At 39.7% G+C, this 115,343-nt stretch carries 89 protein-coding genes and 2 other RNA genes (1 of these 91 running past the window's edge); 41 read left to right on the top strand and 50 right to left on the bottom strand.

Going from position 1 to position 115,343, the window contains the following annotated elements:
• From BM308_RS01360 to nadE, 4 genes are all read right to left on the bottom strand, one after another.
• On the bottom strand, positions 1 to 300 hold the beginning of the coding sequence (locus BM308_RS01360; RefSeq protein WP_074942509.1) for a hypothetical protein. It extends 1,101 nt beyond the left edge of the window; the window shows 300 of its 1,401 coding nt (coding positions 1–300); the start codon lies at positions 298 to 300; its stop codon lies beyond the left edge, outside the window.
• Between the two features lie 156 nt (positions 301 to 456).
• Entirely contained in the window at positions 457 to 1,104 is a 648-nt protein-coding gene (locus BM308_RS01355; protein ID WP_143098543.1) for a hypothetical protein, read from the bottom strand.
• A 16-nt stretch (positions 1,105 to 1,120) separates the two neighbouring features.
• A complete protein-coding gene (putP, locus tag BM308_RS01350; protein WP_074942507.1) occupies positions 1,121 to 2,599 on the bottom strand; it encodes a sodium/proline symporter PutP in 1,479 nt (492 codons plus the stop codon).
• Between the two features lie 118 nt (positions 2,600 to 2,717).
• The gene (gene nadE / locus BM308_RS01345; RefSeq protein WP_074942506.1) at positions 2,718 to 4,565 is read right to left on the bottom strand and encodes an NAD(+) synthase; all 1,848 of its coding nucleotides are present in this window, start codon (positions 4,563 to 4,565) and stop codon (positions 2,718 to 2,720) included.
• A 106-nt stretch (positions 4,566 to 4,671) separates the two neighbouring features.
• On the opposite strand from nadE, the gene glgX reads away from it, so the two are divergent.
• Together glgX and BM308_RS01335 are read left to right on the top strand one after the other, a co-directional pair.
• Complete coding sequence (gene glgX / locus BM308_RS01340) at positions 4,672 to 6,747, top strand: glycogen debranching protein GlgX (protein WP_083425387.1); 2,076 nt, start codon at positions 4,672 to 4,674, stop codon at positions 6,745 to 6,747.
• A 248-nt stretch (positions 6,748 to 6,995) separates the two neighbouring features.
• Complete coding sequence (locus BM308_RS01335; RefSeq protein WP_074942504.1) at positions 6,996 to 8,213, top strand: ATP-binding protein; 1,218 nt, start codon at positions 6,996 to 6,998, stop codon at positions 8,211 to 8,213.
• A gap of 40 nt (positions 8,214 to 8,253) precedes the next feature.
• On the opposite strand, the gene pflA is transcribed toward BM308_RS01335, so the two are convergent.
• The 4 genes from pflA to BM308_RS01315 form a co-directional block, all read right to left on the bottom strand.
• Positions 8,254 to 8,991 carry a pyruvate formate-lyase-activating protein gene (pflA, locus tag BM308_RS01330; protein WP_074942503.1) on the bottom strand — a complete coding sequence of 246 codons (738 nt, stop codon included), beginning with the start codon at positions 8,989 to 8,991 and terminating at the stop codon, positions 8,254 to 8,256.
• Positions 8,992 to 9,077: 86 nt separating this feature from the next.
• Positions 9,078 to 11,324 carry a formate C-acetyltransferase gene (gene pflB / locus BM308_RS01325; RefSeq protein ID WP_074942502.1) on the bottom strand — a complete coding sequence of 749 codons (2,247 nt, stop codon included), beginning with the start codon at positions 11,322 to 11,324 and terminating at the stop codon, positions 9,078 to 9,080.
• Positions 11,325 to 11,686: 362 nt separating this feature from the next.
• Positions 11,687 to 13,600, bottom strand: coding sequence for a fructose-1,6-bisphosphatase (locus BM308_RS01320; protein WP_074942501.1), 1,914 nt, complete (start codon positions 13,598 to 13,600; stop codon positions 11,687 to 11,689).
• A gap of 45 nt (positions 13,601 to 13,645) precedes the next feature.
• Positions 13,646 to 14,845 carry an iron-containing alcohol dehydrogenase gene (locus BM308_RS01315; protein ID WP_074942500.1) on the bottom strand — a complete coding sequence of 400 codons (1,200 nt, stop codon included), beginning with the start codon at positions 14,843 to 14,845 and terminating at the stop codon, positions 13,646 to 13,648.
• Between the two features lie 223 nt (positions 14,846 to 15,068).
• On the opposite strand from BM308_RS01315, the gene BM308_RS01310 reads away from it, so the two are divergent.
• The gene (locus BM308_RS01310) at positions 15,069 to 16,205 is read left to right on the top strand and encodes an extracellular solute-binding protein (RefSeq protein ID WP_074942499.1); all 1,137 of its coding nucleotides are present in this window, start codon (positions 15,069 to 15,071) and stop codon (positions 16,203 to 16,205) included.
• 68 nt (positions 16,206 to 16,273) lie between these two features.
• Complete coding sequence (locus tag BM308_RS01305; RefSeq protein WP_074942498.1) at positions 16,274 to 17,668, top strand: MATE family efflux transporter; 1,395 nt, start codon at positions 16,274 to 16,276, stop codon at positions 17,666 to 17,668.
• A gap of 98 nt (positions 17,669 to 17,766) precedes the next feature.
• Here the strand turns inward: BM308_RS01305 and BM308_RS01300 are convergent, their stop codons facing one another.
• The 13 genes from BM308_RS01300 to BM308_RS01235 form a co-directional block, all read right to left on the bottom strand.
• A complete protein-coding gene (locus BM308_RS01300) occupies positions 17,767 to 18,906 on the bottom strand; it encodes an RNA-guided endonuclease TnpB family protein (RefSeq protein WP_074942497.1) in 1,140 nt (379 codons plus the stop codon).
• A 13-nt stretch (positions 18,907 to 18,919) separates the two neighbouring features.
• Positions 18,920 to 19,318: an IS200/IS605 family transposase gene (gene tnpA / locus BM308_RS01295; protein ID WP_074942496.1), complete on the bottom strand. Its 399-nt coding sequence runs from the start codon at positions 19,316 to 19,318 to the stop codon at positions 18,920 to 18,922.
• 207 nt (positions 19,319 to 19,525) lie between these two features.
• On the bottom strand, positions 19,526 to 19,864 hold the full coding sequence (locus BM308_RS01290) for a P-II family nitrogen regulator (RefSeq protein ID WP_074838677.1): 339 nt from the start codon (positions 19,862 to 19,864) through the stop codon (positions 19,526 to 19,528).
• A gap of 15 nt (positions 19,865 to 19,879) precedes the next feature.
• Positions 19,880 to 21,181, bottom strand: coding sequence for an ammonium transporter (locus BM308_RS01285; RefSeq protein ID WP_074942495.1), 1,302 nt, complete (start codon positions 21,179 to 21,181; stop codon positions 19,880 to 19,882).
• Positions 21,182 to 21,499: 318 nt separating this feature from the next.
• Positions 21,500 to 23,017, bottom strand: coding sequence for an L-fucose/L-arabinose isomerase family protein (locus tag BM308_RS01280; RefSeq protein ID WP_074942494.1), 1,518 nt, complete (start codon positions 23,015 to 23,017; stop codon positions 21,500 to 21,502).
• A gap of 385 nt (positions 23,018 to 23,402) precedes the next feature.
• Complete coding sequence (locus tag BM308_RS01270) at positions 23,403 to 25,013, bottom strand: tetratricopeptide repeat protein (protein ID WP_074942492.1); 1,611 nt, start codon at positions 25,011 to 25,013, stop codon at positions 23,403 to 23,405.
• 109 nt (positions 25,014 to 25,122) lie between these two features.
• On the bottom strand, positions 25,123 to 26,082 hold the full coding sequence (locus BM308_RS01265; RefSeq protein ID WP_177214395.1) for an OmpA family protein: 960 nt from the start codon (positions 26,080 to 26,082) through the stop codon (positions 25,123 to 25,125).
• Between the two features lie 166 nt (positions 26,083 to 26,248).
• A complete protein-coding gene (locus BM308_RS01260) occupies positions 26,249 to 27,277 on the bottom strand; it encodes a substrate-binding domain-containing protein (RefSeq protein ID WP_083425384.1) in 1,029 nt (342 codons plus the stop codon).
• A 196-nt stretch (positions 27,278 to 27,473) separates the two neighbouring features.
• Positions 27,474 to 27,659, bottom strand: coding sequence for a hypothetical protein (locus BM308_RS01255; RefSeq protein WP_074942490.1), 186 nt, complete (start codon positions 27,657 to 27,659; stop codon positions 27,474 to 27,476).
• 1 nt (position 27,660) lies between these two features.
• On the bottom strand, positions 27,661 to 28,368 hold the full coding sequence (locus tag BM308_RS01250) for a DsbA family protein (protein WP_074942489.1): 708 nt from the start codon (positions 28,366 to 28,368) through the stop codon (positions 27,661 to 27,663).
• Entirely contained in the window at positions 28,352 to 29,557 is a 1,206-nt protein-coding gene (locus tag BM308_RS01245) for a multidrug effflux MFS transporter (RefSeq protein WP_074942488.1), read from the bottom strand. The genes BM308_RS01250 and BM308_RS01245 overlap by 17 nt, the downstream gene beginning before the upstream one ends.
• A gap of 90 nt (positions 29,558 to 29,647) precedes the next feature.
• The gene (locus tag BM308_RS01240) at positions 29,648 to 30,628 is read right to left on the bottom strand and encodes a BrxR family helix-turn-helix transcriptional regulator (RefSeq protein ID WP_074942487.1); all 981 of its coding nucleotides are present in this window, start codon (positions 30,626 to 30,628) and stop codon (positions 29,648 to 29,650) included.
• 203 nt (positions 30,629 to 30,831) lie between these two features.
• Complete coding sequence (locus BM308_RS01235; protein WP_074942486.1) at positions 30,832 to 31,833, bottom strand: ROK family protein; 1,002 nt, start codon at positions 31,831 to 31,833, stop codon at positions 30,832 to 30,834.
• 438 nt (positions 31,834 to 32,271) lie between these two features.
• Here BM308_RS01235 and BM308_RS01230 point away from each other — a divergent pair, with 438 nt between their 5' ends.
• The 11 genes from BM308_RS01230 to BM308_RS01180 all read left to right on the top strand — a co-directional run bounded on the left by BM308_RS01230 (position 32,272) and on the right by BM308_RS01180 (position 42,015).
• Positions 32,272 to 32,832: a 2-oxoacid:acceptor oxidoreductase family protein gene (locus BM308_RS01230; RefSeq protein ID WP_031491740.1), complete on the top strand. Its 561-nt coding sequence runs from the start codon at positions 32,272 to 32,274 to the stop codon at positions 32,830 to 32,832.
• Complete coding sequence (locus tag BM308_RS01225) at positions 32,832 to 34,076, top strand: transketolase C-terminal domain-containing protein (RefSeq protein WP_074942485.1); 1,245 nt, start codon at positions 32,832 to 32,834, stop codon at positions 34,074 to 34,076. Before BM308_RS01230 ends, BM308_RS01225 begins: the two co-directional genes overlap by 1 nt.
• Positions 34,077 to 34,091: 15 nt before the next feature.
• Positions 34,092 to 35,153, top strand: a complete 1,062-nt coding sequence (locus BM308_RS01220; RefSeq protein WP_074942484.1) for a thiamine pyrophosphate-dependent enzyme — start codon at positions 34,092 to 34,094, stop codon at positions 35,151 to 35,153.
• A gap of 15 nt (positions 35,154 to 35,168) precedes the next feature.
• On the top strand, positions 35,169 to 36,797 hold the full coding sequence (locus BM308_RS01215) for an NAD(P)-binding protein (RefSeq protein WP_083425383.1): 1,629 nt from the start codon (positions 35,169 to 35,171) through the stop codon (positions 36,795 to 36,797).
• Between the two features lie 77 nt (positions 36,798 to 36,874).
• On the top strand, positions 36,875 to 37,258 hold the full coding sequence (locus BM308_RS01210) for a hypothetical protein (protein WP_074942483.1): 384 nt from the start codon (positions 36,875 to 36,877) through the stop codon (positions 37,256 to 37,258).
• 243 nt (positions 37,259 to 37,501) lie between these two features.
• Positions 37,502 to 37,682, top strand: a non-coding RNA gene (gene ssrS, locus BM308_RS01205) — 6S RNA.
• Positions 37,683 to 37,988: 306 nt separating this feature from the next.
• Positions 37,989 to 38,630 (top strand): cAMP-activated global transcriptional regulator CRP, encoded by a 642-nt coding sequence (crp, locus tag BM308_RS01200; RefSeq protein WP_031491735.1) that lies wholly within the window; start codon positions 37,989 to 37,991, stop codon positions 38,628 to 38,630.
• 243 nt (positions 38,631 to 38,873) lie between these two features.
• Positions 38,874 to 39,404 carry a bifunctional 3-hydroxydecanoyl-ACP dehydratase/trans-2-decenoyl-ACP isomerase gene (gene fabA / locus BM308_RS01195; RefSeq protein WP_074838636.1) on the top strand — a complete coding sequence of 177 codons (531 nt, stop codon included), beginning with the start codon at positions 38,874 to 38,876 and terminating at the stop codon, positions 39,402 to 39,404.
• A 205-nt stretch (positions 39,405 to 39,609) separates the two neighbouring features.
• Positions 39,610 to 39,706, top strand: an RNA gene (ffs, locus tag BM308_RS01190) — signal recognition particle sRNA small type.
• 26 nt (positions 39,707 to 39,732) lie between these two features.
• Positions 39,733 to 41,361, top strand: coding sequence for an AAA family ATPase (locus BM308_RS01185; RefSeq protein ID WP_074942482.1), 1,629 nt, complete (start codon positions 39,733 to 39,735; stop codon positions 41,359 to 41,361).
• A complete protein-coding gene (locus BM308_RS01180; protein ID WP_074942481.1) occupies positions 41,362 to 42,015 on the top strand; it encodes an HAD family hydrolase in 654 nt (217 codons plus the stop codon).
• A 16-nt stretch (positions 42,016 to 42,031) separates the two neighbouring features.
• Here the strand turns inward: BM308_RS01180 and BM308_RS01175 are convergent, their stop codons facing one another.
• Positions 42,032 to 42,490 (bottom strand): hypothetical protein, encoded by a 459-nt coding sequence (locus tag BM308_RS01175; protein WP_074942480.1) that lies wholly within the window; start codon positions 42,488 to 42,490, stop codon positions 42,032 to 42,034.
• A gap of 69 nt (positions 42,491 to 42,559) precedes the next feature.
• The gene (rnt, locus tag BM308_RS01170) at positions 42,560 to 43,261 is read right to left on the bottom strand and encodes a ribonuclease T (protein WP_074942479.1); all 702 of its coding nucleotides are present in this window, start codon (positions 43,259 to 43,261) and stop codon (positions 42,560 to 42,562) included.
• Positions 43,262 to 43,602: 341 nt separating this feature from the next.
• On the opposite strand from rnt, the gene BM308_RS01165 reads away from it, so the two are divergent.
• Together BM308_RS01165 and BM308_RS01160 are read left to right on the top strand one after the other, a co-directional pair.
• Entirely contained in the window at positions 43,603 to 48,453 is a 4,851-nt protein-coding gene (locus tag BM308_RS01165; RefSeq protein WP_074942478.1) for an alpha-2-macroglobulin family protein, read from the top strand.
• A gap of 161 nt (positions 48,454 to 48,614) precedes the next feature.
• The gene (locus tag BM308_RS01160; protein WP_074942477.1) at positions 48,615 to 50,744 is read left to right on the top strand and encodes a transglycosylase domain-containing protein; all 2,130 of its coding nucleotides are present in this window, start codon (positions 48,615 to 48,617) and stop codon (positions 50,742 to 50,744) included.
• A 58-nt stretch (positions 50,745 to 50,802) separates the two neighbouring features.
• On the opposite strand, the gene BM308_RS01155 is transcribed toward BM308_RS01160, so the two are convergent.
• The 6 genes from BM308_RS01155 to BM308_RS01130 all read right to left on the bottom strand — a co-directional run bounded on the left by BM308_RS01155 (position 50,803) and on the right by BM308_RS01130 (position 57,081).
• A complete protein-coding gene (locus BM308_RS01155; protein ID WP_074942476.1) occupies positions 50,803 to 51,366 on the bottom strand; it encodes a hypothetical protein in 564 nt (187 codons plus the stop codon).
• Between the two features lie 3 nt (positions 51,367 to 51,369).
• Positions 51,370 to 52,017, bottom strand: coding sequence for an adenylate kinase (adk, locus tag BM308_RS01150; RefSeq protein ID WP_074942475.1), 648 nt, complete (start codon positions 52,015 to 52,017; stop codon positions 51,370 to 51,372).
• A gap of 113 nt (positions 52,018 to 52,130) precedes the next feature.
• Entirely contained in the window at positions 52,131 to 54,032 is a 1,902-nt protein-coding gene (htpG, locus tag BM308_RS01145; RefSeq protein WP_074942474.1) for a molecular chaperone HtpG, read from the bottom strand.
• Positions 54,033 to 54,124: 92 nt separating this feature from the next.
• Positions 54,125 to 54,730, bottom strand: coding sequence for a recombination mediator RecR (gene recR, locus BM308_RS01140; RefSeq protein WP_074942473.1), 606 nt, complete (start codon positions 54,728 to 54,730; stop codon positions 54,125 to 54,127).
• Position 54,731: 1 nt separating this feature from the next.
• The gene (locus tag BM308_RS01135; protein ID WP_074942472.1) at positions 54,732 to 55,052 is read right to left on the bottom strand and encodes a YbaB/EbfC family nucleoid-associated protein; all 321 of its coding nucleotides are present in this window, start codon (positions 55,050 to 55,052) and stop codon (positions 54,732 to 54,734) included.
• A gap of 79 nt (positions 55,053 to 55,131) precedes the next feature.
• Positions 55,132 to 57,081 (bottom strand): N-6 DNA methylase family protein, encoded by a 1,950-nt coding sequence (locus tag BM308_RS01130; RefSeq protein WP_074942471.1) that lies wholly within the window; start codon positions 57,079 to 57,081, stop codon positions 55,132 to 55,134.
• A gap of 233 nt (positions 57,082 to 57,314) precedes the next feature.
• On the opposite strand from BM308_RS01130, the gene BM308_RS01125 reads away from it, so the two are divergent.
• The 4 genes from BM308_RS01125 (at position 57,315) to BM308_RS01110 (ending at position 60,552) form a co-directional block, all read left to right on the top strand.
• Positions 57,315 to 57,974, top strand: coding sequence for a DnaT-like ssDNA-binding domain-containing protein (locus BM308_RS01125; RefSeq protein WP_074942470.1), 660 nt, complete (start codon positions 57,315 to 57,317; stop codon positions 57,972 to 57,974).
• A 34-nt stretch (positions 57,975 to 58,008) separates the two neighbouring features.
• A complete protein-coding gene (gene folP / locus BM308_RS01120; RefSeq protein ID WP_074942469.1) occupies positions 58,009 to 58,842 on the top strand; it encodes a dihydropteroate synthase in 834 nt (277 codons plus the stop codon).
• A gap of 264 nt (positions 58,843 to 59,106) precedes the next feature.
• A complete protein-coding gene (locus BM308_RS01115; protein WP_074942468.1) occupies positions 59,107 to 59,376 on the top strand; it encodes a hypothetical protein in 270 nt (89 codons plus the stop codon).
• 414 nt (positions 59,377 to 59,790) lie between these two features.
• The gene (locus tag BM308_RS01110; RefSeq protein WP_074942467.1) at positions 59,791 to 60,552 is read left to right on the top strand and encodes a hypothetical protein; all 762 of its coding nucleotides are present in this window, start codon (positions 59,791 to 59,793) and stop codon (positions 60,550 to 60,552) included.
• A gap of 177 nt (positions 60,553 to 60,729) precedes the next feature.
• Here BM308_RS01110 and BM308_RS01105 read toward each other — a convergent pair whose 3' ends face one another.
• From BM308_RS01105 to BM308_RS01055, 11 genes are all read right to left on the bottom strand, one after another.
• Positions 60,730 to 62,349, bottom strand: a complete 1,620-nt coding sequence (locus BM308_RS01105) for an AAA family ATPase (protein WP_074942466.1) — start codon at positions 62,347 to 62,349, stop codon at positions 60,730 to 60,732.
• A gap of 293 nt (positions 62,350 to 62,642) precedes the next feature.
• Positions 62,643 to 64,730, bottom strand: a complete 2,088-nt coding sequence (gene recD / locus BM308_RS01100) for an exodeoxyribonuclease V subunit alpha (protein ID WP_074942465.1) — start codon at positions 64,728 to 64,730, stop codon at positions 62,643 to 62,645.
• Between the two features lie 26 nt (positions 64,731 to 64,756).
• Complete coding sequence (locus BM308_RS01095) at positions 64,757 to 68,797, bottom strand: UvrD-helicase domain-containing protein (protein ID WP_074942464.1); 4,041 nt, start codon at positions 68,795 to 68,797, stop codon at positions 64,757 to 64,759.
• A gap of 20 nt (positions 68,798 to 68,817) precedes the next feature.
• Positions 68,818 to 72,771 carry an exodeoxyribonuclease V subunit gamma gene (gene recC, locus BM308_RS01090; RefSeq protein ID WP_074942463.1) on the bottom strand — a complete coding sequence of 1,318 codons (3,954 nt, stop codon included), beginning with the start codon at positions 72,769 to 72,771 and terminating at the stop codon, positions 68,818 to 68,820.
• Between the two features lie 451 nt (positions 72,772 to 73,222).
• Positions 73,223 to 74,233 (bottom strand): HNH endonuclease domain-containing protein, encoded by a 1,011-nt coding sequence (locus BM308_RS01085; RefSeq protein ID WP_074942462.1) that lies wholly within the window; start codon positions 74,231 to 74,233, stop codon positions 73,223 to 73,225.
• A gap of 554 nt (positions 74,234 to 74,787) precedes the next feature.
• Entirely contained in the window at positions 74,788 to 75,660 is an 873-nt protein-coding gene (ttcA, locus tag BM308_RS01080) for a tRNA 2-thiocytidine(32) synthetase TtcA (protein ID WP_074942461.1), read from the bottom strand.
• A 1-nt stretch (position 75,661) separates the two neighbouring features.
• Positions 75,662 to 76,630: a universal stress protein gene (locus BM308_RS01075; protein ID WP_074942460.1), complete on the bottom strand. Its 969-nt coding sequence runs from the start codon at positions 76,628 to 76,630 to the stop codon at positions 75,662 to 75,664.
• A 136-nt stretch (positions 76,631 to 76,766) separates the two neighbouring features.
• On the bottom strand, positions 76,767 to 78,470 hold the full coding sequence (locus BM308_RS01070; RefSeq protein WP_074942459.1) for a 3'-5' exonuclease: 1,704 nt from the start codon (positions 78,468 to 78,470) through the stop codon (positions 76,767 to 76,769).
• A gap of 28 nt (positions 78,471 to 78,498) precedes the next feature.
• Entirely contained in the window at positions 78,499 to 79,053 is a 555-nt protein-coding gene (locus BM308_RS01065) for a lytic transglycosylase domain-containing protein (protein WP_074942458.1), read from the bottom strand.
• Positions 79,046 to 79,747, bottom strand: coding sequence for a DotH/IcmK family type IV secretion protein (locus BM308_RS01060; RefSeq protein WP_074942457.1), 702 nt, complete (start codon positions 79,745 to 79,747; stop codon positions 79,046 to 79,048). The genes BM308_RS01065 and BM308_RS01060 overlap by 8 nt, the downstream gene beginning before the upstream one ends.
• A 43-nt stretch (positions 79,748 to 79,790) precedes the next feature.
• Complete coding sequence (locus BM308_RS01055) at positions 79,791 to 80,420, bottom strand: YigZ family protein (RefSeq protein WP_074942456.1); 630 nt, start codon at positions 80,418 to 80,420, stop codon at positions 79,791 to 79,793.
• 233 nt (positions 80,421 to 80,653) lie between these two features.
• Between BM308_RS01055 and BM308_RS01050 the strand changes: the two genes are divergently transcribed.
• Positions 80,654 to 81,448: a ZIP family metal transporter gene (locus tag BM308_RS01050; protein ID WP_083425381.1), complete on the top strand. Its 795-nt coding sequence runs from the start codon at positions 80,654 to 80,656 to the stop codon at positions 81,446 to 81,448.
• Positions 81,449 to 81,507: 59 nt separating this feature from the next.
• Here the strand turns inward: BM308_RS01050 and BM308_RS01045 are convergent, their stop codons facing one another.
• The 5 genes from BM308_RS01045 to lon all read right to left on the bottom strand — a co-directional run bounded on the left by BM308_RS01045 (position 81,508) and on the right by lon (position 87,807).
• On the bottom strand, positions 81,508 to 81,966 hold the full coding sequence (locus tag BM308_RS01045; RefSeq protein WP_074942455.1) for a hypothetical protein: 459 nt from the start codon (positions 81,964 to 81,966) through the stop codon (positions 81,508 to 81,510).
• Positions 81,967 to 82,037: 71 nt separating this feature from the next.
• Positions 82,038 to 82,433 carry a DUF1036 domain-containing protein gene (locus BM308_RS01040; protein WP_074942454.1) on the bottom strand — a complete coding sequence of 132 codons (396 nt, stop codon included), beginning with the start codon at positions 82,431 to 82,433 and terminating at the stop codon, positions 82,038 to 82,040.
• A gap of 273 nt (positions 82,434 to 82,706) precedes the next feature.
• Positions 82,707 to 84,629, bottom strand: a complete 1,923-nt coding sequence (locus BM308_RS01035) for a SurA N-terminal domain-containing protein (RefSeq protein ID WP_074942453.1) — start codon at positions 84,627 to 84,629, stop codon at positions 82,707 to 82,709.
• A 198-nt stretch (positions 84,630 to 84,827) separates the two neighbouring features.
• Positions 84,828 to 85,205 carry a hypothetical protein gene (locus BM308_RS01030; protein ID WP_074942452.1) on the bottom strand — a complete coding sequence of 126 codons (378 nt, stop codon included), beginning with the start codon at positions 85,203 to 85,205 and terminating at the stop codon, positions 84,828 to 84,830.
• Positions 85,206 to 85,302: 97 nt separating this feature from the next.
• Positions 85,303 to 87,807: an endopeptidase La gene (gene lon, locus BM308_RS01025; protein ID WP_083425380.1), complete on the bottom strand. Its 2,505-nt coding sequence runs from the start codon at positions 87,805 to 87,807 to the stop codon at positions 85,303 to 85,305.
• 674 nt (positions 87,808 to 88,481) lie between these two features.
• Here lon and BM308_RS01020 point away from each other — a divergent pair.
• Both BM308_RS01020 and BM308_RS01015 read left to right on the top strand, forming a co-directional pair.
• On the top strand, positions 88,482 to 89,402 hold the full coding sequence (locus tag BM308_RS01020) for an Rpn family recombination-promoting nuclease/putative transposase (RefSeq protein ID WP_074942451.1): 921 nt from the start codon (positions 88,482 to 88,484) through the stop codon (positions 89,400 to 89,402).
• Positions 89,403 to 89,485: 83 nt separating this feature from the next.
• Positions 89,486 to 89,752, top strand: coding sequence for a hypothetical protein (locus BM308_RS01015; RefSeq protein ID WP_074942450.1), 267 nt, complete (start codon positions 89,486 to 89,488; stop codon positions 89,750 to 89,752).
• Between the two features lie 122 nt (positions 89,753 to 89,874).
• Here BM308_RS01015 and clpX read toward each other — a convergent pair whose 3' ends face one another.
• From clpX to tig, 3 genes are read right to left on the bottom strand one after another with little or no spacing between them, the layout of a single operon-like run.
• Positions 89,875 to 91,140 (bottom strand): ATP-dependent Clp protease ATP-binding subunit ClpX, encoded by a 1,266-nt coding sequence (clpX, locus tag BM308_RS01010; RefSeq protein ID WP_074840213.1) that lies wholly within the window; start codon positions 91,138 to 91,140, stop codon positions 89,875 to 89,877.
• 2 nt (positions 91,141 to 91,142) lie between these two features.
• The gene (gene clpP, locus BM308_RS01005) at positions 91,143 to 91,787 is read right to left on the bottom strand and encodes an ATP-dependent Clp endopeptidase proteolytic subunit ClpP (RefSeq protein WP_074942449.1); all 645 of its coding nucleotides are present in this window, start codon (positions 91,785 to 91,787) and stop codon (positions 91,143 to 91,145) included.
• Positions 91,788 to 91,825: 38 nt separating this feature from the next.
• Positions 91,826 to 93,145 carry a trigger factor gene (tig, locus tag BM308_RS01000; RefSeq protein ID WP_074942448.1) on the bottom strand — a complete coding sequence of 440 codons (1,320 nt, stop codon included), beginning with the start codon at positions 93,143 to 93,145 and terminating at the stop codon, positions 91,826 to 91,828.
• A 226-nt stretch (positions 93,146 to 93,371) separates the two neighbouring features.
• Between tig and BM308_RS00995 the strand changes: the two genes are divergently transcribed.
• The 16 genes from BM308_RS00995 (at position 93,372) to BM308_RS00920 (ending at position 112,477) form a co-directional block, all read left to right on the top strand.
• On the top strand, positions 93,372 to 94,436 hold the full coding sequence (locus BM308_RS00995) for a beta-N-acetylglucosaminidase domain-containing protein (protein WP_074942447.1): 1,065 nt from the start codon (positions 93,372 to 93,374) through the stop codon (positions 94,434 to 94,436).
• Between the two features lie 67 nt (positions 94,437 to 94,503).
• Positions 94,504 to 97,725, top strand: coding sequence for a tellurite resistance TerB C-terminal domain-containing protein (locus tag BM308_RS00990; RefSeq protein WP_074942446.1), 3,222 nt, complete (start codon positions 94,504 to 94,506; stop codon positions 97,723 to 97,725).
• Positions 97,726 to 98,068: 343 nt separating this feature from the next.
• On the top strand, positions 98,069 to 99,808 hold the full coding sequence (locus BM308_RS00985; RefSeq protein WP_074942445.1) for a putative transporter: 1,740 nt from the start codon (positions 98,069 to 98,071) through the stop codon (positions 99,806 to 99,808).
• Between the two features lies 1 nt (position 99,809).
• Positions 99,810 to 100,577, top strand: a complete 768-nt coding sequence (locus tag BM308_RS00980; protein WP_074942444.1) for a hypothetical protein — start codon at positions 99,810 to 99,812, stop codon at positions 100,575 to 100,577.
• A 325-nt stretch (positions 100,578 to 100,902) separates the two neighbouring features.
• Complete coding sequence (gene nhaB, locus BM308_RS00975; protein ID WP_143098542.1) at positions 100,903 to 102,477, top strand: sodium/proton antiporter NhaB; 1,575 nt, start codon at positions 100,903 to 100,905, stop codon at positions 102,475 to 102,477.
• Between the two features lie 189 nt (positions 102,478 to 102,666).
• Complete coding sequence (locus BM308_RS00970; protein WP_074942443.1) at positions 102,667 to 103,212, top strand: disulfide bond formation protein B; 546 nt, start codon at positions 102,667 to 102,669, stop codon at positions 103,210 to 103,212.
• A gap of 212 nt (positions 103,213 to 103,424) precedes the next feature.
• Positions 103,425 to 104,255 carry a transporter substrate-binding domain-containing protein gene (locus BM308_RS00965; RefSeq protein WP_074942442.1) on the top strand — a complete coding sequence of 277 codons (831 nt, stop codon included), beginning with the start codon at positions 103,425 to 103,427 and terminating at the stop codon, positions 104,253 to 104,255.
• Between the two features lie 180 nt (positions 104,256 to 104,435).
• Positions 104,436 to 105,368 carry an ATP phosphoribosyltransferase gene (gene hisG, locus BM308_RS00960; RefSeq protein WP_074942441.1) on the top strand — a complete coding sequence of 311 codons (933 nt, stop codon included), beginning with the start codon at positions 104,436 to 104,438 and terminating at the stop codon, positions 105,366 to 105,368.
• Between the two features lie 12 nt (positions 105,369 to 105,380).
• The gene (gene hisD / locus BM308_RS00955) at positions 105,381 to 106,664 is read left to right on the top strand and encodes a histidinol dehydrogenase (protein ID WP_074942440.1); all 1,284 of its coding nucleotides are present in this window, start codon (positions 105,381 to 105,383) and stop codon (positions 106,662 to 106,664) included.
• 14 nt (positions 106,665 to 106,678) lie between these two features.
• Positions 106,679 to 107,752, top strand: a complete 1,074-nt coding sequence (hisC, locus tag BM308_RS00950) for a histidinol-phosphate transaminase (protein WP_074942439.1) — start codon at positions 106,679 to 106,681, stop codon at positions 107,750 to 107,752.
• Between the two features lies 1 nt (position 107,753).
• On the top strand, positions 107,754 to 108,857 hold the full coding sequence (hisB, locus tag BM308_RS00945; protein WP_074942438.1) for a bifunctional histidinol-phosphatase/imidazoleglycerol-phosphate dehydratase HisB: 1,104 nt from the start codon (positions 107,754 to 107,756) through the stop codon (positions 108,855 to 108,857).
• 2 nt (positions 108,858 to 108,859) lie between these two features.
• Positions 108,860 to 109,465 (top strand): imidazole glycerol phosphate synthase subunit HisH, encoded by a 606-nt coding sequence (gene hisH, locus BM308_RS00940; RefSeq protein WP_074942437.1) that lies wholly within the window; start codon positions 108,860 to 108,862, stop codon positions 109,463 to 109,465.
• Positions 109,466 to 109,475: 10 nt separating this feature from the next.
• Complete coding sequence (locus BM308_RS00935) at positions 109,476 to 110,210, top strand: 1-(5-phosphoribosyl)-5-[(5-phosphoribosylamino)methylideneamino]imidazole-4-carboxamide isomerase (RefSeq protein ID WP_074942436.1); 735 nt, start codon at positions 109,476 to 109,478, stop codon at positions 110,208 to 110,210.
• On the top strand, positions 110,192 to 110,965 hold the full coding sequence (hisF, locus tag BM308_RS00930; RefSeq protein WP_074942435.1) for an imidazole glycerol phosphate synthase subunit HisF: 774 nt from the start codon (positions 110,192 to 110,194) through the stop codon (positions 110,963 to 110,965). Before BM308_RS00935 ends, hisF begins: the two co-directional genes overlap by 19 nt.
• Positions 110,958 to 111,362, top strand: a complete 405-nt coding sequence (hisI, locus tag BM308_RS00925; protein WP_074942434.1) for a phosphoribosyl-AMP cyclohydrolase — start codon at positions 110,958 to 110,960, stop codon at positions 111,360 to 111,362. The genes hisF and hisI overlap by 8 nt, the downstream gene beginning before the upstream one ends.
• A gap of 83 nt (positions 111,363 to 111,445) precedes the next feature.
• A complete protein-coding gene (locus BM308_RS00920) occupies positions 111,446 to 112,477 on the top strand; it encodes a TerC/Alx family metal homeostasis membrane protein (protein ID WP_074942433.1) in 1,032 nt (343 codons plus the stop codon).
• 100 nt (positions 112,478 to 112,577) lie between these two features.
• On the opposite strand, the gene BM308_RS00915 is transcribed toward BM308_RS00920, so the two are convergent.
• Together BM308_RS00915 and BM308_RS00910 are read right to left on the bottom strand one after the other, a co-directional pair.
• A complete protein-coding gene (locus tag BM308_RS00915) occupies positions 112,578 to 113,063 on the bottom strand; it encodes a hypothetical protein (RefSeq protein ID WP_074942432.1) in 486 nt (161 codons plus the stop codon).
• Complete coding sequence (locus tag BM308_RS00910; protein ID WP_177214393.1) at positions 113,053 to 114,006, bottom strand: tRNA-dihydrouridine synthase family protein; 954 nt, start codon at positions 114,004 to 114,006, stop codon at positions 113,053 to 113,055. The genes BM308_RS00915 and BM308_RS00910 overlap by 11 nt, the downstream gene beginning before the upstream one ends.
• 122 nt (positions 114,007 to 114,128) lie before the next feature.
• On the opposite strand from BM308_RS00910, the gene BM308_RS00905 reads away from it, so the two are divergent.
• Positions 114,129 to 115,109 (top strand): MYG1 family protein, encoded by a 981-nt coding sequence (locus tag BM308_RS00905; RefSeq protein WP_074942430.1) that lies wholly within the window; start codon positions 114,129 to 114,131, stop codon positions 115,107 to 115,109.
• The last annotated feature ends 234 nt before the right edge of the window (positions 115,110 to 115,343 follow it).

The following is a 115,343-nucleotide window of genomic DNA, read 5'->3' as shown; positions in this document are numbered from 1 at the left end:
CTCAGTCATGCAGATTCCATTTCTCTGTGTAAAAAGCTCACTATGTCTTCTTATATAGAAACCGATAGAAATATGCCTTACATGTTTTTTCTCAATCATGTCAGGCCTGAAACTGCTTTCTCCTGCAGTATATCTGAACACATAACTTAACAGATTACCTTTCTTGTCGAAAACAGGGGTTCTGGTAAGAATATTACAGCGATCTTTTGAGCGTACATATTTAGGTGATTTTGAACGCACCGGATCTGTTGTTAACGGAGAGCTAGCATTTGTTAAGCTATTAGGATTTATATAAGCCATTTATATCCATCATACCTATTTCCAAATCCAAGGAACGATTTGGAATAACCTGTATTTAGAGTTTAGGTAATTGTTTTTTTATTTTCTTAAATACAGATCTGAAATTTATTATTATTTATGTATTTATTATATGAAAAAGTTATGCAAGATAGAATATCAGACAGGTTCTGACTTTCTTTTTTGTGAAGATGCTGATACTTTATCGAGCTTTGTTGATAACTCGCCTATTGCATAGCGCTTGTTTCTGTTAATTCTGGCTGAAGCCATCTGATAAAACTTGTCATCATCCACAGAATAGATTGCAGCATTTTTTCTATCAATAAAGACTCTTGCAATCTGATCCTTATAATAGTGGTGATTGATTCCTCTTTTTACGGCTCCAGTAAAGAATCTTGGTTTAAGACTACCGCATTCCTTGTAAAGAACAGCCGAGCTTCTTGGTTTTACAAGTTTTCCGGAGTTTCCTGACTTAACATCAAAAAGAACAATAGCATAAGCTTCAACAGTAATAGGAGCAGAATCCATACGTAGTTTTTTTCTGATACGGTTGAATCTTATAACCCTGTATATATATAAAAGCTGATAGAAAGCAACAAGAATGGATAGTGTGTAGAAATGATCATGGAAAACTGCAATATTTCCACTTGAATAGCAGTAGACCAGCACACCAAAAAGGATCCAGAAAATATGGAAAGATAAGCCGAATCCTTTTTTTACTACTGTATCTACCACATTTACATCAAACCTTACACCTGCTCTTTGCAAGTACGATTGCAGATAAACATTTGGTGGAAGGTTTTTCAACGTAATCTCCTGGATATTAGTGGTCTTTTACTTCAAACCAGAACTGTTTTTCAAGACTGATAAACAGAGACTCAACTGGTGCATTATTCTTTTGTGTAACTAAGCTTACCACGAAAATAACAAGTGATGAAATAATAAATCCAGGAACAAGTGAATATAAATCAAAGAATTGACCTAATTCCCAAATAATAACTGTTGCAGCTCCAGCGATCATGCCGCAAATTGCACCTGCAAGAGACATTCTCTTCCAGAATACAGAGATAAGCACAGCAGGACCAAAGGATGCTCCAAAACCAGCCCAGGCATAGGCAACAAGCTTTAAAATACCTGAATTAGGATCAAGTGCAATCACATAAGCAACAGCTGCTACCAGTAAAAGCATACCTCTGCCAACCCAGATTAGTTCTCCCTGAGAGGCGTGAGGACGAAGAAGTCTGCAGTAAAAATCAGCGGTAAGAGTGGTTGATGATACTAAAAGCTGACAGGATAAGGTTGACATAACCGCAGCCAGAATTGCAGATAACAGAATACCAGCTATCCATGGAGAGAACAGACACTGTGTCACAATAATGAAGATCTGCTCTGGATTATTAACAGTAATCTCCGGATGTTTTGCGGCAAAGGCAACACCGTAATAACCAACCATAACCGCACCGGTAAGACAGAAAATCATCCAGCTGATACTGATTCTACGGGCACCGCCCATTCCGCGAACAGAGGCTGCAGCCATAAAACGAACCAGAATGTGAGGCTGTCCCATGTAGCCAAGGCCCCAGCCAGCAAGTGAAATCATGCCGATAACAGTTGTGCCCTTGAGCATATCTGCCATATCAGGACCTTTCATAGCAACCAGCGCATTGGCTTCTTCAAGAGAGCCAACATCATAGATAATGATAATTGGAGTAATGATCAGAGCAAAAATCATCAGAGTAGCTTGAACCGCATCAGTCCAGCTTACAGCAAGAAAGCCTCCGATACAGACATACAGAATTGTTGAAACAGCGCCAATCAGAAGTGCGTTGTGATAATCAAGACCAAAGGTCTGTTCAAACAGTCTGGCACCTGAAACCATTCCGGATGCGCAGTAAACCACAAAGAAAATCAGAATAATGAATGCTGAAACAATGGAGGTTATACGAAGTCTGTCCTTGAAGCGAGCTGCAAAATAATCCGGCAAGGTAAGTGCATCGGATGCATTCTGTGTAAATGAACGCAGTCTTGCAGCCACGAATTTCCAGTTACACCACTGACCAATGGTTAAACCGATTGCAATCCAGGCCTGAGATAAACCAGCAACATATAATGCCCCAGGAAGGCCCATTAGAAGCCATCCGGACATATCTGAAGCTCCGGCTGAAAGACCTGTAATAACTCGACCTAGGCTTCTGCCACCGAGAACATAATCATTTAGAGAGGAAGTTGCGCGTGCAGCATAAATGCCAATAACAATCATGGCAAATATATAAACAATGAATGTTGTTGTAGTTGTAAACATGTTTTGCTCAAATTTTTTGTTTAAAGATGGGCGTATTTTAGCAGAAAGATGCAGATTTATAAAGGAAAAACCATGTGCAACATAGAGGTGCACATGGTATTGTGCAAGCGTTTTTTCTCTAATCCAAGTCTTTCAGAATTGACTTGAAGCCATCGTTTAGCAGAGGGAATACAAAACCGTTCTTGGCATTGAGATCAGATGACTCAATATGGAAGGTGGTAGCACCTCGCTCACGTTTCCACTGACTTACAGATAACTTTCTGAAGTATTTGACAACAAAGCCCTTCAGATCACCATTAGTAAACTGAGTGAACTCTTTTTCAATAGTATCAAGAATCATCTTAGGACTCAGGAAGTGGTTCTGATGTAATACATGGATTCTATCCAGAATTACATATGGCATCAGATCACGCTCATCAGTCTGATCGCCGCCAGGACGCAGCTCAGCAGTAGGAGCCTGAACACAAACCTTCATCATCTGAGGACATTCAAGCTTTAAGCCTTTGTCATTTACCATAAGTCCGTCTTTAGCAATATGCTCATTGATTTTAAGGACTCTGCTCTTTGAAATGTCTCCAATTGGTGCAACACCGCCAGCTGTATCACCATCCATGGTGCAGTACCCTACTGCATCTTCAGAAGCATTGCAGGTTGTAATAAGCAGTTTATTATATCTGTTGGCGATCATCCAGATGCCAGGAGCACGGGAACGTGCCTGAATATTCTGAAGTGCAATGTCGTCATGATCCCAGGTCATAGGAGTATCAGAAGTTGAATTAACAACTGAGGTATATTCTTCAACAAGCTTTGCAATTGACCATTCGTGATGATCGGCACCAAGATCAGAGGATACACCTGCGGCAGCCTCACGAGTTACACTACCAGAAACAATTGAGCCCTGATAAACAGTGGTTAGAAGCTCAGGCATTACCTTCTTCTTGATGTAAGACTGAAGATCTTCACTTCCATTGTATTTAGGAAGCTTAAAACCGCACTGTTCTAAAAGACGGCTGTACTCTTCAAAACCAAGTTCTTCGATAGCAGCCAGCTGACCATAGCAGACACTGGTTGCACATAATGCAGAATCAGCACCACCGGACATTGATAAGGCAAAACCGTGAGAATAAGTCTTAAGCATCCAGTCAAACAGACCTAACCCCACAGCACGAACAATGGAGTCATACTGAGATAAAGGATTTGCAATGCCGCTTTTAACGGTAAAGATATCTTCACGCTTGAAAGACAGCAGATTTGAACGGGCAACACACTCGCCGTTATCAGCAATCATACACAATGAGTCAAAAATATCTGAACCGCTTTCACAGCCTGAAAGATTGGTTAAAAGAACAGGACACTTTAATGTCAGGCTTAAAGCCTTAACCTTAATCTCTCTCTTATCGGCAGCATCCAGTTCAAAGCGTGCAGCCTCAGGAATAATCAGCAGCTCAACATCCTGAATATAGTTAAGATCACCCTCATTAAAGAGAATACCAACAATACCCTCTGAGGTTTCAATACTGTTGCATACACCATAATGGTTGGTACCAATATTGAACATGCACTCATCAGAGTAAGGGGTTGAGAAGTTTCTTACTCTTGAATCCTTTGCATTATAAAATGAATGAGCTGCAGCAATACCGAGAATAGCACCTTTGCAGACTAATGCGTAACAGTCAAAAACCTTTCCACTAGTATCTGCAAGTGGAAGACCAACACCGACAGTTATTCCCTCTGGAAGTTCATATTTAAGTTTTAAAAGACAGTTTACGGCTCCCTTAAGCAGCTCCTGATGTTCAAACATGTCTCCACAGCCATAGCCTGAAATGCATAACTCAGGAAATGCCAGTAATTTAATGCCTTCTTTTTGTGCTTTTGCAGCTAAATCAAGAATTTTTTTTGTATTTATGTCTAAATCTAGTGGCGTTGTATTTACACGTGCAGCGCCAAAGTAAGTATAATTAGCCATACAGTATCCTCTATACGTTTATTGAGTGTAAAAATAACATATTTTTTCAGGTATGGAGCATACTCGTCTAAAATGACGCATAAAAAAATAAAATTGGGCAATAACCGTGATAAACAAACAATTCATTATTTCCAGAGGTAACTGCCATAATCTAGGTGCCACCATAGAGAAGAATGGAGTTAATTTTGCGTTCTGGAGTCCTTATGCACAAGAAGTAGATCTGCTTTTATTTGACAATGTTAATGATGATTCACCTTATATAGTTCACCTTTCAAGCAGAGTATTCAAATCAACCTATTACTGGCATGTTTTTGTTCATGGAATAGGTCCAGGACAGATCTATGCGTTCAGAGTTACAAAGGCTGTCGATAATTCTGACTCAGTAGCCATCGGTAAAGTTTTAATTGATCCTTATGCTAAAAGAATTCTGTTTCCTGATCACTATGATCGTTTCGCCATAGGTGATGAAAAGAGAATCTTCAGAAACTCACTTAAATGTGCAGTTGTAGATATTGATGATTATGACTGGGGTATTGATGCATATCCGAACCATTCTCTTGAAAACACCATCATCTATGAGATGCATGTAAAAGGTTTCACTGCAGATAAATCATCAGGACTAGCCGACAACATAAAAGGAACCTACAGAGGTCTGATTGAAAAGATTCCTTATCTGGTAGAGCTGGGAATCACCACTGTTGAGCTGATGCCTATATATCAGTTTGATGAAAACGATGCCAGACCAGGAATGAAGAACTACTGGGGCTACTCCCCTATGGGATTCTTTGCCCCACATGACTGTTTCAGCTCTGATAAATCCATCATGGGACCTTTAAATGAGTTCCGTGACATGGTTAAGGCACTGCACAAAAACGGCATAGAGGTTATTCTTGACGTTGTCTACAATCATACCTCCGAGGGCGATGATAACGGACCGACCTACAGTTTTAAAGGACTGGACAAGAACGGCTACTATATAGTCAAGGACGGATATCACCAGAACTATTCTGGCTGCGGAAATTCTCTTAACGCCAATCGTCCGATTGTAAGACGAATGATTATTGAGTCACTGGAGTTCTGGCATCAGAAGATGCACGTAGACGGTTTCAGATTTGATCTTGCATCCATTCTTACCCGTGATAAAAACGGCGCACCAATGAATGACAACACTACCCTGCTGACTATTGATGCCGACTATCAACTTGCAGAGGCAAAACTTATCGCCGAGCCTTGGGATGCTGGCGGACTTTATCAGTTAGGAGCAATCTCCGGCAGTAAATGGAGAGAGTGGAACGGTCAGTTCAGAGATGATGTACGTTCCTTCATGAGAGGCGACTGCGGTAAGGTTAAGAACTTTATCCTTCGTCTTCTGGGCTCACCTGACATTTACAATGAGCATGAGGTTGATCCTCAGAAATCCATCAATTTTGTAACCTGTCATGACGGCTTTACCCTCTACGATCTGGTCTGCTATTCAGAGAAGCACAATTTTGCCAACGGAGAAAACAACAACGATGGCAATAATGCAAATTACTCTGCCAATTATGGAATTGAAGGACCGTCTGATGACAAGTCACTGAAAAAACTCAGACTGCGTCAGGCAAAAAACTTCATGGCTATAACCATGCTTTCCTACGGCACACCTATGATTTGTATGGGCGATGAAGTCCTTCGTTCACAGAAAGGTAACAACAATGCCTACTGTCAGGATAATGAACTGAGCTATCTTAAGTGGGAATATAACGAAGATCAGAAGAATATGCTCAGTTATACCCAGAGGCTTATTGAATTAAGACGTCAGGGCCAGCTATCACCTCATGGAAACGACAACTATAACAACAAGCTTGATAATGCACTGAAGAATGCAAAGATTCAGTGGCATGGAACCAAGCCTTTCCAGCCTGACTGGTCTGATATGTCCCATTCTGTTGGATTTCTGTTCCGTCACAAGACTGCTGATGTTTATGCCTATGTATATGTAAATGCCTTCTGGGAGGATTTAACAATTGAACTTCCTTCTGTTCCAGGACATCTGCATAGAAACTGGTATCAGTACCTGAATACAGCTCTTCAGACCGGAAAGGAAGTATCAAACTTCTATATGAGTCGTCGATTCAGAGCAGGAGACAAGATAAAAGTAAAGAATCACAGTATTCTGATGCTGATCTGCCCTGCTACCTAACTTAATTTCTCAAGGCCTAGTTTTGATATTAGGCCTTTCCATTTTTCTTTTATTAGATTCCTGGATAATGAGTTTTATCCTCATTTAATTTTTTGTTTAGAATACAATCTCAAACATAATATTAATTAATCTAAAATTAAGATTAGACTCTACACCTACTATACATTCTGCAAAACTTTGGAATAGACTCCAAATTTATACTATAATTAAAATAAATTTAGAATTAAATACAAAAAAAAGGTACACTTATGCGTCTAATACCAAGAAGTAATTATCTTGATTTTCTGAAACGACATAAAGATAAACAAATTATAAAAGTTGTATCAGGAATCAGACGCTGCGGCAAATCCACTCTTTTTCACTTATTTAAAGAAGAACTCCTTAAAGAAGGAGTAAATAGTGAAAATATTATATCCATCAATTTTGAAGATCTTGATTTTGAAGAGCTTCAGGATTATCGAACTCTATATAAATATGTAATAGAACATATGCAGCCTTCTGGAATGAATTATATTTTCCTCGATGAAATTCAACATGTTCCTTACTTTGAGAAAGCTGTAGACAGTCTTTTTATTAAAGATAATGCAGATGTGTATATTACAGGCTCTAATGCTTATTTTATGTCTGGCGAGCTTGCTACTGTTCTGTCAGGGAGATATGTTGAATTAAAAATGCTGCCCCTGTCATTTAAGGAATTCTTTGAATCCAGCAATTTATCTCAAAATCATTCTCTTTCTGAAATATACGAAAAATATCTGACAGATAGTTCCTTTCCCTACACATTGCAGATATCAGGGAAACAACCGGATATAAAAGAATATCTTGAAGGAATCTACAACTCTGTAATTCTGAAAGATGTTGTTGGAAGACTGAGAATTTCAGATGTTAAGATGCTTCAGAGCCTAATTAAGTACGTGTTTGCTAATGTAGGAAGCCTAATGTCTATAAATAAGATATCCAACTCTATGACTAGTTCTGGACGAAAAATAGATAACAAAACGGTAGAGCGTTATTTAACAGGACTCTTAGACAGTTTGCTGATTTATCAGGCAGATCGATTTGATGTTAAGGGGAAGGAACTTCTAAAATTAAACTCCAAATATTATGTAGCAGATGCGGCATTAAGATATTTAATTGTTGGCAGAAAATGTCAGGATACAGGACATATTCTTGAGAATGTAATATACCTTGAACTGATACGTCGTGGTTATGAAGTTTATGTAGGAGCTCTAAAAAACGGTGAAATAGACTTTATTGCCAAAAATTCTGAAGGATTATGCTACTTTCAGGTTTCAGAATCAACAATGGACGAATCTGTTCTCAAAAGAGAGCTTCAGCCATTGAAAAGTATAAATGATAATTACCCTAAATATCTCTTAACACTTGATGAGATTAATTCTGAAGCTGATTATGATGGAATTCGAAAGATTAATGCCTTGAAATGGCTGTTAGAAGATACAATTTAAAAAGGTCGCACCGTATACAAACAGCATACGGTGCCAGACTTTAATCTCGCTTTTCTGCTTTGAGGATCTTGCAGGCAATCTGAATTGATTCATATGAAGGAGGCTCAACATCCTTGAGCTTATAATCAATTCCCAGACTCTCATACTTATGAACACCTAGAGAATGGTATGGAAGAACCTCAACTTTCTTCACATTTGGAAGATGATCAATAATCTTTCTTAGGTTCTTAAGCTGCTCTTCACTATCGGTAATACCAGGCAGAAGAACATGTCTGATCCAGACTTCCTTATTCAGCTCATTTAAATGCTTGGCACAGGCAAAAATATTTTCATTGCCAATTCCGGTAAGCTTTTTATGTTCAATAGTATTACTGTGTTTAAGATCAAGCAGAACAAGATCAGTGTACTTCATCAGCTCATCGAATATTTCTATATATTCAGGTGAATTTCTGTAAGGACCTGCAGAAGTATCAAGACAGGTATGAATACCTTCAGCCTTTAATTTCTTAAATAATTCAGTAACAAAAGCAATCTGGGATAAAGCTTCACCGCCACTTACGGTTACGCCTCCATCTTTGCCCCAGTAACTTCTGTAACGTAACGCTTTTGCAACAACACTATCGACGTCCATGCAGTCGCCAACCTTCATTTTCCAGGTATCAGGATTGTGACAGTACAGGCATCTTAACGGACAGCCCTGCATGAAAACGACAAATCTTACTCCGGGGCCATCGACAGAACCGAATGTTTCAAAAGAATGGATATAACCTTGAACCATGAATAGAACTCCAAGAGTAGAAAAACAGTATTTAGGAATACAGAGGGCGCCCTAAGGCGCCCCTTTTAACTTCAGTTAATCAAGAATTACATTGCCTTGTGGCAGGTTCTTGAAATAACGTCCATCTGCTGCTCGCGGGTTAAGTCGATGAACTTAACAGCGTAGCCTGAAACACGGATGGTGAAGTTTGCATACTCAGGCTTCTCTGGGTGCTCCATAGCATCAAGAAGCTTCTCAGTACCGAATACGTTAACATTTAGGTGATGTGCACCCTTAGAGAAGTAGCCATCTAAAACGTTAACCAGGTTATTTACACGCTCTTCCTCATTGTGACCTAAAGCATCAGGAGCAATAGTCTGAGTGTTTGAAATACCGTCTAATGCGTACTCGTAAGGTAGCTTAGCAACTGAGTTCAGAGATGCTAGAAGACCTGACTTCTCTGCACCGTATGATGGGTTTGCACCAGGAGCTAAAGGCTCGCCAGCTTTACGTCCATCAGGTAGAGCACCGGTAGCCTTACCATAAACAACGTTAGAAGTAATGGTCAGGATAGAGGTTGTAGGCTCTGAATCACGGTAGGTGTGGTGCTTCTTTAACTTGGTTAGGAAGTTCTTTAATAACCATACTGCGATCTCGTCAGCACGATCATCATCGTTACCGTAACGTGGGAAGTCACCCTCGATCTCGAAGTCAATTGAAATACCGTCAGCATCACGTACTGGCTTAACCTTAGCGTACTTGATAGCAGAAAGAGAATCAACAACGTGTGAGAAACCAGCAATACCGGTTGCGAAGGTACGACGTACATCGGTATCGATTAAAGCCATCTCGGCTGCTTCGTAGTAGTACTTGTCGTGCATGTACTGAATCAGGTTCAGAACATTTACGTATAGGCTTGCTAACCACTCTAGAACGATGTCGTAGTTTGCCATAACTTCGTCGTAGTTTAGGAACTCTGAAGTGATCTTAGGCAGCTTAGGACCAACCTGCATACGGGTCTTAACGTCGATACCGCCGTTCATTGCGTATAGAAGAGCCTTAGCTAGGTTTGCACGAGCACCGAAGAACTGCATTTCCTTACCAGTCTGAGTTGCAGATACGCAGCAGCAGATTGAGTAATCATCGCCCCACTCAACACGCATTACGTCATCATTCTCGTACTGGATTGATGAAGTATCTACAGAGATCTTAGCAGCATACTTGCGGAAGTTCTCTGGTAGCTTGCTGGTGTATAGAACAGTCAGGTTAGGCTCTGGTGATGGGCCCATGTTCTCTAGAGTGTGTAGGAAACGGTAGTCTGACTTGGTAACCATGTGACGGCCGTCCATACCAAAACCTGCAACCTCAAGAGTTGCCCATACTGGGTCACCTGAGAACAGCTGCTGGTATGAAGGAATACGAGCAAACTTAACCATACGTAGCTTCATTACTAAGTGGTCAATCAGCTCCTGAGCCTCGGTCTCGGTCAGCTTGCCTTCCTGAATATCACGGTTGATGTAGATATCTAAGAAGGTTGAGATACGACCGATTGACATAGCTGCACCATTCTGAGTCTTGATAGCAGCCAGGTAACCGAAGTATAACCACTGAACAGCTTCACGAGCATTTGCAGCTGGCTGTGAAATGTCAAAGCCGTAGCTCTGAGCCATTACCTTCATAGCCTTTAAAGCCTTGATCTGGTCAGCTAACTCTTCACGCTGACGGATTACGTCGTCAACCATGATGCCACAGCCGCAGTTCTTTAAGTCAGCCTGCTTCTGCTCAACAAGGAAGTCGATACCGTATAGAGCTACACGGCGGTAATCACCAACGATACGGCCACGACCATAAGTATCTGGAAGACCGGTTAGAATCTTGTTCTTACGAGCTAGACGCATCTCTGGAGTATATGCATCATACACAGCCTGGTTGTGAGTCTTGTGGTACTCGTTGAAAATCTGATCGAATTTTGGATTTGGAGTATAACCGTTAGTGGTACATGCTTCCTGAGCCATCTTGATACCACCGTAAGGCATGAAAGCACGCTTTAATGGCTTATCGGTCTGTAAACCTACAACTTTCTCTAAATCCTTGCTGTTCTCTGAGATATAGCCAGGACCATAAGCGGTAATACCTGAAACAATCTCAGTTTCCATATCAAGAACACCGCCCTGAGCACGTTCCTGATGCTGTAACTTCTGTAGGTCGCCCCATAGCTTGTTGGTAGCATCGGTAGGACCAGCTAAGAATGATGAATCACCATCATATGGTGTGTAGTTGTTCTGAATAAAATCTCTTACGTTTACATCAGAGATCCAGTGGGTTCCTTTGAAACCACGCCATTGCTCTTTCATGATTACTCCTAAATATATTAAACGGGATCTGTTTTTTCAAATCCCTATCTCTATTCAAGCAGAGTGCATTATATATTCATGATTTCAAATTTCAAATATTCAGATAGAAATGATTTTATGTGAAAAACCTCTCAAATCAGGTTAGAAAGGCTTAATTATAAGGATTACAACGAATTTTATTTTTTTTAATTTTTAAACTGAGTTTATTAACTCACTATAAACTTATTAAATGGGAAATAGAGGGAAATTTATAATGTGGTTTATTAAGTGCGAAAGCACAACCGACATAAATTCGGCTGCTTTTTAAGATAATTCATATCGTTAGAAACACAGGCACAGACTGAACTGTGCCTAAAATGAGATCATTTAGTAAGTTTTTCGGCGATTACTCCATTCTCATAGAGTTCAAGCAGATCCTTTAGTTCACGGACTCTTTCCTTAAGCTCAGCGCCCCAGTCCGTATCTGCAACAAGTTTTCTTGGCTGATATTCTTCAACCGACAGCTCTTCTATATCTTCAATATCACGAAGCGAATCAATAGCATCCTGCTTGTTGGTAAAAGGTGTATGTGCTTTTAAATGAAGACAGTGAGAATTGTATATAAGGGTATAACCTGCAATTCCAGTTTTATCCTGATAGGCTCTGCAGAATCCACCGTCGATAACCAGAAGCTTGCCTCTTGCACGAACAGGAGATTCTCCCTTTTTTGCCATAATCGGAGTATGACCGTTGATAATATGGCCTTTTTTAGGATTAAGCCCGAATTCCTTTAAAATCATCTCGCAGGTCTGAACCTTGTGGTAATACTCATAGTAAGGGTTTCGAGGTTCCCCGAGTATAGAATCTTCCTTTATCAGAAGCTTCTCAAAGATCTTCATTCGTCTTCCGGATAATGGAGATAACGGAGCAGTCCACATATACCAGAAAAAGTCCAGATGATCGTTGTCTCTATTCAGATAACCTTCACGAATCTTGGTCTGACAAAAGTTCAGATAATCCCTGCCACTAAGATACTGATCATTACATTTTATCTTTAAAAACTGACCGTTCTCATCTAAAGGAACACATCCGTGATAAAGGAGATTACCGTTGTAGCATTTATACATATCCCCCTTTGTAAACAGGAACTGGATATGTTCTCTTAATCTTACTGAACTGGTAAAGGAAGAAATCAGATCATCCATTATTTCCTGTTCACCTGAAGATAATCTGTACGGATCTTTCTCATCTACAGTAGGCATATCAGTGAAATTAAGATGATAGGTTTTTCCATCAGCTAACTTTAAAGTTCCTCTTTTTAAATCAAGATGATCAAAAAGCTTCAGATCAGACAGATTGTATTCCGGATGTCTGTCAATGATTGCTCCAATCAACTTCATTCCCATAACAGACAGGGCCTTTTGAAGAGCAGGAAAATCAGGTTCATCCTTATAGGTACTGCTGCTGAAGAGCACTAGCTTTCTAAGAGAAATGCCATATCCGTTTTCAAGCATCTTGTAGTTGTTGTAACGAAGATTGTTTAAAAGGACATTGACAATACACATGCCACTGCCGCAAGCTGCGCCCATCCACAGCACATCGTGATTGCCCCACTGCAGATCAAGATGATGGTATGAGGCCAGAACATCCATGCATTTATCAGGGCTTGGACCTCTGTCAAAAATATCCCCCAGAACATGGAGCTTGGCAACAGCGAGGGTCTTTATAAGATCACAAACATCTTTAATAAAGAGCTCTGAACTTCCTGTTTCGACAATAGTCTGAAGAATCTTATCATGGTAAAGTTTTCTGATGTGGTCCTCATCAGACTTTGAGTGCATCATCTCATCGATAATGTAGGAAAATTTGGTCTTTATAATGGAACGAACCTTTTCTCGACTGTATTTTGAGGAAAAAAAGTTACACATTGAAATCAGGTTAACGATTGTCCTCTTGATGTAGTCCTCAGTAAAACGGTTTTCCTGTTTCAGCTTTTTCATTACCGTTCTTGGATAATAAATAAGTGTACACAGTTCATCCTTTTCCTGAAGAGAACAGTTCTCAAGTACAATCTTAACCTTATCCTTAATCACCCCAGAGGCATTGTTTATGATATGCCAGAAAGCATCATATTCCCCATGAATATCAGAGATAAAATGTTCAGTACCCTTAGGAAGGCTGAGTTCTGAGGTTAGATTAATAAGTTTTGAGTAGACTGCACAGCGGTTTGGATACTGGGTTGATAAAAGTCTCAGCAGTCTTAAATGCTGTGCTGTATATTTTTTAGTAGCAGACATTTTCTATGTTTGTTTATTGTTGTTTATAGTAATTAAAAAAATGTATCAGTCAGAATATTTGTAGTGAGCTGCTCTGTAATAGATTGCCTCACAGTCTTTTCTGTATAAAAGAACAAACTGCCCTTCTGTCTTATTTACATCATCAACTCCCAGCATATTCAGAAGATGAGGAATATCCTCCTCTTTTGCGCCAATTTCCTCAAATGACAGAGGCATACCAATTGAATGAAGGAATTGTCTGAAGGCTCTGATTCCTTCACGGGCGGTTGATGCAGGATCATCAAAGTCCATTGAGACACCGAATACTCGTACGGCAAACTGCGCAAATCTCATGACATCATGCTTATAAACATAATCCATCCATGCGGGGAAAATCACCGCAAGACCTGCACCATGAGCAACATCGTATAAGGCTGAAAGCTGATGCTCTATATGATGACTTGCCCAGTCCTGTACTCTGTCCACTCCGCAGATATTGTTGTGAGCAAGAGAACCTGCCCACATAATGTTTGCTCGAGCATCGTAATTTGTAGGATCATCAATGGCAACAGGAGCGTTTTCAATAATAGCCTTCAAAAGACCTTCACACATATAATCTGTAACGGTAACACCTCTGGTGTTGGTGAAGTAACGCTCGAGAATATGAGCAATCATGTCAGTAATACCGCAGGCTGTCTGATATCTGCTTACGGAAAAAGTGAGTTCAGGATCTAAGATAGCAAACAGAGGACGGTTTAAAGGAGAGCCACAGCCGTTTTTTACCACCTTGCCGTCAATTTCTTTTTCAATCACAGTAGATAAGGAACTCTCAGAGCCGGCAGCAGGAATAGTCAGCACACAACCGATTTTAAGGGCAACCTTTGGTTTTCTTTTCTTGGTGAAGAAATCAAAAAAATCCCCCTCATCAGGTATTCCCAGTGCAATAGCCTTAGCGGTATCAATTACACTACCGCCACCTACAGCCAGGATAAAGTCAATCTGCTGTTCTCTGCCAAGTTCTATACCTTTATATACAAGATCAGCTCTTGGATTTGGAAGAACACCACCTAAAAGAGAATAACCAATTGAATTTGTCTTTAGCTGTTCTTCAATAGAATTGAGTAAACCTGATTTTTTGGCATGCTCACTGCCGTATACCACAAGAACCTTCTTATAGCCGTAGCTTTTAATGGTATCTCCGCATTTTGAACAGGTACCCTGACCGAAAATGTATTTTGTTGGTACAACAAATTCAAAGTTTTCCATGATTATTCCTTATGTTGAGAGCCCAAAAATTTCTTACATATTATCATGTTATACTCAGCTCAATTTGTAAAAAAAATCCAATATGGAACCATAATCAGCATTTTTTGCTGGATTTTTGCCTAAAATATAACTATCGGCATTCTGAATATTTTTCAATACCTGCATTTTGTTATACAATGCACCATATTTTTATCGTTTAATTATCTACTACATGGGGATGACTATGAAGGTTGGATCAATTTGCCTTTTAACTGCCGCTCTGATTTGTGCTTCAAACAGTGCAATTGCTGAAAAAAGCGACAAGGTAAACATCTGGAACTGGAGTTATAACATTGGCGAAAATACTGTAGCAAACTTTGAAAAAGACACTGGTCTTAAAACCAGCTATGTCGAGTACGATTCAAACGAGCTTCAGGAAACTCGTCTTTTAGCAGGTAATACCGGATTTGATGCTGCTATTGTGGTAAGTTACAACGTTCCACGTATGGCAAAGGCCGGTGCTCTGATGAAAATCGATCACTCAAAGATTCCTAACTGGGTAAAGCAGAACAAAGCCCGTCTGGAAAAACTTGCAACTATCGATCCTAATAATGATTACGCATACCCTTACATTGAGATTTCAATTGGTATCGGCTATAACAAGCAGAAGGTTGCCGAGGTAATGGGCAAAGACTTCAAGTTCGAATCCTGGGATGATCTGTTCAAGCCTGAGAATTCAGCAAAGCTAAAGAAATGCGGAATTGCAATTATCGATTCTCCTATTGAGGTTATCTCCGCAGTTCAACATTATCTGAACAAGCCACCACGTTCAGAGAAAGCTGAGGATTATGAGGAGGCAAGAAAGATTCTGACCTCTCTTGCAAGTAATACCTCTTATTTCCAGTCTAACCGTTACGTTACCGATATTGCTTCAGGTGAGATCTGCGTAGCCATCGGTTATTCAGGTGACTTTATTCAGGCTCACCATCTAGCTCAGCACGGCAAACACAAGTACGATGTTGACTATGTTGTACCAAAAGAGGGTTCAATCATGTGGTTTGACAGCTGGACAGTACCTCGTGGAGCCAAGAATGTTGACAATGCTATGACCTGGTTCAACTGGCTTTTAGATCCTAAGAACGCATCTGCTCTTTCAGATGAGATCGGATATATCATGCCTGTTGATGAGGCTATGCAGAACCTTTCAGATGAGCTCAAGGCAAATCCAAGCATTATGCTTTCAGAAGAGAAGCTTAAGACCATGTACTTCATGCAGGAAACATCACAGAAAACCTCTAAGATCGTAAGCAACGTCTGGAACACCATGAAGATGGATTCAGAGAAGAATCGCCCTCAGGACAATGCCAACGGTTGGGATTAAGTTTTTACTATCTGATTTAAATTAAAAACACGTTCAGATTTTTGGACGTGTTTTTCTTTTTTAACACTATGTTTTCACCGATATACAAAAAAGAGATAAAAACACAGCTGAGGCTGTTTCTTCCGTTTCTGATTGCACAGCTCTCCTCAACCGCCATGAGTACGGTTGACACTATCATGTCCGGACTGGCTGGAACTATTGATTTATCAGGAGTTGCCATCGCCTGCTCTTTTTACTGGCCGGCCTATATGTTTCTTGCAGGTATTGCCTACGGTGTAGCTCCGACCATTTCACACCTTCTGGCAACCAAAAACTACCGCTTTATGCAGCAGAGTCTATTTAATGCAATGCTGGTGATAACATTTTTCGGTTTTATAACAGCATTACTGTTGAGTCTGATACATCTGGTTTTCAGATTTGTGCCCTCAGATCCGATGATGATTAACGTTGCCACAAAATATCTGTACTTTGTTGCCTTGGCCCTACCAGCTACAGCTGTTTACAATGGTTTTATTGCATATGCAGAAGGACTCTCCATCACCAGACCTGCCCTGTTTCTAGGACTTTTGCAGTTGATTCTGGATATTCCTCTTAACTATATATTTATTTTTGGAAAATTCGGAATGCCGGCTCTTGGCGGTGCAGGCTGCGGACTGACCAGCGGACTTATCAATATCCTTACCTGTATCTGTCTTGTAATTTATATCAGAAGGTCAAAATCCATCGACAAATACCGGGTTAAAGAAAATGTCAGAATTATTGATAAGGAAATCATCAGACAGTTTTTAAAACTGGCCATGCCTCTCGGAATTTCAAGAACGGTTGAAATTGCAGGATTCTCTCTTGCAGCCGTAATCTTAAGTCCATTTGGTCCGACAATAGTTGCATCCCATTCAATTACCCTTAATGTTTCAAGTCTGATCTACATGATCCCGCTATGTCTTGGACTGACTGCAACAATCAGAACAGCCTCGGCAATGGGTGTCAGAAGCTGGGATAAAGCCATTGTAGTATGCAAGGTAGTAATGGGATTGAATTTTTTATGTCTTATCTTCTATCTGACAGCAATTCTGCTGCTCAAAGATCACATTGCCGCATTATATTCTCATGATCCTCTGGTGCTTAAGATTACATCCTTCCTTATGATCTTAAACTGCATATATATGCTGCCAGATTCAATTCAGTGTGTATTGGGAGGAATTCTCCAGGGACTAAAGGATTCTAAGACTATTCTTATCAATACAGTATTATCCTTCTGGGTTATAGGTCTTCCATTAGGATATGTGCTTGCCTGGGGAATATTCTTTGAGAAGCTTGAAGCTGCCGGAATCTGGATTGGCTTTATCTGTGCCCTGACATTTTCTGCCATTTTCTTTAGCTCAAGAACCTACTACATACTAAGATACAGAAAGGCACCAAGACTGCTGCTTTTAAACTATGAACTGGACGATAAGAAAGCCTGAACCATGAATTAGAGTAAAAGTGTGACATACTCCCCTACCTATAGAGGTAGGAGCTTCCTGTTCGATTGATCTAACGACCAAAGCAGTGAGCTTTTACCTCACAACAGGCTATCCCCGAGTGCCCCTCGGTTCTTTTTTATTTGATTTAGCAAAAGTCTTTTGCCTTCTTTTAGAAGATTTACTGCTGCATTGATATCTCTGTCATGTCTGGTTCCACAATGAGGACAAATCCATTCTCGTAAGGATAAATCCTTGGTTTCCTTATTCTGATATCCGCAGACAGAGCAAAGCTGAGAGCTTGGATAAAATTTATCTACCTCTACCAGATATTTGCCCTGTCTCTGAAGTTTATAGGAAAGCATTTCAATGAACTTGCCAAAAGCATTATCATGAACTGATTTTCCAAAATTCAGACTTTGCGACATACCTTTCATATCAAGATTTTCAATACACACACAATCATAGACATTGGCTATCTGTCGTGATTTTTTCTGCATGAAATCTTTTCTGCAGTTAGCTATTTTTTCGTGGACTTTTGCTACTTTAATTCTTTGTTTGGCTCTGTTTCTGGAGCCTTTCTTCATCAGAGAAAGCTTTCTCTGTTCTCTTTTCAGCTTTTGCTCTGACTTTCTATAGAAGCGTTCGTATTCTCCTTTATTACCTTCACTATCTACATACAAATCATGCATGGAGTAATCCATACCTAGAAAGCTTTTTGGCTCTTTATTTGTTATTTCCTCTTCATATTCAAACAGAATACTGGCGTAGAATTTACCACTTCCTTTCTGACTTACGGTTACAGCTTTAAGAATGTATCCTTCAGGAACCTCTCGATGCTGTTTTACTCTTACTAAGCCTGCTTTTGGAAGTTTAAGCTTTCCGTTCTTAAGCTCAATATTATTATTTACAATATTGGTCGTATAGGAACGTCTTGAATTTTTCTTTGATTTGAAATTTGGAAATCCAAACTTTGGATTCTGAAAAAAATTGCTGAAGGCTCCCTCAAGATGGAATTGAGCATTTGCCAAAGCAAGACTGTCTACTTCTTTGAAGTATGGGAATTTCTTCTTATATTGCGCAGGTGTGTTCTTGAGCATTTTCTTGGTTTGCTTGTAATGCTCAATCTTGTCTGCAAGCATTTTATTGTATATAGAGCGTGCACAGCCGAAAGTCTTTACAAAAAGCTCTTTCTGCTTGTCAGTTGGATAGATTCTGAAAAAATAAGCTGTGTACTGCATACGAATAATAACTTTATTTTTGTCCCTGAGTCTGAATGTATTCCTTCACTATTTCAAGTGGTGCGCCTCCGGTTGTCAGAAGACAGAAACTCTGACTCCAGAACTGCTCTTTCCATAATTTCTCTCTGATTGAAGGATACTCTTTTTTCAGTAGTCTACTGCTGGCACTCTTATATGCGTTTATAAATTTACTGATTGCTGTTTTGGGGTGTGCTCTGAACAAAATATGAACATGATCCTCATCATGCCCCCACTCCTGTAGACTGATATTGTAATTAGGTGCAATTCTGGAAAAAATTTCTTTTGCTCTTTCTGATATTGTGTCGTCAAATACTTTTCTTCTGTATTTTACAACCAGAATCAAATGATAATTCAGCAGAAAGACTGAATGAGCATTACTATCAAATTCCATTGAATAATAACCTATACACAATATATCGACTGATTATATTTTACTATAATTCAATTTTATTACAGCCACTATTGTGAAGCAATTCATCCCGCAGCCTATAGAGGCAGGGGAATTCTTGCTTGATAAAGTTAAAAGACATATATACAAAAAAAGATGGAGCCTCAATAACTAAGACTCCATTTTCAATATACCCAAACTTTTTATTTATCAGATGGCCTCGTCATTCTCCTCACCGGTACGGATTCTAATTACACGGCATACATCTGAGATGAAAATCTTACCATCGCCAATTTTACCGGTATAAGCTGATTTAATGATTGTGTCTACACATTCATCAAGCTGTTCGTCTGTTGTAACAATCTCCAGCTTACATTTTGGCAGGAAGTCAACCACATACTCAGCACCACGGTACAGCTCGGTGTGACCTTTCTGTCGACCGAAGCCTTTAGCCTCTGAAACAGTGATACCTGAAATACCAATCTTTGCAAGATTCTCGCGAACATCATCGAGTTTGAATGGCTTTATGATTGCAACTATTCTTTTCATTTTAAAAATCCCCTATTAAAGATTGTATCCACGCTCACCATGAGAGGCCAAATCAAGACCTTCAGACTCTTCATCTGAGGATACTCTCAGACCAACCAGCTTCTTGGCAATATAGAATGCGATAACTGAAGCTACAAAGGACCAGACAATTGAAACCAGGATTGAACCAATCTGACCGTAGGTCTGACCAAGGATGGAGGTCCATTCACCTTTGAAGCCGGTACCGCCAAGCTCAGGAGAACAGAACACGCCGGTCAGAATACCGCCACAGATTGCACCTAAACCATGAATACCGAATACATCAAGAGAGTCATCAATCTTTAACAGTCTCTTAAAGCCATGAACCCCCCACAGGCAGATAACACCACAGGCAATACCTATTACAATTGCACCGGCTGGACTTACGAAAGCACAGGCAGGAGTAATACCAACAAGACCTGCAATCACACCAGAAGCTGTACCTAAAGTTGATGGCTTCTTGAAGATGATCCACTCTGCGAACATCCAGGTTAAGGCTGCAGCTGCAGGACAGAGAACAGTGTTGATGAAGGCTAATGCACTGATACCGTCAGCACATAACTCTGAACCGGCGTTAAAGCCTAACCAGCCAATCCACAGCAGACAGGCACCGATATAGGTGAAGCCTAAGTTGTGAGGAGTCATAACAACCTTGCCTAAATCATTTCTCTTGCCCAGCATAAATGCACCGGTAATACCGCATACAGCAGCATTGATATGAACAACAGTACCGCCAGCAAAGTCATAAGACATGAAGTATGAGTCGATGAAACCGCCACCCCAGACCTGATGAGCTAAAGGAGCATATGAGAGCACAATCCAGATTGACAGTGCAATCAGTACAGCAGAGAACTTAACACGTTCTACAGTGGCACCGATAACCAGGCAGGATGAAATAGCACAGAAGGCAGCCTGGAAAATTACAAAGGTAAGCTCTGAAATTGAGCCAGATAATGAATTGTAATCAATACCCGCTAAAAGAGCCTTAGACATATCGCCGAAAAAGCTTCCTAATGCACCTTCGGTTCCGCCAAAGGCGATGGTATAGCCAACTACAAACCAAAGCAGAATGGCAACACAGAAAACAGCAAGAGTCTGCTCAATGGTAGACAGAACATTTTTAGCTCTGGTTAATCCTGAATAAAAAAGGCCTATTCCAGGAATTGACATCAGAAGAACCAGCATGGCAGACATCAGGATAAATCCATTGTCAGCCTGACTTAATGTATCTTCAGCTAAAACACTTTGTGATAATAAATACAGTGGTAACGCTGTACCTATCTTCAATGATCTTTTCATAATTTACCTCACTAGTTTTTTCTATATGAAATTACGATACAAGAAAACTTTTTTTAGATAAATTTGAAAAATCAGTTTGCACCAAAATCTACATATCAAAATCAACAATGCACTATTTTAATACCTAAAAATAGGAATTTTGCACTATTTAAAATACTATCGATTTGGGGTTAAAACCAGGAAAACAGCTTGAATTACAGGATATTATTTATTAAGAGATAAAAATTGAAAAAAATATTCTGACTAATAATCAAGAAAAAAGTCTCTCAAAACAAAAAAGCCAGGGACAAGCCCTGGCACAAATTTAAACAAAGATTATTAAGCAAATGGATTTTCAGTTGGGTATAGTACACCTGCTGGCTGGTTATAATTTACAGTCTCAATACCAAGCATATTGAAGATATTGAACAGAGCTTTGCCAACATGGCTGAATGCAACTGCACCGTGGTGTGGATAACGCTTCTCAATCAGAACATGACGATAGAAGCGGCCCATCTCAGGGATTGCGAAGATACCAATACCACCGAATGAGCGGGTACCTACAGGTAGAACCTCACCTTCAGCTACATAAGCCTGAAGCTTGGTGTCTGGAGTGGTCTGTAATCTGAAGAAGGTAATAGGACCTGCAGTTAGATCACCCTCTAAGGTACCACGAGTGAAATCTGGGGTTGATCCTTCAGGCTCTAATAGACGGTGCTGAATGATCTGGTAGTTGATCTTTCCTAGCTTCATATTGCAGCTGTCTGTTGTGGTCAGCTTGCAGAAAGGAGTGTTACCGCAGTGGAAGCCCATGAAGGTATCAGTTAACTTGTACTGTGAGAACTTAGGCTTGATATCCTGGTCAAATAAATCCTGAGGAACTGAGTTGTTAATATCAAGTAAGGTTACAGCGTCTTCAGTTACACAGGCACCGATGTACTCTGATAATGCACCGAAGATATCCACCTCACATGCAACAGGCATACCGCGTGAAGCGAGACGTGAGTTTACATAGCAAGGCTCAAAGCCAAACTCCTCTGGGAATGCAGGCCAGCACTTGTCAGCAAATACTACGTACTGACGTGAACCCTTGTGCTGCTCTGCCCAGTCAACCAGAGTAAGCTCGAACTGAGCCATTCTCTCTAACATATCTGGATAGGTGTTACCGTTGGTACCTAATTCCTTTGACATGTCAGCAACAACATCCTTGATACGAGGATCACCAGCGTGCTTTCTGTAAGCTACTAAAAGATCAAGTTCTGAGTTTTCTTCAATCTCTACACCGATATCATATAAGCCCTTGATTGGAGCATTACATGCAAAGAAGTCCTGAGGACGTGGTCCGAAGGTAATAATCTTTAGATTTGCAAGACCGATTAAGGTGCGAGCAACAGGCAGGAAGTCTGCAACCATGTTAGCGATATCTGAAGCGGTGCCAACTGGATACTCAGGAATGAAGCCCTTCAGCTTACGTAAACCTAAGTTATAAGAGCAGTTTAACATACCGCAGTATGCGTCACCACGACCATCGATAAGATCATTGCCGGTTTCCTCTGCTGCTGCAACAAACATACAAGGACCATCAAAGAACTTTTTAATCAGAGTTTCAGGAGTCTCTGGACCAAAGTTGCCTAAGAATACTACTAAAGCATTGCAGCCAGCCTTCTTAGCCTCTTCTACAGCCTTAACTGCATCATTCTCATTTTCAACGGTAACTTTGATTTCGTTAATCTTTATACCCTTATCCTGGCATGCCTTAACTACAGCAGCGCGACGACGCTCTGACAGTGAACGGATAAAACAGTCTCTTGATACAGCGATAACGCCAAGATTTACATTAGGGATATTTGGTAGCATTTTCTATGTTCCTCTTTAGTGGATTTTGTTCTTATGGAACTATTATTGTTCCTTATGTGTGTATATTTATAAATGATTTTAATTTTGTTTGCAATAAAAATCGCAAACGTTTACGAAAATCTTTTAATAATTCGTTTTAAATTTAATTACAGATCACACTTTTCCATTTTATATTGGTATTTTCAAGGGTTAGTTTACTTTAACGCAGATCACAAAATTCGTAAAACAAGGCTTAAAAATCGCAATCACGTAAATCGATTTTTAGTTGATATTACGGAAAAATTTAGAAAAAAATTAAATAAAAGATGAGGTCGGCTTTTATATGCTTTTTAAGAAAAATTACGAGCAGACTGCCTACTTCAAAACAAGCAGTCTGAAAGAAGAATTAATAGAATTCGTCGAAATTGTTCATAATGGTGTCAAAGTCTATATCATATTTGTCATAGCTTGGAGGAAGCTTTGGCATGGAGGCGGAGATTTCCATAACCGCCTGTGGCATAAAGGCCTTTGCACCTGTAGTTGGATTATACATATCAAGAATCTGAGATATCTCAGGGTACAGAAGCTTTTCTCCATTAATCTCAATTTCCGCAGGATCATCAAGCTTATCTACATAATTATTACCAAGATCTGCGATAAACTCATCAGTATATCTGTCTCTGTCATCCTTCTGAGAGATATAGTAATTCAGAGAACCACTTTCTTTCTGCTCATGATACATCTTTGCTTCAGGAGCGCCCTCAGCAAAAGTGTATTTACCCATATACTGATCAGAAATCAGAGATATAGCCTGATTAAAAACTCGTTTAGTATCAACATCAGTGTTATAGGTAAAATATTTCAGCATGGCACCAACAGACTCAACGCCACGGGTTTTCAGATCATAAAGAATTGATAAGGCCTCTGTCTGGTCAGTGGCAACCCCCATGCCATTCATCATCATCAGAGCGTAGAGAATTCCTCCGGTGGTATCACCACAGTCATAGGCCTGTTTAAAAATATCCGCAGCAGCAGAGGCAATCTTGGAGAAATCCTTGGTTTTGATAATTGCGTTCACACCAACCGCTGTAAGAGCAGGTCCATAATTCATTTTGGCAGCATTCTTCATATAGCGCATACCTTCCGCATAGGAGGTCTTTTTACCCTGTCTAAGACGAATCAGTCCTAAGGAATAGTTGGCTGCTGGTTCATGCTTTTTGGCGGCATCCTCAAAATATCTCATGGCAGTACGATAATCGCGGCGCTTTCCGTATCCATACCACAACAGCGAGGCAAGTCTGGTCTGAGCTTCAAGTACACCATTATTCTTTGCATCTTCCCAGGATTTAGCAGCACTCTTAGGAGATAGATCATTCTCCTCGCCTAAAAAATCCAGATCTCCTCTGTAAAGCAGAGCAATAGTTGAACCTTTCTTCTGAGCTTCATCAACCATGCGGATATAATCCTGTTTGTTCATGCAAAGACCAATAGATTTCTCGTACATTGCAAGCAGAGGATTATGAGTCTTAAGATATTCCTCTGAATAAGATTTCATGGCCTCATCAAAGAAAAACAGAGCAGAGCCGGCGCCCTGGGCATTACCATAACCTAATAATGAGAGATACCCCATTACTTCGTAGGAGCCGTGAATTTCAGGGTATTTTGCAGTTTCTCGACAGTAATCAAGAGCTTTTGTAAAATTACCTGACTTTGCACTTAGCCATGCAAGGAAAGGATAGGCTTCTGGTGCCTGAAGATAGGTTGCTTTGAGCAGCAGAGACTGAGCCTTATGGAAGTTACCGTCCTCCATAGCCTTCATTCCCGCTACCACATAAGCTTCACGTGTGGCTCGGTTATACTCAAGATATCCGGTGACAATAAGGCCGACACCACCGCCTAGAAGGACGATGAGAGAAAGGATAATCAGTACCACCTTATTTTTGGAAATGAAATTCTTCAGTTTCTCTTTAAAGGGAGTCTTATCCTTAGCTTTTTTCTCTTTCTTTTTGCCAGCCATTTCAAATCCTGAGCATACCTAATATCATCTGTTATCTGTTTAAATTTTAAGCTATTTTTTTGGATGATATAATAAAAGTAATTAAAATTCTCTATCTAAATCAAGAAAATCAGTCATCTCCTGTATCAGCTCCGACATCAGGAATGTTAACCTCCATATCCTTGTTAATCATAGCATTGTCTCTCTCCAGAGAAATAAGTGCATTTCTTGAGGTGGCAGCTTCATTTGAAATAGGATTTTCATCCTTGGTATTAAGTGTCAGTGCATTAAAAGGAACCACCTCAATAGTGTCTTCCTTAATACCGATATCGGTATAGGCTTTCTTTAAAGCCTCACCTCTGTCTTTAGCCAGAGTTATATTGTCCTGAGCCTTGGCCATATCATATGCATAGGCACGGATACTGATTTTTATAATTGATTTGTCATACTTCAGATATTCCACCTGTTCATTGAGCATTTCCTGTGACTTTGCTGTAAGCTCAGTGGACTGGTATTTGAATACAAGAGGCATCATACGAACATCATTGTAGTTGACACGGATAAGCTGCTCCTGACAGGACAGATATTTTTTGTAGGCCTCCTTAAAACCAAGAGGATTTAAAGCTGGGACAATATTCTCTCCAGAAGCCAGTTTCTTATCAGTATAAGGCATTAGAATCTGATTGCCGTGATCCAGTTCTGAGAGTAGTTTCCAGGACAGAGTTGGGCCGATATAAGGATTGAAACCGGCGTATAAATCGATTCTTCCTAAAAGTCTTTCTGCCCCGCTAGAATTCCAGTCTGGCTTGGCAGCTATAAATCTCATAGAGGAAGCCTGTCCAATACCGAGCTTAGGATGAAGTGTCATAGCGGAACGTAAATCTCGTCCACCATACGTCATAAAATTGGCAAAGCCATATGAAGGAATGTCAAAGATAAGACGGCATGCGATCCTGCTACTCTCGTTGGACCAGAGTTTTTTTGCCGCTTCCGGCTCCATAGGAGCACTGTACCTTATCTGGCTATAACCTGTCGAAGCCACAACAGATATAGCAAAACAAAGGCATTTCAATACGCTGTTTATCTTCATAATCAAACCTAACATACAGGAAGTTCAATGACTAATATCCTACCTTATAAAGTATAAGCAATAATAGTGCCAAAAAAGGATGCAATTTTCACACAAAAGACTCAGACACAAAAAAGCACACTGAAGATTTCATCTTTAGTGTGCCTTTAGTTGTCCGAAGCCTGGATTAGTTTAACAGCTTAGATACATTAGACTTATCAATAAGTTCTGGCTCACAAAGATAAGTATCAACAACCTTTGCACCATTGTCATAAGTGGAAGTATCGTTAATATCAACAGGCTCTCCCTTTGAAAGTCTTGTAACCATATTTACAATAGTATTGCAAAGCTCATTTGGATTTTTATAGATGGTCATTGCTTGTTCACCATCAGCAATACTCTTCAAAGCATCAGGTACAGCATCCTGACCGGTTACAAGTGGCATATTAGAAGAATCATAGCCATTACGTTTTAAAGCAAACAGCACGCCTTCTGCAATACAGTCAGCAGGACAGAGGACACCATCCAAACGTGTCTTGCCTGGTCCATACCCCAGCTTATCAATAAGATCTGACATTCTCTTGTTTGCTTCTGTTGTTGACCAGTCAGGAGTATTTACTTCCTCAGGAGTAGTCTGACCAGATTTGATTACAGCCTGCCCACTCTGAATATAAGGTCTAAGCTCGTCCATAGCCCCTTTCCAGAAGAACTTGGCATTGTTATCATTTAAGGAACCGTAGAATAATTCAATATGCTTAGGAGTAGATGTAGTTGCAAGATTCAGCTTGTCAACCAGATACTTACCCTGCATATGACCAACCATCTCATTATCAAAAGTAGCATAATAGGAAACGGCATTGGTTCCTGTTATCAGGCGGTCATAGCTGATTATGGCAATTCCCTTTGACTTGGCAACTGCAAGAGCATCTGTCATAGCAGATCCATCAATAGGACCAACTACCAGCACATTCGCGCCTGAATTTGCCAGACGAATCAGTTGCCTATTCTGAAGGTCAACATCAACATCACCACCATAGAACAATTCAACTTCAAAACCAGCATTTTTCAATCTGTTCTGAAGAGCAAAGCCCTCTTTATACCAACGATCCTCATTTTGAGTTGGCATAGATAAACCGACCTTGTATGCATGAACCTGAGGCGCAAAACACATCATTGCGGCAACAGAACCACACGAAAGTAGCTTAACTAAATTCATTAGAAAACTCCAAACAAAATCAAACAAACATTTCTATTCTTTATATAGTTAATAGATATAGAGATTTCAAAGAAAATCTTTATTCTTATCGGAATATCAGCATATATTTTTTACAATTTTTTTTATTAAATGCTGTGTATCACACTTATTTCAAAGGTGAATTCTGAAGACTTGTAATATTAGTTTTGAAAGGTGATTATTTGTTATTATCTTTAATTTTAGAAGAATTTCTCAGGGCTTCTCGTTTTTCCTGTTCTCTTTTGGAAAGAATCTCTTTAAGCGGACCTTCCTCAAGCCGCTTCTGTTCCTTAAGTGCATTATAGGTTGTACCTATTACAAACAGAACAGGAATTGCGATAACAAGAATTAAAAGATAACTCATATTATTTCAGGACTGATTTTAACTGTTCGTAGCTGGTAATGGCACCACGAATTTCCTGACCGTCAATGATGAGATAAGGTGTACCTGAAATCTTCAGTTTGAAGCTGTCCTTCACATTCTGCTCAATTGCTGTCTTTGCTGAAGGGATCTTCTTGATGACAGCATCGTAATCGGCACCAATAGTCTTAAACAGAGCCTTAACAGATTCTTCATCAGCCTTTTTATTACCAGGAGTCATAAAATGCTTATGGAATTTAAAGTACAGTGAAGGATCGGTTTCAAAAAGAGCCTGACCAAGATAAGCGAGCTGAGCAGATTCAGCTCTGATTACAGGAATATTTACATAGATAATCTGAAGATCAAATTCTTTCAGAGCCTTCTCAAAATAAGGCTCCATCACCTTGCAGTAGCCGCAGTTGAAGTCAAAGAACTCAATAATATAGTGTTTAGAATCCTTCTTACCAAGATAAGGATGAATGTCAGATTTTCTATATTCAGCGATGATTTCCAGAAAAGCCTGCTGTGTCTTTGCATGCTCATCTCTTTCAAGCTTTTTCATAGCGTTGATGATGATTTCAGGATGATTTGACACATAATCATCAATAATCGCCTCGATTTCCTTTTTAGTATCAGCATCAAGAGAAGCTGCCTGGGCAGCACCAAAGGAAAGAAGAGTGGCAGTAATTAATGTATTAAGCAATTTTTTCATTTTTATCTCGGCCTGACAATGCTATCTTCAGAAGGATAATAGCAACAATCACACATGATAGCAGATTTATACCAAGTGGCAACATGGAATTATCGCCCATAATTCCCACAAAAGGGGAAACCATAGAACCAAACAGGAAATAAAGCACTCCGAATAGACCTGAGGCAGCACCAGCGCCACCTTTCTTGAAACTCATAACAATGCCGAAACCTGCAGCCTGAGATACGGCCATCATACTGCAGTAAACAGCAAGAGTTAAAAGAACAAAAATATAATGCTGAGGAACAATAAGAGCCTCTATAAGCATCAGCACAGCAGCACAAAGCATTATGAAATAGGCGCCTTTTACAACACTTTCCTCTCCATACTTTCTTGATAATCTTCCTGCTGAAGCACCTGTCAAAGAAATACAGATCGAAATAAAGGCAAAGGTACAGGAATAGCCAAATGGACTCATACCGTAGACGACCTGGAACACAAATGGTGATGCTGCAAGATAGGAGAAGAAACCGCCCATAATAGATGCAAGAGACAGAGCAACCAGCATAAATTTAGGGTTAAAAAGCTCAACCTTTAATAAAAGCAGAGATGCTTTTATATTTTCCTGTCTTTTATCTTCCGGCAGGGATTCTGGAACAAAAAGCTTGGTTGCAAGAATCAGAAGTAGCCCCCATCCTACAAGAACACAGAAAATTACCTGCCAAGGCGCAATACTAATAATAAATGAGCCAAGGATTGGGGCTAAGATTGGAGCAAATGAATTTATGGACATTAAAAAAGCCATAAAGCTTGTAAGCTCATTACCTTTGAATTTGTCACAGGCAATAGAACGAGTCAGCACAATACCGCCGGCAGCAGAAAGTCCCTGAAAGAATCTCATGAGTATAAAGAGAAAAACAGAATCAGAGATTGCGCAGAAAAAAGAGGTTAAAGTAAAGATAATCAGAGAAACATATAAGGGAAGAATTCTTCCGTAAGCATCAGAAACCGGACCGATTATGAGCTGTCCTATAGCCAGACCTAAAAAAGAAGCTGTCAGTGAAGACTGGACCAGAGATGGAGAGGTCTGAAAATAATCCATGATTGATGGCATGGATGGCAGATACATATCAGAGCACATTGGAGCAAAGGCGCAAAGCATTCCCAATGTAAACACATACACAAAGTAGGATAATTTAGAAGATTTCATACTTATAAAGATAAAGAAATAATACGGGGCTCAAACAAAAAGTGCCGTATATTCTACCAACTGAATTACGACACTCTTACACAGATTTCTCTATTTTGTCTTTAATAAATCGAAAATCTCTTTCTCATTATCAAGAACCAGCTGTCTTTCCATTGCCGGCAGCTTCTTGTAATCCTCTGTCAGCTTAAGATTTCTTACCGCATAAAAGAGCATTGCCTTTCTAACCTCATGCTCAATATAGCCATTCTTGCCTATACCATAATCCAGAGCCAGAACATTTCTTTCATTCTCAGAAAGTTCAGGATTAATCTTTAGCTTGAGAACAACCTTCTCGTTCCAGTCAGCATCAGATGCAGCGTCTGTACCGACTTCTCTGAAACCATTGCCCAGAGGATCAGGGAAACGATCATTTGGAGCCATGATCTTTGGAGTATCTGAGGATTTTATTCTTGATAAGACATAGTCTCTGAAATCATGTCTGTCATAACAGTATGCTCTGATATGCCATCTGAAACCATCATAAGCAAATGAATGAGGAGCAATCAGATAATCCATATACTTGCCCTGAGACAGAGACATGTAAACAATATGCATTGCCATGTGCTCGTTGATAGCATCAATCAGGTTGAACAGCAGTTTTGCCTCAACCTTCCTTTTAGGAGGAACAAGAGTAGACGCTGCTACAGGAAACTTACCGTTGAAGAAGTTTCTTGAATCAGATAAGGAATCACGGGAAACTAAAGCCAGATCCTCAAGGAACTGATCTGGAGAGCATTCATCAGGGAAGACCGGCTTGAAATCTTCAGTGCGGACATAAAGCTTTTTGTGAACGTCGTAACGAAGGTTCTCTCTTGAAGGCTTACAGTTCTTAACCAGCTCTCTGTAGAAAGAAAAATCCAGTGAGGACTGAGGAACAGAAATACCGAAAAAGTTAACCAGATCTGAACGATTGATTTTGCCCTCAACACTCAGACGAAAATCAATAAATTCCATACGTCTTCTACGGCTCCATTTGTTAGGAGCTATTTCAGGCTTGTCAGACTTCTGAGCACCAATCTCTTTTTTTACCATAAGAACTGATCCTTTATTATCAAAGAATTAAACCGTACAGCTAAATAAAAAATACTCTCAATCTTTATTCTGTATAGGTTGACATATTATTTGAAACAAATTTTATCTCAAATAAAAGCATATGTATAGTAATTCTATTAGAAAAAAAGCATTACACCATAATTTATACAACAAGCAAAAACTTCAACGAATATCGAAAATATCTATTTTAAAGCTTCCAGACAAAGGCTTACCATACCGGAGACTGTATCTTCTCGTAAATTATCGGTAATCTCAATTTTAGGAAGCAAAGCTTCCTCAGCTGGAGTACCAAGCTGCTTCTTTAAGCGATCAATAAAGCCAGGTCTTAGGGTTTCAGAATAAATAGCCATATAGCCAGGGTTTAAAACACACATCACAGCTCTAATGGTTCTTATGGCAAGATCATCGGCCTGCATAGATTCAGAAGGCAGAACACCAATATCATTGTACATAGGGAAATAGCGGATCTCCCCTGCCATTCCATCCTTACCTCTTAATACAGCACCGTTATAACAGAAGCCACAGCCGGGAATCTTTCCAGGAACCAGAATAACACCACTCACGTACTCCTGATTTTTACACCTTTTATAACATCCTAAGGTTGCAGCATTAATATCAGTTTCAAAGAGCACAGGAATATTGAACTGTTTTTCAAGATGAGAGGACAGGCGCTTAGACTGACTGTCATGACGGATAGCACTTCCTACACGTCCGCCAACATCGTCAGATGGCATTGAAACGCCAATTACAGAGATCTTAGGATGTCTGCTGATATAACGTTCCATGCCGATTTTAAGCTCATTAGTCTGAATCGAATCGGACTCTTCAATAAGTTCTTCCTTTCGCTCAATACATTCACCGAAAAGATTATGAACAGAATAACCTACGTACTTATTGCCAGATCTTTTATATATAGAAAGGATCAGCATAAGCTTGTTCATCTCATTGAACCTGTAGGTTGATGCTGGTCTGCCGTTAGGCATATTTACTTTACCCGCATCCAAAACCTCACCAGAGGCGATCAGAAGTGAAATGATTTTATTAAGAGTAACCACAGAAAGACCTGTCAGTTCCTTCAATTTGGAGCTTGTACATACCTGCTCATCATGGAGAGCCTGACGAACAAGCTGCAGATTCTGTTCACGGATCTGACGGGAAGTAATTGTAAGCGAAGTATCAACCATTATCTGCTCAACTTTAACAACATTTATAAACCTAGTTTAATAATACTATTTTTTTTATTTTTGTTCAAATCCAGAAAATTCATTCTTTTTAATTAGCTTTAGCTAATTCTATAAAACCGAAGATATAACATGGCGCAAAGGTATTTTTCGGATATGTATATTTGTTATTCTTGTATGTAAATGTATTGCAAATTGTAACAACAACTTTAGATATATATCGCATTTTATACCATATTCTGACATTTTAGAATTAACATTCTGCCTTATATTTCAGCTTTTTTAAAAAATAAAATTTACATTTTCATTTTCAGACAAATTTTCATAATTTTTGTTAGTTATTTTTCAATGATTTGTGAATTTTTTATTTATAACTAAAATTATCTTGACGGTTCTGAGTGAACCAATTTTTTTTACATACACTGCAAACGAGGAGCCTTAATGCTTCAAATTAGATTACATGGCCGTGGAGGCCAAGGTGTAGTGACCGCAGCTGAAATGCTGACTCTTGCAGCTTTCTACGAAGGTCATCATGCACAAGCTTTCCCAAGCTTCGGTTCTGAGCGTACTGGCGCTCCAGTGGTTGCATATGCTCGTATTGATAATAAAGAAATACGTACTCACGAGCCTATTCAGCAGCCGGGAGTTGTTCTTGTTCAGGATAAGACACTTTTAGGATCAGTTGATGTATTCGGTGGATTAGATCCAAACGGATATGCAATTATCAACTCAAAAGATGCACCAGAAGTCGTTGTTCCAGAACTTGTAAAGATGTTACCTAAGGGTCACGTATTTACTGTTCCTGCAACAGATTTTGCTATGCAGAAGATTGGTAAGCCTCTTCCAGGAGCTCCAATGCTTTCAGCTTTAGCTGCTGTAACTGACATTCTGAAACTAGAGTCAGTACAGAAAGCATTCCAGGAAAGATATCCAGGTAAGGTTGGTGATGCAAATGCTGAAACCGCTGCCCTTGCATACAACTATATTAAGGGAGTTCTATAATGCTTAAGCAAATCGAAGGTTCATTAGGTGTAGCTGAGGCAGTTGCTTTATGCCGTCCAGGCGTTGTATGTGCCTACCCTATCTCTCCACAGACTCACATTGTTGAAAACGTAGGTAAGTTCGTAAAGACCGGTACCTTAAAGAACTGTGATTTCCTGAATGTTGAATCAGAGTTCTCTGCAATGTCAGTAGCCATTGGTTCATCCGTTGGCGGTGCCCGTACCTATACAGCAACAGCATCACAGGGTCTGCTGTTCATGGCTGAAGGTATCTATTCAGCATCTGGTTTAGGTCTTCCAATTGTTATGACCGTTGCATCACGTGCAATCGGTGGTCCTATCAACATCTGGAACGATCACTCAGATTCTCTTTCACAGCGTGATTCCGGCTGGCTGCAGTTATTCTGCGAGTCAAACCAGGACGCTGTTGATACTCATATCATGGCTTTCAAGATCGCTGAAAAGGTTGGTCTACCAGTTATGGTATGTATGGATGGTTTCGTTTTAACTCACGCATTCGAAAGACTGGATATTCCAGATCAGGAGACTGTTGATAAGTTCTTAGGTGAGTACGAGCCAAAGGAATACTTAACTCCAAAAGAGCCTGTATCTATCGGTGCTATGGTTGGACCAGAGGCATTTACCGAGGTTCGTTTCCTGCAGCAGCGTAAGATGGCAAAGGCACTTAAGGTAATTGAGGAAGTAACCGAAGAGTATCGTGCACTGACCGGTTCTAAGTCAGGCGGTATTCTAGAGTGCTACAACTGCGAGAACGCAGATCTTAAGATCATCATCATGGGTTCATCTGTTGGTACAGCAAAGGATGAGATCGACAGACTGAAAGCTGAGGGTATCAATGTAGGTATCATTTCACTGAAGTCATTCCGTCCATTCCCATACAAGAAGCTTGCTGAAGCAATCGGTGACACCAAGCAGGTTATCTGCCTTGAGAGAGCATTCTCATTTGGTGCTCGCGGCATTATCTGCCCTGAAGTTAAACGTGCTATGGAAGGCAAGAACTGCGATATCAAGACTGTTGTTGCTGGCTTAGGCGGCCGTCCAATCTTCGGTACCACCATCAACGGTATTGTAAAGGATGCTCTTGCAGGCAAGTTTACTGAGGAATTCACCTGGTTTGACATCGACTCAAATGTCCTAAATGGCTACACCCAGAAGTCAGAAGGAGTATCCTTCCCTCAGGGTCCGCTAGGTCAGTCAGTTTTAGAAGACTCAGTCAAGGGTTAAGCAGGAGACAGTACAATGTTAGAAAAGATTAAATTCTACCAGACAGGTTCAAACACTGTTGGTAACCGTATGTTAAATCCTGCTATGCGTACTAATCAGGCATCAGAGGATCGTAATAACAGTCTGATTTCAGGCCACAGAGCCTGTCAGGGCTGTGGTGAGGCATTAGGTGCAAGATATGCAATTGATGCTGCAATGAAGGCAACAAACGGACAGATCATGCTGGTTAACGCTACCGGCTGTCTTGAAGTTTTCTCAACTCCATATCCAGAATCAGCATGGAAGCTGCCATGGGTTCACTCCCTGTTCGGTAATGCTGCATCTGTAGGTTCAGGTCTGGCAGCTGCTGCAGCCGTTTTAGCAAAGAAACACGGTGATTCAGTTGTTCCTCGTGTTATTGCCCAGGGCGGTGACGGTGGTACCACCGATATCGGTTTTGGTCCTCTGTCAGGTATGTTTGAGCGTAACGATGATGTGCTTTACATCTGCTACGACAACGAAGCATACATGAACACCGGTGTTCAGCGTTCATCAGCAACTCCTCCATCAGCAAGAACCGCAACCACTCAGCTGGTAGGTGACAAGCCTGGTGCAGACTGGGGTAAAGGTAAGGATGTACCACTGATTGCCATGGCTCACGGTATTCCTTACGTAGCAACAGCTACCGTAGCTGATCTTCGTGATCTTGAGTATAAGGTAACCAAGGCAATGTCCTTCCACGGTGCACGTTATATTCAGATTCTGGTTCCATGTCCACTAGGCTGGGGCTTAGCATCAAATGCAACAGTTACCGCTGCCCGTATGGCAATGGAAACCGGCTTCTTCCCTGTTTACGAAGCTGAATACGGCAAGATTACTTCTGTACGTAAGATTCGTCAGAAGCAGCCAGTGCTTAACTATCTGAAGATGCAGCGCAGATACGCTCACCTGACCGGTAAAAAGGCTGATCCAAACGTTGTTGCAAGACTGCAGGCAATGTGTGATGCCAACATTAAGAATTTCGGTCTGTTAGGCGATGATGAACCTACTTCATCACCAGTTGCAATTCAGGCTTATGAGCGTAGCTCTGCTGTTTAAAGGAGATAGTTAATCATGATGAATAAAGCTTTCGCTGTTACCCTTGATCCAGCTACTTCCTTACAGAATCACACTGGTTCATGGCGTACTCTGCGTCCTGTAAATGTATTCAAGTTGCCACCTTGCAACAATCAGTGTCCTGCCGGTGAAAACATCCAGCAGTGGCTGTACTATGCTGCAGAAGGCGACTATGAACACGCATGGCGCATTCTAACTGAAGAAAACCCAATGCCTGCATGTATGGGACGTGTCTGTTACCACACCTGCGAAGGCAAGTGTAACCGTGGTTTCCTAGATGAGAGCGTAGGTATCAACTCTGTTGAGCGTTTCCTAGGTGACTATGCATTAGAGCACAACCTGTCATTCAAGCGTCCAGCACGTGAAACCGGCAAAAAGGTTCTGATTGTTGGTGCAGGTCCTGCAGGTCTATCCGCAGCATATCATCTGCGTCGTTTCGGACACACCGTTCACATTGTTGAAATGGGTAAGGAAGCTGGCGGTATGATGCGTTACGGTATCCCAGTATATCGTCTTCCACGTAATATTCTGGATGCTGAAATCAAGCGCATCACTGATATGGGTGTAACCATTGAATGCGGTCGCAAGGTTGAAGATATTGAGGCCGAAAAGAAGAACGGCAAGTATGATGCTGTAATTCTAGGTTTAGGCGCTTCAATTTCTACAAACGTTGACATTCCTCAGGGTGATACCACTTCTGTTCTGAATGCACTATCAGTTCTAGGACAGATTGAGACCACCGGTGATATCCAGATTGCACGTCGTGTTGCAGTTTACGGTGGTGGTAATACCGCTGTTGACGTAGCTCGTTCATTACGTCGTATCGGTGCAGAACCTATCATTGTTTACCGTCGTAACCGTGATAAGATGCCTGCAAACGAGGAAGAAATGGATGCAGCTATCGAGGAAGGCATTCAGGTTAAGTGGCTGTCTACCATTGCATCAGCATCAAAGGATAAGCTCAAGATTGAAAAGATGGAGTTGGATGAGAACGGTAAACCAAAGCCAACTGGTCAGTATGAAGAGCTACCTGCAGATGCTGTTGTTCTGGCTATCGGTCAGAATGTTGATAAGTCTGTACTGTCAAAGCTATCCAACCTTGAGATGGAAAAAGACAGCGTTGTTGTAAACCAGGAAACCATGATGACTTCAATTGAAGGCGTCTTTGCTGCTGGTGACTGCGCAAGCACAGACAGAACCGTAACCCGTGCTATCGGAATGGGTAAGAATGCTGCTCGTGGTGTAAACGCTTATCTGAACGGTAAGACTTACCAGAAACCAGAGAAGCATGAAATTGCCAAGTTCGAGGATATGCATCCTTGGTACTATACAGATGCTCCAAAGATGGTTCGTGAAGAGCTTGAAGCAGCTCGTCGTTCAAATACCTTCGATGAGGTTCAGATTGGTCTGACCGAAGAGAATGCAGTATTTGAAGCTCGTCGCTGCCTATCCTGCGGTAACTGTATGGAATGTGACAACTGCTACGGTGTCTGCCCAGACAGCGCTGTAATTAAGCTTGGTCCAGGTAAGGGCTATGAATTTAATTACGACTACTGCAAGGGCTGTGGTGTATGTGCACAGGAATGTCCATGCGGCCACATCAAGATGGTTCCAGAGCAGATCTAATCATATAGAAGCATTAAGAAACGGCTGTATATCCAAAAGGTATACAGCCTTTTATATATAAGGTGTTGTTCACAAAAATGGATTTCAACTATCTCAGATATTCTCTTAGGACCTTTTTCGATTCTGATTTTAAACGGGAAGAAATCTCAGACATATTGAATGCAAAGGAGCCGGAGAAATTCTCAAGAGCCTATCTGAAAAGTCTTAACTTCAAGGAAGCGAATGAGGCAAGGATGAGAATCAAATTCAGAGTCCTGATTGACAAGGCCTATGCTGCAAATATTCCTCTGGGTGAGGAGCTTGGGCCATATACAACTCCTGAGGATGCCTATCTTGCAAGACAGAGATATATAGCCAGATATACGAAAACAAGTGAGACTGTAGCAACCTTAAACAAATTCCTAATTATGGTTTTACTGGCAATGTTTTCTGTTGCTGTCGTACTGCTGTTTTCCCGCTAGTTTTCCTCAATATATATGTTGTCAGGCAGTAAAAAATTTTTTTTAAAGAATATGAAGCTGTAGACAATATTGGAATTAAATAAGAATAATTCCTAATTTTTTCTTTTTACTTTTCAAATTATCCTATACTTAAAAATAGGTGGATGTTCAGTATAAAGAACAATATTTCCAATACTGTGGAATTAAAATTGTTTTTGATAAAACAATCTGTTAGCATAGATTTACGGTAAACATTTACCACAAGATTCCCTGGGGTGCGATCAAGTTATTTGTACCCTGAGCCGATATCTACAGACATTGGTGTCTTCCTGATTATAGTGTGCAGGCCCGGATTGCCCGCGGAAGCCTAAGTAGTCATCTGATGCCAAACTTGAACACACTGGTTCAAGGAGTCAAGAATAGCGGATTCACTTCCGGGGTGCCCTCTTCTGATACACCATTCCGATATTCATATTCCCAAAACGATTTTTGTATAGTACATTTTACACAGTTTTCAAAAAACAAAACCAAAATTCGTGAATCAAGTCACTATATATACAAAATCTCTGTCTAATTATGCCTAAGCTTTAACAAAAAAAAATTAACATATGTATAATGAAATCATCTTAAGAGCTCATTATTTAGTTAGCGGTTTATGCGTTTACTGCCTTGATGGCAGAGGCAAAACCTTAATATGAATTCTAAGTGAATTTATTTTTTTTTGATTTGGCTATTTTTAGAGTAAAAAAAGATGTCTCCTATTATAAAACCACAAACTGATACAACTATCAGCTGGTTCTTAAGTCAGTGCCACATTCACAAGTACACTGCTAAGAGCACAATTATTCACGCTGGCGAGAAAGCTGAAACCTTATACTACATTTCAAAAGGCTCAGTTGCTGTACTAATTAAAGATTCAGATGGCCATGAAATGATCCTAAGCTATCTGAATCAGGGTGATTTCATCGGTGAGGTTGGTTTATTCGATGAGTCAGAGAATCCAAAGCGTACTGCCTGGGTAAAAGCAAAGACATCTTGTGAAATTGCTGAGGTTTCATACAGCAAGTTCAAGCAGCTAGTTCAGGTTAATCCAGAAATTCTGATGCGTTTAACCGCTCAGATTTCACGTCGTCTGTCAGCAACCTCAGCTAAGGTTGGTAACTTGGCATTCCTAGACGTTACCGGTCGTATTGCTAAGACTCTTGTTAACTTAGCTCATCAGCCAGAGGCTATGACACATCCTGATGGTATGCAGATTAAGATTACCCGTCAGGAGATCGGTCAGATTGTTGGCTGTTCACGTGAGACTGTAGGTCGTATTCTTAAGATGATGGAAGAAGACCATCTGATTACAGCTCATGGAAAGACTATTGTGGTATTCGGTACCAGATAGTTAATTTCTCAAGAGATTCTTAAAAAGCTGAGTCATATGATTCAGCTTTTTGTTATTTTAAGAATCTAAAAATCCTGCTCTACAACTTTAATTGGCTTATACAGCAATCTATTCTGAAATCTGACTTCCTTTTGCTGTATAATGATACGGATTTGAAATCTAGAGAATGAAACTGCAGATTTGCCATGCAGTTAATTTTTGATTATTTCTAAAATAGTGTTTTATAGAATTTAGGAGCAAACAATGGCTTCATTATTAGAGCGAAATGTTCACTCTTTTGATAAGAACGACCTTTTAGCTTGCAGCCGTGGTGAGTTGTTCGGACCAGGTAACAGTCAGCTTCCAGCACCAAACATGCTCATGTTTGACAGAATTACCGATATCCAGAACGAAGGCGGCGAATATGGTCTAGGCTATGTAAAGGCTGAGCTGGATATTACCAAGGATTTATGGTTCTTCCAGTGTCACTTCCCTGGTGATCCTGTTATGCCTGGCTGTTTAGGTCTTGATGCAATGTGGCAGCTTGTAGGCTTCTTCCTTGGCTGGAGAGGTGGTCCAGGTAAGGGCCGTGCTCTTGGTGTTGGTAAAGTTAAGTTCAAGGGTGAAGTATTAGATCATGCTAAGCTTGTAACCTACGAAATTAACCTAAAGAAAGTTATTGAACGTGGTCAGTTAATCATGGGCATTGCAGACGGCAAGGTTTATGTTGACGGTGAGCACATCTATACAGCTGAAGATCTTCAGGTTGGTCTGATTCCACCAAAGAAGGCTTAATTTAACAGCAATTCAATAATACCTCCAGAAGTCAGTTTTCTTAGCTGAATATGGAGGTATTTTTGTATATTTTATTTTTACATTCATTTATCTTCTTCAAACTCTTGTCTTAAAAGCAGCTCAGAATAGGCTTATTCCGGGAAAAATCCAAACTTTCTCTTGCATAAATACCACTTTTCTTTTAAAATACAAAGGCTTTATGGGGTTCCAGCCCTCGCGTACTTGTTGAAGGTTTAATTGGTCAGGTTCGGAAGGAAGCAGCCAGGGTCTTTATACAAGGTACCGCGATACGGTTGGAATCCCACCCAATGAATCATGGTGGTTATCTATGAATTCAAATTCTCAGGTCTACTCTACTCTTTCCGATTTAGTCTTATCCGACCAAGTTTATAAAGATAAAGCCGATATGCTTTTCAAGCTTATATCCATTATGGAAGATCATGATGGCTTGGGCTCTCCTGGCATCTTTATGATGATTAGACCTCGCGGTTTTGGTCTATCCCTGATCTCTCAGTCTATTCAGAATCTGGTAAAGATTGAAGGTGAGAGTGATGACAGTCTGAATATAAATACCACACCAAAGATAATCACAGCCTATAAGAATCAGAGCAGTCAGAATAAGCTTAATAGTCAGATGCAGTCAACTGTCTCAATAATAGATAGTGCGACAACATCATTAAAGTCTGAGTCAGAAAATAATAATTCTTCAGGAGCAGATACAGCTGATGCTGAAGACTCAGAAAACAAGACTAAGGAAGACACCTCAATTCTTGATGATATTAAAAACTATATTGAGGAGCTGGTATCTGATAAAAAGAAAGATGAAGGTGATGACTTTTCAGATCAGAAATCAATTGATGAGATAAATGCAAATGCATCATCTCAGGAGCTGTTGGTCACAGATGAAATAGATGCAATCAAAACCTTCTACAACGTAAAGAAAAGACCTGTATTAAGTCTGGATTTCAAACATCTCAGAGCAAAGAATCCAAAAGAGTTTTCAGAGGGCCTTCTGGATATTCTGCAGGAGCAGTTCTGGATCAATCATATTGAATCGCATATCGATCCATATCAGACTCCAAAAGCCTATTTCGATAAGCTTCTTAATGAATTAAACAAAAAGTATCCTTCAGTAAAAATCTCTATTATGATTGATAACTATGATGTACCTTTCATGGTAGCATCAGAGTTTGATCATGAGCAGTGTGAAGAGTCGGTCTGCGATTACCTTGATATGCTTAATGTAATCAAGTATTCAAACAGAACCGTTAAATGGTGCCTGCTTTCCGGCCACATCAATTTCTCTTTAGCCTCAGAAACTTCAGAAGGTTTACCTCTGGTTTACGATCTGTCATCAGAACCTATGTTTGCAGCCCTTTTCGGATTTACCCGCGAGGACGTACAGGAAGTTTACCAGAAGGAAATCGCCCGATTCAGTGAGAATATGAAGATTTCTCCTGAACAGTATCTTGATATGCTAGAGCAGTGTTACGGCGGCTTCCTGTTTGCGGATAATGATGAGATGTATAATCCTGACTGTCCTAAGATGCTCTGTCCTGCCTGTATTGCCCACTGTATGACCAATAACGGCAAACTGCTTCCTTACTCTGCTTCAGGAAGATACGATTTTCTTAAAAACGCCCTAAAAAACAATTCAAAGAATCTGTCCTGGCTTTTCGGAAAAGACGGACAGGATCCTCTGTTCTCTGACTCAATCGAAACAGATGTAAAGGGTAAACAGCTGGGAACTCTTTTAATTCAGCTTGGCTTTGCCACCAGAACAAAGGTAATCATTAACCATTCTGATGCCTATGTAACCTGGAGATATCGTTTCGAATTCCCAAATCTTGATATGAAGAAAACCTTTGATTATGTATCAGAGGAAGTTTCAGAGGAAGATCTTATTAAACCTTTGGACGTTGTAATTGAGACAACAAGTGACTATGAGGAGGACTAAGTGAGTCTAGCATTTTTTGATATGGACGGAACCCTGGTAGGTGGAGATACAAACGACATTACTCTTCATCATTTCGTAAAACTCGGTATCGCCCCATCAGACATGCTGATTAAGCTTAGTGAGTGTGAACAGAAGTTTTTTGAAGGCTCTCTAGATATCAACGAATTCGTAAGATTTGCGGTTACCCCCTTAGTAAAACTATCTAAAGATGAGCAGTATAAGGTACTGCATGAAACCGTCCGCGATCTGATTATTCCTCTGGTAAAACCAGGTGCAAAGCGAGCACTGGAGTTTCATAAGCAAAGAGGTGATCGCATTTTTATAGTAACCTCAACCTGTGACTATATAGTTGAGCATGTGGCATCTCTTTTAGGTATAAGCGATTATATTGCGGCCCCTATGGAAAAAATTGAGGGCAGACTGACAGGAAAGCAGTGCGGAACTGTTCCTTATCAGGAAGATAAGGTTAAACGCATCAATGAAGTATTAGACAGAGAACAACTGTCTTTAGAAGATTCCTATGCATATGGAGATTCAATAAATGATCTGCCTATGCTGATGATGTGCACTCACAGATTTGCCGTTGATCCCAATGAAAAACTCCTGAATCATCCTGCAATAAAATCATTAGAGCTTGTAGACTGGAAAAAGTAAGAACTTTTAAATATCTCTATGGAACCCTGCTGGTTACAGGGAAAGATTTTGCTGACATAGAGATTGCTTCAATAGTGGTAGATTTATCATTATCCCTTACCTGCCCCCAGATAAAGAACTCACTGGTATTGAAGAATCTCTCGTTTAGAACAAAGCTTTTACCAAGATCGATGAACAGACCATCACCGGCATCATCGTGGAATTCATAGATTCCGGCATCGGCACGTCTTACAAAAACGCCTCGTAGCAGTACATAATCGCCTTCTTTGGCTACTTTCTTTACACCTTTAACAGAATTTGGGGCATCTGGACGGATGTGCTTATGAGTAAAATCATCAGTGACATCCTCTGATTTAGCATCAGAATTACCAATAAGATTCTCATGCTGTGCAAAGGTATATCCACCAACACAGACGGCAACTATAATCAATATAGTGGTAACGTGTTTAAGCATAGATTTAATTATGTACTGCATACTGTCCCTCTCATCTTTGATTGTATTTTTAATAACTTAGATTAGAGGTAGCAAACAGGCTAATTTATCCTATTCTGTTTTTTCCCCTTCATCAGCATTCTCTGAAGAGGATTTTGTGTAATCAATTTCTTCGGTTACAGGCTCAGGAACACCGCAGAAAGTTGTAAACTTGTTGAAAATCTTGCAGAAAAGAAGGCACTCCATCCTGGTGTCATATTCAGCCCCATGAGCTTTATCAAGATCAAAATCAATACCAGCAGCAATACAGGCTTTAACCAGAACACTCTGACCGTATACCAGCATAGAAAGAGAGGCGGTATCACAAACAGAGAAAGGATGGAATGGAGAACGTTTGTAATTCAGACGCTCTGTAGCGGCTTTAATAAAGCCTAAATCAAAAGAACCGTTATGGCCTACCAGAATTGCCCTTTTACACTTATTTGCCTTAACCTTTTTGGCAATGGCCTTGAACATAGGTATAAGAGCTTCTTCCTCAGATACAAGATTTCTTGATTCGTCAAAAGGATCGATTCCAAGAAAATCGATATTGGCCTGCTTAACCAGAGAGCCCGGAAATGGTCTGATGTTGGCATGATACTGTTCATCAGGCACAAGCATGCCCTTCTCATCCATTTTAACAGTCATCATAGAGACTTCTATAAGAGCATCTGTCTTAGGATCAAGACCGGCAGTCTCAACATCAACTATAACAGGATAAAACTGGCGGAATCTGTCTTTTATTGAATAAGTATTGGTTTGTATATCTGACATAATTATTCTGTATTACAGCTGTTGCTTTTCCATCGCAAAATCAGCTTAGATATCTTTAAAACGTTATTAGGAATCTTTTCTACCGCAATTTTAACAAAAATCTATAGAGATCAAAAATTATATAACAGCAAGCTACATCCACAAGGTATCTTCTATTAGGCAACCAATTGTATTTTAAGAATATTTATAAAAATTGGTATAGAAAATGCCTCAAAAAAGGCTGAGAACTCATTATGTTTTTTTGCCCGACTTCAAATAATCTCATCTCATATCAATTAAATAAGTAAATAGTAACTAAAATATAAAGACAATCACGCAATCAATCCGAGAAGGCAGTCCGTATGAATCTTAGCTCAAAAATTCTTCTTCTAACCGCTTTAACCACTGTATCTGTTGAAGCCAACTGTGTTGAAGCTGCTCCAAACAAGAACCAGAGCAATTCCCTCAAGCTTCAGAGAATAATCGATCAGAGCACTCAGGGCAAAGCAACCTCCTGCCTTATCTTTAATGATGAAATGAATGATATTCAGAATCAGAATATTCTGAAGAAATATCTATCACTAAAAGACAGTAAGGGAAAAGACTTTTCCTCTTTCTCCACTTTTATTTCCGAGAGAAAACTCTGTCTTAGCGGACTTAACTTTGGAGAGAATTACAGCCTGACCATAAAAAAAGGAATTGAAGGCTTTAACACCAAGACTACCGATAAAGATCTATCTGTAAAGTTTAAAACAGCAGATGCTCAGTCCTCTGTATCCTTTACAAACGGGCTTGTTCTTCCTATGAACAACTCTGACAGCATCAGTATCAGTTCAATCAATATGCAAAGCTTCAAGCTTTCAGTATTCAGAATTGCAACATCTGATGTTCCAAGAGCATCCCTGTTTACCCTTTTGGATAACAGGCTGGATAAATGGCAGGTAAACTCGCTGATTGATAACTATGGTGAATTTATACAGTCCAAAGTATATAAACTGCCAAACCAAAAAAATGAGAAACTGACAACCACGGTAAATATTAAGGATTTCAAAAAGAATCTTAATGACGGCTTATTTGTTCTTGTAATTACAGCTGATGATAAGAATGATGGTAACAGCATATACGAGCTGGCTCCTGATTATGAATCACTGGCATTATCAAAGCTGCTGTTTATCACTGATATTGGTGCAACTGCATACAAGGGAGCATTAGGACTTGATATAGCAGTAAGATCACTTAAGGATGCAAAGCCAAAGAAAGGAGCAAAGGTTGAGCTTCTCTCCTCAGGTAATGAAGTATTAGGAGAGACAACCACCGATGCAGACGGATATGCTCATTTTGATGAAAAACTGTTATCAGGCAACAATTCCCGTGAAGCTTCAGCTGTACTGATTACAGACGGCAACGATACCTTCCCGCTTGATCTGCGTTCTGAAAATCTGTATCTGGAAGATGCGGCAACTGACAATGAATATGCAGATGATAATGACAGAAACATCAATTCAAGACTTTTAAAGCAGACCAACTACAGAATATATGCCTTTACCCAGAGAAGCCTTTTAAGACCTGGAGAAAAGGTCTACTATCAGGCTCATGTACGAAATGAAGATTTAAGCGCGGCACCTCTGAAGGCACTGAAACTCACAGTATACAAACCTGATTACACAGTTCTAAAGGAAGTAACCTTAGATAAACCACTGGCAGGTGTTTTTGATTATGAATTTACCCTATCTGACAATGCTCAGCTGGGAGAATACAGACTTGAACTAGGTTATGACAAGAATCAGGTTCTATCCTCCACCAAATTCACGGTTGCAGCCTTTAAACCAAGTTCAATCAACGCTCAGTTCATATCTGACAAGAAGATCTTAAAAGACGGAGACGGAATTGAGATTGAATCAAAATTCAATTATGGCTCCTATGCCTCCGATCTCAATGTAGACGGACACTATCTCGTCAAACCTGATAATCACCCTGTTGAAAAATTCAAGGATTATTATTTCGGTTTAAATGAGGAAGTAGTATCTGATCACGTTAAAAATCTGACAATAGACTCAGGAAAAACCAGTAAGAAAGGCAGATTCACCGTTATCCCATCAGTTGCTTTCGCAAAATATCCGCAGATGCTGGAGATGAACCTAAACATCATGGCACCGGCATCTGACATGTATTACATGAATCATGAGTATAAGTATGTTTTTAATACACCGATGCTGGGTGTACAGAAACTAAAGAACAACGGAGATAAAACAGAATTTAATGTGGTTATGTGCAATCAGGACGGAACTGTACTTGACGGCCAGGCTAAATACATTATCCAGAAGAGAAACATAAGTTATCAGTATATATTTGAGAATAACAGCTGGAAATTCCTCAAAAACGAATACAGAACTCCGGTGACCTCAGGTGATCTGAAGATTCAGAGTGATTATAAAAAGAACAATATCGCAGCAGATCTGAAGGACGGAGCTTACGTTCTTGAAATAACCGATGATAAAACCGGCTTTAATACCTCCTATAACTTCTATGTTGGAAGCTACAACAATTTTGAGCCAAATACCCCTGACAGATTTGTTCTGACCTCAGATAAGGAAATCTATAAAACCGGAGATACTGCTGTTTTAAGCTTTGAAAGTGAATTTGACGGCTATGCCGATCTGGTTTTAGGTAACAATGGAAACAACCGAATCTCTCATTATGAGATAAAGAAAGGACTAAACGAAATCAAAGTAAAAATTGATGAAAACTTAAGATTCGGTACCTATGCCCTGCTGACCACCTTCAGCGCCATGGACAATCCTTACAAGACTGCAGCAAGAGCTGTCGGTTTGAATTACCTCAGTGTTGATGCAACAAAGGCAGAACTTGAGATTACAACCTCACTTGCTCAGGCGATAAATAATAGCGAGCCTCAGATAAAGCCAAATTCAAAGCTGCATTTTGAGGTTATGGTAAACAGCAAGGACAAATCTGCACTTGAAGATGATACTTATATAACCGCAACACTGGTTGATAACGGAATTTTAGCCATCAACAAACACAAGGTTCCAAATCTTATCAAGGCCCTAGCCGGTAAGGAGTCTCTAAAAACCACAATCGTTGATATGTACGGTCATATCATAAGAGAAATCAAGGGTGACGGTCAGGGCTATGGCGATGACATGATGGCAGGAGAAAGCGCAGCAGCACTATCCAATATTAAAGATAATCTGCTGTCACTTTACACCAGAGCTGTTAAGGTTAAAAACGGCAAGGCAGAAGTCGATTTTGAGCTGCCTGCAATTTCAACCACAGCAACTCTGATGCTTACCGCCTATAACAGTCATAAGGTTGGAAGCACCTCAATTGAAGTACCTGTTAAGGATAAGGCAGTAACCACACTGAATGCACCTTACTATCTGCACGATGGAGATTCTCTGACTGCTGTTCTGGGGGTTGATAATCTTGCCTGCGACAAGTCAGATTTCAGCTTTGAAGTAAAATGCAGCGGTTCAGTAAAGTGTGATGCAAAAGGAAATCTAACAGCTCAAAAACAGTCTAAGGACAGAGCAGACATTGCTCTTGAAGCAAATACTGTAGGAGACGGTTTTGTTGAATACAAAGTTAAATCTCAAGATTACAGTTTTGAGAATAAAAAGACTATCACAGTTGTTGATCGCAGCTTTGATATAACTGAAAACAGAATTGTTTCCATACCGGCAAAAACTGAGCCGGAAATAAAACTTGTCCAGAACTTTGAAAACGGAACTCCTGCAGAGATAATCCTAGGTGCGCTTCCTATGGCTGATAAGGAGAAGCTTGTAAAATCTCTTGATTTTAAATACAAGCATTCCTTCTTTGATGAAGTATCCAAGGGCATTATCCTTTTAAATACCCTTAAGGAAATGAAGGATAAAGATTCAAATGAATACAGAGATTATCAGAGATATCTTTCCGACATCATTGATTATGTACAGTCACATATTTCAATGCAGGGATATGTAAATATCAGCTTCTATAACTACGAAGCTTCCAAATACGCTGCTGTCTATGCTGCACTGTTCCTCTACGATGCCTATAAGGATGGATTTGATGTAAGCAATGCCACCTTAGAGTATCTTGAGAAAGCTCTTGCCCGTAATCTTAACGACGACAATGAGACAGTTGCAGCTCTGGCTATGAAGCTTGCTGCCTCTCAGGGCGTCAATGTTAATACCTCATTAACCTACAGATTTGATCACAACGATATCAGATCTATCAATGCATTATGTAACTATGCTGCAGCCTTTGGACTGTATGGAGATAAACGTCGTCAGAATGAGGCTTTGGACAGAGCTATAAAGAATCTTAATGAAGCTTTAACGCTAAAACAGAATTATCTGTCTGCACAGAACTTCAAGAAACAAAAGGAGCTTTTGGATCTGATAAGAGCATATCAGCCATTCTATATCAATACCGTCTCCTTTGATGTTCTGACTCTTTTAAAAGGGAAACTAAATGCTGACGAAAATTCAGATGTGGCAGCCTTACTTGAAAAGCTTAACGCTCAAATCTTAAAGGATGCTTATCTTGATAATCAGTCAAAAGCTGTACTTTGCGAACTGTCAGAAAAATACGGACAGAACACCACAAAGCTTAATGCAAAGGTTGAAAACGGAACACTTAAGATTCATAACAAGACTGATAAGGCCGCAGTTGCATCCGTATCTGTAACAGGAAAGGTTGCAGGTGAAATTGTAAATCCAGATACTCTGTCAATGCAGATAATGTACTTTGACAGAAACGGCAATCCATTAAACAGGGATTCAAAGCTTAAGGTTAATGATGATGTCATTGTTCTGGTTTCAGCTAAATCAACTCAGGCCAGTGATTCAAAGGCATACGTTAATCTCAAGCTGCCTGCAGATATGCTGTTCCTGCGTGCGCTCAGTTCAAATGAAGTGAAGAAAGCCTATACCTTCCTGCAAAAATACAGTCTAACTGAAAACTATCAGCTGGAAACTGCCCTTTCAGATACTTCATATAATGTCTCAGGAGCTCTCAATGGCAAACCTCTAACCTTTGCCTTTATCATGAAAGCAGCCTATAAAGGACAGTCAGCACCGCTGATGAGCAGATTATCCCAGAAGACAGTTTCAGTTAAACAGTATTACTACACTGATCCTGTAAGCTTTAGAATTACAGATGAGAATGATTCTGCAGCAAACACCACTCCAAAAGCTGCGGCAAAATAACTAAAGCTTAATTCAGAAGCATACAGATTGTTACAAAAGGCTTAATCTTAAGTAGCAATCTGTATGCGTTAACAGTTTTCAGAAGTAAAAGTCCTGGATAAAATTTCTTTGAATAATGAGATTCTCTTTTAAAAGATCATTCAAGATGACATCTAACCATCATGAGATTTAAATTATCAGCAGCTCTAATAACTAAAAAAAGAGTAATAGCTACTTCAGTTTTAGCCGTTCTTGCTCTAATCTCTTTTGTCATCTACAGCATCTTAAGCATCGATTTCTCGCCATTACAGAACCGCTCAAAGATCTTATTTGATAAAGAAGGAAATGTTATTGCCTACACTTTAAGCACAGATACTCAAAGCTATCGTTTTCTCACCACCAAAGATGAAGTAAGTGAAATCTACCTTAAAATGCTGCTTTCAAATGAGGACAAGAATTTCTACTCCCATCCTGGCGTTGATTTTAAAGCCCTGACAAGAGCTCTTTTCTATAATCTTAAGAACAGAGAGATCACATCCGGAGGCTCAACCCTAGCCATGCAGGTGGTAAAAAGGCTATCCAACCACAAGAGGAGAACCTATTTAAACAAGCTAAAAGAGATAATCGGAGCCGTCTACATAACCGCTGTATACGGTCGGGAACAGGTACTGTCCTGGTACCTGACACTTGCCCCTTTCGGCTCTAATATTGAAGGAGTAAAAGCAGCATCTTTAAGATGGTTTAATCACCTGCCCGACAGACTCACACCATCAGAGGCGGCACTCATGGTAGCCCTACCTCGTGCACCGGAGCTTATAAGACCGGATTTACATCCTAAAAGAGCAAAGTACTATAAAAATGAAGCAGTAAAGCTTGCCTACAAAAACGGCATCATAACCGAAGATCTTCTGAAAATAGCCCTGAAAGAAGACTGCAGCTACAAGCTTAATTCAATAAAACAAAGCGCCTATACTTTGGGTAATTATCTCTTTTCAAAATCAGCAGCAAGTTTAAAGGGTGAAACTGACAGCGCCATTACCTCAAAAGAAAATCTGCAGAACAAGCCTTCAGATAAAAATAAAGAAATATACACAACTATAGATTCACTCTTACAGGATCTTCTTAACAGAACCGCAGACAAATACGAGAAAAACAAAAAAGATAATGCAATCCTGAGTACAGTTATACTGGATAGCAGAACTCATCAGATTGTCGCGCTAAACGGCAGCTCTGATACAGAGAATAACCAGATCTGTCTTCCTTTCAAGAAAAGATCACCAGGTTCCACATTAAAGCCCTTTGCCTATGCCATGGCTTTTGAAGAAGGAAAGCTGCATCCTCAGACCATCATGAAAGATGCGGGAAAGCTTTATGGTTCTTGGAAACCAGATAATTTCAACTATAGATTCAACGGAGAGATTAAGGCAAAAGAGGCCCTATGCATGTCTTTAAATCTTCCTGCGCTTGAAGTGATCAAAGCCGTCGGGCCTGATCAGTTCTGTGAAAGATTAAATACCCCATATACCAGACTGCATGTAAAAGATGGTATACCAGATTTATCAGTAGTTCTAGGCAGTGCCGATATAACTCTTGTGGATTTAACCAAGCTTTATGCGATGCTGAATTCAGACGGTGAACTATATGACTATAGTCTGGTAAATTCTAATAAAGATAAGACTAAAGCAGAAACAGACACTGATGCTAAAACCTATAGACTTTTATCAAAAGCCTCAGCAAGAGCAGTCTTTGAGATTCTGAAAAATACCGCAAGACCGGTAAATCATCCAGATAACAGAAGTGTTTCCTACAAGACCGGAACCTCCTATAAGTTCAAGGATGCTCTTGCCGTAGGATCATTTGCAAAATACACCGTAGGCGTCGCTATAACTCATCCGGATAACAGAACACAGAACTACAATAATACCGGTTACACCGATGCCGCACCGGTACTCTTTGATATTCTCACGCAGTTAGAAGAGGATAATCTTATAAAGGAAGATATTGAGGATGTTCTGTTTTCTGCTAGTGCACCTAAAGCTCTGGTAAAACAGAATGTTAATCAGAAAATACTGAGCATCAAAGATAAGCTTAAGATAACTTTTCCTTTGAATAACAGCATAGTATCCCCTGATTATAATGGTAGGATCTACATAAAATATGAGGGCGGTTGTGGCAAGGTATTTTTAAATTATGATGATCAGCAGCTTGAATCAGATTATCTTGAGACAACAAAAAACGGTTTCTACAAGGTCTGCTTATTTGATGAGGATGGTCAGTCGGACTGTGTAGATTTTGAAGTCAGAACAAACTGAAACAGAAAAACAAAAGGGACCTCAAAAGATCCCTTCCTATAGAACTGAAATAATTAAGTTAAGACTGAGAATCTAAAAACTTGATAAACTCTTCTACCGAAGCTTCGGTATCAGGATTTCTGCCAGAAATAACAAGCATAGCAAGCGATCCAGGCTCACCATAGATAATAGTTTCCACATTCTCGTCAGAGCATTCAAAACTCCAGGCCCCCTCTATAAGATTTGAACGAACAGGTAAAGCACAGTTCATCTGAAGAGCGGCAACTCTTGCATAAGCCTCAGCGGTTGAATCAACACCTCGTGTCTTTTCAAGACTGGTAACACTTATAGCAAGTTTTGAGTCAGAGCTTAAGTAGCTTAATGAATTATCTACACTTGGATTTGGCTTTACAGTCCATCCAAAAGGACAAGGATAGATATTCTGCTCTTTCTCTCCTGGTGCTACCTGATAAGTATTAGAGAACTGCTCCTGACCTGACTGATTTTTTACAACCTTGTAGGTAGTAATATTCTCAACAGTGCGAGAGGTTACAGTATCGTTAATTTCGGTCTGAGCATTAGCTGCCATAAATGGAACAATGCATAGACCTAAAAGACCTCTAGTTAAAATGCTCTTTCTCATAAATTATTTCTTTAAAGTTGAGATAATCTCATCAGAGATTACTTGAACATCACGGTTACCGTCAACTGCTACATACTTGGTTGGAGCAGTCTTTGAAAGATCCTTGTAGAATGCAACAAGAGGCTCGGTCTGTGCGTGATAAACCTCAAGACGGCTGCGAACAGTGCTCTCTTCATCATCAGGACGAATTACAAGAGGCTCACCGGTAACATCATCCTTGCCCTCAACCTTAGGTGGGTTGTAAACGATGTGATAGGTTCTACCAGATGCTAAGTGAACACGTCTGCCAGACATACGGTTAACAATCTTCTCGTCAGGAACCTGAAGCTCAACAACAGCATCAATAACAATACCGTTATCAACTAAAGCCTGAGCCTGAGGAATGGTGCGAGGGAAACCGTCAAAAAGGAAACCGTTCTTGCAGTCATCCTGAGCGATACGCTCTTTTACAAGACCAAGAATAATGTCATCAGAAACTAACTGACCTTTATCCATAACAGCCTTAGCCTTAAGACCTAACTCTGTACCAGCCTTGATAGCAGCTCTTAACATATCACCGGTTGAAATCTGTGGAATGTTGAAAGCCTTGGTCAGATTCTGAGCCTGTGTACCTTTACCTGCTCCTGGAGGTCCTAATAGGATAATACGCATTGTTTTAATTCCTCAATAATAAAATAAAAAATGTGTCTAATTATAGCATGTGTAGGCTGTAATCATTACAGCAGCGACAAAAAAGCTCCGACCAGCGGAGCTTTTGCACTAAATTAACCTAGAAGTAAGGCGTTCATTGATTTTACAAAGGTGCTTGGATCCTTCAAAGCGCCCTGATCAGCAAGCAGAGCCTGCTCGAAAATCAGATCAGCCCACTGGTTGAAACGGTTTTCTTCCATTTCTGCATAAGCCTTCTGAACCAGCTTGTGCTCTGGGTTCAGCTCAAGAGTGTACTTCTCATCAGGAAGAGTCTGACCGCTGGCCTCTAGAAGACGACGCATCTGCATGGTCATCATTCTGTTGGAATCAGAGATAACACATGAAGGAGAATCAATCAGACGGGTTGAAACAACAACATCCTTAACCTTCTCACCTAATGCCTTCTTGAAGCGCTCAATCAGATCCTTGTTCTCAGTTGCAGCATTCTCCTGCTTCTTCTTCTCTTCCTCATCAGCAAGATTGCCAAGCTTTAAGTCCTGAGAATTTGCACTTATGAACTCCTTGCCGCTGAACTCGCTGATATTGCCCATCAGCCACTCGTCTACACGCTCCCACATCAGAAGCACTTCAATACCCTTGGTCTTGAGCTGCTCTAGGTATGGAGAATTCTTAGCGGCCTCATAGCTCTCTGCAGTGATGTAGTAAATCTTATCCTGACCTTCCTTCATACGTGAGATATAGTCTTCAAAGCTTACTGAGCACTCAGCGCTGTCATTATTGGTTGAAGCGAAACGTAACAGTTTGAGGATTGCATCCTTGTTGTCATAATCCTCAACAGGACCTTCCTTCAGTACATTACCGAACTGCTTGTAGAACTCGGTATACTTAGCAGTATCCTTTGACATCTTCTCAAGCATGCCAAGAACACGCTTGGTTAAAGCCTTCTTCAGTTTGCGGGTTACAGCAGTTTCCTGCAGCAGCTCACGAGAAACATTTAATGGCAGAGCATTGGTATCAACCAGGCCCTTAACAAAACGCAGATAGTTTGGAAGGAAAGCCTCAGCCTTATCCATGATGAACACACGCTGAACATACAGCTTCAGACCATGCTCGTTCTGACGGTTGTACAGATCCCATGGAGCCATCTTTGGAACATACAGTAAAGATGTATACTCAAGATCACCTTCAACCTTGTTGTGAGCCCAGGTCAGAGGATCCTGATAATCATGGCTTAAATGCTTGTAGAACTCGTTGTACTCCTCATCCTTAACATCCTTTGGAGTACGGGTCCATAAAGCCTGTGCATTGTTGATCTGAGTGTACTCGAACTTCTTCTCAGGCTCTTTCTTCTCTTCGCCTTCCTTAGGCTGCTCATATTTCTCTTCATATAACTCTACAGGAGTAGAAATATGGTCTGAATACTTGGTGATACACTCACGCAGCTTCCAGGTATCAGTAAATTCAGTCTCATCATCCTTTAGTGACAGGATAATCTGAGTACCACGGAATGGAACCTTGATATTCTCTGAAGTGAAGGTACCGTTACCCTCTGACTCCCACTTAACGCCCTCATCCTCAGATGCGTTAACAGAGCGGGTAATAACAGTAACTTTCTTGGCAACGATAAATGAAGAATAGAAACCAACACCGAACTGACCGATTAACTGAGAATCTCTCTTGGCATCACCAGTCAGATTCTTCATGAAAGCTTCAGTGCCTGACTCAGCAATAGTACCTAAGTGGCTGTTAGCCTCATCTAGTGTCATACCGATACCGTTATCAGTGATGGTCAGGGTCTTTGCATCCTTATCAGGACGGATCTGAATCTTGAAGTTTGGATCATCCTTGATTAAATCCTGATTGGTTAAAGACATGAAGTGAAGTTTATCAATAGCGTCAGATGCGTTTGAAATTAACTCACGAAGAAAAACTTCCTTGTTTGAATATAGTGAATTTGCAAGTAAATCCAGTAACTTGGTTACCTGAGTTTGAAAGCCATGAACAGTAGCTGTCATTTTTTATAAATTCTCCATTTGTTTAAAAGTGTATGTACACTGTCATCTAGAAATACAAATGGGGATGATTTTGATTATTTCAAGAAAATTTTTTAAATTTTTCGTCTGAAATTAAAAGAAAGGGCCAGTGTATTACCGTCAACAGAGGTCAGCTCGCCTCCGACAGGTACACCTGTGGCTATTTTGGAAACGCTGATATTAAGCTTTTTGGCAATGGCTGCAATATAGGAGGCTGTAACTTCACCTTCGGCAGTCTGCCCTAGGGCAAGAATCACCTCAGTGATATTCTCTTCCTTTAATCTGCGGGTTAAAACATCAAAACCAAGTTCTTCAGGACCGATGCCGTCAATAGGACTTAAATGACCATGCAGGACAAAATAATTGCCGCTGTAGGATGAAGAGGATTCAATCGCCATCACATCCGATGGAGATTCAACAATACAGATACTGCCGGAATTTCTGCGCTTAGGAGATGAACACAGTTCGCATTCCTGATCTTTATCGTCAGTATAGTTTCTGCAGCGAGGACAGATAGAAATGTTGTTTAATCCCTGCTCTATTACTTTGGCCATATTAAGGCCCTCACTGCGTTTTCTATCTAAAAGATAGTACGCAATACGGGTTGCACTGACAGGGCCTATTCCAGGCATAACCTGCAGAGCCTCAACCATTGAATCGAGCAGAGAACTTGAGGACATATTAGAAAGGAAGCTTCATGCCTGGAGGTAACTGCATACCGCCGGTTACAGCTGATAACTTTTCCTTTGACTGCTCTTCAATACGACGGTGAGCATCATTGTAAGCTGCAGCAAGTAAATCCTCACAGATTTCCTTGTCATCACCGAAAATAGAGTCATCAATCTCAACACGACGAACTTCGTGGTTACCGGTAATGGTGATTTTAACCATACCTGCACCTGACTCGCCGGTTACTTCCATTCTTGCAATCTCATCCTGTGCCTTCTGAAGACGCTCCTGCATCATCTGAGCCTGCTTCATCATATTGCCCATGTTAAACATTGTTTATTCTCCGATTAAAAAAAACTCAGAAAATTTTAATGGAAAGTGAAGTGATTTGCAATTTGCAAGATTAAATAATTTAAGCTGAAATCAACTTTAAGGCACGCTTGCCAAGACCATAGATTTCAGCGATTTTTCTGTCGATCTGATGTTTGATTTTCTCAGCTTCAGAGGCTGATGCATCCTTGAGATCATTAACCATGAATTCAATCTGCAGCTGATCATCTGCACTTGCAATCGGAATAGGCACTTCCTCTAAAAGGGAACGCAGAATCTTGATAGTGTGAAATTTTCTCTCAAAATAAAAGCGTACCGCACTTGAGTTTAAAACCGCACACAGATAAACGGGTGAAAGATTATCAAAGCGTGGGATCAGAAAATTACAGCTGTTTAAGGTAAGTCTGCCCTTTTTATCCAGCGCCACAATCGGATATTTGGCAATAAAACGATAAACGATTTTAACCGGACTGCGGTAATACTCAATAGGAGCCATCTGCTGAAAGGAGCTCTGTTCAAGATTAACAAAACTCTTTGGGGTTCCGATTTTAAAAGGTTCGATATCTACACCTCTGAGAACCGGTTCATCCCCGCTCCTCTGTGTATTATGAACCATACCGCTGTTGGACCCAGTAACAATACCAAGGGCAAACTGAGCATGGCCTCTAAGCTTAACACAGTGTTCAAAATCGTCCATCTTGGAGAGAACCTTTGCTTCCTGATCGGTGATTCTGAAATTAAAATCCAGAGGTGAACGGTCTCGTCTGACAATATAGGTTGAGTCATTGGTATTAACAATAACCTCGCCGACAGCTCCTGAGTATGAGGTCTTCTCTAAAGTCAGGACCACACTCTGACACTGTACCGCGTGGAAAACCTCGTCAAGATAACGTACCGACTTGACTCGGGCATGCATGGAAATAAAGGTTCTGATGAGATCGTGAGAGGCAACATTGAGAATCGCCTCAGGCAGAACGAACTGAACAATACCGCCTTCATCCAGAAGATTAAGGGATCTTTCAACAAAGAGATCTGCAAAATAAGGTCTGGTCTTTTTAGCCTCTTCTAAGGTTTTTGCATAACGTTTAATTGCTGCAGGATCATCGCAGCTGCCAAAAGGAGGATTGCCAATGATAACATCACATTTAGGCAGATTCTTAGAGGTAAGAGTATCAGCTTTTAACAGATGGGAGCATAAAAACTCCTCAGACAAATCATCTTCAGCAAGAGCAAAGTTGATCCTTGCAAGTGACACAGACAGAGAGTCCAGATCACAGCCGTAGAGATCATTTACATCAGCTCCTCTTTTGAGAAGTCTTAACAGGAAGTTTCCAGAGCCGCAGCATGGATCTAAAAACACACGACCTGATCTGATGGAAATTGTCTCTAAAGCCGTATCGGTTAAATCCTGAGGAGTATAGTATCTACCCTCTTGACGGCGGGATGAAAGCTCCATTAAGGAAAGGTAGATAAGTCCTAATGTATCCTCATATGGAACATAATGCAGCTCAAAGTCAGGAAGATTTCTGCAGGATTTGAGTAAGGAATTCTTTGGAGTTTTATCAATAAGCTCCTGTATCAGCCAGTCATATCTACCGATATCAAGTCGACCTTCAAGATAAGCCTTGAAGAAATGAGAGCTTACATAGGTATCAAGCTTTTTAGCCTCGATTAAAAGCTGCAGAAAAGCTTCACACAGAAGAGCTCTGATATAGGTTAGCGTACTGGAAAAGTCTTCAACCAGAATTGATAAGGCAATATGGTTCGGTGAGTTTTTGGAAATATAGTTAATATATAGTTCCTGAGCTCTTACAGACTGTCTTGAGTTTGCAACCGCACGTCTTCTCTTTAGGGAGTTTCTGCTGCTGATAATCGAGTCAATCTGCTTTTTTGTAAACTTAAGGGAACCTTCGGCAGAATCATCTACGATTTTTCCTGTTTTAAGCCAGTTTTTCAGTGTAGACAGGGAAATATCCAGTACAGCACAGGTCTGACCTAATGAAAGATAATCTGATTTATACTGCTCTGCCATTTTATTTCCGTAATGAAAAACCGATTTGTGGTAAATCATATCACGAACAGGTAAAAATCATTTCAAAAATTTTTTAGTTATTTTTATTAGTTTTATTTTTCAAAGAATTAACTTTGTTTTTTCTCCATTAATATTTTTATACTGAGCTATTAATGTCTTTTTTTTGAGCAGGATAATTAAAGCGTCTAGAAAACATTTTGAATGTTGCTAAAATATCCCCAAAGGAAAGATTCATGAACGCAACAGAGTTAAATTATCTAAAATCATCACAGCTAAGCCATATAGCAAAATCTCTCTATGCTTTTTATTTAAGAGATCTTGCCGCTCAGGATCAGTGCATCATTGATCTTACAGCCATAGCCAACTATCTGTATTCACAGAGTCAGTACTTCCCAACCGTACCTAATTATCAGATTGCGTCAATGTGTCTAGATGAGCTTGCAAATGCAGGCTTATTAAGAAAACTCAGTACTAGTGACAACTGGCAGGGCTGTGTCTTTGAACTTCCTCTTTATGTAAAGGAACAGCAGGAAGTGCCTAAGGCTCCTTTTGTTATGACAACCAAATGGGAACCTGGTCCAACATTTCACAAGACAGCAATACTCTGCGGTCTTGAGGATTCAACCTACACTCTGACTGACCTCAACGGTTTCAGACATTACTGGTGCAGTAAAAATGAAAGCCGCAACCAGGTCGGATGGGAGCGCGCCTTTGCCCAGAGACTTTTAAAGGCAAGACAGCAGAGAACAGAGATGAAATTCAACACTGAACCTCACAATGCTCTGGATATGCCTCAAAGCCAGATTTCAAAACCTAATACCCCAAAACCTGAAGAAATAGAAAAACTTCAGCAGCAGACAATGGAAGATTTCCAGAATCTGTTCGGTAAATAGAAACAACATCACACATCAAAAATAAGGACATCAAATGAACATCATATGTAAAGATAAGGTTCTTGATTTGTCATCTCCAAAGATCATGGGAATTTTAAATGTAACCCCTGATTCCTTCTCTGATGGCGGACTGTGGAACAGCTCCGATAAAGCACTTGAACACGCAGAGACTATGTTAAAGGAAGGCGCAGCCATCATTGATATAGGAGGAGAGTCTACAAGACCGGGAGCTCCTACTGTAAGTGAGGAGGAAGAGCTCTCAAGAGTTATTCCTGCAGTAGAAAGAATCGCCAAAGAAACAGATGCCATTATCTCAATTGATACCTCCTCTCCTGTAGTTATGAAGGAAGCCTGCAAGGCTGGAGCTCATATCTGGAATGATATCAGAGCTTTAAGCCGTGAGAATGCTATGGAAACAGCTAAGGAGCTGGATATTCCTGTAATCTTAATGCATATGCAGGGAACACCTCAGAATATGCAGAATGATCCTAACTACAGCAACGTGGTAGAACAGGTTAAAAAATTCCTATTAGATAAAGCGCAAGAAGCTGTATCTCACGGAATCGACAGAAAGAAAATCATTTTTGATCTGGGATTTGGTTTTGGTAAAACTGCTGAACACAATTTCACCCTTTTAAAACACATGCAGGATTTTGTTGATTTAGGCTACCCTGTCCTGTCTGCTCTTTCACGAAAGACCATGATTGGAAATGCCTGTGGAATAAAAGAGCCTGCTCACAGAATTATAGGCTCTGTTGCAGGCGCTCTTTTAAGCATTGAAAGAGGAGCTGCAATTGTAAGAGTTCATGATGTAAAGGAAACCAAGCAGGCATTTGATGTTTATATGGCAATGATGTCTCAAAAGTAAGCAATAAAATTTAAACAGCAGGCAGATGTAGCTTAAAAAACCATAGTTATATCTGCCTGTTTTGTTTTAATTGTTATAAAAAGTATTTAAAAACAACATACAAGCCACTCTTTTGTAAAGGTAATATCTCGCACTTTTACAGATCACCCATGCACCAAAAAAGGGTATTTTAAGCCCTTTCATTTCTATCCATAAGATAAGCATATAATTTGATGTAAATCATATTTTACAGTTTTTTTGTAAATTTTATTTATGGAGATTCCTATGACAGTTCTAGAAAACGATATCGCTATCTATTCAAAGAAAGAGATTGAACGTTTATCTGCAAATGCAAATGATCTTGTAAAAACTCCTCTGTCTCATCTGGTTGAAATGTGCAAAAAAGCTGAGAATCACACCCTGAATGCAGCCCTGAAAACTCTTAATTTCATGGCATCACAGGAAGAAAAGCAGCGCATCGAAATCATTCAGAATCAGATTGCAGAGAATGAGAAAGCTGCAGGTATAATGAGTTCAAAGTACAACCGCTGGTAAAAGTCATGTTCGTCAATTAGACTGACTGGTAAACACAGAATTTGAATTAAAGCCTTGCGTATCTGCAGGGCTTTACATTTTTAATTCAACTAACGTTCTACAACTAATTTCTTAAAAAACAAGAAGAAGACTTTATTCTGATTCATTTTTATGAAGTTTGGAAAAGAATGAATTGCACTTCTGCTTGTTCCATTGTTTTTTATATTCGAAAAGATCGAGTCTTAACTGCCTGCAAACCATAATCTTCACAATCTATTATTATGCATACATAATAATCTATATTTAATCGTGCCGGTAAAATATAAAACAATTAGTTTTCCTTTCAGAACAATTTTATGAAGATTCTAAAGGCAGGCATAATCATCTAATGATAAGATTAAAGACAGCAAATCAATACAAACAAGAGTAGTCATCATGTCAAAAAGATACCCTTTACCTTTTGAAGAAGAAAAAAAATTATACCGAGCTCATAAACTTGTAGCAGTAGAAGAAGGAATTGATGTTTCCACCTCTGAATTTATGCAGGAAACAGCAACTACAGTAGTTAAAGAGCTGCTTGATATCGCCAGAGAGGATTCCTCCAAATTTTTCTCAGCCGCATTTAATCAGGATGTTGCTCAGATTTACCGCCAGACCGCTTTTACTCTTGAGTTAGGCCACTTCTCTACTTCTTACTTTATTGAAGATCCTATCCTGTTTGATTATCTTCTGAAAAAAGAAATAAGCGACTACTCTACTGTAAAAGAATTCATGAGAAATAATCATATGGAGATGTTTGATCTTAAGAACAGAAAAATCTATGTAAACTCTTTTCATATCAGACGACCAAATGAGGCGGTATTAACTTATCTGATTTTCTACTGTCCAAAACTTAATAATCTATCTGCAGGTGTGTTCCGAGGCTTTGATGGGATTTATATTGTTGATATTGATGAATCCATGGATTATCAGCAGAAGAAAGCTCAGATTAATGTCAATAATCCTTCTATCACATATGATTACCTTGATCTGGGCTTTAACCTCATTGATTATCTTGATTACTATCTGGATGCCTGGGATTATGGTACTCCACGCAATATAGATAAGAAATCCGTAGATCACGATGCTGAAAACGTTGTGGTAAAGGCAGATAAATCTGTTTTAGATAAGGCTTTAACAATCAAATATGACGAGTAGTTTCGTAGGGTCAACAGCCATAACAATAGAATGATATTCGGGAAAAAGTTTAGGCTTATTTGATTGATCTATAAAGGAAAAGAAGAGGCTTTGTAGTATATTGCCTAACAAAAAATAGAACATTTCTCGCGCACAGAAAGGCTCCTAATTAGAAGGTGCCTTGTGACAACGCCAGAACTAGAATCTCAATTTCTCAATTAGGCACTGATGCTCTTTGGTATCTTTATCATAGTTAATGCCAACTACAAGGACATCGCCTTTATAGTCTCGGAAGATTCTTCCGTAATTCTTCTGTTTAATCTGGTCAATTTCTGTTTGAGCTGACTTGTCGTATTTAAGTTCAACCAATAGTGCAGGTTTATCTACCCCCTGTTTTGGAAGATAAACCATATCTGCAAATCCTTTTCCAGAAGGAAGCTCCCTGTGAACATTGTAAAGGTCGACAGAGGCAAGATTTAAGGCAAGTGAAATGACACAGCTTAAGGAGTTCTCATCATTGTATTTGAGAATAGAAGTATGATCCTGATGAGCTAAATCAAAAGCCTGAGCAACAGCGTCATTATCCATTTCGTAGATTTTATCGAGCAAATCCAGAGATTGACTTATAAGAGCGTAGATTCCAGGATAGTTCCTGTTCTCCTCGGTGATATTTCTGAATTCATCTTTTATCTCTTCGTTAGGAATTCGAGAAACGACCTGTTTTGAACTTGTAAGTCTTATAGTTGAATTAGGATTTATTGCAAGATAACCTAGATGAATAAGCAGGGTTAGTACATCATCCTTAGACTCAAAGGTTGTCATATCATTGTGGAATCTTGAAGTATTTACTACAATTTCGTTTCCGGCAATGAGTTTTACAATTTCATCTCTAAGTCCAGCTATATTCAAATCTATATAGCGTCTTAGACTTTCAAATGTTTCTGTCTGGGGCCAGTAGCTTTTGAATTTATTTTCATCAATGGCACAGACAACTGAATTAGGATTATAAAGATGAGACGAGTTTTCAAATGAATAGCCATCATACCACTTCTTCATGGAATTAGAGTCAATCTTGTATTTTTCACAAAGAGTTAAAACTTCATCCTCGGTAAAACCAATGTAAGGAGCATATTTACCAGCATCAGTCATTGAATATTCTTTGAACATATTCAATGCACTGTGAGAGCCGTATTTCTTGATTGGCAGAATTCCTGTCATGTAGGCAAGAGCTACATAGGACTGATCTTTAAGAAGAACTCGCAGGTAATCAAGGTACATCTTTATACCTTCAGTGTCACTCTGCTTTTCTCTCATGATGCAGTCCCATTCATCGATAATAAAAATAAAACCTTTTTTGTTTACTGAAGATTCTTTATTGAAAATGTCAGATAGAACAAGATTTAATTTTCTTTCATTAGATATTTCAGTGTCAGGAAAAGCCTGTCTTAATTCATTTTTTATTTCAGACTCAATGTCTGATAACATCTTTTCAACATTTAAATCAGCATTGCTTAAGAACTGCTGCATATTTATAAAGATGGTGTTGTACTGATTTAAGTTTTTTTTATAAGAATCGTATTGAGATATTTTGAGATTATCAAACAGAAAAGAGCTGTCAGTATTCTTTGAATAATATGCACATAGCATATTTGCAGTAACTGATTTTCCAAAGCGTCTTGGTCGGCTGATACAAAAAAAACGCTGTTCAGTTTCTACATTGTCATTCAAAACGGATATTAGTTCTGTTTTATCAATATAGATTTTTGACGATTGACTTATTTTGAATTTTTCAAAACCAGTATTTAAATATGATCCCATCATCTGCTCCTAATTCGAGAACCAATTTTAGCAGATTTTGAGATTTCATTAGAGCTCTCATAACTATTCTCGTTAATTGCAGAGAAAAATAGCATACGACAGAGCCCCCCAAAAAAACTCAAATTTAATTTTGACCAGATTAAATCGAAAAATTCAAAGATTAGCCCTGTTATCAACCAACTTGTCGAGAGCAGAGGGCAACAGATTTGACCTAGTATCATGTTGCCAAACTATTGCTTTAATCATATTTATCCGAAAGAGAATACTTGATTATTATTCTATGATTCAAATAATTAGATTCTTTCCATCAATCCACTTTCTCGAGAAACTCTTCTTCTGCAAGCATCTAAAAATACTTTTTTATCAGAATATATGCTTACATGCTCCTTGGCACGTGTAATTCCCGTATAAACCAGCTCTTTGGTCATTACTGGATTTAACTCAGTTGAAAGGAGCATACAGACCTTTTCATACTCACTGCCCTGTGACTTATGAATTGTCATGGCATATCCACTTTCATACTCAGTAAGAAAAACAGGACTTACATTAAATACAGAGTTTTCATCTCCAAACCAGACCTTCAATGGACCAGCTAAACCGTCTCTGTTTTTTTCGGCAGCCACAAATCCGACATCGCCATTGGAGATTTTTAAGGCATAATTGTTCTTGGTTACAAGAATTACTTTACCAATAAACCATTCAGAATCAACAGCTGAGGCTTTTGCATTTAGAGTTCTTAGATTATCTTTAGCAGCTTTCTCTATGTGCTCATTTATGCTTTTAATTCCATATAATCCTTCACGGTTTGAGCAGAGGATTCGGTATTTATCAAGATATTTAAATATTTCTTTTGCCTGTACCTCTGTAATACCAGTAAAGGAACCTTCTTCATTGTGTGACTTTACTAATTCATTCCAGAAATCATCATAACCTTTTGCAATAACAGAACAGGTAGACTCAAGAGCAGCATTTCTCTCACTCCATTTTTTGGAATCTTTAATCTCTAAAAGTTCAACATGCTCTTTATGCTGTACAAAAGGCTCATCAAGTAACTCTTCAAAACGCTTATCATCCCTTTCTCTATATCCATCATTGACTACCTTTGCAATAGCACCAATACCTGCAAATTTGGCAAAACGATAACTGAAATTCAGCTGTACAGCATTATCCGTAATATCAGTAGTTTTTAGTTGATCAACACTGTAACCGCTTAAAGCAGAGATAAGAGAGAGTTTTTCCTCATCAAGGACTCGTGATGAATCAGATAAATCGTTACACAGATCGTTCAGAACAGAACCAGCCTCAACTGATGCCAGCTGATCCTTATCGCCAAGCATGATGACCTTAGTATCGTCACGGATAGCATCACAGAGTTTGGCAAAGTTAGCCGCATCAACCATCGAGACTTCATCAACAATCAGAATATCGCAGTCTATCTTATTGTCGGCATTACGAATCTTATGGGCCTTATGAGGAATTGAACCTAACAGCTTATCCACGGTTACAGCAGTTTTACAGATCCTGTTTTTAATATCTTCACGCTCATTTTTATCAGGAAATAACTTTGTAAAAGTGTAAGACAAATATCCAACTTTTGGATTATCATCATCTTTAAACTGAGATTTAATTGATTCGGTCATACGACCTGCAGCCTTTCCAGTAGGTGCACACAGGAGGATATTATTCTTTGAAGGATTGATTTTCTGTAACAGCAGTAACAGCTTTGCTACAGTAGTGGTTTTACCTGTACCAGGTCCACCAGTGATAATACAGAAATGAGACACTGCAGCCATGGCAGCAGCAATCTTCTGCATATCAAATTTTTCATTCTTATTTGGAGCATCATCAGCTCTTTCAAATAGCACATCTAAAAGAGACTTAACTGTATTCTTTTCATCCTCGCTGAGGTTCTGTTCTACTTTTTCCTTAGAAGCTTTTTTTATGAAATCAGCAATCTTAGTTTCGTAACAGAAATTACGGCGAATATAGAGTCTTCCTAAATCAAAGATAAGAGGCTTATTTGAGGCTTTATCTTTTCCAATCAGATCGGAACATCTCTCAAATACCGAAGCAATATCAGAGTCGCTTATAAGCGGACAGAATATTTCAGAAGCTGATGGTTGTAAGTCGGAATAAGCAGAACGTTCTCTTTTCTGAATAAAGAGGTTCTGATAGAAGCTGTTTATACTTTGAGCATCAGCTTTAATACAGGTATCACCTAAATTCTGCTTATACAGAAGTTCAGTCAGCATAAGTTCTAAAGCCAAAGGCAAAGGAGCCTTATGCATAAGAGACAGTGTTTTTAAAACTGCATCTAAAAGAGGATTTTTAAGCTCTGGATACTCTTCTAATAAATCAGATATCTTTTCAATATTACTCATTTTTCAACTCTCTTAATTCCGTCTGATTACTCACTGAAGATTGAGCTTAGCTCTTCTATAATTTCCTGTTTTGGCTTGGTATATATAATTGAATTAGAACTGTCAGGTTCCATTCCTCGAAGATAAAGATAAATAATTCCGCCAAAATTTTTCTCATAGGAATAGTTCTCTATTCTTGTCTTAAGGAATCGATGCATTGCAAGAGAATAGAACAGATATTGAACATCGTAGCAGTGTTCAAGCATATTACTAGCAACAGCTTTCTCTGAGTATGCTGTAGCATTTGTTCCCATGAAATTACTCTTGTAGTCGATTACATAGAACTTGGCATCAGCCCCCTCTCCAACCTTAATGGCAAGATCGATAAAGCCCGTAACAAAACCTGAAAGCTCACTTTGAGCAAGGGTGAAGTTTATGTTATCCAGAGCTATACCTTTTTCTTGTGCAAACACAGTTGCATTCTTCTGACGAAGGACTTCCAGTTTGTCTGAAGAGAATTTATTTGACGGAAACAGGAATTCCAGCTCACATAGCCAGTCACCTTTTTCAAGGTCACACAGTCTTACTGTTTTTGAATCTCCACAAGGAAGTTTTGCCTGAACTACATCTGAAATCCATTTACCTAACTCATTCTGTTTAAGCTCTGAAATCTCATCTTCAGAAAGACCTTTCATACTATATGCAGTCCAGCGTTTAAGAATACCGGCTTCATTAGTTAGAGCTGCTTTTTTAATACACTCCAATCTGGTGGCATCATTTAATGAATTAGAAAAATCACAATACTCCATCAGACTGTGCAGATAGGTACCGGCAATTGCACTTTTAGGAAAGTTAAAACGGGTAAAACTATCTTTAGGTATTTCTTGTATTCCATCCCCCTGACTAAGAGATGATGATCCTCCATCCTCGCTTCTGGCAACGATTCCACTGTAGGATGAGATTCTGTAATCCTGCCTGATACCAGAAAAGCTCTCATCAAATTCAGATGGTCCTACGATCTGTAGCTCGGATACCGCATCGTTCTGAACAGGAGCAGAAGATTCAACAGTCTTATAAAAATCGTCATTTACCACTCTAAAAGGATTCTTCACTACAGCATTCTCTGCATCTTCTGTTTTTTTATTCTTCAAGAGAACATCTGTTATCGGCCCCGCTAAAAGAGATTGAGCCTCAGAAAATGCAGTCTTTTCATTTTGTTCAGATTTTGTAAACTCGCTTATAAGAGAATTTGGATTTTTCTCAGAAATCTCCGCAATATACATAAAGTTTGCTGCGCAGGCACGTGTCAGCGCTACATATAAAAGACGGGCATCCTCCTGCAGATCACTTGTTCTCTTCTGACTTAAAGTTGACTCAGTACCTAAGATATCAAAATAAAGCTTTTCCTTTTTCTCGTCGTAATAAAAAGCATCATTCTGAGTAACCGCTCTCATATCAGTCCACAGATATGGCATGAATACCAGAGGGAACTCCAGACCTTTAGACTTAAAGATTGTGTAAATTGCGACCTGCGAAGCCTCAGATTCAAGACGCTTGCTGAACATATCTGAATCAGAGAGTGCTGACGGATTGCTTCTTAATTCCGTATACCAGCGTTTCTGAGCCTGAATGCCCTGCTCATGAGTTCGAGCAGACTGAAGCAGTTCAGCAAGATGCCACAGGTTGGTGACCATACGCTCGCCACCTGTAAAACTCAGATTATTCTTTAGACACTGATGTCTTTCATCATTTGCCCATTTTGAGAAGGCAGGAAAGAAGCCGTTTTTCTCCCAGATCTCGCGGCATTCTTTTAAAAGAGCAACCTCAAGTTCCAGTGAATCTGACTGGGAATCCAAGGAATCAAGAGTGGAAGCAGAACAAAGCTGACTTAAAAGTAATCTTCTGACCTTTCCTCGGTTAGGATAATCCTCCATAGCCTCAATCAGATACAGGATAAGCTCATATTCTGCGATTGAATTATCAGAACTTTCCTCATCAAAAACCTTTGAGCTGTCTGAATAATAAACACTTGAAATACCTTTTTCTTTCAGTGCCGCCTGTATAAGCTTAGCCTCTGTTCCACTTCGGACCAGAATAGCTATATCTGAAGATTTAACAGCACGAGAAGTAATTTTATCGCCACTAACACTGTCTAACAGACCATGAGACAAACAGATTTTTACTGCATAAGCCAGCTTTCTGGCAATAAAATCCTTACAAACAGATTTAATTCCCGTTTTTCCTGCAGATTCAGGATATTCATTGTAGACATTCTCTTTTGGAATAAAATCAACATAATTACTTGCTGCAGAGAAATTATCTGAAGGACTTTGTTCATTACAGAATCTGAAACTGCACTTACCAGAATTACCTAGAGTTTTTATCTTTGCATTTACCTTATTAAACTCAATGTTATCCTTAGAGTTCTCTTCAAAAAAGAAAGGGTCAGTTCTTAATGAAAATATACCGTTTACACCTTGTACAATCTGTTCCTGGGAACGGAAATTGGTTGATAAAGTATAAATAGAGTCATTACCATATAATGTCTCAATGAGACTGCGCGCTTTAAGATAAGAGTGAATATCAGCTTTTCTGAAACCGTAGATAGACTGTTTGGGATCACCAATCAAGTAACAGCAGGCTCCTGTTTTTTTAGCATTCTCATTAAGGTACAGCTTTGAGAAAATCGAAAACTGAACCGGATCAGTATCCTGAAACTCATCAATCATAGCTACAGGATAAGAAGATCTAATCAGCCCAGGAAGAGTATCTTTGGAGCCTTCTTTGTAGTTTAAAACATAATCAAGGCGTCTGATAATACCATCAAATCCAACAAGATTATCTCTTTCTAAAATCTCATCAAGTTTCTGCTCTGCCATGATTGCAATATCAAACAGAATTTCAGATTTAACATCATCAACCTTATTGTGCAGAGATGCCATCTCCATATAAAGATCTTCAATTTCGATAATCTTTTCAGAATTTCTGAAAATCTCAGGATACTTAGAGCGGTCGGTAACTCTGGAGATAGAATTGAAGTTGTTTCCGTCAGGGAAAGAGCCTCTAATAAAGCATAGCTTACGCTCTTCATCATCCTTGATAGAACACAGCTCTCTTAATAGCTTATATCCAGCCTTTGTAGAATTCTTGAATTTAGGAGCAGCACCTTTGATTCTGGTAAAGAAGGAGCCAGGTTCATCATTATCAGTAATAACTTCGTACTCGTTAAAGATAGACTTCACTCTATCTGCAAAGACGAGAAAATCAGAAAGATAAGCATCAAGATTACCCAGAACTTTAACAACGTTTTTTCTGATGTCCCCACTGGAGTGTGCTTTTATGTTTAAAAGGTTGTAACCAAAGTAACCTTCTTTTTCATCGGTATTTCTTACCCTTTCAAGCTTATCCTGATATAAATTCAGAGTATTGAAAATATTATCGTCACTATCTACTGATAAGAGAGCTGCAAGCTTCTTGGAATTCTCATCCCCCTTATAGAAAAGTTCACGCCATACAGTGTTCTTTGCTTCCATTGACTGCTCTGAGATATCCTCACAGAGTTGAACTCCAAAGGATTCCCCCGCTTCAAAGGTATAAATCTTATGCAGAGCACTGGTACAGAAAGAATGAATTGTGCAGATAGGAGCTTCATCGATAGAGCGTTCCGCATTCAATAGAAGTAAAGCGCAGGCCCTGGCCTCAATACCATTAACCAGAACCATTTCTCTGACCAGAGACTTCATCTGATCTTCCAGATCAAGAGCGTTCAGAATTTCTATTCCCTTTTTGGAAACTTTCTCAAAAACACTGCGTGCCGTTACAATTTTTTCACGGATTCTGGCCTTAAGATCTGATGCTGCAGCCTTAGTAAAGGTAACTACCAGAATGTTCTTTAGCTCTAAAGGACCTGCAGTGTATCCATAATTGAACTGACTATCAGGATGATTATCATCAAAACCTCTGGAACCTAGCAGCAAACGTAGAACAAGATAAGTAATGGTATAGGTCTTACCGGTTCCTGCACTGGCCTCAATCAGAGAAGAACGGCTAAGATTAAAGGTACCGACTTTTAATTCATTGTTATTCATTTTTATCTCCACCTCTAACCTTAATTTGATGATTCTGTTGCTGCCGTTTTCTTGGAAACTGTCTTATCTGATTTCTCTTTGAAATTTGACGAGCATCTTCGCAAGCAGTCATAAAGAGCTAGAGGCCCCAAAACAGAAGATGCATCTTCTTCATCTCGTCCTGAATAAACAAATTTACGGAGATGTTCAGATACTCTTTCGTAGTTTCCGTACAGATATTTAGATTCAGGCGAATACGCAAAGAATTTATCTTCATCAGTGTGACTGCCTAATACAGTCAAAAGCTTCGATGTAACAGGAAGAGGTCTTAACATTGCCAGCACTGCAATTTTGAGCAGATTGCAGAAAATACGGTCAATACAGTCTATCTCTTCAAACGCTTTTACATCAAAGCTGATGATTTCACCAGTTTTACTGATGGTATTTACAACTGAAGGAGCTCCTGCATAATGAAGTGCAAAGGAATTTAAAACCGCAGATAACACAAAGTTTGCTGAATAGTCACCATCAGAGTAATAGTTAATCAGGGTATTTGGGAACACTACAGTTCCGCTGAATTCAACCTTAAATTTTCTGTTCTTCAGGGAAGGTTCATTTAAAGGCTCAGCATATTCAGACAAATCGACATCGAAAGTCCTTTGATAAGGCATTTCGGTTCCGACTCTTTCACCTTCAACCTCATAAAGAGATTTTAAGAGCAAATTATTTCCTTCAAGGAGCTTTTTCTTTAAGCCATCTGACAGGACTCCATAAGGCAGATAGCCACTCTGAGAAAGATTCTGAAGGTAAGCCTCTGCCATATTATTGTCTGTTGAATATGAACCTAACTCCTGCAGCAGACCGTTTTGCTTGAATCTGTCCAGGAAGAAACACTCGTCATCAGACAATACCGAAGAACCATCATCTGGAAGTCGAATCTCAAGATTATTTTTCAAAAATGCTGCCGCAGGCTCTGTGAACCATTTTTTTATCTCATTAACACCAAGAGTAAGCTTATCCTCCAGCTCAACCTTGAAATAACCAATTCCCTTGTTACCAAGATACTCACGAGTTTTTCCTGTTTGACCTTGAGCCTTGTAAAAATCAGCGACATAACTGTTCTTATCAAAGGAAGGAATATGCCTTAAGGTTCTATCATCACCTGGATCTGATATATAGTTGTCTTTGTTAAAGGACGTTAAGGTATCCTGTCTTATCAGTCTTCTCTTTAAGGCCTGAGAGATTTCCTCCTCAAGCTTCACCTCATTCTGCTCTGAGGAAAGCTCATCATCAAGGCCTTTGACAGTAAAAACGTCACAGATGTAATCAAAGAGATCCTCAAGAACAGTAGAACGGTTTCGCTCCTTGTTATCTATAGGACTTCTTCCGATGTAAGATATGTACAATGACTCTCTTGCAGACAGGATTGCCTCCATAAAACAGTAGCGATCATCAATACTTCTAGAACGATCACCTCGTCTGAAGAGACCCTTAACTCCAACAAGATTGAAGGCTGGTATCGTATCCTGTCTTGGAAAACTGATATCATCCATTCCCAGAATAAAGATATGTTTAAACGGAATAGCTCTCATCGGAATCATTGAGCAGAAGGTCACCTTGCTGCCCTTGAAGGTGTTAACCTCGTTTGATTTAGATAACTTATCCATAAGCATGCTTCTGAAAACTGGCAGAGCAATTTTAAGATCAGAAGCATTGTTTTCTTTTCTTAATCTTTCTACAACCTCACTGACACTGTCACATAGACGCTTGATTTCGCAGCATTCTTTGTAGGTGTCAGACTCAAGATACTTAGAATCATTTACATCATAAAAGAATTTCTGAAAAATCTCTTTTTCCAGAGTTTCACTCCAATCCTTAAGATTCTTGATTACTTCACCATTATCTAGGCTACGACCTACGCTTTCTTCAGGAAGAATAAACTCATCTCGCAGATGTTTCAGATTCTCAACAAAAAGACAGAAACGTCCTAATACCTGAGCATCAGAGCCTTCAATTTCAGTATAAACAGGAAGCCCTTCTACAGTATCCCCAATAAGGTAACCTTGAACCATTCTGAAAAGGCCCTGCTCAAAAGTCCATGGCAGCTCATCTACCCCAGAATCCTTCTTTGCATCAGCATCATCAAGGCCCCAGTGAATATTTGCTTCCTGACACCAGACATTTATTGTATCCACATCATCCGTTGAAAATCCGTAACGGGAAGCTATAGATGGAACGGTAAGCAGATCAATGATAAGACTTAAGGTGATTCTTTTTACACCTATATCCAGAAGTTTTAAAACAGCATCTGCAATCTGACTGCTGTCTCTGGAGCTTCTATCAGATAAGGCATAAGGAATATAGTTTTTATCTGAAGGAGATACAGAGCCGAATACAGCCTCAATATAAGGAGCATACTTCTCAATCTTAGGCATCATCACCAGACAGTCTCGAGGTTTTAAAGTTGGCTGTCCATCCTCGCCAATACTTTCCTTAAATCGACTTAATAAAGCATCTCTAAGACACTCAACTTCTCGCTGTTCAGTAAAGCTAGAATGAATTTCTAAAGAATGATCTTCTGGAGAAATAACTACTCTCTGAGATGGTTGCTCAAGATTCAGCATCTGCGACTGAATCTGGTGAAGCATGCTATCTCCACCGGCCTTTACAGGATCAATAAAAAGATTATCAAAGCTTGGCTCAACAGGTTCTGATGCACTGTCATAAAGTCTTTTTATTTCCTGGTTAAAAGGCACACTATCATAAGCATTACGCAGTAGCTCATTGGTTCTTATATAAAGTCTGTCTTCACCTGGATGAGAATCTAGCATTAGAGAAAGGTTGTCCTTGCCCTGCTTACCTAATGCCAGAAGTAAGGAATTTCCCTCTACAAGCTCGCCCTCTTCATCGTAGCAATCTTCACCGGTTGAAAGTTCTTTTCCGTTATAAATGGCATCGGAATCACTGATACTTAAACCAGAAATCTCATTTCCTTTAATGTTTTTCTTTAGAGCTCCAGAGACATCCTTGTTTTTTAGCTTCTGTTTTAAAGCATTTAAGGCCTGCCTAAAATCCTTAAAAATTCTGTTCCACTGGCTGTCGATGTCTCCCCAATATTCACGGCATGGATTTAAAAGCATTACATTAACGTCGACATGCTTGGCAAGAGCACGAAGAAATCTGATAACCTGAGGCTGAAGTGAAGACACACCAAATAAAAAGACTCTCTGTGGAAGATTGGCGTTTCTAGCAGATTCTTCATCCAAAGAATTAAGTTTTGCGCAAAGATCCTCGATAACCATGGATCGGTCGTAAAATGAAGGTTCAATTTTTGAATGCTCCTTGATAATTCGATTAAAGAGCATAGTCCACAATACCGGCTGCCAGGTATTATCTCCAAGCACATTTGCAAGAAAATTATTTCTGCCTGTCTTATTTGCAGCCGAACCTCTAGGATGAGTTACAGCTTTTTGCCACTCCTCGATTAAAAGGTTCCTGTCCCCCTGATGCTGAGCGATTGCATCCCACATTAAGATCCAGTCATTGCGGTACATCATGTACTGATCGAAGGTATCTGCTATCTGAACACAGAGCTCATAGGTTTTAGTACCATCCGTATCATCAGCAATATAATTCTTAACTGATGCGAGCGCGTCAATTGAATCGGCACAATGCTCCTCATGCAGCATCTGATATAAGGTCCAGATAATATAATCGTGATCGAAATAATGAACCTCTCCAAGATCTGGGGTAATTTTTCTGTAGATATCCCAGGTAAATGACCATAACTGAACAAAGCAAACGTTGGAACATATGCCGTTCTGCCTGGCGATAAACTGCTGCAGATAGGATTTCATCCCAGAGTTCATCACAATCACTTGCTCTTTTGCAAACGGATCGTTAAGCGGGATCTTCATCTGCTCTGTACACATGTAACCAAGAGCTTCAATATAGTTTGAGTTTTTTACAGTGAATGAGTGTGAGTAAACAGACATGGAATAAATTCCTTATTATTTGTTTTGAATTTATTTGGCCACTAAAACTGGATAGCAAGTGTGACAAGACTAATTATATCAAGTAAAGAAGATATGATAAGGTGAGTTTGGACTCAATCCTAAATACTAATACTGTTTTATGATAGCTCAAAAAATAAGCTTTTCTTCTGTCGTTTATGTGATCAGATATATGCAGATAGATGTCTCTTTTCTCTCGTAAATTAAGAGATCTTCTTGCCCCAGCAATAAAAATAACAGATAAAGGAAGATAGTAATACAACTTCAAGAAATGAAACAACTCGTAATAAGAGATATTGCATGATTTATTGTGTCAACAGTTCTGCAATATTATGGCAAGAACATATTATCTGCCATCAAGTGGACCTCTAAGCTTTTCCGCACAGTCTTGCTATTTTTAGAAGCTTATTTTTTTTATTGAAATCGTTCATGATTAAACACAATTCCAAACAAAATTAAAACCATTGATAGCTGCAACCTTATACAGATGAGGAATTGTCTCATCTGTATATGTCCTGGTATCAATTAAGGAATCAGAAGCTCGTCTATCCAAAATAATCCTGTTTCTATCAACGATTTTTTCAATCTTATCTCTTGGAGGAAGTTTATTGTTTTTGCTTTCATTGCATCTAGAACAGGCTAAAACAAAATTCCATAGCTTATCGTCCTTTACAAAAGACCATGGAATAAAGTGATCTACATGTGTATTTCTGTCATCCATTAAAGGTGCCCCACAGTAGAAACATCTGTGCTCAAATTCTTCAAACAGGATCTTGCGGTAAGCATCAAGATTATTTCTCTTAGTTGAATAATCTAGCGACTCAAGATAATCGTTACTTGAAGATTCATTTACATCATGAAGAAATTTAGCCCATTCAAAGTAGTTAACCTTTTCAATCATAGTCTTATGACGAAGTAGATACTGGTAAACCACAGGATTTAATGTGATTGTTTTACTCTTCTTACTGAACGAATAGAAATTTCCTTTTGAATCGGAATAAATGGCACCAACAACATATTTTGAGCATTCCTTGGTAACATTACTGATAATCTTTACCTGAACTTCTGCAGATAGGGATTCAAAAGGTATTACATTGTTATTTTCTAGTCTTCCCTTATTCTCAGGTAGATTATTCCACGCCTCATGAAGAATATCGTAGATTTTTCCAGATGAAGCACCTCGACACTGCTTAAGCTTGTGAACAAGCACAAGATTCCAGTAACTCTCGGCAAACTTTGAGAAGATAGCATTAAATGATAGTGAAAGGTTGATATCGACGTTATAGAGGTTATCTAGGATTGACTTTAGAAAACCAAATTTGTAGGAAGTTGTATTCTTTGATTTGTTTGAAAATAAGCACGAGAAGATATCATTCAGATCTTCTTCTGTTAGTATCCGTCTAGGGTCGTAATGGCCTTCTGATAAATCCCAACCTGAACTCATATTACAACCTCAAACAGAAACTCACTTTATGAGTATAGAGGAAGAAAAACGAAGCATTTTTACAATATGTCACAACATTTGAAGATTAACTGGAACATAATCATCTAAAAAATAATGAAGAGAAAACAACTGTCACACCAGTTTAATGACTGGAAACTCAAGGAGAATAAGAAACTGATGAATCTTAAAATAGTGATTCCGGAGGCTCTGCAGCAAACCTATGAGGTTCTGAGTTCCCTAGAGAAATAAGAGAATCAGGCTGATTTGTTCCTAAGTCTCAATGGACTTTAAGCAAATCTTAATGAAAGCAATAGAGGCAGATTTTATTACGCATTTAATGCGGGTTAAATCATACTTCGACAGATTTAGTCGATATTAAAATCTCAGCCCTGTGGCCTGTTGTTAAAGGTACAGGAGCTGGTCTTCGACTTTGTCCTGGTCTTTGTCTTTGTCGAGGCAGTTTGATCTCAGATCGTATAACTGCCGTCATCGCCTATGTTGCTTTCACCGTTTTTATTGTCAGAATTCTTCTGTTATAGGTAAACAGATAGGATTTACTTCACCTTCGGACCATTGGAAATTTTTGTAAAATCAAAAAGTTCCTTGTCAAGAAGATGAGATGGTGCAACATTCTTTAAAGCCTTGAAGACAATATCGGCACGCTTTGGATATTCCTTATCCCACTGCTTAATCATCTTGTTCATATTAGAACGCTGCTGATCCTCTCCCCAGCCGCAAAGACCTTTAGGAAGAAGCGGATAATTCTTTACCTTTGAAAGCGCAATAAGGTCTCTTTCACGACAGTAGATAAGAGGTCTGATTACAGTCAGATCATCCTTATCGTTTCTTAAAATTGGAGGCATTGCTTTCATCATGCCAGAGTAGAACAGGTTCAGAAAGAAGGTTGATAAACAGTCATCCTTGTGATGACCTAAGGCAACCTTGTTAGCGCCAATCTCTCTTGCAAATGAGTACAGAAAACCGCGACGCAGTCTTGAGCATAATGAGCAGTATGGAATACCGTCCTCAAGCTTCTCCTTGCAGATTTCATATACAGGACGCTGCAGCATATGATACTCAAGGCCAACCTTCTTCAGATGGTCCTCAAGAAGGTGTTCTGGTGCATTTGGAAAGCCTGAATCAATATGTACAGGGATAAGAGTGAAATCAATCGGAGCGGAACGCTTTAAGGATAACATCATATCCAGAAGAACATAGCTGTCCTTTCCACCTGACATACAGACCAGAATCTTATCCCCTTCTTCAATCATGCCGTAATCGCCAATGGCATGGCCAACCTTACGGCGCAGTCTCTTGAAGAGCTTATCCGCCTTGTATTTTTCCTGTTTATCTTCAATATTAAAGTAAGGGCTGACGTTACGGGCGTAAGCATCAGCCTGCTCAGGTAAATTCTTGTCGTTCTGCATTTTAGAAACTTTTTGATGGAGTGGTTGTAGGAACTGCTCTGACAACGGCCTTAGGAGTTACCACAAAGACATCGCAATCAATACTGTCAGCAACTCTTTCACAGATATTACCCAAAATTGCACTGGCAATACCACGTCTTGCAGAGGTTCCGATAAATAACGCTGTAGGCTTAATCTCATCACACTTGTTAAGTATAACTTCGTCAATTGCGCCTTCAGCAATAAAACAGTCTTCAGGGTTGATTTTATGTCTGTTTGCAAACTCCAGTGCCTTATGACAGCTGTCCTTTATAGACTCATCATACAGGCTGTCAGGTGTAAAACCTGGCATATCCACAGCAATAGGAGGAATAATAGGAGGTACGGCATTGATCATTACGATCTTGCAGCCGGTAAATGTAGATAGATACTGAGCCTCACGTAAAAGTCTCAGATTGGTAAGTCTTGATAACTCATCATCAGGTTCACTAAGGTCAATTGCAACTGCAATCTTCCCCTTTGGAGTGAAAATCTGATCTTTGGCGATATAGACTGGGATAGGTGCATGGCGCAGCATCTGCCAGTCTAAAGGTGTAGAGATAACATTATCAAGAACACCATGAATATCGGCAGTCTTAATCAGAATATCTGCACAGAGATCTTTTGCTAAAGAGACAATCTCCTTTCCGATTTCCTTTGAGAATAATACCCTGCTTTCAATCTTTACGCCCATGGCGTTGATTGCAAGATAGGCTTTAAGCCATTTTTCAAGCTTTTCCCTGTAGCTTCTTTCATACTCTTCCTTGTCAACGGCCAGAATAGAGGTAATATTCCAGTTTTCCTGAGCCACAGGAAGTACCGCTGTAATTCTGATATCAGCATTTTTCTTATGAGCCTTGGCATACTGATATAAAGCCAGAGCTCTGTCTAATGCAGGCTGTCTTACCTGTTTGTATTCAATAACAGCCAGAATATTATGAAAGAAATTCAAAGGTTATCCCCTTAACAGATTAAGGATCAGTATGAGTTTATCGATAGTTCTGATTATAGCGCATTGGCAGAAACAAAAAAACGTCTAGAAATACACAAAACAATATAGACAATAAGATTATTAAAAGAGACAGGAGTTACTCCTTCTCTGATTCTCTTGTTGTTTTTCTTTTGCGTTTCTTTATGGTTTTACCAGGAGTTCCTGCAGAGGCTCGTTTTTTACGAGATTTAGCACTCCCATTAGAAGACTTATCCTTTACTTCTGTGTCAATAACAGTCTCTTTAATCTCTGCAGCAGAATTCTCAACTTCGGATAAAGCTTTCTTCAGCAGAGCATCATCGGTACTTCCGATCTTTGCATCTAAGTTATCCTCTGCCAGAGCCTTAGTGTTCTGTTTTTCCTTCTCTTCTTTTTTCTGTGCTTTCTTCAAATCTTTCTTTAACGACTTCTCATAGAAGGCTTCATTTGGAGTTCTGTCTATCAGAGTATTCTTGGCACGAGTCATAGCCACATAGTAGAGATTAAGCTCCTGTGTGAACTCAAACTCGATCTCCTGTTTCTTAAGACCTTTCTCTTTGAGATCTTTCTTTAAAGTAAACAGCGGACAGAAATCAGAGGCGAGCACCACCTGATCCCACTCAAGACCTTTGGCAGAATGAGCTGTTGTCAGGAAGATATTTGCCCTCTCATTACTATTCAAATATATACTCTTGGCAAGCTCGTACAGGTTGAAAAGATGTTCCTTGTATTTCTCAGCCATCTTGATAGCCATTTCCAGCTCCAGATCATTGGAGTCATGTGCATAATCCTTGATATTCTCAAGAGAATCGAAACGCTCAAGAAACTGGTAGTCCTTATCCAGAGGATCACCTTTGATAAAGTTCTGAATATTTAGTGCTGCACCAAAAATCAGGTAAGGATCACGCAGCAGCGAAGAACGAGGAATCTGCTCACGGTTAAGTTTCTGCAGATAATCTATAAGAGTGGCATTGGTTCTTGTAAGTACTGCATTACGTGGATTCGGGCTAAGTTCAGAAAAATAAGCAGACTTCATTGGAACCAGATCTTTCTTATCTCTTGCAAAGGAAGATAAGAACCAGTTGGCCTTCTCACAGATAGGCTGTACCGAACGGAAGGTATAGGATAGATGCAGCTTATAGTCTGACTTGAATCTTTCAAGGGCATTATAGGCACCACGAAAACCATATATTCCCTGATGAGTATCCCCCACCAGAATCTTTCGACAGTGATTGCGATTGAAGATATCCAGAGTCACAAGATTGGTATCCTGAGCTTCATCCAGAAGAATAAAATCAAATGCGTCCAGCTCATAGTGGTAATCCAGAAGCTGATATTTTTTCAGATACCAGTCATGAGTAGCAGGGATGAGATGCGACTCCATAGCCTGAAAGATCTTTTCTGTACTGCTGTCAGGGAATACTCTTACATCTGACTGACACCAGGAGTAGAACTTTCTGATGGCAAGGGACAGGTCCTTGTATAAATCTCGTCTGATTTTAAAAATCGGTTCCAGATCGAAGATATTAAGACCGGCTTTAACAGTGAACTTCTCACGGCTGCCAGAAATGATCTGACTGTAGGCCAGAGAATGAGTAGTTCTGATGGTTACATTTGGAGGAAAACGGGTTTTTGCGTTTTCCACAATAGCCTTGTTAAAAGCCAGATACAGAAAACGAGCCTGAGGGATGGCCCGTGCAATTTCAACTAAAGAGGCAGTTTTGCCAGAACCGGCGCAGGCATCAATCTTTAGGGATTCACCTGGCTGCAGTTCTCGACACTTTTCAATAATCTTCTGCTGCTCATCAGTAAGAATAAACACAAAAATTCCTCAAATCTCTGTTTAAGCTCTACTGACTGCAGTAAGTCTCAATCTTATTATTAAGCTTACGCCAGGATGATTTTACCTTTCTGATATAGCGATTGTGGATCTCAGGATTGGCAGAATAGTTGTAATGATAATTACCTACACCTCTCCAGATCTTACCGTCTGCCCTTTCAATCTCACGTCTTAAAAGATAGCCCATCGCCCAGACATTATGGCAGGGTTTGCTTTTTATATCGGATTTTGTAAGGTTGAATTCCTTGAGTTCGCTGAGTCTTACATCATTGATCTGAGCAGGACCGCAGTCCTGAGTACCATTCTTGTTGGTACGGCATTTGCCGTTGATAGGACCTCTTTCAACATCAAGCATTGCATAAAGAAGCTCTTCAGGAAGATCAAACTGATAGGCAGTCCAGGCAATACAGTTACGAACATCCTTGTATTTACTCATAACACCGGTACTGTAGGCAATATCTCTCCAGTGCTGAGCTTTACCATGACACTGCATCTGAGCTGCGTTGGATACAGGAGAAAACAGCAGTACTCCTCCTAGAAGATATGATAATAATGACTTATTCATGATCTAAAGCTCTTACAGCATCCAGCAGAGTAACTTCAATCTTCTGAAGATCAGTACTGTCAAATTTAACCATCTTGGCATCAGGATTTGGCTTAGGGACCTGTCTTATGGATGGATAAACATAACCGTAGGAATTGGTGGCACTCTTTATTTTTACTGTATTTACAAGAGTTGAAACAGCAACACCGTCTCTTTCAAGTCTGACAGGAGACAGATTGAATACCAGAGGATAATCGTATCTTGAAAGTGAGACCTTAAGCTTGGTGGTAGTAGCACCAACATTCTGCTTTATCAGAAGCTCTGATGGAGATGCGGTTATCTCTGTCAGATAGCCCTGATTTTCACACTCAACAGAGGCAATATCCCAGGGAATACCGTTTAAATCGTAGAATCTTACGATACTAGAACCATAGGCAGGAACACCGATAGTCATAAGAGGACTGTAATTCTCAGACAGACGCATAATACCGGCGTTGATATCCCCGGGAACAAAAGGAGCCGATTCAACCTCAATCTCTTCAACAACCGCAGATGAACCGTTGGAAAGATTAACACTCTCGTTAATCTGCTCTTTGGTTCTGAACTTGGTCAGGGTATCAGACAGCTCTGGAGGAGGTGCAGGCATAGTGATAGCCTCTGCACAGAATGGCAAAAGCAGCATTCCGCAAATATACATACATCTTAAAAGTTGCATTTATATCTCCACCAAAACCAGAGTAACAGAGTTAAATCAAATACTAATCAGGAAATGTTAATACACTCTGACCAGAGGTAATCTTAGTAATTTCCGCTTTAAAAACATCTACAGCCTTCTCAGGAATTTCCACAAGATAATCTACTTTATCCGTGTAGGACTGATTGAGGACTGTAATTCCAAGCCTTGAGAAAAGACGCAGCACCAGATTAACCTCTGAGTGTCCTACCTGAAAACTGCATTTTTTTACAATTACCATCGGAGTTGTCGGCAGAGTCTCAAGCGCAGTCTTAACACTGTCCTGATAAGCCTTAACAAGGCCTCCGGTACCTAAAAGAATTCCTCCGAAATAACGGGTTACCACAACGGTAAGTTCACCAACATCACAGTGAAGGACCACATTCAGCATTGGCTGACCTGCTGTACCGTGGGGTTCGCCATCATCAGAACAGCCGGCATAACCGGATGAACCGGGCTTATCCGCATTATAGGCAAAACAGTTGTGTCTGGCATCAGGAAATTCTTTGCAGATCCTGTCAATGAAGGCCTTTGCCTCATCCACACCATGCGTTCTGCCAACAGAGGTAATAAAACGACTCTTTTTTACAGTTATTTCTGTACGATGTATTTCGTTATTTTTTAAATCAGGAACAAGATAAGAGTCTTCAGTCATAATCATTCTTTATCAAACAAATAATAACGTTATTTTACAATAGAAACGCGCAAAAACAAAAAGCACACGAACTCGTTTTTTGTTATAAGAATATTCATGAGTTGACAATTACAGTTAGCTTAAGGTAACTTTATTTTTCAGAAAAATAAAAACCAACAATCAAGTGGTTATAATTCGAATGATCACCTAAGCTTGAAAATAGAAAACAGTAGAATATTATCTGGAAAATATAAATGCCTGCAGATTTTTCTTATACCTTTAAACTGGCCTGCTACAGCGGTCTTTTCATTTTTCTGTGTACAACCATAGGTTCAGCCTTTGTCTTTATTCTGCTTAAACACAAGGACAGAATCTACACTCAGCTGTCTTTAGGCTTCAGTGCCGGCATTATGCTTGCGGCCTCTATTTTTTCCCTGATTCTGCCTGCAATTGAGAATTCCCCTTATGAGGGTACCCATAAAATGATTCCGGTTATAGGCGGCTTTGTGCTTGGAATTATTTTTCTGATTGCCATAGACAAATCCCTGCCTCATCTGCATGTGCTGGCAAAATCCCCTGAAGGCCCAAAATCATCCCTGAGCAAACATACCCTGCTGTTTCTGGCTATCACGATTCATAACATCCCTGAGGGTATGGCGGTAGGAGTATCCGCAGCAACAGCCATAGAATTTACCCTTACAAGTTCAACAGCAATTCTGGCCCTTGGTATCGGCATACAGAACATTCCTGAAGGTGCCGCAGTCTCAATGCCCTATTTTGCCGACGGTATGTCCCGCTTTAAATCATTTTTATTAGGAAGTCTCTCTGGTGCAGTCGAGCCTGTTGCTGCAATTCTGGTGGTGCTATTAGCGGATCTGGTTGCCCCGCTTTTGCCATGGTTTCTGTCCTTTGCCGCCGGTGCAATGATGTATGTAGTAATTGAAGAACTGATCCCTCAGTCCCATAATCTTGGTAATTCAGATAAGGGAACCATAGCCGTTCTGATCGGCTTTATTCTGATGATGTTCCTGGATGTAAGTCTTGGCTGATTCAGACATTAGAAAAGGATGTGTTCAGAGAACACATCCTGATTGATAATCAGAAAATTCTAGAACAGCTTACCCAAATAAACACCTGCAGCAAATTTTGCCGCGGCGAGCAGTCCGTCTCCCAGTTTATCCAGAATTGAGAAATCATCAGGCTTAGTCTGATTATTTAATACTTCCCAGTCCTTTGAAACAGGATCTTCCTGCAGAACGGCAAATTTTTCCTTAATTGTATTCAGTCTTGAATTTTCACTGTTTTCATCTGAATTATTAGCGGCAAATTTATCTGAATTTAAGAGAACAGAGTAGTCATCTATTAAAGTGGCCTCATTCTCTTCGCGTCTTAGTTCGTCTAAAGCCTCAGGAGATGCGGATCCAGAAAGGATAGCAAGAGCTTCAGAAAATTCGTTCTTGTATTTTTTCTGCTCAACACCACCAAGAGAATGATTTAAGCTTAAACCACTCTGATGGACATTAGACGTAGGCCTGTTTACATGTTGAGTAATTGTTAAAGTAGACATCTGTACCTCCGAGCCGGCAATCTTTGCCGTATAACTACAGGTACAGATATTTATGCAGAAATGATGCCAGATTAATTCTGAATCTGATATTTCTCAGACTGAAGACGCTCAAAGGTTACTTCTTCGTAGCCAGCCTCATGATCCTTTGGGTTCTCATCATTAAACTTGTAGTTGGTCTTTACCCAAGCTTTTTTGGTTTCTGAATTCTCAAGAGGTGCTCCCTTGCGACAGTCGTTATAGACATACACATTATGGATATCATTTACATTCTTAAGAATGATTGGAGCTTCCTCACCTGAGGCAAAAACATACCAGCCCTGAGTAATCCATTTGGTCTTGTCAGCTCTTGCATTAATTGCCAGTGAACAATCATCAGAAGTATCGTTTCTAACTTCAATCATTACATCAGCACTAACAGCTGTACATACAAATAAACCAAGTAATCCCGCCAATAAGCCTTTCTTCATAAAACAGCACAGCTCCCTACACAAAAATTCCTGAATACTTAATGTCCTAGCACATAGACATTATCTAAAGTAAGAACTACCCTTTCAATATAACGTCCTACAATTAGATTACTGATATAAAAAAATAGGACACAAGTCCAAGCGTTAAAATCATTCTAAAACAAATATTAAAATAATTTTATAAAAAAATTATAAATTTAGGATAAGGTTAAAAAAAAGACCTCTGAATTATACAATCCAAAGGTCTCTTAGAAGAATCAGTTCAGCACAAAACTATTCAGCTGATGAATTCTGGCTGTTAACCAGCTTGATTGCTTCCTCGTTGTACTTGATGTCACTCAGCTCTCTTGCTCCCATATGAATCATAGAGTTGGCCTTTTCAATCTTGAACTGAGCTAACTGAGCACGAATAAACTGTGAGTATTTCTCAATCTCAGCATCACCTTCAGACTTAACAGACTTCAGAACAATCAGAGTTGGATTACCCTTGTTAGATGAGATTACACCGCTGTTTTCCTTGTTAACAACAGAGAATACATCATAAATGAACTTAGGCTCATATGCTGTATCGCCTCTTGCAATGGTCTGAGCTGAATTAACCTTAACCACGCCGTCGGTAGCAGGAGTCTCATTCTTAGCAACAGCGGTCTTGATTGCCTCAAGTTTTTCCTGAGCCTTGTCGAAGGCAATTGCATCAGCTGCAACAGTCTTAACCTCTGATACAACATCCTCAAACTTCTTCAGGCTTGCATCCTTGTACTCGGTAACATTGATGAAAGCACAGGCATCATTGCCAAGCTGAATGATATTGCTGTTCTGGTTTGAAGTACGAACATTCTCATCAAAAGCAACCTTCTGAACCTCACGGGTATTCAGAGGCCATGGCAGAGATTCATCACCAAAAGCAACTGCACCTGACTGCTGAACCTTAACCTCTGTCTTTTCTGCAGCAAGATCAAGAGAATCAGGATTCTCATAAGCTAAATCAGTAAAGGTTGAGCTCTTCTGGGTGTATAAATCAAGAGCCTGAGCATCGATAAACTTCTCTTTAACCTGATCCTTAACATCAGCTAAAGCAGGAATTCTCTCCTTGGTAATACCATCAAGACGGATGATATGTGCACCGGCATTATCAACAATAACCTTTGAATAGCTGCCAACCTTATCAATTGAGAACAGAGCGATATCAAGCTGTGATGACAGATTTCCCTTCTCCAGGCTGCCTAGTGAACCATGGGTCTTCTTAAAGTCAGCATCATCAGAGTATTTCTCACCAACTGATTCAAATGACTTGCCCTCATTCAGCATAGCCAGAGCTTCATTAGCCTTTTTCTCAAAATCAGCAGTTGAAGCCTTGATAAGGATCTGTGAGCATTCACGCTTCTCAGGGATGGTGAAATCAGTCTGGTTCAGATTGAAGTACTCTTCAAGCTTGGATTCATCAACCTTAACCTGCTTCTTCAGCTCATTTACAGAAAGAACAACATAGTTGAACTTAACAGTAGCAGGAGCCATGAACTTGTCATGATGCTCATCATAGAACTTCTTTACTTCATCATCTGAAAGAGTAATGGTATCTCTGATGTCTTTCAGATTGATGCTGTATAAATCAACAACACGGCTCTGAGCAAAAAGCTTGGCTAAAAGCTCAACCTCATAAGGATAAACAGTTGAGGCAGATCTTAGAATTGGCTCTGCAATGGTTTCCTGAGCTAAAGAAGCTCTCATCTGCTGAGCAAAGTAATCAGGAGATGAACCCATGTTCTTTACTGTTGCCAGGAACACATCATTATTGAACTTGCCATCCTTGAAGAAAGCCTTTTCCTTGCGGATTGCATCTTTAACCTGCTCATCACCGATACGAATGCCCTGCTTGTAGGTTTCTGAGGCTAATGCAGCATTATCAATCAGACGCTCTAGAACCTGCATTCTTAAGACCTTAACAGTCTCAGGATTCTCAAGCATATCGTGAATAGATGGGCCATACTGGTTCTGCATAGCTCTTACCTGATCCTGATAGCTTGAATTCCACTGATTAGCAGAAATCTTGATATCGCCAATCTCAACAGGATCGGTATTTAATCTTGGGATAAGGTAATTACCAACACCCGCAAAAATGAAGGATAAAATAATAATCCAGAAAATTATCTTAAAAACTTTTCCATGCGCACCGTCACGCAGTTTATCGGTCAACATTTTTTTATTATCTCCGCAACCTTATGCTTCCCTTTTGGAACAAATTAACACCTGATTTTGACACTCTTCCTATGCTAAAGCAAGAATATTCAGGCAATTAGATGAGGTCAGCCACAATCCTAAAGCAATTCTCTTTGTCTGTGAGCAAATACTGTAAAAGTAAATATGCAAACACAAGAGGCTTTTCAGAATAGACTTCTAGTCTTTCTTGTCGTGGGCTCTTATGTACTCAATAATTGGAGGTAGAAGATCATCTTCAATATGAGCAATCTTCTGTCTTAGAACAAAAGAGTTATCATCCTTAAGGTATTCAAGATTATCCTGACACTCCATCAGCATTGGCAGTGTATTCTCCACACTGATGCATAATGGCTTGATAATCTTTAAGAATGCCTCTGGATTTACAACCTTGTCTGAATTGATCTGAGGTGCAATTTTCTCCAGTATTTCAATCAGAGAGTCAGCTGATTTGAAGATTTTAGAAATCTCATCCTCAATGCCGCTCTTTTTTTTGTCGTCTGATACTTCATCATCAAACTTAACAAAATCGTCTTTGTTATCTAGCTCTTCACTCATAACTAAGGAAACATCCCTGTGTAATTATAAAAATTTGTGCTCTTATACAAGAGTTTTAATCATAGAAAATCTCCTCATTTCTGAGGAGATTTAAAGCTTAAACCTTTTTCCTAGCAGCAGGCTTTTTGGCAGCGCTTGATGTACTCTTACTATCCTTAAGCTTCCATATAGTTGTAGGCTTGAACTTATATGGATCGGAAACAAGAGCTGTCTTTAAAACCTCCTCAATGCGGGATACAGGCTTGATAGTCATCTTTTCCTGTACCACATGAGGAATATCCCACAGATCCTTCTCGTTCTCCTTAGGGATCATCACTGTTTTAATACCGCCGCGCATTGCAGCTAAAAGCTTCTCTTTCAGGCCGCCGATTGGCAGAACATCACCACGAAGAGTAATCTCACCAGTCATGGCAACATCAGCTCTTACAGCGTTACCGGTCAAGGCTGAAACAACAGCAGTTACCATACCAACACCTGCAGATGGACCGTCCTTTGGAACAGCACCTTCAGGTACGTGAACATGAAGATCACAGGTTTCAAAGAAATCTGAATTCAGGTGCAGATCCTTGGAGAGGGTTCTTACTACAGTAATAGCAGTAGAGATAGACTCCTTCATCACCTCACCGAGTTTACCGGTAAGCTGATGCTTGCCCTTACCTTCATTGGCAACAGCTTCAAGCTGAAGAATATCACCGCCTAATGAAGACCAGGACAGACCGTTAACAATACCAACCTTGTTGTCATTAAGCTTAGAGGTAAAGTCATAACGCTCAGGTCCAAGCATACGGTGAACATCATCCACATTGATTGAAGTATGCTTCAGCTTCTTAGCCTTAGGATGCTCAATCATCAGATCCTTGATGGTCTTGCGGATAAGCTCAGTTAGAATACGCTCAAGCTCACGTACACCTGCCTCATGAGTATAGTAGCGGATCAGATGCAGCAGAGTCTTATCGTCAATAGAAATTTCCTTATCTGTTACATGAGCATGTCTTAACTGCTTAGGCAGTAGATGCTCCTTGGCAATATTGAACTTCTCATCCTCTGTATATGAGGAAAGATCAATAATCTCCATTCTGTCCAGAAGAGGACCAGGAATATTGTAGGAGTTAGCGGTTGTAACAAACATTACATTGGACAGATCGTAGTCAATCTCAATGTAGTTATCCTCAAAGGTTGAGTTCTGCTCTGGATCTAAAACCTCCAGCAGAGCTGAAGAAGGATCACCATGAGCAGAGGCGGAAACCTTATCAATCTCATCAAGCAGGAATAAAGGATTGTTTACACCAACCTTTACCATGTTGGATATAATTCTTCCAGGAAGAGCTCCGATATAGGTTCTTCTGTGACCACGGATTTCGGCCTCGTCATTAACACCGCCAAGAGCAACACGAACATACTTTCTGCCGGTTGCATTTGCAATTGATTTACCTAATGAGGTTTTACCGATACCTGGAGGTCCCATCAGACAGATAATTGGACCATGAAGCTTATCTGCTCGAGCCTGTACAGCCAGATACTCTAAAATTCTGTCTTTAACCTTGGTCAGACCATAGTGTTCCTTATCAAGGATCTCTTTGGCCTTCTTAAGATCAACGTTAATTGAGGTGCCGTAATTCCATGGCAGAGTCAATAAAGTCTCAACATAGTTTCTGACAATTGAATACTCTGATGAGTTAACACTCATGGAATTAAGCTTCTTGATTTCTCTCTCAATTCGCTTATGGACATATTCAGGAGCATTCAGATTCTCATTACGGGTAACCAGATTCTGGATATCATCCTCTTCGGACAGAGTAATTCCAAGTTCCTTCTTGATGGCCTTAAGCTGTTCAGAAAGGAAGTATTCCTTCTGATTCTTTTCCATTGAACGTTTGGCAAGATCAATGATGTGATTCTCAAGCTCGGACTTATAGGAGTAGCCGTTTAACAGACTGATAATAATACGGCCTCTCTCAATCGGATTTAAAGTTGAGAGCAGCATGAACTTGGTCTGACTGTCCAGCTTTAAGATCTGAGTCAGCATATCAGTCAGTCTTGATAAAGAAGACTCTTCGAGGATTGCTGTAACCAGATGCTTTGGAACACTGTCTTCTATTAAGGCACGAGAAGTCTTGTCAGAGCTTTCAATTGAGTACTCAAGACAGGATTTAAGTACACTTAAGGTATCATTTACATCTTTAGGAGAAAGCTGTGGCTCTTCTAGAACCAGAACACGAGCTTTTCTAAATGAGGAACCAGGCTCATCTATTACCTCTAAAAGTTTGATTCTGGTATAACCTGAAATCAGACACTGATAGGTATTAGAGTCCTTTTTCTTCATGTTAAGAAGAGTACATAGAACACCGGTCTTATGTAACTCCTTGAAATCAGGTTTTTCGTCAACCTCATTCAACTGGCAGAAAACTGCAATATTTGCACCTTCCTGCTCTTTTGCATATTCAAAAGCGGCAATTGAACTCTCACGAGCTGCTGTAATCTGAAGCTTAGAATTAGGTGTGATAATCAGCGCTCTTAAGGTAATAAGAGGCAGGATCATTTCATTGTTCTCTACAGTCTTCTTTTTAGGAGAAGATTTTTTTATAGTTTTGGTTTCAGTCATTATATAGTTAACTACTTTAAAGTGACGTCCCCATCCATAAACGAGGATTAGGACTATCAGATTGTTTTATCCAGATCTGATTATTAAGATTCAAACCTAATTTATTAGGAAAAAGGCTAAATCTCAGAAAATTTTCTTAAATTGAATTAGATATCTTTAAGCACAGAGAATTATATCATTTTTTAATAAAGCAAAAATCTTTGTACATAAGCTTGTAGGCTTAGAACACATTTTGAAGCGAAATTGCATAATATATTAGGAATTCTCGTGCAAAATGCATCTCAAAATAAAAAATACCTATCAATTTTTCAGAAAGTCTCAGTTATATATATGAGTATTAGGAGAGGAAATTTCAAGTTTTTCTTCTCAAAAATTCTGAAGATTAGACAAGTTGAATAATTCATTATTTGAGAAGCGTCCATTCTCTATAACGCTACTCAACATCTGCCTTAAATTACGAACGCCTCCGTTAACTAGATAATTATCATATAAAACATATACATTATTCAGTTTTGAACAATATAATATATTATTTATTCTTACATTGTTGATTTAAACATTTTCTTTATGTAATATAATCTCATTAAACTATTAAATAGTTACATTTAACAACATAAATACATATAAAAGTTTTGTAATTAAAATTAAATCTTATTAATAAAGGGTACAAAAAAATGAAAAGTATAACTAAGCAGCAAATTGAAAAAGACATAGCAAACAAAAAATACAACCCATTAAACGACATACTTTTCAAGTTCGTTTTTGGCAAAGAAGAACGTAAGGAAATTACTATATCTTTCCTGAATGCGGCTCTTGGCAGAGAAGGAAAAGACGAGATTACGGACATTAAATTCCGAAATTCAGAATTCTCTGCTCTTGCAGAAAATGAGAAATCAACAAGATTGGATATATTCTGCACCACTCAAATTGAAGAAAAGATTGATGTAGAAATCCAAATCAATAATAGGAAGAACATTGAAAAAAGAACTCTGTTTTACTGGTCAAACATGTACCTATCTGGACACAAAAAAGGACAGGATTACAATGAGTTAAAGCCATCCATTACGATAAATCTTCTTAATTACAACAATTTTGATGCGACAGAACCTATGCATTCAATGTTCGCTGTATATAATATGAATACAGGAAAAAAACTTTGTAATGATTTAGAACTTCATTTTTTCGAATTAAAAAAATTCCAGAAAAAGCCTATAGCAGAGCTATCTCGTATAGAAAGATGGATGGCATACTTTTCAAACAAACTTGATGTTAGCGAATTGCAGGAGCTTGGCATGCAGGATTCAAAAATTAAAGATGCTTTAGATGCATCAGATAGATTTATGGACGATTTAGATGAACGTTTAGCGTACGTAAACCGTGAAATGGCGATGATGGACTATAAATCAGATACCGAAGGATATTACAGAGATGGATTTGCAGATGGCAAAGCTGAAGGAAAGGCTGAAGGAAGAGCTGAGGAGCGTTACGATATCATCAGGAATATGATGAAAAATGGAGCTGATGACGAAACCATTAACAAACTAACAAAAATATCTATAGAAGAAATTAGAGAAGTTCGCAAAAATAACCAATAAGTCAAAAGTTAAAATTTGCTGAGATTTATTACAAGCAGAATTCTCAGCAAATAATTGTAATTTTCGAATTGCAGGAGCTAGGCATGCAGGATTCAAAAATTAAAGATGCTTTAGATGCAACAGATAGATTTATGGACGATTTAGATGAACGCTTAGCTTATGTTAATCGAGAAATGGCGATGATGGATTATAAATCAGATACCGAAGGATATTACAGGGAAGGAATTGCTAAGGGAGAAAGCAATATTATCCTAAAGATGATAAATAAAGGATTTGATGACGAAACCATTAGCTACATTACCGAAATATCCATCGAAAAGATTAGAGAAATTCGCAAAAACAACAAATAAGTAAAAGTTGAATAATTGGCAAAGATTTAAAATAACTATTATCTTCCAATATTTTTGAATATCCCGACATTGGGAATACAGGCGAAACTTAATAGAAGACCTCCAGAAGGAGGCCTTAAATATTAAGAATTAGAGGCGATTTCAAAATCGTCCTTTTTGATTACGATAGGTTCTTCCTGTTTTTCAACAGTATTCTTGTCTACAACAACTCTTTCAACATCCTTAACTGAAGGAATATCGAACATTGTATTCAACAGAAGACCTTCAACAACAGAACGCAGTCCACGTGCACCGGTATGACGTTTAATTGCAGTATCTGCAATTGCATTTAAAGCCTCTTCGGTAAACTCAAGCTTAACATTCTCAAACTTGAACATTTCCTCGAACTGTCTGATGATGGCATTCTTTGGTTCTCTTAAAACGCGAATCAGTTCATCACGGCTTAATTCAGATAAAGCGGTGATAACCGGCATTCTTCCGACGAACTCTGGAATAATACCGAATTTAACCAGATCATCCGGCTCAACATTCTTGTACTTGTCGGAAAGAGACATCTTCTCATTCTCACCAAGAACCTCGGCACCAAAGCCGATACCTGACTTCTTGGAAACTCTCTTCTCAACAACCTTCTCAAGACCATCAAAAGCACCGCCACAGATAAACAGAATCTGTGAAGTATCTACTTCGATATTCTTTTCCTGAGGATGCTTTCTGCCACCGTTAGGTGGAACAGATGCAACAGTACCTTCAACAAGCTTTAAAAGAGCCTGCTGAACACCTTCACCGGAAACATCACGGGTAATTGAAGGATTTTCACTCTTACGGGCAATCTTGTCGATCTCGTCGATATAAATAATACCCTTCTGAGCCTTTTCAACATCAAAATCGCAGTTCTGAAGCAGACGTACAATCACGTTTTCTACGTCCTCACCAACATAACCCGCCTCGGTTAGGGTGGTTGCATCAGAGATAGCGAATGGAACATTCAGGAATTTAGCCAGGGTCTGAACCAGCAGAGTCTTACCTGAACCGGTAGGACCAACCAGAAGAATGTTTGACTTGCCTAGCTCAACACCAGAGTCATTGTTTGCATGACGCAGTCTCTGGTAATGATTATAAACAGCTACAGATAAAACCTTCTTGGCATCATCCTGACCAATTACGTACTCATCAAGATGCTTTGCAATATCACGTGGAGTAGGAATGTTATCAAGATCAATTCCTGAACTGCCCTTTGAACCTTTTGACATGCCACGCTGCTCAAGCATCTTGTAGCATTTGGTAATACAGTCTGAACAGATGCAGGTTCCGTGAGCCTTAATCAGAGTTCTAGTTTCAGATGAACCCTGTCCACAGAATAAACAAGTACTTTTTGGGGTATCAGACATGATTAATCTTCCTTATCTGAAGCAGTAATTTCAGAACGGTTTGTTATAACTCTATCAATCAAACCAAAATCCAAAGCTTCCTGAGAAGTCATGAAGTTGTCTCTTTCAGTATTCTGAACAACTTCCTCTAAACTCTTGCCTGTGTGCTTTGAAAGAATACCGTTTAAGGTATCCTTGATACGCTGGGTCTCCTGGGCATGAATCATAATGTCGGTTGCCTGACCCTTAAATCCACCTAAAGGCTGGTGAATCATAATTCTAGAATTTGGCAGAGCAAATCTTTTGCCTGCAGCTCCGCCGGCCAATAAGAATGAGCCCATGGAACAGGCCTGTCCCATGCATAAAGTGCAGACATCTGGCTTGATGTACTGCATGGTGTCGTATATAGCTAAACCAGCTGTAACTACGCCACCAGGAGAATTGATGTACAGATAGATATCCTTGTCAGGATCTTCTGATTCTAAAAACAGGAGCTGTGCCACAATCAGATCAGCCATGTGATCTTCAACTTCACCAGTTAAAAAAATCACTCGGTCTTTTAACAGACGTGAATATATATCAAAGGATCTCTCACCCCTTGCAGTCTGTTCAATAACCATTGGTACCAGTGATGATGCCAGTCTAGGCTGATCTTCAAAATTTAACATTAGCAGCAAAGCTCCTTATTTATAGTAGTAATTATAGATTAACGTGCACGAACTAGTTCGTCAAATGACATAGTCTCGTCGCCGTCAGCAGCTTTTTCCATTACCTTAGCTACAACTTCAGCCTCGATAGCTGCGTTCTGGATGTTCTCAAACTGAGCCTTATCCTTACGTAGCTGAGCGATTACCTCTTCTGGATCCTCGTAAGCGCCAGCGATCTGGTTCAGCTGAGCATCAACATAGGAATCTGATGGCTTGGTGCAGCCTAGGTCTAGGATGATCTTACGAACGATAATGCCTAGACGAGCAGCCTTAACAGACTCATCCTTGAACATCTCTTCCTTCTTGAAGCTTGCTGGAAGCTTGGTCATACCGTAAGCCTTCATCTGCATCTCGAAGTTCTTAGCTAAACGCTCGATCTCTGCATCGATGTAAGCCTGTGGAACAGCAAACTCGCCGTACTGAGCAACAAGAGCATCGAACAGGTTCTGACGGGTCTTTACGTAAACTGAACGTGATAATTCACGATCCATGTTCTTGCGAAGATCTGACTTGAAGGTATCGATTGAACCATCCTTAACACCGAAGATCTTTACGAAGTCTTCGTTAACCTCTGGAAGAACAAGCTCTGAAACTGAATTTACAGTGATGTCGAACTCAGCGTCCTTGCCCTTTAGGTTCTCAGCGTGGTATTCCTCTGGGAACTTAACCTGAATAGTGAACTTGTCACCAGCCTTGTGGCCTTCGATCTGCTCAGTGAAGCCAGGAATCATCTGGGTCTCACCAACAGTCAGAGTGAAGTTCTCAGCCTTACCGCCTTCAAACTCAACACCCTCTGAACGGCCTAGGAAATCGATTGATGCACGGGTACCCTGACCAACTACTGCATCATCCTTAACCTGCCACTTACCCTGCTGCTTACGTAAGTTCTCAATCATCTTCTCTACGTCTGCATCAGTAACTTCAGCCTTGATGTTCTTTAACTTTAACTCTTCAAAAGGCTTTAATTCGATCTCTGGGTTAACTTCAACAGTTGCCTCGTAAACGAACTCTTCATCATTCTTGAATGAAGCTTTCTTTACTTCAACACGTGGATAGCCAACTACTTCTAGCTTTGACTCATCAATAGCCTTGCCGATGGTCTTATTGATTAGTGAATCATAAGCGTCTGAATAAATCTGTCCGCCGAACTGGCTCTCTAGAACTTTAGCAGGGATGTGGCCCTTACGGAAACCATCTACCTTTGCGTTCTTAGCGTATTTGCGGAAACTTGCGTCATATGCCTTTTTTACGTCTTCTGCTGGCACAGTAACAGTTAGAAGATGCTGTACACCTTCTTTTTTCTCGGTTGAAACCTGCATTTTTTTCCTCTATTTGGGTTGCAGTAATTAACATACAAAAATTGACGCATCGGAGTATATAACTGTGCCGTGCGTCTACATAAACCACCATATTATACTAGCGAAAAGCCATCTAATCAATGTGCAAATGTGGCAACGGTCAAAAGGTTATACACAAATATGCCATCTGTTGTTATTTTCTGTTAAAAAACTAGTAAAATCAAAGAATACACATTAAGGAGACATTATGGAAACCACACTTGGAATTATTGAAGGTTTTTATGGAAAACTGTATACAAAAAGACAGCGTGAATCCTTATGCTCCTTTGCCTCAAAAAACGGTTATTCCTACTATATATATGCACCAAAAAACGACCGTTCTCTAAGACGAGCCTGGATGGATGACTTTACAGAGGAACAATCGAAGAAACTTAAGACGTTTTCCTCCTTCTGTCATGCTCACGGAATGAAATTCGGTATAGGAATCTCTCCTCTGGGAGTCACAGAAGAGCTAGACAGAAAACTGCCTGTTTTATATAAGAAAATTGATACAGCCATAAAGGAATTCAATACTGATATCATTGCGATTCTGTTCGATGACATCAAGCTTTATACAAAAGATGAAGGAGTAAAACAGAAGCAGATTGTTAAAGATATTTTCAAACGTTTAAAAGGAAAAGAGATCCGCCTGATTTTCTGTCCTACCTACTACAGTTTTGATCCGATTCTGGACAAGGTTTTCGGGACACGCCCAGAAGATTATTTTGAACAGATTACAGAAGATCTGCCTTCTGACATTGAAATATTCTGGACCGGCAACAAAGTTCTTTCAAAATCCATTACCAGAGAAGATATCGAGAATATCAATCACAGGTTTAATAGAAAAGTTACCATCTGGGACAACTATCCTGTAAATGACGGCAAGTTTATCAGCAAGAAAATCTATACCCGTGAATTCAGCTGCAGAGAAAAACTTGACGGAACAGTACTCTCTCACGCAGTTAACCCGATGCTTGAGGCAAATCTTACCAAAATTGCCCTTTCAACTCTGCCTTTGTGCTATCAGGAAAAAACAGAGTCTGATATCGGAAAATATAGACTTGAGCAGATAAAAAAGCTTTTTAAATCAGATAATTCAAAGCTGATTGAGTATCTTAATCTGTTAAATGATGAAGGTATAGAAAGCCTTAACGAAAAACAGCAGAAAGATCTTAGAAAAATCTGTGAAAAACAGAAAACAGCGGCGGCAAAAGAAATCATTGATTTTCTCAATGGAGTATATAAATTTGACCCTGCCTGTCTCACTTCTTAAATTAAGTGTTAAACTAGAACAAGTTAACCTCTTTGATTTAAAAAGATAAAGGGACGATTTCATTTTCATGAAAAAAGATGCTGCATACTATAAACAGAGAATTGGTGATCTTCCTTCAGATCTCTTAGACACAATAAGAGACCTGTATACAGAGGCTTCATCTCACCGTTTTATCTGTATGTCTCTCTCAGAGCTCTGCAGCACTTTAAATCTTGAGTATGACCATACAGAATTTGATAAGTCAGCACAACAGATATATATAGATATCAACTCCTATCTTGAGAAGATAAATCTAAAGCTGGTTCCTTGTTCTGTTCCGGTTGACCTGTCCTTCTACGACAAGATTTTTATCACCACCAAACCAGATCTCAATAATGATGAAGACTGTGCTGCGGTAAAAGCACTGGTGGCAGCCAAGAAAACTCCAACAGTAAAGGACTTAAAACATATCAACATGATGAATGTTAAGCTTTCAAACTACAACATCATGCTGAGAGTTTTTGAAGGACTTTTTGTAGTCAGCTCCGCCAAGCTTGATCCCCATCAGAGAGTAGCCCTGAACAACATCATAAGCAAGATGGAGCTGCCAAAGGAAGGTCTTGCCTATATCAGAACCTGCTACACCTACTCAAGCGAATACAGAAACCGCCATTGTGATTACAAGAATCCTGCTTTCTGCTTTAAACCACTTGATAAGGACAATCAGCTGAAGGTTAGTCAGTATCTGGCAGCAATCTCTGCATCATCAAACTACAAAGAACCATTTAATCTCGATTATCCTTTTATTAATGATCTTGAAAATGCGTACAGGCAGCTTGTAGCGGACAAACCAGAAAAAAATGACTTACAGATTAAGCAGTTAAAGAGGTTAAACTCTGAATTTGTTAGAGAGGAAATTTCCACCGGTTTTGTGGAAAGAATGTTCCTTGACCTAAAGAACAACTGCTACAACTATATAAATTCCTTTGCTGCGCATGAAAACAACAAGGAAGAGCTTTGCAGATTAATAGCAGAGGGTTCACCTGTTCTTAAAAACGAACTTGTTAAGAATCTTTATAACTTTATTGGTTCTCATGTAACTCCTCACATTGAAAAACTGATTCCACAAAACGATATCATAAGACTTCAAAAAATAGATCTGCCTGAACATAGAGAAGCAAATTTCGTCTACACAACTGATGATAAGCAGACATCTATTGTCTTTCCTAACATTTACTACACTCAGGAAAAAATACTTGAGCCAAACAAATGTGAGAACTTTGAGGAATTTCTCTCCTATATAAAAGGTAATGAGGAAATCAGTACCAAAAGCAGCAGAACAAATTCTACCGATAAAACAAGTATTCAGATTCTGCTGTTTAATTTCTTTATCAGACTGATTTTAAATCCCCTGTTTGTTTCATACGACAGAAAAGATCTTGAAGAGGCCATTGAGAAGCTAAATGCTGAATACCAGAATACCCAGCTAGTAGAACTTCTCTTTTTAAGAACCCTTTACTTTGCATTCTTTGAAGCACCAGAAAAATCTTTTGACAAAATTAAAGATAAAAGCTCTGTTCTTATCGGAATGTTCTATTATCCCGAGCTGACAAAGCTTTCCCTATTCTCATTGCTAAGTTCACAGGGAAAGGATGATATTTCTGATATATACGCCAAAAACAGAGAAATCTTCGAGCTTTACATATATCATCTTGCAACAGACAATGATCAGTCTAAATACAAGTGGCTGCATGATCTAAAAGGAACAACCGACTATTTTGTAAAAGTTATTGCAGGAAAAATAAGAACATTCATATCAGAGAATTTTCTAAACAGCCTGTTTAAAGATCTTAATGTTGGAGAGCTAAGCTCTACTGTTGCCCATTACAGTGAGCACAGGGAAGAGTTCAACAATTATCTAATTTTTGATGAAGCCTTAAGACAGATGAGCTCTCATGCCCATAAGAATCTTCAGACACTGATACATCATCCGATCTTTGCAAATCTAATTGCTCCTATCTGTGGAGATAACTCCATAAATATCATTACAGAATTTAACGATCAAAATGGAAATTCCTGCCTAGATGGAATCAGAGAGGAATTTTCAGCAGCCGACAATATCATCAAATACCTCTCAACAGTTAAACCACAGTCAGATCATACTCTGGCAAAACTTATCACAGGAGAACTAGGTAGACTTGAGGCTCAGACCATCAAGAGAAATCTCAATGAGGTTATCTTCAATAAATATTCTCAGCTGTGTGACATCTTTAAAATTGAATATTCCTTCCTGGCAACAGAATGCATTGAAGATCATCTCCCAAAGCTCGGTCTTATGGTTGTTCCTATTGATATGTCTCTACCAAAGGAAGCCAGAGCAAAACTAAAGCAGCACAAGATTATTACAACATCTCTGCCGGCAGAGGAAATGACAGACGAGTTTCTGGATAAACTCTGTGCAGCACAGATGGCATTTATCATCTTCAATTATGTAGTACCGGTAAATACAGTTGAAGTAAGATTATCAAGATACATGGAACTGACTCCAAAGCAGAATGTCTATGCCATCAAGTTTTTCAATACCCTAAGACTGCTGATGCATGGAACCAGACCATTTGAAAAGAACTACTACAGTAATCTGTATGCCGAGCAGAAAAACAATCCTAACTTTAAGCTGTGCATAAGCTACCTTAAGAGAATTGTTCTTGACGAAATCAGGACCTCTCCTTTAAAGAACTATCTGACAGAGAAATTCGGTCTGATTTTTACTCTGATGAATGTAAAATCCTCGGTTAAGGCAGTTAAGGAAAACAGCGAGCTGTCAACAGAAGACAGACAAAAAACTCAAAAAGGAATATCATCCTCCCTGTATAGAAGTTCAGAGCACAGTTTCTTTAAGGCTAATTCCTTTGATACCAAAAATCTGGATTCCTCTCTGATCGATTCTAAACTCAAGGAAAGTGCGCAGATTCAGGATGTTATAACTCAGATCCGTATAGACGAGGGTACCCTGGATGCTGAGAGCCAGAACATTTCAGAAGATATTCAAACTGAAATTTCTGATACAGATGATAATAAGATTAATTATTCATCAGACAATGCCAGAAAACTTATTGAAGCTATCAAGAGTCTTGAGACCGATGTTATTGATATCAATGAGTTCAAAGGCCTATGCATGAGTCTGAAATTCATGTCCTCAGATGCAGCTATTGAGGAAATCAACGACTGGAGCTATGAAAACTTCGACGAGCCTTTGCTGGACTACGCTCCAGAGGAAAACTGCATCTACATATCCACAGATCTTCTCTAGTCATGTGATCACAAAAAAGATCAAAAAAAATACATTTTAGAAAAAATGTGAATTGGTTAAAAATTCTCAAATCTACTGTGATACAATACACGCGGAATTTATTTGGCTAATATATTTGTCAAATTTATTTTACCTCTCGGAATTTAAATGTTTTTCTTATATTTCTCTGAAGTTAAAAGCGAAACATTGGGATTACGAAAGGTTATCTTAGTTTAAGGCAAACTAAAACCGTGGGACACACGGGGTTAGCTTGTATAGAACAGGATCGTAAAGATCCGTTAAACAAGAAGCTTCACTTTCAAGCAAAGTGAAGTATGTCAGTTTATCCAATTAGGATTTATAAATGTCATCTCTTGCCCTGTTAATTATTTACGTTTCAGTCGGCGCTGTTTTAGGTATTGGCCTCGGCCAGCTTAAATATAAAGGTGTCGGTGTCGGAATCGGTGGCGTGCTGTTCTCTGGTATTTTTGTCGGACACATGGCACACGCTTATTTTGGCTTTGATTTAATTTCAGCAACCGGTGCTGCAACCTCAGAAGAAACCATTCTTCACTTCCTTCAGGAATTCGGATTGATGTTATTCGTTTACGCAATCGGTATTCAGGTTGGTCCAAGCTTCTTTGCCGCCTTAAGAGGTAATGGTCTGAAGCTTATTACTCTTGCAGTTTCAATCATTGTTTTAGGTTGCATTATTTCATTAACAATGTTCTACTGCGGCATCGTAACTCCAGATGCTATGGTTGGTATGTATTCAGGTGGTATCACCAATACTCCAGCTCTGTCAGCAGCTATTGCCATGGTTAGTGATCTTTCAGCTCAGATTCAGGCTTCAGGAAGAGATGCAATTGCTTTAGGCTTTGACACCAAGACTGTTCCTCAGGCATATGCTGTTGCATATCCTTTTGGTGTTTGCTCAATTCTTATCACCATGATTCTTTTAAGAGCAGTTTTCCACATCAGCATTGAAGGTGAAGGAAGCGCTTACGCAGAAAGCAAAGGTCGTGGTGTTGATACTCCAATCGTTTCAAACGTAGAAATTGAAAACTCAGATTACTTTGGCAAGACAATCAATGATATTCCATGTGTTGCTGACGGTACCGTAATCTGCTCCCGTATCAAGAGAGACGGTGAGCTTTCAGTTCCTACAAAAGATCTGATTCTTAAGAAGGGCGATATTGTTCACTTAGTTGGCGGTGCCAAGTATGTTCAGAAGGCATCTCAGGCAATCGGTACTGAGACCAAGGACGTTCTAACCACTCACGGTTCAACAATTTCTGTTCGTCATCTGATTATCACCAACAACCATGTAATGGGAAGAACCCTTGCAGAACTTGATCTTGAGAACCAGTTCGGTCTTGTAATTTCTCGTGTATTCAGATCTGGAATTCAGTTCATGCCAACTCCTGATTTACGTCTTGCCTTAGGCGACGAAATCAACGTTGTTGGTACAATGGAGAACATCCGTAAGGCTGGTAAGGTTGTAGGTAACTCATCAACCACCATGAACCACGTTCCAATGATGCCAATCTTCATCGGTCTGTTCCTGGGTATGCTTTTAGGTTCTGTACCAATTCCAATTCCAGGTGTTCCAGCTCCTATGAAGTTAGGTGTAATCGGTGGTACTCTGGTATGCGCAATTATGCTTGCAAGATTTGGTGACATGTGGACCAAGAACGTAATGCACTGGAGACTTCCTGTTTCAGCTCTGTCTGCATTCAAGGAAATCGGTATTACTCTGTTCCTGACAATCGTTGGAATCAGAGCTGGTGCAAATGGATTCTGGGAGACCTTAACCAATGGTCTAGGTCTTCACTGGATGGCTTGGGCAACTCTGATTTCCATCATTCCTCTGCTGATTGTTGGATTCATCGGTGCCAAGGTATTCAAGATTAACTATCTAGTTCTATGCGGTGTATTAGCAGGTTCCTATACTGATCCTCCAGCACTTGCTTATGCAAATGGTATGTACAAGGATGCTGAAGCTTCATCAATTGGTTACGCAACCGTATATCCATTTGTAATGTTCCTGAGAATTCTATCTCCTCAGGTAATGCTGATTATCATATCTTCTGCATTCATCTAATATGACAGAAAATATCGAATACATCCGCCCACATGCTGTCGCTGTGGGCGGCATTTTTTCCGCAGTACTCAAAGCAGTAATGCATCCTTTAATTGGAATTCTACTGCTGCCTTTAGCCGTTGTCTTTCCTAACCTTGCAGCAAATCTTTACTACACTGAATTTTCAAAACAGAATATTGTTGATAAGAAAAGCTTTGTAGAAATCTTCTGTCTGAAAGTCTTTGTATATACACAGATTGTGTATTTCGCTATTCTTTATGCAGTGTACAAATGCGTTTCCTACAAGGCTGAACAGTATCTTCAGATCTATAAGGAAAAGGCTTTAAACAATCAGGTACTTCAGATTGCTACTCCGGAACAGATCGAGTATGCAAGAAATATGTCCACACTTTTTGGAATAAGTGCTGTTATTGTTTTTGCACTCGTTGTTCTTATTGCAACATACTCTTGTATATGCGAGTTAAAAGCAGATAATAAGAGTAACCTTTTAAGCATAAAGCTTACACTGGTAGCCGTTGCCAAAAATCTGCATCTCTATATCCTGATTTTTGTTCTCTTCTATGTTCTGGCAATGATCATAGAGAACAGTTTCGCTCACTACAAGATTATGTATCTTGAGTCAGTGATCCTTAAAAAAGAAGGTGCGTTTGATCCTGTCTACCTTTATCTTTTTGTAAGAATCTATGTTCTGTACATTCTCTTCTATGTACTGAATTTACTTTCACTAAGATCTGTCAACAGTAAAGATTCACAGAAGGCTCAAGTCTGACAAACATTCATATACATCGCAGCAAATCTGCGGTGTATTTATATTCTCTTTTTCCAGTCTAATCTGCATTTTATGAGTGCAACCTGACAGCTCAACAAAACGCAGCCTCAAGAAAATTAAATTAATTTTCAAAATGCATGACAAATGCCCTTTTAAGCTATTAAAAAATCAACGCTTTCGTAATATAATCTTTTTGATAATCTTTTAAGTTGATTCTTAAAAAATCTAGCATTTAAAGAATTCTCTTAATAATGTTATTTTTTTTTACAAAACACAAAGATTACAACATCAATGAAATACACATTTAGAAAAAACATGAGGCTGTATGAACACTTCAATAAGCTATGCTAAGGCCGGAGTGCTTAACTTTTTAGGTAATGCACCTGCCTGGTATAAAAACGTAATAATAGCTTTTCTGGTATTAAATCCAATCGTTGCCCATTATTCAATGTTTGTTGCAGGTTGGCTCTTAGTACTTGAATTCATTTTCACTCTTGCAATGGCACTTGACTGCTATCCACTTGAAGCTGGCGGTCTTCTGGTTATTGAAGCCTGTTTTATCGGCATGTGTGATGTTCATAATGTTACCCATGAGATTGAAGCCAACCTTGAAGTAATCATGCTTCTGATGTTCATGGTAGCAGGTATTCACTTCGTCCGTGACTTCCTTTTATTCTTCTTCACAAAACTTCTGGTGAAGGTAAGATCAAATATCAAGCTGGCATTCATGTTCTGTTTCATGAGTGCCTTTTTATCAGCATTCGCTGATGCTCTGACAGTTCTTGCAATTATCATCTCAACCTGTGTTGGTCTGTATCAGCTTTATATGAAGACCATTACCAACGACAATGCACTGGCTCTAATAAGCACTAATGATGATATTGTTCCAGAGGAACATAAGCAGAACCTGACAGAATTCAGAGCATTCTTAAGAAGTCTTTTAATGCATGCTGCAGTTGGTACAACCCTAGGTGGTGTTTGTACTCTGGTTGGTGAGCCTCAGAACCTGATTATCGGTAGCGTCTGCAAATGGAGCTTTATGGATTATGCCTTCCGTATGTGTTCAATTTCTCTACCGGTTTTAGCCTGCGGTCTTTTAACCTGTGTATTACTTGAGAAATTCAAATTATTCGGTTATGGACATGTAATGCCACAGCCTATCTATGAGATCATGGTTAAGCGCGATGAGGATCAGACCAGAGAACTGACCAAGCGAGATAAGATCAACCTGGTTGTTCAGGGCTTATGTGTAGTTTGGCTGATCTTTGCGCTAGGCTTCCACTTAGCATCTGTAGGTCTGATTGGTTTAAGTGTTATTGTACTTGCTACCTCTTTATGCGGTGTAACCTCTGAAGGTCCTATCGGAAAGGCATTTACAGAATCAATGCCATTCTGCGCCTTATTATGTGTATTCTTCACAGTTGTAACAGTTATTGCAGAGCAGGGCCTATTCACTCCAATTATTGACTGGGTATTCTCCACTCCAAGAGAGTTCCATATTCCTATTTTCTATATGGCAAACGGAATTATCTCTTCAGTATCTGACAACGTATTCGTTGCAACTATTTATATTGAACAGGTAAGAGACGCCCTAATTGACGGAGTTATTACTCCAGAGCACTTTGACGAGCTGGCAATTGCAATCAACGCCGGTACCAACCTGCCATCAGTTGCTACTCCAAACGGTCAGGCTGCATTCCTGTTCCTTTTAACCTCTCCAATCGCAGCTTTAATTAAGTTGCCTTACTTTAAGATGATGTACATGGCTCTACCATATACCATCGTATTGACTGTAGTTGGTTTAGTAACCACCTGGTTCCTAATGCCAATCGCATCAGAGTGGTTCGTTTCAAACGGAATACTGCATATGCCTACAGTTGAGCTAATTTTAGGCAAATAATTACCGTAAATCCCGCATATAAATAGTAAATGCGGGATTTTTTTACCCAAAATTTGTAAGCTGTATCAAGTTTTCGTTGAAATTTACAACTCTTTAATTTGTAATAAAAAAATGATCTTCTAATCTATAAGTAGAAGAAAGTGATATTATTTGCGTGTAGGAATTTTTCCACACGATTTAGGAGTTAATGTGTTCCAGATAATTAAGCTGATCTGTTCCTCTAGATTCTTTTGGTTTCTATTATTAGTGGCAGGCATTGCTTTTGAAGGTTGTGGTTTATATTTTCAATATAATCTCCATCTGGATCCTTGCGTAAACTGCGTATATGAAAGAGCCTATTTTCTAGGTTTTATTGTCGCTGGTTTCGTTGGAGCTATAGCAGCTAATTTTCTGGTTGTAAGATTCCTCTGTGCAGTAGCATTCCTGGCCTCCTCAATCGGAGGTTTAATTGTAACCTTTGAACATTATCAGGCTTACAATTCATCTTCTATTTTCGGTTCAACCTGTAAGCTCAAAACAGAATTTCCAGATTTTCTTCCATTAGATGAAATTGCCCCATTTATGTTTAAGGCTGTGGGTATATGTTCAGACAAACTTAACTGGGAATTTTTAGGACAGAGTATGCCATTCTGGATCCTGATAATTTTCTCAGTATCCACTCTGGTAGCACTATTACTATTCCTGTCTATCTTTGTAAGAAAGAGAAATAAAAGTCATTCCGATTTTTACAAGTAATACAGAGAGAAAATTTCCTTACACAAAAACATTCGAGTCGTCTTACAAAAGACGACTTTCCTGTCTTTATACTGCTCAAAAAACAACCAACTTAACGAAAATTAAACAAATTCTTTTGGCTTGCGTCACAGTGCTTGTCAAATATATTTTACGGTTGATTTTTATACAAATAAACTTAAAGTCAGAAGTTGTGTATTTGGTGGATCTAAAAAATGCAGTTAAATAAATTATCAGTAATACTTTCAGCTGGTGTTCTTGCTCTATCTCTAAGCTTTGCATCCTATTCTGAGGAAAGCAGGCTGCAGAGAATTAAAACAAATGAAGAGCTAAGAGTTTCTGTAAACAATGATCTAGAAATACTTTCCATGCAGGATAGTAAAACCGGTGACTATATCGGACTTGAACCTACTCTCGCTCGAATGATTGCAAAAGAAATAGGAGATAAGGTTAGCGTAACCTTTATCACAACAACCCCAACCAATCGAGATAATATGCTGGAAATCGATTATGCAGACTGCATGATCGGTACATATACCATTACAGAAGAAAGAAAACAGAAATACGATCTTTCATCTCCATACTTTATAACCAACATCTCAGTGCTGGTAAACAAAAATACAAACATAGATTCCGTAAAAGATCTGGTTGGAAAGAAAATTGGTGTAATTCAAAACGCAACTGCCGCACTGGAACTGGTTAAGTACATGGTTTCAAAAGGAATTATTGCAAAGGAAGAATTTGATGAAAAGACTTTCAGTGCAGACTCATGGAACAATAAGATAAGCTTCGTTTCCTACGACACCAATGAGGCTGTAATGGAGGCGATGGAAGAAAATGATGTTCAGGGCTTCTGTAACGACAGGATTATTCTTTTACCGCATCTGGACGTCAACAAAAAAATATTAAAGGATGAGTTTGCTCCTCAGGCCTACGGAATTGTCACCCCAAAGGGATCAGATCTTTCTCCATTCATCGACAATCTAATAAAAAAATGGAAGGATGATGGAACCCTAGATAGGATTGTTGAAGAAAACCTAAGATAAAAACTCCCCGATTCAAAACATTATCTTTAAATCAGATCCAAAACTGATCAGTTTTGGATCTCGACTCTTGTTGTTTTTCAATATATTTGCTTTATTTTTAATTATGTTACACTATTAGAGTTCTAAGTGATTTAATTCACTTTTTCTTATTGTTTTTCATTTAATTTTAAAGAGATATATATGAGTACTTGCAAAGCATGTTGCGAAAATAATGGCAGCGAAAAGAAGCGCCTGCGTATTGCAATTCAGAAATCCGGGCGACTAACTGATGAAACCTTAAAGTTATTCAAAGACAGTGGAATTAAGATTTCCTCTAACCGAGATCATCTGCTTGCACATGCTGAAAATCTGCCTATAGACATTCTGCGAGTACGTGATGACGACATTCCTGGACTTGTAATGGATCATGTTGTTGACTGGGGTATTGTAGGACAGAATGTTCTTGAAGAAACCACCATGCAGCGTGAATTAGACGGAATGTATACAGGCTTCAACGAAGTTCTGAAGCTCAATTTCGGTGACTGCAGACTGTCAGTAGCTGTTCCAACTGAAGAGGAATGGCACGGTCTTTCTGATTTAGAAGGCAAAAAGATTGCAACCACCTACCCTCACCTGCTTCGTCGTGTTATGAAGAATGCCGGTGTTAACTTCAGATCTGTTCTTCTGACTGGCTCTGTTGAGGTTGCCCCTCGTGCAGGTCTGGCTGATGCAATCTGTGATCTTGTATGTACAGGTGCAACTCTTCAGTCAAACGGTCTTAAGGAAGTTGAGACAATTTACACATCAAAGGCTGTACTGATCGGAAGAGATCAACCTTTATTCCCTGAAAAGCAGGCTATTGCCGACACTATCATAGAGCGTTTCAAGGGTGTTATGTCTGCAGTTGAAAGCAGATACATCATGATGAATGCTCCTAAGGCAAAACTTGAGCAGATTAGAGCAATTCTTCCTGGTGCAGAGAATCCTTCCATTATCGAACTTGAAGGAAGCACAGATAGAGTAGCACTGCACGCAGTTTCCAGAGAAAAGGTATTCTGGGAAACTCTAGAGCAGTTGAAGGCTCTGGGTGCAACCTCAATTCTGGTTGTTCCAATTGAGAAGATGCTTGGCTAATAAGGGATAGAAATGGAAGTAAAGATTTGGAAAGACCTGAGCGCAAAAGAGCAGGAAAATGCTCTGATGAGACCGGCTCAGGCCTCATCTGACAAGATCAGAGAGATTGTTACATCAATTATTTCCAGAATCCGCAAAGAGGGCGATACCGCCCTTTTTGAGTATTCAAAGACCCTGGATAAGTTCGAGGGTGAGAATATTGAGTGGACAGCAGAGGAAATCAGCGCTGCATGTGAAAGGGTTGATGCTGACCTTAAAAATGCAATTGATACAGCCTATGAGAATATTGCTAAATTCCACTCTGAGCAGAAGCCTCATCATATAAAGCTTGAAACCTTCCCTGGAATTGTATGTGAGACTCATACCCACCCAATTGATTCAGTTGGACTTTATGTTCCAGGTGGTTCCGCTCCATTGGTTTCTACAGCACTGATGCTTGCTGTTCCTGCCAAAATTGCACAGTGCCCTGAAGTAATTCTGTGCTCACCACCTCCTATCTCTGATGCCATCATTTATGCCGCATCAAAGGCTGGAGTAAAAAGGATCTTCAATCTTGGCGGTGCACAGGCAATTGCAGCTATGGCTTATGGCACACAGAGTGTTCCAAAGGTGCTGAAGATCTTCGGACCAGGTAATCAGTTTGTAACCATGGCCAAGAGAATAGTATCTAACGACGCTCAGGGCGCCTCAATTGATATGCCTGCAGGTCCTTCAGAGGTTCTGGTTATTGCCTCAGACAGCGCTAATCCAGAATACATTGCAGCCGATCTGCTCTCTCAGGCAGAGCATGGTCCTGACTCACAGGTAATTCTGATTGCATTAAGCAAGGATTTTGCTCAGAAGGTTATGCAGAAGGTTGATGAACAGCTTGAAGCTCTTCCTCGTAAGGAAATAGCTCTAAAGGCTCTATCAAAGAGTACCGCCCTTGTAGTTGACTCTCTGGATGAGGCTGCAGAATTATCCAACAGATATGCCCCTGAGCATCTGATTCTGCAGATTGATGATCCTGACATGCTCATCGGTAAACTGAGAAATGCAGGCTCAATCTTTGTTGGAGCCTATACACCAGAGTCATTAGGCGACTATGCATCAGGCACAAACCATACTCTTCCAACCTATGGTTATGCAAAGACCTTCAGTGCTCTTGGAACAGATGACTACAGACGTCGCTATACCATTCAGAGAGCATCACGTGAAGGCCTGAAAGAAATTGCTAAGACTGTCACCTCCATGGCTTCAGCTGAGGGGCTGGATGCCCACAGAAATGCAGTGGTTGTGAGAGTAAAAGACATTTAACTGAGGATAATAATATGAACTTTGAAAAACTAATAACCAAACACGTACAGAAGCTTGTCCCTTATTTATCAGCTCGTCGTATTGGTGGTCATGGTCATAATTTCCTCAATGCCAATGAATCTCCTAAGTCAGAGGGATATTTCTTAAATTCATCAACTCTCAACAGATATCCTGACTGTCAGCCAGAAGATCTGATCGAAAGATACGCAGACTATGCAGGCGTTCACAAGTCAATGGTACTTGCTGCCCGTGGTTCAGACGAGGTTATCGGCCTTATCATCAGAACATTCTGTGAATCAGGCTCTGAAGGAATTCTGATTGCGCCTCCAACCTATGGCATGTATGAGGTTGCTGCAAATACCAATAATGTGCTGGTTGCAACTGCCAAAAGAGAAGCTGATTTCTCCCTAAAGGCACAGGCACTGATTGATGCAGTCAACAGCAGCTCTTTTAAAATCAAGGCTGTTTTTATTGACTCTCCAGCAAACCCATTAGGCAATATCTTTGAGAAATCTGAACTTGAAAAGCTTTTAAAGGCTCTTCCAGATACTCTAATCGTTATGGACGAGGCTTATATTGAGTTTGCCTCAGAGGCTGACGATTACACCTCAATGGTAAAGGATTACGAGAATCTGATTGTTACCAGAACTCTTTCAAAGGCATTTGCCCTGGCTGGAATCCGCTGTGGTTTTGCAGTAGCAAATGAAAATATTATCAAAGCAATGCTTAAGGTAATCGATCCTTACCCAATTGCTGATCCTGTTGCTCAGATTGCAGTTCAGGCCCTGTCAGATCACGGTATCGAAATGACCCGCGACAGAGTCGTAAAGTGCAATGAAAGAAGAGCAAAGCTAAAAGAGGCTTTGGAAACTCTGCCATTTGTTGTAAAGACTTTTGATTCTGTAGGTAATTTCATTCTGGTTGAATTCAAGGATGGTCCTAAGGTCTTCGACGCCATGGTTCAGAAGGGTGTTATTCTGCGTTCCTTTGAAACAAAACCAGGTCTTAAGAACTGCGTTCGCATCACCATCGGCTCAGATGCTGAGCTTGAGGAGCTGATGCGCTATCTGAAGAGCGTGGAGATTTAGCGTGAAGAAATACCTATTCATCGACAGAGACGGAACATTAGTAACAGAGCCTGAGGATTATCAGGTTGATGCCCTATCAAAGGTTAAGTTTGAAAGAAATGTGATTCCTGCCCTGCTAAAGCTTCAGGCTGCAGGCTATACCTTTGTCATGGTGTCGAATCAGGATGGACTTGGAACAGAGTCCTTCCCTCTTAATACCTTCACTCCTGCCCATGAACTTATTCTAAATACCCTGGAAAGTCAGGGTATTGATTTCGAACAGGTGCTTATCTGTCCTCACAAGCCAGAGGATCACTGCAGCTGCAGAAAGCCAGAACTGGGACTGGTAATGGCCTATCTTAAAGATACCTCATGGGATAGAACAAAATCCTATTTCATCGGCGACAGAGAAACCGATGTAAAGATGGGACAGAACATGGGAATCACTCCTATACAGTACGATCCTGAAAAAATGAGCTGGGATCGAATTGCAGACGAGCTATGTTCCCTGCCACGAGTTGCCACGGTTGAAAGAAATACCCGTGAAACCAAGATTAAAATCACTGTGGACTTAGATCATAGCGGTCGTTCTCACTTTGATACAGGTATCGGCTTCTTTGATCATATGCTCGATCAGATTGCTACCCATGGCGGAATCAGTATTGATGCCAAGGTTGAAGGTGATCTTGAGGTGGACGATCATCATACCATTGAGGATACAGGTATTGCCTTAGGTGAAGCCTTACTGAAGGCATTAGGCGACAAGAGAGGAATCGGAAGATTCGGCTTTGTGCTGCCTATGGATGAAGTATATGCCAAGGTATTTGCAGACAGTCTTGATGATGACAATATCACTGTTGCACTGGACATTTCTGGTCGTCCTCACGTTAAGTTTGATTTCTGTGCTGAATTTACCCGTGATAAGGTTGGTCAGATGTCTGCACAGATGGTGCCTCATTTCTTCCACGCACTTGCTGTTGCTATGGGCCTAAGCCTGCATATGTACGTAAGCGAAGGTAATGCTCACCACCAGATCGAAGCCCTGTTCAAGGCCTTCGGAAGAGCGCTGAGAGTTGCACTTGCAAGATCAGGAAATGAACTGCCATCTTCAAAAGGAAAGCTTTAATCATGAAGATTTCAATCATTGACACAGGATCTGCCAATTTAAATTCTGTTGTACAGGCATTTAAAAGAATCGGATATGAAGCCATAGTTTCATCTGAAATCTCAGAGCTTCAGAATGCAGACAGACTGGTTCTGCCTGGTGTAGGTACTGCTGCTGCAGTAATGGACGGTATCAATAAATATAAGCTTAGAGACTTCATTCTTGAAACTAAAAAGCCTCTTTTAGGTATCTGTCTTGGGATGCAGATTCAGGCTACAGATTCAGAGGAAGTTCCATTAGGTCAGGATAGCGTTATTGACTGTCTTGATATTGTAAAATCTCGTGTTGTAAAGCTTAAGTGCGATGGACTGCGTCTGCCGCATATGGGCTGGAATACAGTAAATCACACTGCTCATCCTCTGTTTTCTGATATAAAACAGGATGCCTATTTCTATTTTGACCATTCATTTGCTATGCAGACAGGTGATTACACTATAGGTAAAACCACCTATGGAACAGAATTCTCATCTGCAATTGCAAAGGATAACTTTATGGGGGTTCAGTTCCATCCAGAAAAGTCATCTGCAGCAGGTGAACAGTTACTGACAAACTTTATTAAGAATTTCTAGGAGCAAAAAATTGATTATCCCTGCACTTGATTTATCAGGCGGTCACGTCGTTCGTCTTAAGCAAGGTGATTTTGCTCAGAAGACTGTGTTTGATGTAGATCCTATCAAGAGAATTTATGATGCTGCCAATCAGGGAGCAGAGCTGATTCATATCGTTGATCTGGATGGAGCCAAAGATCCTGTTTTAAGACAGAGAGCTCTGATCAGCAAGATTGTTAAGGCTTCCCCTGTTCCAATTCAGACAGGAGGCGGTATCAGATCAGAGTTTGATATCAGAAATCTTCTGGATCTGGGAGTTGAACGAGTTGTTGTTGGCTCAGTTGCTGTTAAGCAGCCTCATCTGGTCAGAGGCTGGCTGAAGCTGTTTGGCGCAGAACATTTTACACTGGCATTAGATGTCAGACTTACAGACAATGTACCTTATGTTGCAACCCATGGCTGGCTGAAGACTTCTGATACCACTTTGGATCAGATTCTGCGTCACTATCTGCCTTATCATATCAGGCATGTGCTTGTAACTGACATCAGCAAAGACGGCATGATGAAAGGCGCAAACAATTCACTGTACGCATCCTTATATGCAAAATATCCAGATCTGGATATCATTGCCTCAGGCGGTATCTCCTCACTTGAAGATATCAGAAATGTTGCCAGAGCAGGAGCTAAATCTGTAGTTCTGGGCCGTTCTCTATTAGAGGGTAAATTCTCAGTCGAGGAGGCAATCAAATGCTGGCAAAACGCATAATTCCCTGCCTGGATGTTCGTGACGGAGTAGTAGTCAAGGGCGTTCAGTTCAGAAATCATGAGGTTATGGGCTCAATCATCGACCTTGCCAAAAGATACGCTGATGAAGGTGCCGATGAGCTGGTTTTCTATGATATTACCGCTTCCTCAGACAACCGTCGCGTTGATAAATCCTGGGTAGCCAAGGTCGCTGAGGTTATCAATATTCCTTTTGCTGTTGCAGGTGGAATCAAATCAGTTGAGGATGCCAGAACTATTCTGCAGTATGGAGCTGATAAGATTTCCATTAACTCTCCAGCTCTTGCCGATCCTACTCTAATTACCCGTCTTGCTGATAAATTCGGTGTTCAGTGTGTAGTAGTAGGAATCGATACATACTATAATAAAGAGCTTAACAACTATCAGGTAAAACAGTATACCGGCGATGTCAGCAAAACCACCACTACCACCTGGACTACTCTTGAATGGGTTAAAGAGGTTCAGAAACGAGGTGCCGGTGAGATTGTTCTGAATATGATGAATCAGGACGGTATGCGCAATGGTTATGATTTAGAGCAACTGAAAAAGGTTCGTGAAATCTGCAGCGTTCCACTTATCGCATCAGGCGGAGCTGGAACTATGGAACACTTCTACGAGGCCTTTGAAGTTGCCAACACAGATGGAGCACTGGCTGCGTCTGTATTCCATAAGGGAACCATTCATATTCCTGAGCTTAAGGATTATTTAAAAGGAAAAGGAGTTTGTATCCGTGATTAGATATTTCCATGGTTTTGAAAGTATTGACGATTTGGATTTTGAAAAGAATGATGGTCTGATCCCTGCTATTGTTCAGGACTGCCAGACCGGTCAGGTTTTAATGATGGGCTACATGAACAAGGAATCGATCCAGAAGACCATTGATACCCATTATGTAACCTTCTTCTCAAGAGCAAGACAGAAACTATGGACAAAAGGTGAGGAATCAGGAAACTTCCTGCACATGAGATCAATCACCTGCGACTGTGACAAGGATACCCTGCTGGTGCTTGCAAGACCTGACGGTCCAACCTGCCATTTAGGTACAACCAGCTGCTTTGATGCATCACCTCTTGCAGATGCAACATCAAGATACATCTCAGGCAATCCTTTACAGAACTATAATTTTGTAAAATAAACTTGATTTAAAAAAGCAAACAAAGATAATGGTATGTGAAAGAAAACACATACCATTTTTTTTTTAGGAAAAAACATAAAAATATGCAAAATACTGTTCATATTGGACTTGAACTTGAAACTCTAATCATCTTTACTCTTTTAGCTATTTCGGGCCTTGTTATTGATCTTTTTGCCCACAGAGCTGACAAACCAATCTCAATTAAGGCTGCCGCATTCTGGACTTTATTCTGGATCTTTATAGGTGTTTCCTTCGGACTCTTCCTGTACTTCCATTTCTCAGCTGAAGCTGCATCTCTGTATTTTGCAGGTTATGCATTTGAAATGGCACTATCTGTTGATAACCTGTTCGCTATCATGGCTATATTCTCATGGTTTGGAATCAAATCAGGATATACCCACCGTGTACTGTACTGGGGTGTTATCGGAGCAGTTGTCTTCCGACTGATTTTCGTACTGATCGGCACAAGCCTGTTTGCTCTGGGACCATATGTGGAAATCATCTTTGCAATCATGGTTGCTCTTTCTGCAATTCTGATGCTGAAGAAAAAGGAAAACACCGATACCTCTGATTTCTCAGCTCACCCAGCCTTCAGATTTGTAAAGATGTTTTTACCTCTGTATCCAAAACTGTACGGACACAATTTCTTTATCTCAAAAGAGCATGTTGAAGAGGAACTGAAAAAAGAAGAGAACAAAGACATCGTTCTAAAAAGAAAAGGACTGTTCTACGCTACTCCTTTATTCCTATGTCTTGCAATTGTCGAGACTTCTGATGTCATGTTCGCATTTGATTCAGTGCCTGCAGTTATTGCTGTTTCAAAAGATCCGTTCATCGTCTACTCATGTATGATCTTTGCAATGCTTGGACTGCGTTCAATGTTCTTTATTCTGGATGCCTTAAGAAACGCTCTGGTTCATCTTGAAAAAGCAGTTATCTTCCTGCTGTTCTTTGTTGCCTTCAAGCTGTTTGCAGCTGCATCTCTGCATCTTTTCGGTGTAGGCTTCGATATCGACGTTTACACATCTCTGATAGTGATTGCATCAGCACTGACTGTCGGCATTCTTGCAAGCTTTGTATTTCCAAAAAAGGAAGAAGCTTCTGATAAAGAATAATCAGTAAATTTAAGGAAAAATAAGGCAGAAGAGCATCAATACGCCTTCTGCCTTTTTACTCTCTTGAAATGATTTTAAGGAATGACAAATTCTGATTCAATTAACGAGACATCTTCTCGCCAATCTCTCGATCCTCAAAGGTTCTCTTGCCGTTAACAATTGAAGTTACATAAGTATTGATAAGATTCTTCGCCTCTGCAGTCACCTCACCGGACAGTTCAATGAAGTACATATTGTTAGGTTCTCCGACGATAACGGCATTTCTGGCTATATTCGGACATGAAATTGTATAGAAAGACTTACCCTGCTCCCTAGGAGTTCCGCACTGATTGTTTTTTGCATACTCCTCTGCCAGAGTAGTTGCATCCTTGTCCTGAGTAGTCTTGGTGTACTGAAAACGCACCTTGGTTTTAGGCTGAGGCTGGGTTTTCTTGTTCACAGGTGATGAATACTCAATAGAAGTTCCTTCAACCTTAACATCCCAAGATTCAGGAACAGGAGGAAAATAGGCCATCTGAGTATCAGCATAGGCGGCACAGCCTAAAAGGAGGGCTGAAAACAAAACGAGTTTAGATTTAATTATCATTAGAATTTTGCTCCTCACGATTAATCTCGTCATGTAATAATTTTAGTCCATCGTTTATAGTTACGCACTTGCAGAAAACCTTAAAAAATGGATTTAATTCTCTTCTGTGAACTCTTGCATAACCCAAAAACTGCTTGGCCCTGTCCATAACCATCTTTTCGGTAGGTCTAGACTTGGCAAAGACCTCGATAACCTCAACATCAGTTTTAAGAATATCAACAATTGAGAATGGCTGTGCCCCTTCCTTAATCACATGACCAAGGTTAGGAATAGCAAAGGCTCCTCTGCCGCACATAAAGTCATTACACAGAGTAATTTCCTTGCACTTTATGGCATCTTCAAGAGAATTGATATTTCCGTTGGCAATCAGAGTTGCATTAGGAGCCAGCTCATGAAGATTACGTAAAGAAGGCCAGTCTAAAGCATCTTCCTTATATAAATCCTTTCTGGTTCTGCAGTGAACAGTAATTTCCTTAACGCCATCTACAGCAACAGCTTTAATCACCTCTGGAGCCTCTGACTTGTCTGCAAAACCTAGTCTAACCTTGGCAGACAGCTCACATTCAGGAGGCAGCTCCTCACGGACCGCACACATAATCTCGTGCATCAGCTCCGGCTCTTTTAACAGCATGGCTCCTGAGTGATGAACAAATCTTGAAGGACAGCCAAAATTGATATCAATGGATTTTGCACCAAGTTTATGAGCTTTAACGGCAGATAAAGCCAGAGTTTTAGGATTATCTCCTAAAAACTGTACACGCAGATCAGTACCGTCTGGAGTCTTGCAGTCATTTAAAAACTCAGGAATCTCACGGATCAGAGTCTTTTCAGAAACGCACAGATCAGTAACACGGATAAATTCAGAGAAACACAGATCATAACCGCCGTGAGCACAGAGCACCTGACGCATAGGTCCGTCTGCAAGTCCCTCAAGGGGAGCCAAATAAACTTTGCTATCTTTTAACATAATTAGATTTAAATAGTGAACAGTGCGCCCATAATAGCAATTTTTGGCGATTTGTCATCCTTTTTTGTGATAGAATTTTTCGCAGCTAAGGAGTTGAAATGATAATAGCTACCCATGACGGAACCTTCCATGCAGACGAAACCACTGCATGTGCCATTCTTACATATCTTTTTGATACTTCCTCAATCATCAGATCACGTGATCCTGCCGAGCTAGAAAAAGCAGACATTATTATTGATGTATCTAATATCAATGATGATAAACACTTTGACCACCACTCCAAGGACTTTAAACTGTGTCGAGACAACGGTGTCAAATATGCCACCGCAGGACTGATGTGGAATAAGTTCGGACATGAATACCTCAAAAAGGTAGCACAGAAGGAGCTTGATTTCCGACCTTCAGCCAAAGTTATCGACAGTGCCTTTATCAGAATCGACGAAGATATCATGACCATGATTGACTTGAATGATAATGGTCAGCTGACAGGCTATGTTGATCAGATAACAGAACCTAAGACCGATAGCGAAAGAACTATCGTCAACAGATTAAATGAGCTTTATCAGGCCACAGCTGATATTCCTTTCATTGTTGCAATGATGAATCTGCCTAACAAGGTTGGCGCAGAGCAGGACAAGTCTTTTAACCAGACAGTCAAAATGCTCAAAACCATACTGCTTAATGCATCAATCAATGCTTTACACACTGAAAGCGGAGTTGCCAAGGTTATTGAAGCCTACGCTGGCGGAGAGATCCTGATTATGCATGAGAGACTGCCTTGGACCAGTGCAGTATTAAACAATCCTGAGATTTTTAAAGACTGCCTGATTGCGGTATACCCAGACAGAAACCAGAGATGGAGAGTACAGTCTCTGCCTCAGTCAAAGGCTCAGCGCTTTAAAAACAGACTGTCAGCTCCTGCAGAGTGGAGAGGACTTAACGATACCGAGCTGGATAAGGCAACCGGACTTAAGAATATGACCTTTATCCACAAATCTGGCTTTACAGGCGGAGCTCAGACCTTTGAGGACAACCTTGAACTTGCAAAACTCTGGCTGAAGCTTGGCGAAAAAGAATAGAGACAAGATGAGAATTTAGAAAGGACCCGCGGGTCCTTTTTTGATGGGCTATTAACTGTTTTAATAAATCTATAAATTATTTATAAAACCTACAAAAATTTCGTAGGTTTCAGTTTTATCTGCTTTATTTGAAGCTTTCCTAGAGGTAGAATATTTGACCTGTTGAATGACTAAAAGAAGCAGCAGAAGCTGACAGGTAACAATAAGAATGATTGTAGGACAGGTTATTGAGCT

The organism is Succinivibrio dextrinosolvens, from assembly GCF_900116345.1.
In the GTDB taxonomy this organism is placed as follows: Bacteria; Pseudomonadota; Gammaproteobacteria; order Enterobacterales; family Succinivibrionaceae; genus Succinivibrio; species Succinivibrio dextrinosolvens_B.
Note: the sequence above shows the minus strand (reverse complement) of the source record. Positions and strands in the feature narration are given on the sequence as shown.

Excerpts from the sequence above, each read along its gene's own strand:
- putP (WP_074942507.1), bottom strand. The coding sequence starts at position 2,599 with ATGTTTACAACTACAACAACATTCATTGTTTATATATTTGCCATGATT.
- nadE (WP_074942506.1), bottom strand. The coding sequence starts at position 4,565 with ATGGCTAATTATACTTACTTTGGCGCTGCACGTGTAAATACAACGCCA.
- BM308_RS01335 (WP_074942504.1), top strand. The coding sequence starts at position 6,996 with ATGCGTCTAATACCAAGAAGTAATTATCTTGATTTTCTGAAACGACAT.
- pflA (WP_074942503.1), bottom strand. The coding sequence starts at position 8,991 with ATGGTTCAAGGTTATATCCATTCTTTTGAAACATTCGGTTCTGTCGAT.
- pflB (WP_074942502.1), bottom strand. The coding sequence starts at position 11,324 with ATGAAAGAGCAATGGCGTGGTTTCAAAGGAACCCACTGGATCTCTGAT.
- BM308_RS01320 (WP_074942501.1), bottom strand. The coding sequence starts at position 13,600 with ATGTCTGCTACTAAAAAATATACAGCACAGCATTTAAGACTGCTGAGA.
- BM308_RS01315 (WP_074942500.1), bottom strand. The coding sequence starts at position 14,845 with ATGGAAAACTTTGAATTTGTTGTACCAACAAAATACATTTTCGGTCAG.
- BM308_RS01310 (WP_074942499.1), top strand. The coding sequence starts at position 15,069 with ATGAAGGTTGGATCAATTTGCCTTTTAACTGCCGCTCTGATTTGTGCT.
- BM308_RS01305 (WP_074942498.1), top strand. The coding sequence starts at position 16,274 with ATGTTTTCACCGATATACAAAAAAGAGATAAAAACACAGCTGAGGCTG.
- BM308_RS01300 (WP_074942497.1), bottom strand. The coding sequence starts at position 18,906 with ATGCAGTACACAGCTTATTTTTTCAGAATCTATCCAACTGACAAGCAG.
- tnpA (WP_074942496.1), bottom strand. The coding sequence starts at position 19,318 with ATGGAATTTGATAGTAATGCTCATTCAGTCTTTCTGCTGAATTATCAT.
- BM308_RS01290 (WP_074838677.1), bottom strand. The coding sequence starts at position 19,864 with ATGAAAAGAATAGTTGCAATCATAAAGCCATTCAAACTCGATGATGTT.
- BM308_RS01285 (WP_074942495.1), bottom strand. The coding sequence starts at position 21,181 with ATGAAAAGATCATTGAAGATAGGTACAGCGTTACCACTGTATTTATTA.
- BM308_RS01280 (WP_074942494.1), bottom strand. The coding sequence starts at position 23,017 with ATGCTACCAAATATCCCTAATGTAAATCTTGGCGTTATCGCTGTATCA.
- BM308_RS01270 (WP_074942492.1), bottom strand. The coding sequence starts at position 25,013 with ATGGCTGGCAAAAAGAAAGAGAAAAAAGCTAAGGATAAGACTCCCTTT.
- BM308_RS01265 (WP_177214395.1), bottom strand. The coding sequence starts at position 26,082 with ATGAAGATAAACAGCGTATTGAAATGCCTTTGTTTTGCTATATCTGTT.
- BM308_RS01260 (WP_083425384.1), bottom strand. The coding sequence starts at position 27,277 with ATGAATTTAGTTAAGCTACTTTCGTGTGGTTCTGTTGCCGCAATGATG.
- BM308_RS01255 (WP_074942490.1), bottom strand. The coding sequence starts at position 27,659 with ATGAGTTATCTTTTAATTCTTGTTATCGCAATTCCTGTTCTGTTTGTA.
- BM308_RS01250 (WP_074942489.1), bottom strand. The coding sequence starts at position 28,368 with ATGAAAAAATTGCTTAATACATTAATTACTGCCACTCTTCTTTCCTTT.
- BM308_RS01245 (WP_074942488.1), bottom strand. The coding sequence starts at position 29,557 with ATGAAATCTTCTAAATTATCCTACTTTGTGTATGTGTTTACATTGGGA.
- BM308_RS01240 (WP_074942487.1), bottom strand. The coding sequence starts at position 30,628 with ATGGTAAAAAAAGAGATTGGTGCTCAGAAGTCTGACAAGCCTGAAATA.
- BM308_RS01235 (WP_074942486.1), bottom strand. The coding sequence starts at position 31,833 with ATGGTTGATACTTCGCTTACAATTACTTCCCGTCAGATCCGTGAACAG.
- BM308_RS01230 (WP_031491740.1), top strand. The coding sequence starts at position 32,272 with ATGCTTCAAATTAGATTACATGGCCGTGGAGGCCAAGGTGTAGTGACC.
- BM308_RS01225 (WP_074942485.1), top strand. The coding sequence starts at position 32,832 with ATGCTTAAGCAAATCGAAGGTTCATTAGGTGTAGCTGAGGCAGTTGCT.
- BM308_RS01220 (WP_074942484.1), top strand. The coding sequence starts at position 34,092 with ATGTTAGAAAAGATTAAATTCTACCAGACAGGTTCAAACACTGTTGGT.
- BM308_RS01215 (WP_083425383.1), top strand. The coding sequence starts at position 35,169 with ATGATGAATAAAGCTTTCGCTGTTACCCTTGATCCAGCTACTTCCTTA.
- BM308_RS01210 (WP_074942483.1), top strand. The coding sequence starts at position 36,875 with ATGGATTTCAACTATCTCAGATATTCTCTTAGGACCTTTTTCGATTCT.
- crp (WP_031491735.1), top strand. The coding sequence starts at position 37,989 with ATGTCTCCTATTATAAAACCACAAACTGATACAACTATCAGCTGGTTC.
- fabA (WP_074838636.1), top strand. The coding sequence starts at position 38,874 with ATGGCTTCATTATTAGAGCGAAATGTTCACTCTTTTGATAAGAACGAC.
- BM308_RS01185 (WP_074942482.1), top strand. The coding sequence starts at position 39,733 with ATGAATTCAAATTCTCAGGTCTACTCTACTCTTTCCGATTTAGTCTTA.
- BM308_RS01175 (WP_074942480.1), bottom strand. The coding sequence starts at position 42,490 with ATGCAGTACATAATTAAATCTATGCTTAAACACGTTACCACTATATTG.
- rnt (WP_074942479.1), bottom strand. The coding sequence starts at position 43,261 with ATGTCAGATATACAAACCAATACTTATTCAATAAAAGACAGATTCCGC.
- BM308_RS01165 (WP_074942478.1), top strand. The coding sequence starts at position 43,603 with ATGAATCTTAGCTCAAAAATTCTTCTTCTAACCGCTTTAACCACTGTA.
- BM308_RS01160 (WP_074942477.1), top strand. The coding sequence starts at position 48,615 with ATGAGATTTAAATTATCAGCAGCTCTAATAACTAAAAAAAGAGTAATA.
- BM308_RS01155 (WP_074942476.1), bottom strand. The coding sequence starts at position 51,366 with ATGAGAAAGAGCATTTTAACTAGAGGTCTTTTAGGTCTATGCATTGTT.
- adk (WP_074942475.1), bottom strand. The coding sequence starts at position 52,017 with ATGCGTATTATCCTATTAGGACCTCCAGGAGCAGGTAAAGGTACACAG.
- htpG (WP_074942474.1), bottom strand. The coding sequence starts at position 54,032 with ATGACAGCTACTGTTCATGGCTTTCAAACTCAGGTAACCAAGTTACTG.
- recR (WP_074942473.1), bottom strand. The coding sequence starts at position 54,730 with ATGTCCTCAAGTTCTCTGCTCGATTCAATGGTTGAGGCTCTGCAGGTT.
- BM308_RS01135 (WP_074942472.1), bottom strand. The coding sequence starts at position 55,052 with ATGTTTAACATGGGCAATATGATGAAGCAGGCTCAGATGATGCAGGAG.
- BM308_RS01130 (WP_074942471.1), bottom strand. The coding sequence starts at position 57,081 with ATGGCAGAGCAGTATAAATCAGATTATCTTTCATTAGGTCAGACCTGT.
- BM308_RS01125 (WP_074942470.1), top strand. The coding sequence starts at position 57,315 with ATGAACGCAACAGAGTTAAATTATCTAAAATCATCACAGCTAAGCCAT.
- folP (WP_074942469.1), top strand. The coding sequence starts at position 58,009 with ATGAACATCATATGTAAAGATAAGGTTCTTGATTTGTCATCTCCAAAG.
- BM308_RS01115 (WP_074942468.1), top strand. The coding sequence starts at position 59,107 with ATGACAGTTCTAGAAAACGATATCGCTATCTATTCAAAGAAAGAGATT.
- BM308_RS01110 (WP_074942467.1), top strand. The coding sequence starts at position 59,791 with ATGTCAAAAAGATACCCTTTACCTTTTGAAGAAGAAAAAAAATTATAC.
- BM308_RS01105 (WP_074942466.1), bottom strand. The coding sequence starts at position 62,349 with ATGGGATCATATTTAAATACTGGTTTTGAAAAATTCAAAATAAGTCAA.
- recD (WP_074942465.1), bottom strand. The coding sequence starts at position 64,730 with ATGAGTAATATTGAAAAGATATCTGATTTATTAGAAGAGTATCCAGAG.
- BM308_RS01095 (WP_074942464.1), bottom strand. The coding sequence starts at position 68,797 with ATGAATAACAATGAATTAAAAGTCGGTACCTTTAATCTTAGCCGTTCT.
- recC (WP_074942463.1), bottom strand. The coding sequence starts at position 72,771 with ATGTCTGTTTACTCACACTCATTCACTGTAAAAAACTCAAACTATATT.
- BM308_RS01085 (WP_074942462.1), bottom strand. The coding sequence starts at position 74,233 with ATGAGTTCAGGTTGGGATTTATCAGAAGGCCATTACGACCCTAGACGG.
- ttcA (WP_074942461.1), bottom strand. The coding sequence starts at position 75,660 with ATGCAGAACGACAAGAATTTACCTGAGCAGGCTGATGCTTACGCCCGT.
- BM308_RS01065 (WP_074942458.1), bottom strand. The coding sequence starts at position 79,053 with ATGAATAAGTCATTATTATCATATCTTCTAGGAGGAGTACTGCTGTTT.
- BM308_RS01060 (WP_074942457.1), bottom strand. The coding sequence starts at position 79,747 with ATGCAACTTTTAAGATGTATGTATATTTGCGGAATGCTGCTTTTGCCA.
- BM308_RS01055 (WP_074942456.1), bottom strand. The coding sequence starts at position 80,420 with ATGACTGAAGACTCTTATCTTGTTCCTGATTTAAAAAATAACGAAATA.
- BM308_RS01050 (WP_083425381.1), top strand. The coding sequence starts at position 80,654 with ATGCCTGCAGATTTTTCTTATACCTTTAAACTGGCCTGCTACAGCGGT.
- BM308_RS01045 (WP_074942455.1), bottom strand. The coding sequence starts at position 81,966 with ATGTCTACTTTAACAATTACTCAACATGTAAACAGGCCTACGTCTAAT.
- BM308_RS01040 (WP_074942454.1), bottom strand. The coding sequence starts at position 82,433 with ATGAAGAAAGGCTTATTGGCGGGATTACTTGGTTTATTTGTATGTACA.
- BM308_RS01035 (WP_074942453.1), bottom strand. The coding sequence starts at position 84,629 with ATGTTGACCGATAAACTGCGTGACGGTGCGCATGGAAAAGTTTTTAAG.
- BM308_RS01030 (WP_074942452.1), bottom strand. The coding sequence starts at position 85,205 with ATGAGTGAAGAGCTAGATAACAAAGACGATTTTGTTAAGTTTGATGAT.
- lon (WP_083425380.1), bottom strand. The coding sequence starts at position 87,807 with ATGACTGAAACCAAAACTATAAAAAAATCTTCTCCTAAAAAGAAGACT.
- BM308_RS01020 (WP_074942451.1), top strand. The coding sequence starts at position 88,482 with ATGAAAAGTATAACTAAGCAGCAAATTGAAAAAGACATAGCAAACAAA.
- BM308_RS01015 (WP_074942450.1), top strand. The coding sequence starts at position 89,486 with ATGCAGGATTCAAAAATTAAAGATGCTTTAGATGCAACAGATAGATTT.
- clpX (WP_074840213.1), bottom strand. The coding sequence starts at position 91,140 with ATGTCTGATACCCCAAAAAGTACTTGTTTATTCTGTGGACAGGGTTCA.
- clpP (WP_074942449.1), bottom strand. The coding sequence starts at position 91,787 with ATGTTAAATTTTGAAGATCAGCCTAGACTGGCATCATCACTGGTACCA.
- tig (WP_074942448.1), bottom strand. The coding sequence starts at position 93,145 with ATGCAGGTTTCAACCGAGAAAAAAGAAGGTGTACAGCATCTTCTAACT.
- BM308_RS00995 (WP_074942447.1), top strand. The coding sequence starts at position 93,372 with ATGGAAACCACACTTGGAATTATTGAAGGTTTTTATGGAAAACTGTAT.
- BM308_RS00990 (WP_074942446.1), top strand. The coding sequence starts at position 94,504 with ATGAAAAAAGATGCTGCATACTATAAACAGAGAATTGGTGATCTTCCT.
- BM308_RS00985 (WP_074942445.1), top strand. The coding sequence starts at position 98,069 with ATGTCATCTCTTGCCCTGTTAATTATTTACGTTTCAGTCGGCGCTGTT.
- BM308_RS00980 (WP_074942444.1), top strand. The coding sequence starts at position 99,810 with ATGACAGAAAATATCGAATACATCCGCCCACATGCTGTCGCTGTGGGC.
- nhaB (WP_143098542.1), top strand. The coding sequence starts at position 100,903 with ATGAACACTTCAATAAGCTATGCTAAGGCCGGAGTGCTTAACTTTTTA.
- BM308_RS00965 (WP_074942442.1), top strand. The coding sequence starts at position 103,425 with ATGCAGTTAAATAAATTATCAGTAATACTTTCAGCTGGTGTTCTTGCT.
- hisG (WP_074942441.1), top strand. The coding sequence starts at position 104,436 with ATGAGTACTTGCAAAGCATGTTGCGAAAATAATGGCAGCGAAAAGAAG.
- hisD (WP_074942440.1), top strand. The coding sequence starts at position 105,381 with ATGGAAGTAAAGATTTGGAAAGACCTGAGCGCAAAAGAGCAGGAAAAT.
- hisC (WP_074942439.1), top strand. The coding sequence starts at position 106,679 with ATGAACTTTGAAAAACTAATAACCAAACACGTACAGAAGCTTGTCCCT.
- hisH (WP_074942437.1), top strand. The coding sequence starts at position 108,860 with ATGAAGATTTCAATCATTGACACAGGATCTGCCAATTTAAATTCTGTT.
- hisF (WP_074942435.1), top strand. The coding sequence starts at position 110,192 with ATGCTGGCAAAACGCATAATTCCCTGCCTGGATGTTCGTGACGGAGTA.
- BM308_RS00920 (WP_074942433.1), top strand. The coding sequence starts at position 111,446 with ATGCAAAATACTGTTCATATTGGACTTGAACTTGAAACTCTAATCATC.
- BM308_RS00915 (WP_074942432.1), bottom strand. The coding sequence starts at position 113,063 with ATGATAATTAAATCTAAACTCGTTTTGTTTTCAGCCCTCCTTTTAGGC.
- BM308_RS00905 (WP_074942430.1), top strand. The coding sequence starts at position 114,129 with ATGATAATAGCTACCCATGACGGAACCTTCCATGCAGACGAAACCACT.